Consider the following 115,343-nt stretch of genomic DNA (forward strand, 5'->3'; position numbering starts at 1 on the left):
CGCGGCGGACACCCTTGCCTTTGGCTAACAGTTCCTACTGCCAAGCCTGTAGCGGACTTTCACCGCCGAGCTATCGCCCATGCCGGGCGCACTAAAAAAAGCACGCTAAATGCCTTTTGGCATTAAGCGTGCTTCGCTTTTCGAGATCCGCTAGGATCATATTCGGTTTATTTATACAAACAATAATAGTTGATTGATTTGAAGGTGTCAACAGGTCATGAATAATTAAACTGACTAATAATAAACTGAATACTTTTTTATTCATTTATTTACACATATATCTATTCTATTTACTAATTATGTTTATATTTAAATCTGTGTGACTATTTGTATTCTTGTTTATATTCAATAACGTATTGACTCTGCTCCAACATTATTTCAAAATAGAAGTTAAGTATATTTATACAAGCGGAGGTTTATATGGGAACAACGATATCGATAGGCGTGCAAAAAGGCGGAGTCGGTAAGAGTTCTACGACTTGTATTACCAGTTATCTACTCGCTGAAAGAGGATATAAGGTATTAACAGTTGATTTTGACTCACAAGGTAATACCACTCAGATTCTTTCTGGTAAAGATATATATCAATTTGAGGAACAAACTGTACTAGACGCCATAGTAGAGAGAGATCCTGAAAAATATATAGTTAATGTACGTGAAAATCTCGACCTGCTTCCTGCAGATGATATTCTATCAACTTTAGGTAACAGAATGAATGAAATGAAAAGACACGTTCATTCCTCTTTACAAGAAACACTGGAAATCGTTAAAGATCGATATGATTTTATTGTTATTGATCAGCCACCAAACTTAGGTGATTTATCAGTTTCGGCATTAGTGGCGAGTGATTATGTTGTTGTAATGTTACAATCGGAGCCTCTCTGTTTTAAAGCTGTTCCTCGTTACCTTCAACTTGTCGAATTGATAAAAACAAAGATAAGTCCTCAGCTGAACTTGGCAGGCATTTTACCAAGTATGAGTGATACACGTACAAAGATAGATACTTCTATTATTGATCAAGCAAGAGAGGATTACGGCAACTGGATGTTTGAGACCGTTATTAAAAGAAGAAATCGTATAAAAGAATTTTCTATACTAGGTATTCAAAACAGTACAAGAGAAGATCGTGATGCGTTAGAGCAATATCAATTATATTTAGAGGAGCTGTTGACACGTGTCGAAAAGGGAGCTATTTAAAGGTTTGTTGAATGATGACATTAAAGATACAGGCTCTTCGCAAAAAATGAGAATTCTCAACGATCATCTTCTCCCAGGCTCTGAAATTACAAAGGAAGAAGTTAAAATCGATAACAAAGTAGAAAATTTAACAACTACTCCAGTCGAAGAACCCGAAGGTGTTATGTCAGCATTGCCTCAAACAGATCAACTATCAGAAAATGATATAAGAGAGAGTGAGGCAGCTATCGTTGATGAAAAGAAAAATTCTTCTTTGTCAGTGGATTCGACATTCTCTAGCAGCACAGATATAGATAAACCTAACATTAATGAAGCAAGAATTACTAATCCTTCAAGTAACACTCAATTTACTGATGAAAAGCAGTCTGCTTCTGCATCTGGAATTAACAACATTCTCTCTACACTCGCCAATACAAATGATTTAACTGTAGAAGAAACGCATACACGTAGGACTTATTTGATAGATAATAAATTGCTAAAGGAACTCGATAAAATTTCAAAAGGTAAGAAAAAAGGCTTCGCTACTAAAGTTATAAATTCCGGCTTGCGCATTGTGCTTGAGTTGATGAAAGAAAATAAACATCACTTATAGAAACTGGTACTTCGCATAGATAAAAACGACGTCAGTAATTACCGGCGTCGTTTTTTTGTTTATACTATTTTTTTATCTTTGCCCAGGGGTTAGCTGGTGTAGCCTGTCCTCCACCTGAACCGAATTTTTTCTTCGGTTGTTCTTCAGTCACTGCAACCTCTTCTGATGCCGAAGCAGCATCTTCATTTGTTTTCCGACTGAAGACTGAGCCTCCCATTCCAGCAGCACCAGAACCACCAAAACGATTTCCGTTGCGTTTTTGATATGGGTTAAAGGACGATTGCTTCACGGATTCCATGGCTCCAGAGATATTTACTTCAATTTCCTTACTCTTTACTTGTTTTTGTTTTTCTAATATAGCATCGTATTCTTTTGTCATTTCTACAATTCGATTAGGCATAATCATTCCAGAAAACATTGTATAGACCACTGCATAATTGTCGTGCCAGATAGGATCACCGTATTTCCCTTGAGCGGTTCCAGAAAATTCATTAATTACTTGCTTAATTGTTTGTTCTGTTTTTACGTCTTTGAAAATTTCTGCACCAGAAGGCCGTAATACGAATCCGCCGTACATGGTTGCAGTATCATAATTGTGGTCACAAGCAAAGTATCCACGACTAATACTATTCTTCATTTTTGTTTTAAGATCTTGAACATCGTAAGGAGCTTCAATACTGGCTTTGTGGATACTAAGAAATCCACCTGACAACTGAATGAGCTTTACAAAGTCTGAAGGATCGTAAGTCACGTTATCTGATCCGAAATTCGCTGGAATAACGTTTGCTTCATGAATTGTGCTGATAATTGCGTCGTTTCCTTGATCTTTCCAAGAAATAAGTGCATCAGTGTTAATACGATGCTCTTTCTTACTCGAAAAATCAGTATACAATTTTTTGTTATCTGTGATGATAAAGCTTCCAATTGGCTTCTCTTCACCTGGTCCGAAAAGGTCATCTTGTAATTTCTTGAATTCATTGAGTTCAGACATAAGAAGAATTGCATTGGACATTTCTGTAGGATCATCGATTGGAACTGAAAGCAATAGAGTAATTGGTACTGGGAAGAACTGCTCCTTAATAAGTCCGAGAACTAAAGAGATGAATCCAGTACCAAAACCTCCTCCCGCACCTGCGCAAATGATAAGGTGATCTATGTTCTCGAATTTACGTTCCATAGCTTGTACAAGTTGATCGCGAAGCTTTACCGCTCCAGGATTAATTTCTGGATCGAATGTCTCAACAACCAGTGATGGTGTTCTCGCTGCTCCTTTAAATCCTTCAAAATGAACTCGATCTTCTTCAGGAATGTTCTTGAGGTGGATCATATCTGTTTTTGAAAAATTGATTGCTAAGCTTGGATAGATTTGTGTTCCATCCGCATAAGTATACCCAGCGAAAATATCTGCATCTTTATTTCCTTTTTGTCCTGCACCGATTACTCCGAAACGAAGTGATACATCGGTAATCAAACCACTTTCATTCATATAATTAAGAACTTTACTATTCGAGAGTCCCATTTTGACTTTCCTCCTGTAATTGATTATTGGCATATTCACTAAAGGCAACTCCATCCGCTGACAGATAATATTGATGTTGCTTCCTACTATATCTGTAGGATATCAACCCTGCAAAGAGCAAAGCATCAATAGCTGCTACAATCGGATTTTTGGAATACTCTGAACTCAGCTTTTCAATAATATCTTTCTTAGCTATGTAGCTATTTTCAGTTATAACCATTAATACGTGAATATGTTGTTGAGTTAGCCTTGAATAGAATGCCTGATAGTGTTCATCTGAGTAAAATCGAGATGACACCACACCACCCCCTTACAGAAATTTTAGGTCACCTCTCAGTCACCTTTGGGTGACCTTTGGGTTACCTTAAGCATATATGGTATCTATGCAGATAGCAAATTATAGAATATATATTACATCAATCCCCATTTATTCATAGATAATTCTATATGCAAGTTCCTCTTCGCTGTGTAGTTGCTGCATTCTTACGTTTTCATATCTTGAGATTATTATAATTATCTGTTCTATTATTCACCGAGAAAAAGATAGGGTGAACTCTGGGTGATATTAAGCTCACCTCTAGGTAACTCAAAAATATAATACTGGATATAAGCAAGATAATTGATCCAAATGCACAGTCTGGAATTTGATTTTATTATGTAATTCCATCAAATCTATTCCTAAAATTTATTTCTTCATAAATCGTCTCTATTTTGGCGACATTGTTGGTGACAACTATGATGATAAACCAGGTGATGCCATCACTAAGAAAATCACTTATGTTGTCACTAGATTTGTCACCAGTCTATAACTTCACAAAAGGTCGACAGAAGCATTGTAGATAAAGGTTTTATTTGCTAACCTCTAGTTACTTGATTTTGGTGACAAGAAATAACCGTACGGAAAGGTAAGTAAATACATGCCATAATCAAGAGAAAGTTCGAAAGGAGTTGTCACTAGATTTGGACATTCGAAAGATCCATAAATTAAGTCCTACAAAGAGTCATATTATTGAACGTTTATTCATTTACAGAAGCCTTACTGCATACCAACTATATTTTTTGCTTGATTCATCGGACATCCCATTAACATATCCCCATTTCACGTGGGACCAACTAAGAGTTCCTCGTTTAAGAAGTATATGGAATAGATTAGCGGAGCTGCAGAAAAGTGGTCTTGTGGTGGTTGCGGGTAAGCATCCAGAGAACGATCAAAGAATCTTTTCTCTTTCGGAAGACGGTCTATCAATTGCATACCACCTTCTTGATATTCCACAGATTGAGGGATATCATCGAACAGGCTGGGACAAAGAGCATGGTTATTTCCCTTACAACCTTTACCGGCCTCCGAAAGAAAGGCTATTAAAACATCATATGCTTGGTGTTGATTTCAACGTTCTCATGGAATTGCTTGCAATTAAGCATAACTTCTCCTTTGACTTTATTGATAATCGGTATTCTTCTGTTGGTTATACGACAATAGATGATGGCGAAAAAAAACAGGTTGAAAAAATTTTCCGTCCAGACGGAGAGTTCATTATCAGGTCTAAGGATGGGCAGAAAAAGTTTCACTCATGGGTAGAGTTCGATATGGGTACTGAGAAAGGTAGTTTTTTATTTGAGAAATTCTCGAGATATCAACAATTTTTAAATTACATCGCTCAGGGTATTGATAGAAAATCCCTAGCCTCCTCTATACCGGATTCTATATTTTTCATTACAACAGCCAGACAAAGTATCTGGTCGCGTTGGCAAAACATATTTCGGAATTATATGAATGCAATCGGCCCTTGGTCTACTTACTTAAATCTCTATGTAGGCAATATGGAAACTTTAGAACCATTAGTCTTATCTCACATTAACTCAAATGAATTGTATAGGAAGCAACTTAATTCAAACCTCAGACCTTTACTTGACGATTCTCGATTCACCGGTCAACCGAAACCATCTAAGGTACTAGTTAATTCTAATACGGTTTCCAGCTTTTGTTTTTTGTATGAGAATGAGATGAAGGAAATTGGCTGGGAGCCATTTTTTACAGTGACACAGTCAGATTCCCAATCGCATCAGATCTATCTCTATCTCAAATATGACGAGTATGAGACCGGTGGGATTTCTAAGGCATTAGATTTCGCAAAGAAATATCGCTCAATAGAATCTATGAAAAGAATAAATGCTAAAGAGGTCATACCGGTCCTCTTTTACTCAGAGAAAAAACCACGTTCTCTTGAATTTATGGGCTGCGAAGAGAAAGAGGCGTTTGAAGAGGTTTTTGAGCGTTTCTTATGGCACGATATTTCTTTAAACAAATGGTTTGATAAATCTGGCGTTGAACTTGATCTTCGTCGTGTTAATCCTCTTAACTACTTTACAATGGCCCGAATATAATATCTGTCTTTATTCGTGAAACTTCATCACGAAATGACCATCTACTTAAATAATTTTCAATGTAAAAATCCAGCGTATTGAAGGAAAATTAAATTTAGATAATTTGCAGTGAAAGTTGATTCTTCAGTTACAGAGGAGGGGTCCCGGTATTAATGCGGTGAGAGCAGCTGAAACGGCTATAGAAGCCTGGAGAAAATTTAACGACTCAACAAAAAAGGTAGTCCTTCGTCGCAGAGAAGTGATTGAGGATTATAAAAGAAATATGGATGTACTGATTGAGGTGAAAAAAAGTAGCTTAGGAAATATCGAGAAGAAGGGTCCTTAGTCTCCTTCTTTTCTCGCACCTATCTCGTGGTTTCGCACTTGCGATTCCAAAAGGCGAGTAACTTGAAAACAAAGTTTTCTGCCCTATCCTTTCCCCAGTTGGAAATTGGAAGGGCATTATTTATGATTTCCGACATTCTCCATGCCGCCTATGTTTTTGCCCACTTTTTGTATATTGCCGATCTGGGAAACATAGTCTGAAAGATAGGATATCTGCCGGTACTTTTAGGTATCTTTCATAAAGACTTGAGAGTTCTTCTCCGTGGACCGATGAATAGAATATCCGCTATTTTCAGTGGGAGGGTATTGGTAAGTATCCAGCAATCTCACCAGGTATCTTTTTAGTCCTCGAAACTTCTCTCCTACATCAATATGGTTGGGGTACTCCTTGCTTGTATGTTCCTCATAAAGCTATGTAACCTCCTGGTGCACCACTATACTGCACAAAGCAATTTTGTGTCGAATTACTTTCTGTATGAACTGTCATTCCACTCTGAGATCTAGATCCGCCTTTTTCTTCAAGATTTTTTTTAACTAAGCTATATCTTGAAAAAAGTCCTGCATTGGATAAATCGTAGTTCCTGCACTGTCCCTTCTCTACACCTCCTCATCCATTACCTGGGCACATAAATAGAGAATCAAATCTAATTTATATGGGGTTGCAGACATAGTTTTGTACCCAGAAGTATAAACATAAAAATATTACTGTATATATTACTGAATATATTACTGAATATATATGTATGCATTTAACAATCTCAAAACAATTCACTGCTTCTCTATATAGAAACCCTTTATGGACGAGCAACCAAAAATATTTACGATAGTAACATTAATATGTTACTGAATATACAACTGAATATTAATATATTTTTATGAATTTTTCGAATTAAACAAAGCTTTACTCTAACGAGATTCCTTTATGGGAGATGCAGGCAGTTATAGTCGCTTTACTCAGAAGCATAACTAGAAATTTAAATATGTTACTGAATATATTACTGAATATAAGTGTATGCATTTAACAATTTCAGAGCTATTCACTGCTTCCCTATATAGAAGCTATGGACGCAGCACGAAAGTAGTTTCCCTAGAAGCATTAATTATAAAATTAAACATGTTACTGAATATTCAACTGAATATAAATATATGTTTTATGAATATTTCGAAATTAAATAAAGCTTTACTCTAACGAGATTTCTTTATGGGAGATGCAGACAGATATAGTCGTTTTACTCAGAAGCATAACTGAAAATGATTATGTTACTGAATATATAGCGGAATATAAATATATGTACTAAGTATACTCAAGACATAATCAGAGCTTACTATGAGGAGATCCATAGGAATTCTCAGTTGTAGTTGTTGCACCAGAACCAATAGGACACAAGATAAGCATATTACTGAATATATTACTGAATATATGTTTATGCATTTAACAATTTCAGAGCTATTCACCGCTTCCCTATATAGAAGCCCTTTATGGACGCAGCGCCAAAGTAGTTTTCCTAGAAGCATTAAACATAAAATTAAACATGTTACTGAATATTCAACTGAATATAAATATATGTTTTATGAATATTTCGAAATTAAATAAAGCTTTACTTAACGAGATTTCTTTATGGGAGATGCAGACAGATATAGTCGTTTTACTCAGAAGCATAACTAGAAAATTGAATATGTTACTGAATATTCAACTGAATATAAATATATGTACTAAGTATACTCAAGACTAATCAGAGCTTACTATGAGGAGATCCATAGGAATTCTCAGTTGTAGTTGTTGCACCAGAACCAATAGGACACAAGATAAGCATATTACTGAATATATTACTGAATATATGTTTATGCATTTAACAATTTCAGAGCTATTCACTTCTTCCCTATTATAGAAGCCCTTTATGGACGCAGCGCCAAAGTAGTTTCCCTAGAAGCATTAATTATAAAATTAAACATGCTACTGAATATTCAACTGAATATAAATATATGTACTAAGTATACTCAGGATCTAATCAGAACTTACTCTGAGGAGATCCATAGGAGGTGACAGCTGTAGTTGTTACACTAGAAGAGATAATCATAAAAGTGACCACGTTACTGAATATAAAACTGAATAGAGGTATATGTTCTAAAAACATTGCGGAATTAAACAAAGCCTCATTCTAAGTAGATGTTTTATTGGTTGCAACCATAGTTGTTTGACTCAAAAGCATAAACATAAAAATAATCATAATACTGAATATATATATGAATATGAATATGAATATAACTAATAATATTACAGAATCAATCTGAGTGTATTTTTCTTTCTCTAAATGGTATTATATAAGCATAACTTTCTTGATTATTTTATTTTATTTTACTCCCAGCATGCGCATAGGGAGCTTTCTGAAAAGAATGCACCTAACAGGTGATCAAAGGCCAATTGCACACTATACGTGTGTTTAATCTTTGATCGTTGTTAGGTGCTTTTTTTGTGCCATACATCCCAATTATTAAGGAGGAATTCGTTCATGCCGTCAATTCTCATTATTTGAAGTTTCAGTTTATGTATTCTCTTTTTGAGTAAAAGACACTGCTGTAGTTGCTACTCATTATCTTATAACTATCTCACATATAGGAGTGATCAGTAATGATGAAAATCAGCTCGGTATTAACCAATTGGGCTACTCGTGCTCTCATAGAAACACCAGACTTTGATATTCAAGAATGTGTAACCATACAATTTGGCGATAATTTACTGTATGAGAAGTTCTTTCAAGAAATACGTGAAGCACGAGGTTGGTTAAATATTCAAAATGAATTTAGACTTAGAAGTGTTAGGGCAGAACAACACAAGCTCATTGATCTTCTTAACGAAAAGATCGAATCTATTTATCCGATGAGAAACGATACCTTCGCAAGAAACTAAAGCTTGAGAGTCATTAAACAAATTTTGAAGATCATCGAAGATACTCTGCACAACTACCAATAAGCCTATTCAACAGGAATGATGATAACATTTACACCCTGCTAGCAGCAAAATGTGTGCTAAGCAGGTCAGTGCTTCAGGCCAATCACATTCTTATAAAAGTCGAACATACGCCAACTCTATTTCAACTGTCGTGACGACAAAATACTATATAAAGGGGTTATTTGTATGACAGAATCATTAAACGAACGGTTTTGTGTTTATGCCGAAAGTCTAACTTCCTCAGATGTTCAGATGGATCCGAATATAGGATTGGATATTGCTGAAAAAGTCGGAGTAAATAAGCTCCAATTTTATAAAGAAATAAGTATCCCCTATTCCGTATCAAAATTTGCGGAGAATATCCTGAGGAGTAAGAACAGTAATCCTAACTATGATCTTGATGATACTATTGATATTTACTCCACTTCGTTCACCACTAATTATGGTGAATACGGTATTGATATTAAATTTTGTAATGGGACACCCTCGTATGTAGAGCCTATTCTTATTGATATTACTCCTACTCGTGCATCAACTCTAAAGCAATCATTAGATGTTCGCGCAACTCTTCTAGGTGAATACCAATTTGAGATCGAAGAAAATGAAATGATCCTGTGTTTTAAAGTTATAATCGTTACGGAAGACCCCGAGTTTAATGAGGTCACTCAATGAATCTCTACTAATTCGTCAGGATGAATTCGTTACCCGGAACTTTGCTCACAGTGTGTCTATTAGCAGGTGACCCTTTTCCGGGTCTTCCTGCCGATATAATAACCTTCCATAAAAGTAGAAAGACAAAACAGATTAGCTATACTGTTCCTGCGTTCATTGTTATGAAATAGAAAACAAACCGATAACCGCTTCATTTTTATTAGAGTTAGATTATTAGAGTATAGATTCTATGAAGATATTTGGATCCATGAGGACGTGAATGAGTTTCCTGCCATGTTTGCATATATTTTCTTATCAGTAAGCTGTTAGATTCATGTTCACCTTTGAGTGACCTTTGGTTCACCTATAGGTGACCTAAAGGTGATCTTTCGGTAAACTTCTTAACTTAGTGGTTATCCTGGATATCGAAAGACTCTGTTGCAGTAAACGCACGATAGAAAGGAGAAGTAATTTGACTTACATCATTATTGGATATGACCCTGGAGGGAATCATGCGAATGGTGTCTCATATTTAAAGGTAACCTCTGATCTTAGAATAGAGGATTTTGATTCTACAATCGTTAGCACTTGTGACGAAGCGTTATCCTGGCTCTTTGATGATCAAATGATTAACCCAGATGAAGTTATTGCAGCGGGAATTGATTCTTTTTTATCTTGGCCGACTATAGGTGTATTCCGGCCAATGGACGATTTCCTTAAAAGGGAGTATCCAGAAGTAAAGTCCAGTATCTTTTCAGTTAATTCTGCTTTTGGGGCTATGGCAATCCAAGGGGTTATCTTTGCACAGATCCTTGCAAGTGTTTCTCCTAACCTGCAACTTTTAAATGAAACTCATCCAAAGGTTGCCTACCATGCTCAGACGGCCCGTAGACATGACTACTTTGCCAAGAGGGATAATGCTGTCGATGATATAAAAAATGAGCAGGTAGATCACTTTAAGTCAGTTAGAAAGGTATATAACGAATTAAATGCTACCCGCATGTGGAAAGAACTTTTGGATTGGATTGGTCTTTCTGCCAGTTCAAAGTATTCAAAGAGTCTAAACATGTCACCACAAGCAATGGATCATGAGTGGGACGCAATATATTCCGCATGGTTCACGTATCAATTTGGTATAATGACACCTGGTCGGAATTTGATGCAACCTAACAGTGATGAATTTCTTTCAGCATACCTCAATGATGAACAAGCAGCTCAGATCAGTTCTCTGCGCAACAGTAAAATTTCTGGTAATGGCGCGATAAAAATTGCTGAGATCTTTAAGGAACGAATTATGATTCCTAAAGGTATCGAGGGAAAGGTCACCTATTATTGGCTTCCTGCTAGCCACCAATAGACAGTCTGTTTCAAAAAAAGTTCTAACACAATATTGCTTCAACGATGACTATTATCGCTCATTGTATGAGTAGACTGCTAACAATCTATATGTTATTGCTTACTCTAATAGGAGTTCTAGTAATGTTACTACTATTATGGGCGAAAATAAGTACATGTATACTATCCTAAAAAGATGAGTGATAAATTATTTCGTTAATTGAAAGACATTGAAATCTTCACCGGACACGAGATACTGCATAAAAATCGAATGCTGTGGATGAATTTGAAGTTTAGTTTAAGTGGTTAGAATATGAGGGGCACACGTTAAACTGCACCTACTGCGGAAACTTTAGTAACGATAACAATCGAATATTCTAGTCTCCTGGTCAACTAGAATATTCGATGTTATTTTTTTATATAGATGAACTCGTATAATATTCAGCATATTACCTCTTACAATGATTTTGATATGTTTAAACGTTTTTATTGATTCGCAAACATATCTTAAGGTTTCTTAAGCTAAAATTCCTCTTTCCCCCTCACCTGAAGGATGAAGCTGAAATCCTTGATAAATCAGGGTTTTTCTTCATAACTGAGTTTTAAGGAGTGATTTTGATAAAACAATTAGAACAGCTAATACAAGTTTAGAACCTATGAATGTAACATGTGTTATTGATGAAAAGAATTCGGATTAAATATGGTATGTATTCGGTTATTCATTCAATCTCAAACGTATCGACTAGTGATATATAACCTTTTTTAACTTCCTCTTTTAGAAGTGAAGGAAGCTAAAACCCTTGATATATCAGGCTTTTTCTGAATTTTGATCTTGAATGACGGTAAATAAGGCGAAGATTTGGGGAGGGGTGCAACACATGCTTAACATTATATGACCTTAATTAGCAGTCATATATTTACACTATTAATGTTCTACGTAATAAAAATTTAAGCGAGAGTGAAATTTCGAAACCTATTTCGGTTAATTCATAAGAAAGCGTGAAGATTTATCTTAATAAAGAGATGACTGATTTTTTGATTTGTTTATGCTGGATCAAGAAGGAGTTCAGCATATATGTTAGAATGCGGTTGTGAAGAACGGCTAGTTCGGACGATGAACTAGCCGTCAAATAATTTTTTGAAATATGATACTCGTAGTGAACAGTGAACATTGTTTCTCTTTAGGTTTAGATTAAAAGCTAGCAATACAAATGTTCTTTTTGAATTTAGTGAATTCTCGCCAGCTTGGTTAGCTATTCTTCTTGACAATTATTAAGCTAAATTCACTTGTTCGATCAATTCATTCAATATTTATTTTGAGTCATCGGAGTGTTCCTATCCTGCCGCGAAGATTTACCTCGTATTTCACCAATAACTCGAACCTCTAGCTCTTTGTATATTCTTTCCTCTCGTTGATTGAAGAGAGATTGATAGGACAAAGCATATTTCTCAGCATATTTTTTTACATACCATAAGAGTATATTCATATTACTGTTCAGTTTTATATTCAATCTTTTAATAAGTTAACTATAAGATCATATATAGTGCAATCGATAAAATTGCTGATCCAAATAAGGTGAATAGTATTTTGAGATTCTTGCCTAAATAATCCTTGGAATCACTTACATCATTATCAAGCAAGTATTCAAAGAAGTTGTTTTTAATCCATTCAGGGTCATAATTCATCGGCTTTTGCTCTAAGGAGCTATATAAAGGTATTAGATCATTTTTCTTAAGTGATACTTCCTTAACACGATAGCCTATATTAACAGTGTAAAGTACGAATAGACTGATGATCCTTTGAAAGCGCAAATAATCATCAAGAAGATATATCCTATAATAGTGAAGGTTTATACCATCCGTAACTACCTTTTCCCCTTGTGCTATCTGTTTGCCAGTTACGTCTACAAAGAGGAGCTGCATTGTCTTGTTTTTTAACAAGCAGTAGACCCTAACAATATCTTTCCCAAGAGTTATGGTGTAGTAATTGTTTGTGGATTCCTTACAGTCTTGATTTATCAAACCTAAAAGATTGGCATGATTGTCGTATATCCCGCAGCACTCAGTTATCTCTTCCTTTGAGATCCATTTATTAGAGAGTATATTCCTGGACTCTTCCAACGAACTAGACTGGGTTTCGTAAATTAACTTTAAATTCGGATAGAATAATTGAGTAGTGAAAGATTCTTTTGAGTAAGACGTGCGTCCAAAATAACTTAAATTCCCATTTGTAAGTATTTCAAAGACCTGCTCCAGATTTGATTTTGTTTGTCTAATTTCAATGATCAAGAGTGATTCCCCCTTCATAGAACTTATCAAAAATAATAATTTCAACTCGATATAGTGGTATCATCGTTTCGAAAATAAATGATTAAACTTACTTGTCTCTAGAAAATCTCTTTAGAGTTTTCCTTCAACAAATCTCCTCCCCTGAAAGCAGAAAGTTTACAAAAAAAAAGCACCACAAAGGAAATTGTTCCTTCGCGGTGCTTCCACGCTATAATATTCACTTACTACTATTGTAACAATATATTTATTGAGAATCTATAGAGGGGAAAATCAAACAAACGCTGTTTACCGAGTGGCTAAAGATGGCATACTCATACTTCGACACAAATTTATATTCATGTTCATATGCAATTAACTATTCAGTTTATTAAACACGATTTATGACAGGTGGATCCTCAGAAAGTTCGGTGAAAAATCTACCAATGTATCTAAATTCTATTGTCGGATTGTATGATTGAATGAATGAAGCCGTATGTTAACCATCATAATGTATATACTCAATGTGCGAACCATCATAATCATCGAGATAGCCAACAGCGAACATAGTCCGGGTAGAAGCTATTTATCAACCTCTTGAATGATCTCCATGTGACTACTTATCTAACTCTGCAATTACGATACCCTAGAGATGCTTGTGTGCTAATTACGATCCACTGGATTACGTTTGTTATATTCCGTCTAAGGACAAAATCTCTTTTCTAATTTATGAAAATGTTCATATAAGTGTTCAGTTTTTTATGCATATTCAAGAATACTTCAATATTTTTGTGAATATAATATGCAATGCTAAATTCCGGATCCACCATGGGTGATTAGATTTGTCGTTGTTCATCACTGCAATTTACTTAATCCTACAACTATCTATCTTTAAATACTGCGGAAAATATTTGTTGAGGCGAATATGAATATATATAACAAGAAATAAACATTTAAATATAAAACTGAATACATTAATAAATAGTAATATGAATATGAATATATGATGTTACATAAGAGTTTTCTGATAAAAGTTTTCATTTCTGTACTGTACAGCATCAAGAATCTGTAATATGATTTTCCATATACCTTGATCTTAACCATAATTAATTATTACTCTCCCGCAGACGCAGGAGAGCATTCTAAGCATCTTTGTGAAACATTGGGGACGTATGTTTTGTCCATCAATGGTTCATTAAAGATGCTTTTTTATTTTTGCAAAACTCAAAAAAGAAGGAGAAATAATCTTGATTACAAAAACTAAACAAAGCACATCAAAAGAAATTAGAGGTAGTCAATGGGAAGTAAAATACGTTACAGATCTCAGCATTCAATTTAATTCTAAAAATGTGGATTATGAGTACTGGTATCGTATATGCACGGATTCCTTTCAAAGTTCCATTCTGGATGGGGAACTGCAGGACATTGAAATGTTCGATAGGATACTTTTAGGACTAGAATCTTGCGAGCATACTTCTCTAAATATGCAGCAATTGCAACGATTACTGATATCACTAGGGACATCCAAACATCAGTATCGAAATGCAGAAAACTTTGAACTATACCGAGCAACGGAAACCTGTGAAAATGAATTGAAAGCCATCATTTACAAAACAATGCTCAATAATAATTGATGGTATTTCCAACGAAGTCCTTTCCTGATAAAATAGCATCATACCTTACTATTTAAACAAAACTTACTTTCCCGCACGCGCGAGAAAGCATTCTCACGAAACAATGCACCTGGCAAAGGTGAACTGAGGCTTAATTACACACTATAAGTGTGTCTTAAACTTTGGACCTTTGCCAGGTGCTATTTGTTTTGCGCCTATATACCAAAGAAATCTTGATGGGATCAAAATAAAAAAAGGGAGGTGCTCTCTTGTAATAACTTCACTCTATTCAGTAGCGGGTCATATCCTGCAATCTTTATTAAACGGAGGCCAAGTATATATGATAGAACATGTAAAATACACACATTGCGATAAATTGTTGCATACAGCTGAGGAAATTGAAAAAAATGAAAGTATCCTTTGCCACCAAACAGGAATCAAAAAGAAGGGAAGTTATGACTGTTTCTATGCACTTGCTTATAAGCTTCGTAATCAATCACAGATCCCTCACAAATACTTCGAAATAGAGTCCTTACTTCTTTACAACGTCTCACTGAGTTCGGATCCCAATAGATATCAGGAATATGCTGTCTATAAAAGAGCAGAAGATGACAGTTACACAAAAGTAGAATCTATAACTGTGAACGGTCCTTCGAGTGTTTCCAATTTGGCGAGGATCTTGATGAGTATCAATAAACAGCCAATATCTAATTTTGTAGATCAAATCAAAGCTTATGATGATATGCTAACAGGACATGAATTCGAGATCTTCAAACAACGTTTTGCAGATTTCGAAGCTGCATACTAAAGAAGAAATTTTGAATGACATTAGAGAAGGAGGCATATCACCACAAAGCAGGGGGTTAGTAAATTGAGCATGATAAATTTTAAATTTAACGAATGGTTTTGTAGAAATTAATATTTGGTGGTTCATTAAAAGGAGTTATGTACTCATTCGATTACCGACCACCAAAGTTCATTTTATTATTTAATAGGGGATGATTACGTTGTCAATGTATCAAAGAAGATTAGACGCAATTATGGAGAATCATGACTGCAATACGTCAGAAGCTATTGAAATAATGAAGTTTGAATTTGCTCACGATGAATTGCCACTTGAAGACGAGATTGATCTAATCATGCGTGGCCCTGAAGAAGATGACTAAACACAATTATTATTTTGTGCGGCAGATCATCGAAGTTAAATGTGTAGTAGCTAACTAACAAAACAGATGGGAATGCATTATATAAGACTAACTTAATAAATTTATCAAACGCAATATCTAATTTAATCAAATAAACACTTCATCATGAAAATTATTAACTTGTAGATTTAGATTCTTAATATACTAAACGATCGGGTAAAATACAAACATATGATAGCCATATGATTTGATACTCAAAATCTCAATAGAATTGGATAAGGATTTTTCATATATGTGAGTTAATGAGAAGAGGCCGAGTCAACGAAAGTGACTCGACCTCCTCTATCCGTTAATGCGCATTTTTCGTCCTACAACCCAATAGGAGAAAAGAAAAGGATAACCCTTAACTAAATTATATAAGGGACAATAATAACCCGCAAATTTTTGAGCAATATATTTTATGCCTGTTCAAACAGCTGTTTAGGGATATCAATAATTTTGGACTATCTTCAAAATAATCACTTGCACCTTGCGAAGATAAAAATAAAGACAAAGATATTCATCCACTACTTTAAGAATTGATTAGTGGTATGGCAAGTGTCTTAGTTCTCATAAAAATATGGAAATATATGATTCTCCTTATTCTCTCTCCAGCAAGTGCATAGGAGAGCGTTCTATTCATTAGAAACACCTGACAAGGTCCTAAAGAAAATCAACACTATCAGTGTGTCTTTCTTTGGAAACTTGTCAGGTGTTTTTGTTTACACCTGAAACACAGATTATAAAAAAGGAGGCGATTTGTGTGATGCCTAATTAAGATCCAATGGAAATTATAATGATATGATTTAAGTAATGTGAAGCAGCTGATAACTGCTGTTACCGTAACCTATAGGTGAGGAGTCAATAAGAGAAAAACTCTACTTTATGGACTGAGACAACAATGAACAAATCGTGTGTTAGATATACGAGCAAGATTAATTAACCGCATATTGGTTAAGAGGGGCACCAGACAATGAATGCTGGCAGTCTCTCTTTTTATTTTCTTTCAACGAGGAGTGGTAAAGTGTTAGGAGCAAAGATTAATTACAAAAAAGCGATATCATATTTAACGAAGGATCTTCATGTTGAGTGGGTTCATAATCCTTTCTTAGATCGAATGTCCTTGACTCACTACACATCGGCAGCAATAAAAAATGAAGGGAAGATTGAAATCTATGGCGAGATGTATACCATAGATGAAATGGAGAAACTTTCAACTGAGACCGAGGGGAGAATATCAGAATTTACTTTTGGACCAGGAGGTAGCGAAGGGTACATTCTATTGTTAAAAATGGAATCCTGCCAAATATTGAAGGCAAAGACATTTGACCGTAACACATTTGAATTGTTCATGAATTGGGTGAATGCGTTGGAATCTTCTAATTACGAGGAAAATTACAGAAAGCTTTACGAAGCGGTTCCGGTAGGAAGTATTTTATATGTTGTGGATCTCAAGGCATCTGAGAAAAGAATATTACCCTACCGTCTAGAAAGATACGATCCACCCACTTCAGATGAATATCCCTTCCGTCTGGTAGATGTGAGTCCCGGAAGTTCTGGCACATACCTCTTATCCAAAGGGTGGGAGTCGTGGTCTAATATCTTTTATCGTATTGAAGATGCAATAGCATTTTTGAATAATAACAATTAGACGTAAATGAAGGCAGCCGTTAGTACGATGTAAAGCTCATAAATCAATTGTAATCGACAGATGAGTAATTAAGACGATGAGTAATTAACATGGATGATTAAAATCCTTTAGATTTGCTTTCAATCACAATACTGAATCACATATCTCCAATTACTAGATGAATTTTCACCCTACATGGTAATATACAGTAATCACCGAAAGGAGATATGATACAAATGTTTAAATTTGAAAATATATCTAGAGTTCTTCAATTAACAGACAACAATCAAGCGACATTAAAGATTGAACATTTAAATGAATTAGTAAAAGAAATAGATCCTGACGGCTTTCCAAATTCTGCGTATGATAAAAGTTGGAGGACTTGGTGGAGCAACAATAAATCGTCCCCCAAAAGACAATGTCACGCCTGGTTAAGTGTTGGATGGCAGACAGACGTATCAAAGAGTAAGCAAGGAGAATATATTACGTTCATAAGAGAATAGACGCTTAACAATAATCTAATTAAACTATATGTTTATAGAAAACCGGAAGGGAAAGCAGTTAGATGATTTATTGGAGTATGCAAACAATAGAAGCCTGGGAAGCAGCTCAATCTATAGGCTATTTAGAAGGTGAACCAGAGCGAGCGATGTTTCCTGATCCTTATGTATGGATGATACAACAAATGCATAAGAGATTGCCCAACTATAAAGGTGAGTATCCCATATGGCTATGGCCGAAGAAGCCCGACATGAGGAGTACTGGTCACTTCATCGGTGGAACGAAATGTGTAAGATTAACTTTGGATATTGATGAGAAAGATGTTCTTATTTCTGACTTCGATGGATGGCATATGGTGTTAAATAATTTTTTTAACTCAGATAATGAAAAAGAAGCTGAAGATTTTGATAATGGAAAACTAAGTACTACATTAGAAGAAAGCTGGGAACGAATTTTTGAGTTTGATAGGAATGTTGATACTAAATGGGCTGGAAATGGTGAATGGAGACAAGGAACAACAGGACGTATTTACTTGGATAAAGTGAAAAAGGTAGAACACTTTGTAACTCGAAAATCTGCAGATGAAAGTCGCATGAAATGAATGTAAGCAGGAGTTGAAAACAGCTGAGGGCAAAAGAGCCGATATCTTGTTAATAGGGGATATATAATCAAGGTCATTCAATCTAAATCAATGTAAATCAGATGAGAGGCGGGCACGCAATTTGCCCGCTTATTTTCACTTTCATCTAAGTTTCTGTCAGATATTTGATTGCCTCAGAAATATTTCGTACACCAATTAGTTCTATGTCACCAATTGAGAAAGCCTTTCGTACTTCTTCTATTTGCGCCTCTTGAAATTTCGGATAAAAGAAAACATCAGCATTCTCATTTACTGCCGTAAGGACTTTTAAATCAAGGTTCCCGATAGGCTTTATATCTCCGCCTCGTGTAATCCCGCCAGTGCCTGCGATTATCCTACCCTTAGACAAGTCAACGCTAGGCTCGAGCTTCTGGATAAGACCGAGTGTAAGAATAAATCCTCCAGATTCTCCTATATAAGTTCGATCAAGTTGTATCACATCATCATCATTCAGACCATCAAATGTGAATTGATGTTTCAAATATACTCCTAATGTTGCACGGCCACTACTGTCCATTTCTTTTATCTCAATAGGGATTCTAATAATATTGCCTTTCCGCTGCACCTTAACGGTTACGGTATCACCGATATGAAATGATTTAAGAAAAAAGTATATATCATCTGTAGATTCGATAGGCTCACCGTTCAATTCTATAATTTCGTCTCCAACTTGTAGCGGAACTCCAGTTTGAAACTTTTCGGGATGATGAATTACGATAGGTCGCGATATTTTTTCTTCCCATTCTATTTTATGATAGACCATAGCAGCCTTAATAATATCGTGTTTCATAAAGGGAACTAACTTCTTTCCAAGAATATTGAGATCGTTTTTAGTAAAATCAGTCACTGTATCTGATGAAGAAAAATGACTATTAGTATTTCTCAATTCATACCCATTGAGATTCAGTGCAAAACGGTTCCATCGTGTTGTTACCTCCACCTCTCTTACGTAGGTCATATGCAAGTTAGTTTTCAAGGAGATATTTTTTACCTTGGAGATCGGCTCTGCATTTATGAAGTCATCAATTTTAACAATATGACCTGGAGCGATCCAAGTCTCTGGTGAGGGGAGTGGTCGTTGAAGATACCACATAAAACCCACGGCAATCAATAGACACACGTTTATTATAGTCATTATTCTCACCATTCGTTTTCTTCGATTATATCGTTCCATCGTTCACCCCGTATTTAAGCGCCTGCTCCGATTATATATATAAACAGTTATGTAACCGATCAAAGAATCTACTAGTGTTGTAATTTTTTATCCAGTTAAATGGTACAATAATTCCACATATTGTGCATTAACCTAATTACCTAGCTCCGACCCCAGGATACGGACAATTCCAAACCCTGCATTTACTCGAAACTATGAATAAAGAAAATGATAGCCCATTATGAAAGGAATAGAAATGGTAATATACCTATCGATGTTTTTCTTGATACTTTGGATATAATGATTGAGTCAGGGGTTGACCTAACAAAAAAGAATAATCATGGTGAGACTTTGATTTCAAAGATTGAATCAATGGTTGATTCAGAGGATATCCTCCACCAGATTGAGGAACACATAGCTAAATACCAATATTAGCGAAATGCTTCGTGTCGCTCTTTCATGAAGATAATTGATATCATGTCTAGTCTTCATTAAGCTAGAAGGAAAGGTTAGTAAACAGCAAGAAGTAGTCTGCCGGTAGGCAGCTGCTTCTTTTTAATTTGGGTCGGGAACTTTGTTTCAACACGATCGTAAGTCACAGTCAAAAGTTCTTGTCCTGAGCCAGGTTACATACAGTTGAGATCGTGTCTTTATGATCTGATAACGGTTCTTGTTTTTTAAATTACGGTTCGTTTAAGATATAATAAATTCCATATCATATCAAATGAGAAAAGAGGCTTTCTTATGACCTCGATTATTGGTGATTATAATAATCGTCAAGAGGAGCTTAAAAAAACGCTCGAATTGATGTTAGAACATTTTGAAATGCTACCAGATGCCCCATACCAAGTTTTCAGGATAGAGGCTGAAATTCGCGATTACGAGTTACGGAAAGAACGCTTAAACCGTAAGTTCTCTTATCTATCTTGTAATCTTTGTAAGCAACCGATTTATGACGAAGACACCCCTGTAACTCTCGGCAGCAATGGTCACTTTCAAATATGTCCGCGTTGCATTAAAACAATTAATCAGGTGAAGGGGACTACAGAACTTGAGGAACAGTTTGGAATTACAAGCCCGGGAACTCTTAAACAAGATTGTAATGGTCCACTCCAACCACTGCAGGAAGTAGGGCTTGTGAGGAAATCAGAGAAATGCTGGCTGGTACATGAGATTGTTGGTGTCATCTTTTACCGTGTTGGACGAAAAAAACATAACGTAATGAATTCGTGGATCGATGAATTAATTAATCAGCTAGAGGTGCTGAGGAAACAGAAAAAGCTGCTGGAAGATCTACGACCATTTCCTGAATCCCATTCTCAGTTGTTTAGTCTCGAAGCACAAATCCAAGATCTACAAACAAAGGTGGATCGAGTTCAAGGGGGGAGACTGCCGTATCGTTGTTCCCAATGTGGAGTGTGGTTAAAAGAACTAGGTAAGCCCACATTCTTTGGTACGTATACGATATGCTCTAAATGTAAGGAAATCGTTACTAATGTAATGACAACCTCTGAGGCTGAGAAGAAGCATGGCCTCCCACTAGGTACAATTCGACGAGATAATGCCAGGGGACTTTTTGACCGTTATAAAGAAAGTGGTTTATTTCGACTATCAGGTAATATTTGGCTACTACATGACGTGGTAGTGCTGGATAAGTACAAAGAACTGAAAAGTGCGGAGTCTAGCCATAGCCCCAAAAATGATATTTCAGCTGATCTATTACAGAGGTCTGCTTCAATATTTAATAGATTGAATAAATGAGATAATTAAGAGAATATCAGTCTTCACTCGTTAGTTATCGCCATTGTCTGGTCTATAATAAGAACGAACTTATTCATCTTATAGAGGGAGTGATGGGGATGAACTACCGCCCGTTATCAATGCAGTCTTGCTGGAGGAGATTGCTGCTCGCTTAGATGATTCTAATCCAAATATGGAGAATCCTATAAGTGACTTACGTTTAGCTTTTAAACCTGGTGAATCTACCGGTGATCAGTTTATTGCACTACTGCATAGAGCGGCCAAACTCGGATTAATTTCAGGGGTTAGCTTTGTGTACCGGTACGATGGGGTTCCAGACGATGCAGTATGGACAGGAGCGAGGCTCCTGCTTGCAGGTGAAAACCTTCTAAGGAGATCAAGTTGAAAACGGTGCCTCTACTCGATATGTAGAGGCACCGTTTTCATTTGATTAATTACAGATACACAGTAAACTGAATACTAAATTGAATATTTGATTAATCATTAATTTGATCATTAAAATGATCATTGAATTGATCATATTTCAACACAATTACTTTCCATGAACTGGCTTTGATGATAGAATAAAAACATACCTTTTCTTATTAATTTTTGTTCTCGCTTGGGCATGAGGACCATTCTAACCAAAATACACTTCAACAAGTGATCAAACATGTTTTTTGCATGCTTCCCCCAGTTGGGTTTGATCATTGGTTGAGGTGTATTTTTTATTGCCTCTATAACCAAAATTCATTGAAGGAGTGGAATTAACTATGGAAGCTATTACTTATGATTTTCAAGGTTTAACCATCATCAAAATCGGAAATTCTTTAGAACATCCTAGATCACAATGTAGTTTGGAAATACCTAAGGAATATTCATTTGCTAAGGAGAGAGGCATGTTCTCAGTTGCTGGTCAGGAAGGAGTTTTCTTTATCAACAATGGTTTTATTTATGATGGGTTTCATATTCAGTCTGACTTGAAACCGAACTCACAAGTTTATCAGATTTTATATAAAGAAGCGTATGATCGAAAATTGAATCAACTGAATTCTCTTCGCTATTCTAATGGTTTCGGGCCTGTACATAATTTGGTAGGCTTTAATGTTCGCAAGGTGTCAGACGAAAAACCTTATATCGGTCATCTTCTAACTCATGTAATCACTGAAGACCTTTTTGAGTTTCATGAATGGTTATGTGATCCTAAACTTGTTACCGGTATATATCAGATTACAAACACTTCAGAGATTTTCTTTATTGGATCCACAAGCATCAATTTCCTTGGAGATGAAAACCAACATCCGCTTCTCGATAGGTTAGAGAAGATGTTTCCGCAAAGAAGAACCTCATTTGATGATTTAGATGAAGGCCCATTTAGTGGAGCTTTCCGAAGTGATGAAGATTACATATCTTACCTCGATGCCAGTCTGTTGAGATGAAAAGAGAAAATAGAATTTACGAAATGAAAGAATTTAATGTAACTAATAGGGCAAGAACAAGGGAAATGCGGTGCCCTAATGATTGTAATATCGATCATTTGATTATTGTGGAGAAACACATCTTTGTATAGAGCAGGATGCACTGAATTTATATGTTCGAATGGATCTAGATGGGACTTATACAAACTTGCATGCAGATGGAGCACCTGGTGTAACTAATTCAGCACATGATCACGCTGATGGCGGATGTTGCAATGAACCATATTGCCCTGAATGCAGCGTTGAATGTAAGGAAATAAATGTAGAGGAGGGCCTCTAACTGGGCTGTCTATGCCACTATATGTGAATGGGGTCATGTTTTTCCGGCATCAGGAATGATCACTTACGTTGATGCCAAAAAAGTTTCTAGTGAAGTGCCGGGATATTGCTTCATTCGAGCTGGATTTAAGAAAAAAGGCATCATTAAGCGTAGAAAACTTCTGTTATTTCAACTACCCATTGCAAAGAATTATCTAGCTAAGAGAAAAGTTGAGACAATCAATTACTGCCAGCAGCAACTTCAAATAGCTTTGGATTCAGGAGAATTTTATGAAGCATTATGGTTCCAACAGCTCGCACAAAAACAATTTGAATGGCTCGAACATTTACAATCTATGATAAAAGTTGGCAGATTAACGGCATGGAAGGACTACTATCAGCATATGGAACTCTGGGAACTGGAAGAAATGATTAGCCACTATGAAGGACTTGGAGAGTTTGTAGAAGACTGGGATTGACTCTGATTAATTACGACCAGAGTCATTGCCCTGACTTTTTTATCAATACTTCTTTCTAGAGTGCTTTCATTTACAGAAAATAATCATCTGATATAATAAAGAAAATTGAATACATGAACGGGGAAGCACCTCGATATTGGCATATGCCAATGTTGGGTGCTTTTTTTGTTTCTACCGTACACATTATTAATTAGAAAGAGATCAGGGAATTTCACTGAATTAGGAATTATAGTAATGGTAAACAGTCGATGCTCCCGACCGTATATTCACTATGACATAGGAGTAAAAAAAGAGCATTATAAATCATAAGATAATTTTTTGGTACCCTACTGACTCAACAGGGTATATATATTTCTTAGAAGAAGGAGGGCGATTCTAATAGTCGTATCTATATCCGATGTGAAATCTCGATTCACATACCTTCGTAGTGGTAGTAATGAAATCGATTTTCTCAAAATCTATCTACAGTTACTTCAAAACGAGCTGAAATATTTGGTTGACTTCTATAATGAGATTAACAAAAACGATTATCTTAAACAGTATCATCATCTTGAGTCGTTAATAGATAAAGTGATTGAACCTGATGAAGTTAAGATGTTCCAACAACAAAGCGACATTCTTTTAAGACGTATATCAAACTGTTCTTCTGACGCGAAAGAAGATATTATAGTTGAAATTCGTTTAATTAAGAGGAGAATTAAAGAGCTCTCCAACAGAGTGACCGATAGTTGATTTTTAGGTCACCTTTGGGTCACCTCTTCTCTTCTGGCCGGAATTAGAAAAAGAATAATCCACTATAGATAGGTGAAATAATGATAAACTAAGAAGACTAGAAGATTTTATTAGGCATAGAAAAGCCGATTAGAATAGCGAATCAGTTTTTTTAATAATTCTTGGAGAGTCCTGCCTAATTAGAATCAAATATACATCGACCTGAAGAAGAAAGAAAATCTATCCTGCATAATTTGAAAAAAGTGATTCTAAGTAACTTTGGAAAATACAAGAAGCACCAAATCACTGCATGCGCAATGATATGGTGCTTCCAGTACATAATTAATGAAGTTATAGTAAGGATTAGTATCGAAGTGTATTAGTTATAGTAAAATGGGTAATTCGAATTCTGAGTATTTTCTTTCGAAGGTAGGGATGGTTAATCCCCAGTATTCTGGTGATTCACCATCATCAAGAATACAAACGATCGCATCCCAGAGAATACAAAACAACTCATTTATAGAAGAAGCCTTATTCACCAGCTTCGTATAGAGTGTGTATCCGCCATAATCCTCAATAATATTCATCATTTGATGTATGCTAAACAATGGATATGAATTGTTTTGGTTTTCAGCAAACTGAATACGGTTCCCGATTACGAATGTCATCACAGGACTCGGTTCGTTTAATGAATTGAGAAAGAAATAAGAATCGCCTTCCTCGGGATGCCAAATTGTTCTCAGAATGAATTTATATTCTTCAGGCAGCTGCATGATAGTTTGAATGGATACCTGCATTAGGCTTCACGCTCCTTTTATGTTGAGAAGTCTGTATGTGATCATTCTATTAGGTTATTCGAAGGTTTTCATCTTTCGAGAGGGTTAAAAGGATAGTCTCAATGAAGAGGCTGGAGCTATAAATGATTACTGTGCAGAGCTATATTATAAAATGCAACTAGACAGTTCCAATAAACTATTGGTAACATATCTTCCTCCGCGGATGCTATGAAAAATTCGAATCTCACTTCGGAGAAATTGTTGCTACATCCAGAACTATTGTTGGTAAGGTTCAGAAAGAGTACTGCATATTCAAAATCTTCATTTTTATTGAAAGTGCAATTATATCTATGAAGTGTGGATGTGTGATATTTCCTCCACCATGTATCTATTCAGAATAATTAAAATAATTAATTTTTATTCTCTCTTTCCTAGAAACTATCTTATACACACTTCAGTAGCTTCAGGGTATATTATCTATGAATAAAAGTCTGAGTGAAGGGGAATATATATATTTTGACATAATAGATTATAGTTTTTAATGTAGAGGGTATAATTATATTTTGACATTTGCTGTCTTTACTAATTTTTGGGGTGGAATGATGATATGTTCGAATACGATACAATCTTAGATCCAGAGATAATTGGTAAGAATATCAGAAGGATTCGAAAAAGCAAAAAAATCACCATTATTCAACTTTCTCAAGTCCTAGGTTATGCAACAGGAAAATTAAGTAACATCGAGAAGGGGAAAAGAGCGAAGTTCCCTTATGAGGAATTAGTGCAGATTGCAAATGCATTAAATGAACCCGTAGAAGTATTCTTAGCTGACGAATCAGATTCTTTTTCTGATGAGCTTGAAAGTTTGAAACAAGCAATAAGTTTTGCAAAACATAAACTAAGTGCAGGACTTCTTCATGGTTTAAATGAAACGCTGGATGAGTTGCAACAACGAGCTGAAAAAATACCTAATAATAAGATGCTTATTCACCTACATTTTGTATGGGCTGAATACTATCGCGACGTTTCTGACCTAGATTTAGCTCAGGATTACTATAGGGAAACGATCTCTGCAGCAGAAAGTTCGGACTGTGACATCGTCGAACTGAAAATGCGATCCTTTAATGGGTTAGCGTCTCTACTAGTAAAAGAACAGAAACTATTTGAGGCCATTGAAGTATTAAGGGAAGCCCTGAATTATGCAGACAAAAATACCGAAGTGTTAAGTCTTGATTATTCAAATGTGCATTTTAATCTAACGATTATCTATTTACACATAGGATACTTAGATCTTGCTCAGTACCACGTGCACTCATGCATGGAGATCACAAAAGGAAAAAACGAGCAGGCTTATTATCATGCATCGTATTTGCTGTCCATTACTTACTGGATTCGAGGTAGATATCAGAAAGCCAAAACACTTTTGCTTGATTCAATGAATTGGTTTCAACGACAAAAAGATCTAAGCAGTCTGTTTAATTCCTTGGAACTCATTTTTATTCTACACAAGGTTCGCCCAGGGATTTTATTCCAATATATGTTTTCAGACCTTAAAGAATTTTTTCAGTTGAATGTACCATCTAATATCATTCCGCAAAAACTAAAATGTTTATATCGTTTGATTGAAATAGAGATTAAGAACGATAATTATGAAGATGCTAGAGAAATGATTGAGACCTGCAAAAAATATATTGATATACATGGTATTCAGAATGGATTTAGAGCCTATGAATTGGACGCACTTCTTATATCAAAAACTACGCAGGACATATTTCAAGAGCAAGTGGCACTTGAGAAGGCGTTAGATTTCTTTAGCATAGAAGATAAATCACCGGAGAAAGCTGTTTTACTTTATAGGCTGGGAAGATTGAATTCTGTGAGAATGAATCCTCTTATTGATGAAGCATTAACCATCTTCGAGGAAACACATTCTGAAAAGAACTACCTTGAATGCTCGCTATTAACTATTTTACCTCAGCCGAGGTACTAAAATGCTTGCATAGTTATCTACTTTAAACCATCATATAAATTTTTGTTAAAATGGTTTAAGTAGATGAGGAAGGCGTGGGGAAAATGAAGTCTGTCATATCTAAATTTGTTAAAACAATTACTATACAAGAATATTTCTGCACTCTAAGTCCATTTCATAATAACGATAATTTTGAATCCATTGAGGGCTATTTCCAAAGTAGATCCATGAAGTCCCTTATCTTATCTAGATTAGACAAAAGGGCATCAGATAATAAACAGATCATTATTACTGATCATGCTTTACAAAGATGGAATGAGCGAGTAAGTAGTAGCCGGATGAATTTTTTTTGCTTGCAAGGAAAACTAAACTTACTTTTTAACCAATTCGGCCGAGTAGAACTTCAACCTAATGGTGTTGGCATTATTGATCGGGAGATCATTTTTACATATGAAAATGATGATGAGAACATTATAATCACAACATTTTACGGTCGGTTATCTCAAATCCATTCATTACATCATTTTGAGGCGTTGCGAAATTATAACGCATATTCATCTGAATTTCTTGATCTGGACCTAAGTCCTGAAAGCCTCAATACATTACCTGTTCCTCCAATTCCGTTTCAACGGATGATTTTTCGAGGTAATACATCGACATATCTTATAGAGAAATATACCGATGGATCAGTGGACTTTTTCGTACTAATTGTATTGGAAGGCGCGGATAGTGGATCGGTAAGAGAGTTTTACTCAAATCAACCCGGAGGGGTGAAACTTGAAAAGAGCGTACGTCGGGCTCTCCTTCTACTTGGGAATGAGGAGTTTGTATATCGATATGTGGAAATCCATCACCCACACGAGCTGCGCAAGCAATTGGATAGGCTAAATAACAGATTTTAAAAGAAAAAACACCTTGAGTTTTTTGGTCAAGACCCCATTTAGTGGACATTGAAAAAACACCTATCCAAACTGACGTCGATATTCTATCGGCGTCAGTTTGTTTAATTTACGCTGCGGCCGTCTTCGATTGTAAAAACGGATATATTTCTCGATTCGGCTTTGTGCCTCTAGCAGATTTCGTATATCATAAGGATAGAGTCCTTCCGTTTTGAGATGCGAGAAGAAACTCTCCATAGAGGCATTGTCTAGACAATTGCCCCGGCGAGACATGCTGATTTGGGCGCCAACCTTCGGCAGCATGTCGTGGTAGGCATGAGACGTGTACTGGAATCCTTGGTCGCTGTGAACGATCAATTCAGTCACGTTTTTTTGCTTGGAGAACGCTTTGGCAAATGTTTGAAGCACCAACTCATTGTCATTCCGCTGACTAAGTTCGTAAGCCACAATTTCGTTGTTGAATAGGTCTTTCACGGCTGAAAGATAGAGCCAGCGCTCGCCAACCCGATATTGAGTCACATCTGTCACCCACTTCTGGTTTGGTTTTTCGGCAGTGAACTTCCGCTGAAGCAGATTCTCAGCTACACGTTCGGCAGCCTTATAAGTCATGTTAAATCGACGTTTCTGGCGAATGCTCGCTCGAAGGCCAAGGTTTTGCATCAGGCGTAGCACCTTCTTGTGGTTCATCCAAACCCCTTCATCTTGCCACAAGAACAGTTGAACCTGTCGATATCCATACTTTCCTTCGTATCGTTGGTACACTTTGCGAATGAGTTGTTTAGCCTCGGCATCTCGATCTTCCCTTTTCCGCTTCAAATAGGCGTAGTAACCACTTTTAGAGACACCAAGAAGCTGACATTGTTCGACTACTTGGCCGATGTCCGCCGTTTGTTCGATGAGCTTGAATCGTTGTTCTTTTCCTCCCGCATCCAGATTTTCAAACACTTTTTTAGCATCGCATTTTCCCGTTTCAATTGTTGAACATATCGCTCCTGATCTATGTATTCCTTCCGCCTTCCACGTTGATCCAACAGACCAAATTCACCCTTTTCACGATATTTACGCATCCACCGCTTCATTCGACCCTCATCTTGAATTCCGAAATGGTCGTTGATTTGTCGATAGGTCCATTTCTCTTCTATGTGCAAACGAATGGCCTCCAACTTGAGTTCCTCAGAATATGTCCTAAACTTTTGACCTTTGATCGCCATACAAAAATGCACCCCCTAGAATTTCATCGGTTAAACCCAGGGGTTTTTCCAATGTCCATTCTAAGGGGTGCAGTTCATTTCCTCAATGGTGTTTTTTCTTTTAGTCGGCACGCCATACTTGTCTATTGCGCCCGCGACTTTGCTTCTTCTGTTTCTCTTCCTTTTTCTTGTAACCCAGGAAAGTGGCTAATTGATTCTTCTCCTGCAGCGTGATTTGAAGATCGTTAAAAAGAAGGCCTTCTAATTCCTCCCAAGCGCTTTGCAACGCTTTTACTTCTTTGTCTTTTTCCTCATTAAGTAATACTAGTTCCTCAATGGTGACTTTATTTTTATTTTTGGGGTTGAATTTAGAATAATCAATCGGATCTCGAGTCGAAACAATTTCTATGAGGTCGCGAAGAAGTTCTAACTTTCTTTTGTTATTTGAGTGCGCCTTTGTCTCAAGTTCATTCATTCTCAAGGAACACCCTCCCTTCTTAATGTCAAACAATGCGTTATTCTTGGAATGATTAATGCCTAGTTTTTATTCTGATTCATTAATCTTAATCTATGTAGCAGCTGACTCCTATACCTGCTTTACTTTATTGTACCTTGATTTTGTTACAACACTCAAATTTAAAACTATAGAACCCCTGCATCTTCACTCAACATTATAATGGGATGACAAATTCTAAATATAACTAGTAGAGACGGTAAACAAAGTGTTATAATTATTGTATACCTTTAACTTTCCTTTTAAATTACTTCCTGCATGCGCGAGGAAGCATTCTATTGTTAAATTCCCGATTAACCGATGAATAGGCTATTTCTATAGCATTACAAAAATTTGACCAAATGCATCTTTCTAGATGAAGAAGACACTTTTTTCGTGTCATATTCTCTGGGAAGGTGCTTTTTTTATTATAGATATTTAATGAGCGAAGGAGGTTTTAATTGATTTAACCAATGCAAAATAATTAATAGCTATGTACCGATATCATACTTAAGAGGTGGTTTATATGTTGAATAAAAGTAAACTTTATTCCCGAAGAAAGATGATTTTTAATGTTACTATTCCAGTACTTTTCTCTTTCGAGATGTTATTATCTTTTAGCGTAGTATTCTTCCTACTAAATACGAGCACAGCAAACCCTTTGTATAATAATTTTGTCTACTCTCTATTTAGTGCTGTTTTATGCCCGATAATATTACATGCTGCATATACTGTTCTATATATAATGTGTGGCAGATATTTTACCCGTAGTGTTAAAGACAATGAATGGAATTACATTAAAAGCAAAAATCTAATACATTATACTAATCATTTGTCTGGAGATGTTGTTAAGGAAAATAAGGTTACAGGAATTATTCAACTTCACGGCAATTCAAGTTTTCGCTCGAACTATTCGATGAAGCGAGGAGAAAGTGGAGATAAGTTTGTTTGGTTTCACCTCTGTGATGAAAGGAACGAAAACGAGCCTTATTTTCCTTCTTTTAAGAATGCACATTTGTTAGAGAATGGGCCTAGAACTTATAAAGTTATCATACCAGCATCCGAACTTCAAAGAGAAAATGTTTATATTCGTCCATGGGATAAAGCAATTGTTGTAAAAGGTAATTATGAAGGACGCGCATCGATTGAAACCTCTTTTAATTGGTTTGATGATCGCAAGTACTACAGGCATTGTATAGTACCGATTAATGCTTTCTTTTTAATGTTTTACGTAAGTTACAGACAGCTCACTGGCGCTGCTAAAGATAAGAAATTAAAATTAAATGCTGCAGTTGATTAAGTTCACAAACAGTAAGGGAATAGATTTTATTCTCTTACTGTTTTTTATTTGTTCCGAAGCAACGATGGTAAGAAGCAGACTACAAGTTATATTATTGGTGGTCTTGCGGGATTATCGTTAATTATCTTTTTAGGATCATTCTCAACCACTGAACATTCCCCAACCGCATCAACAGTACCTAATGTTGAGACTAATACAGTTGAACAAGTGAACAAAAATTCGGATCAAGCAACGACGGAAGTTGTTAGAACTTCTGAGGATGTAAGTGAAGAAGCTAAACCAAAAGAAACAACAGAAGTGAATACAAATGACAATTCTGAACCTATTGGCAGTGGAAGGCTTCCTGCTACTCTTATAGAAGTGATTGATGGAGATACACTTCATGTAGAGGTAGAAGGAAGAGAAGAGAAAGTACGATTGCTGCTTATCGACACACCAGAAACTGTACATCCACAAAAAGAAGTTCAGCCTTTCGGGAAAGACGCATCTAATTTCGTGAAGAAACAAACTAATAAAGGGGACATCGAACTAGAGCTCGATGTATCTGAACGTGATAAATACGGGAGACTACTGGCCTATGTATGGGTAAATGATAAGATGCTAAATGAACAGTTGTTAGAGTATGGTTTAGCACGTGTGGCATACATATATCCACCGAATACAAAGTATGTTGATCAGTTTGAGGAGATCCAAAAAACAGCGCAGAAAGCATCTAAAGGAATATGGAGTATAGAAAATTATGTCCAGGAGGAAGGGTTTGTTGAGCCAGAGCCTGAGATAAAAGCACCTGTCATCGTTAAGGAAGAACCTATAATCGAAGAAGAACCACAAGTAGAGGTTGTCGAAGAAGAGGTAGTTTCAAACGTTTACTATAAGAATTGTTCAGCAGTTAGGGCGGCTGGAGCTGATCCCATTTATGCAGGGGATCCAGGATATAGCACTCACTTAGATCGAGACGGGGACGGCGTCGGATGTGAGAAATAGAGACACATAATTTTGTTAATAGTAGTACAGCTCAGGTTTAGGAGAGCGGAACGACAGAGTAAAATGTAAAGCATAAGCCCAATGTTAATGTACTTATGATTCTGAGAATCTACAGAAACCTGTGCTTGTCTAGCCAACAAACTGTGAAGTATAATTAGTAAAAGTAAACTGAATACTCGAAACTGGAAGCACCAGTTACAGCGCAACAGCTGTATCTGGTGCTTCTTTTTTTGTTTTTAGGAGGGGGATAAATAAGATTTTCATTTATATTCAAGAAATATACAAAAAGGATGGTGACACATGGAAGAAACATCTTTCACCGACTCTAAAACCGCAGAGACCATGCCTCCGAGCTTGCGTTCGTTTACGAGAAAATGGTGGGTAGACAATCGTGAACGACTGGCTGAATGGTACCGTATTTATTTCCACACAATAGCGGTTACTATTCTCATCTTTGTTAACCTTTGGTTAGGATACTCGTCATTCTTAATATTTTTCGCTCAGTGGTTTAATGTTGATTCAGGTCCGATTGGATTCTTTAATCTATTTTTAGAAAATCCTAATGGACCTTATGTTTCCCTGCTAGAATTCTTTTATGTTCCGTTGCATCACAATCTCGCACTTTGGATTATCGTTGTGCTCAATCTTCCATTATTGACTTGGTTGTACTCGACGACTACGCAGCCAATTATGAAGGGCTATGACACATGGATTAGCTGGACATCGAGGCGTGGGCGCAAAGGAGCTGCTATTTTATCGGGGATACCTTTTATACTTACATTTTGTTCTATTTTTGCGTGGTACGTCAGACAATATTTGTTTGATTTCTTTACAACAGTTCAGTCCGATAAGGACTACCTAGTCGTGAGATCAATGGAAAGCTTCGGCTATGTTCTTATGTGTGTACCGGTTTTCATATCATTATTCTCGGTGTATCTAATTGCGAAAGAATTTTATCGTAATGAAGACGTGCAAGACATGTTTTATAAGTGGGAGTTCGGATTACTCGCAAGCCAATCGTTTACTCTTCGTGGTAAAACATGTGACGTCATTGTCGGTTGGGAAAAAGATACGAACAAACCCATTGTTCTAAGTGAAAACTCCCGGTATCTTCACGAATTGATTGTAGGTGCTACAGGCACAGGTAAAACATCCACGTCTATTCTCATTCGTATTACTCAGGATTTGATCAGGATAGCACGCGGAAGACGTATGGGTATTGTCGTATTAGAACCAAAGGGTGATTTGATCAGAGATGTTCAGAAACTCTGTAAGCAGCTTGGAATTCCTGCCCATAAAATCAAAATTGTTGACCCGACAGACCTTGTTCGCTCCATCAAATTTAATCCGTTCGTTGGTCCACTAGAGGCAGCTGCTGAAACATTCCGAGGTGTGCTTGATGCACTTGCCGGAGATCAGGATGAGTTTTTTAAAGGACAACAAAATGAGACAGCAAGCTTATACACTATGCTGGGTAAAATCCGTTATGGAAATTTGTTTTCCATTGTTCAGATGCAGCAGATGTATAGCGACCCTAGATATCTTGCGAATATGACGGAACAGGTTAGAGCAGCAATTGATAAAGAATTAATGACAGCAGATTTAGATCCTGATAAGAAATCTGATCTTGAACGTTATGATCGTATAGTTTCTTATTTTGAGAATGACATATTGGATTACAAGACTTATCGCGAGAAAGACGGTTCAGTTCATCCAGTCGTTTATCAATCTGGGCATAAGTATGAAGGATACCAAGTCGTTGAGAACAAGAAGGATAAGTTCGTAACCGGAGCTAAAAAATACCTAAACGACATTGTCATGAATACAATGCTTTCACAGTTAATGGTAGCCAACGAAGGAGAGCAAGCGCTTGATATCGATAAGTTTCTGGAAGAAGGCGGTGTTCTCCTTGTAAACACAGCTCTAGGCGAATTGGAAGAATTGAGTTTATCGTTCGGTCAATTTTTTATCCGACAATTTCAGTCCAGCGTCTTCCGTCGACCACCAGATGAGAGTGGTATTAAAAGATGTCCTATTTTCTTCAACATTGACGAATTCCCGCTCTATATAAACGAGGCATTTGTCCGCTTACTTACACTTGGACGTTCATTTAAGGTCGGGACACTAATTGCTATCCAGTCTCTGGGCCAGTTGAAGGTAGTTAAGCAAGGTTTTGACAACACAGTCATGAACTCTGCTCGTAATAAAACGGTGTTTGGTGGTGGAGAATTCGAAGATAACGAAAGATTTTCAAAACATTTCGGAGAAGAACCACAGGTAGAAGAGTCTATGAATGAATCGACCACACCGGTAAGTATGCCTAACCAATCCTGGGGCATGCGTTACAATACACAACGTAAACTTGCTGCTCGCTTCTCTCCGACAGATATCAAAGAGCAGGAGTTCAAACATTTCATTGTCGATTTAGTTGATGGAGATGGTAGTGTCCGCTCTCCGATTATGTCTTATGGTAAGTTTATTAATGAAACGAAATTCATAAAAAAGTTTGTTAATATAGGTCAAATCGAATTTGAAACGAAGAATCACAAACCGATTGCCGTAACGGCTCACATGCTTTCACACATGAATTTACTTAGACCTTTATTCAATGATACGAATGCTGGTGAGCAGGGACCAAGGCAAATGGTGCAAGAATCGGCAAGTGAGACAATAGAGAAAACGGATGTTGAAATGCTTCCAACCTCTCCTGCCGAGCAGCAGCAGATTGTAGCTGCGCCTTTAAATCCAGCTCCTGTACCTGTCAGCACTACAACTTCGGCAGGGCTTCAAAATGTCGAAAGGAATGAATCCTTGCCTTTGACTGGAACTGAACATCATAGTGTGTCAAACTATGTGTCTAAGTCTAATTATGAGGAATCTCCCATCGAAGTTGAGCTTCATCCTATTGAGGATGATGAAGAACATTCCAGCACAAAAGTATCACTTACTCCTGAAGAGGAGGCTGAATACAGCTTTTTTACAGATAATACGATGGAAAGAGAGAGAGAATCCTTTGAACAAGATGTCGTGGCAGATGTGAGTAAGGAGGACGGAAGCGAAAGTAATAATTCTGATGGCACCGGATTGCCTGCAGAAATGGAAAAATCCTTAAACACTCTCTTTGATCAACTTGATGTGAATCAGACTGTTACAGAAGAGCATAATTCTCTTCTCCCAGCTGATGAAACATCAACAGATGGATGGACTCTAGAAGATATTGAAATAGATAGCTCTAAACAGGTGGCGGTATTGCTGCCAACTTCCCCTGGTGAAGTAGCCGCTCCTTCTGATCAGATTGAGGAATCTTCTGATGAGCCACAAAAAGTTCCGCCAGTAGATCCTGAGATTTTCGACCTTGTTGCCCCTGATAAAAGAGGAAACCGGCAAACTCAACAGGAAATAGCACTCACAAAATTTGCTCAACTGGCGGATACTGAGGTCGATGATGATTAATAGTTGACAAGTTTCCCCATGAGAACTATCATTAAAGTAATCAAATAGACCGGAACGGGGAAGCACCTCGCACACTAGGCATTTTGCCTGTGTCGAGGTGCTTTTTCTATTTTCCGGCAACCTTTTATATTCTAAAATTTTATAAAGAAAGAGTTGATTAATTAATGCGTACAACAGAACAACGTTTCGAAAACGTAAACGAAGAGCAACTTGCGTGGGCGGATCTTCGAGAGTCCCATCGTGTAAATCAAGTGCTCTACGCTGAAGCAGTTGGATTAGAAACTTTGGTATTTGGTGAAAAGCGTGAAGAAATGCTTAAGCTTTGCTACAAAGGTGTATATGGCTATCTACCTAAGACACGAATTGATAACTACGAATTCAAGGGTCTACACCACTTTTTGGGTAAGGAATTCGAATTCGTTGTCGAGAGTATCGATCGCGAAGATGGTGAGAGCCACTGGTTTCTCGCGAACCGTATTGTCGCCCTGGATGTTTCTGCAAAGCGTTTCTGGCGTGTAGCTAAGGAAGGTTTTGTGGCTGTTGGTTTCATTCGTGGTATGGACGTTTCAAATTTGTACCTACTGGTTGAAGGTGTTCCTGTCGTACTGAACAAGAAAGAAATAAGCTGGTCGTTTATTGAGGACTGCCGGTTGGAATTTGAAATTGGAGACACTATCGATGTAAAAGTTCTAAAGGCTGAGGCTCCTACTGCTGAAAATCCAAACGGACTGCTGGAAGTAAGCGCAAAGGCTCTTCTTCCAGATCCTTGGCACAAGATTGCCCATTTCAAAGAAGGAAGTTCCTACTCCGGAACGATTACTAAAATACACTCTGAACATGGTGTATTTATAGAGCTGGTACCGGGATTGACTGTCCGGACGAACTTTCCACCGAACGCATCACCTGATGTCCTGCAAAAAGGAAAGAAAGTCTCAATCAAGGTGTTAGAAATCAACCATCAGCAAAAGCGAATGAAGGCCATTACAATCATTCCTAATAAAGCAATTAGTGCCGGCAGACGAGGCAGAAGACTCGTCTGATGAAGAATAGCGCATTGGGACTTAGTTTTGAAGGCTCTGAGCATCCTGAGCGTGTGGCGAGAGGGACATCTGCTCCCTCTCATTCACCACACGTACTTACATTAGTTCCTCCGGAGCACAATCCTTATGGCCAGGATTCACCGAATGACATTGGTGAAATGTTGTTACCGGACGGCTCGAAATTCGGTTTGTTCAGTGATCCATATGCCTCTCAGGTATTTGTTAAAGCGAACGAGGGGATTCGTAATGGACAGTACTGGTTAGCAGAGAAGTTGAATGATGGGCATTTTCGTGATAGAGAAATCAAGCTACTCGACCTACTTTCTACCATTCGAGTCGCAACACGGAGCCAAATCCACCGAGTATTAAGAGATGACCCAACAAAAGAAAATGATAATAGCACTTTTGAGTTCATCAAAAAGTGCCGTAAAAGCGGGATTATTTGTGCTTTCTCATGGGTATCTCCTCTGCAGGATGAGCGTAAAAAGCCAACTGTATATGCCTTGACTCGCACAGGTGCTCAAGCAGCAGAAACCTTGTTTCAAAGAAGGTTGCCGGATAAATTTTGGCTTCAGCCTATCGCTTTTCCACCAGGACGATCCCCCTCTATGGATGTGTTCTTTCTGGATTTGATTGCAAACGAGCTCTACAGTGAGCTTGTTAGCATTGATCGCTTGACGGAATGGACTCGTAGACCACCGATAAAAATTCCGGGCACAAACTCAAATCATTATCCTTACGCCTCATTTAAGGTCATTAAGAATAGAAACGATTTTAAAGAGTTCTGGATTGAAGTTTTCAGACCGACTCGAGATTGGGTAAATAAGACGATTGTTAGGTTCGAAAGGACAGAACTCGCTTATAAATCCTTGCCGGAGCATCATAGACCCAACCGTTTAATTTTAATTGCAGACGGAGACAGCCGCATTAAAACTCTTGCAGAGCTGGCTCAAATATATATGCCGAGTGTGGAAGTTCGCTTCAGCACCGACGAACGTATTCTTTCCGGAATTGGTCCCGACACTTTTATATCCTATAATTTCGAAAAAAATGTTCTTGTACGAAAGTCTATTCCGTACTTGCAGCCAAACTACTCAGGGATGACTGCTTCACAGTATTATGAGTCGCTGCAGCCGAATATAGAAGATGATGACATCTAGAATCAAGAAGATTTATTGGGAAGGGGGGAAACCCCTTTCTCAATACGTTCTTGGTCTAAATTATTGACAGTTTCTCACTTTATAACTTAAAGTGGATAGATAATATTAACTTTTGACAATTATGCACCGTTGTGCTGATTAAGTATATTCTTTAGAACGGGGACTGAGAAATTATGAGCACAAGCTCACGCCATGAAAACTTTCCAGTTGATTTAATTATCATTAGTGATCAGCTGGACAATCGGACCAAGTTAAAATATTTGAAGATGTTCTATATTGAAACTCAAGGTTATGTTGTTGCAAGTACTGATGAGTCCTCGTATAACTTATTTAAAGTTGTAGAGATTGAAGAAGGGAATTCGGAGCTTCACGACATCGACAATGACGATGAATGGGACAAAGTCAATGATTATCTGTTAACTCACTACAAAGACGTTCTTAATTAAATCGGCTCTATCCCCTGCTGGCCCATCCGGGCCACTTTTCATTCCAACGCTTATCATTCAAATAGATTTATGGTATTATTTAGTTATACCGTTCTTCATTTTTCTTTTACTGGTCCCGCCACGCGGAAGGACCCATTCTAACTTACATAACAAAACCAACAAGGAATTACTGTGTCAAAATCCATCTATTTATAGATGCCTAATTACAATTGCTCTTTTTTCGAGTTGTAATTTTGGTTTCTGTGAATGGGTGGTTTTTTTGTTTTTAACCTATTTCGATTCGACAGGAGGAAACCAAGAGTGATACTTAAAAAAGTAATGATGACCTGGGATCAAATTCTAGAACTACCTAAACCATTGTTGTTTGGTAAAGGAAGTGTAAGAGCTAATCGCTTCGATCCTACGAGGGTCTATTTGGAATTTTCCAGTGTTGAGGTAGTAAACATGCGAAATCTTTATCGTCAAATCAAAATCTGGCTCAAAAACGCACGTTGTGTATCGATCCAGTTTACTTATGAGGGAGATCTGCCAACGAAAGAACTTAAACGTCTGCGCTTTTCTCGCTCCGCTGACAAGATTTGGCGTTCACCACATGAGAATCTAAGCATAGCTGCAATTCCTGTTGTCAATGCCGGTACTTGGATTTTGTCTGTTGAAAACAGGAAGGATAAGTTGGGTGTCCCCGTTGATGCATCAGATCTCTCATCGTTATTCTCCTTTCAGCTCTCCATTGATGTAGAAGGGGAGGTCATTTCGTCATGACTATAAAAGCAGCTATCCTAGTAGACGAGATCAATGCAATACATCAACTGCATTCCATGAATATTCAAGGAATTCGGCCATGGGTTTCGTTCTATGAGGCAGTTCATTCGGTACTCAAGAGCGATTATGGAGATGTAAATTGCGAGTATCACTTCTATGGAGCCATTCCACCTAAGAAGCTTGATGAGAAGCGTTATTACGATCGAACTCGCTTTTTTGATGCTCTGAAAAAAGATGGTATCCATACCCACAAAGGGATCTGTCAGCCCGATCCAAATGGTAGGTTGCAAGAAAAAGGAGTTGATGTACTCGCTGCACTCGATATAGTTGAATTTGCCCGCGAACAGTACGATATTTTATTTATCTTTTCGGGAGATGCTGACCTTGTACCAGCTGTCGAGAGAGCTCGTAAATACTCAAAAGTGGTTGCAATCATTAAAGAAGATTGGCCAGCAAGGTATATGCGTGAAAGCGTTGATCGCGTAATTCCACTAGATATATTGATCGAAGTGATTGATAAGGCCCATTTGGTCCCCAGAATAATGAAAGGGAGTAAACAGGCTGTTTAGATGATTGAACAGAAAAAACGAATTAATGCGCATGCAGAATGAGCCAGTGTGATCCTCCTATGAGGTTTGCATTGGCTTTTTGATTTTAAACGATATATTTCGGAGGGAACAGATCATGACAACTACAACTAAGCGTATTAGAGCTTCCATTACCAAACCACTCAATCCTATGACCCTGCAGACAGCTATGATGAAGTTGCCGCAAAAAGTAGAACAGATCGAAAAAGCAGAATATGACCGAGCAGGAGTTCAAGTTTCTGTAATTCGAATCCACTTTACTAGTCTTAATGTGCCTGGTTATGTGGTGAGTGATGAGCACGGGGGCGCTTTCTATCATTACTGCGAAGATAGTGCGTCAGGGGCTAGATGCAACCATTTTGCATTTGCTCAAGCTATAGCAGAAAAACTTGGATGTCTAATGCAGAAAACCTATCACGCGAAAGATCCGAGTGACTACGAGCATTTGGTTAAGGACGCCACAACCTATGATGACGTCTCTTTAAACTTCAACGTGGTTCCACCTGTCCCGGTAGGGTCTTCTGCAGCGGCGAGTTCTGCTACTCCAATTTCTTCGTCGAATCCAATGATTTCGACATCAACAGCATCTCCGATCTCGACCAAGCGTAATTGGAGAGATGGCTTCAATGAAGTTCTATCTTACTTGAAGGACGAGAATTTTCCTGCGTCTATGATTATGGATATTAATGAACTGCGCGAGTCCGTATTCGATAAGGTACAGATGACGACGATGGCTACAGAGCCGGTAAAGCCAGAAATGCCTTACATGGGAACATTTATTGCTCGTGCTTTCCGGCACATTCTGAATGGCAAAGATCTAATTCTAATCGGTGAAAAAGGTTCCGGGAAGGATACGTTGATTGCAACCATCGCATGGGTGCTCGGCTTGCCGGTTTATTTACAATCAGGAAATGCAAATGAAAGTAAGGAGAGCATCGTTGGAGACCGTTCCTTTGCTAAGGGGGAAGTCTTTTTCGACCTATCTCCATTTGCTACTTCGGTACAATACGGAGGCATCTCCAACTACTCGGAATTGAATATGATTCCAGGACAGATTACTGCAGTATTCCATCCCGTCCTTGATGAAAATCGACAACTTCCAACCTTAAAGGGCTCGATTCAACGTCATCCGCATCATCTTTTTATTGGTTCGATGAACGTGGGTGAGCAATACGCAGGTGTAAGCTTGACGAATGGCGCTTTGATGGACCGTTTTGCGGTCTTAGAGATGCCATATTCGCTGGAGTTTAGGGAATTGTTGATCAAGAAAACAGGTTTGACGGATAATTATACATTAACCTTCTTGGAAAACGTGAAGAAACAAATAGATGAGCTGATTACAACGGAAGGGACGGGAGAACGTTCTAAGACCATTCGTGGCTACATCGGCGCGGCGCAACACTTCAAGAAGTATGGTACGAACTTAGAGATGAAGATTGAAGCGATTGAGGATTTCATCCTGAATCGCACTGAGGATAAAATCGAAAAGATCAAGATTCGCGACGGGCTTCGTCAAAGTGTTTTTCCTGACCTTCCAAAAACGAAGGAAGAGGAAGATTACGAGAACGGAGCAATCTGATTAATGACCAGAGGGGGATGATTCAGTTCCCCTCCATTTCTATTTAAAAACTCAGATATTGGGGGAATCCACTATGGCATTACCAGTTAACTTACTCCCGTCGAGGGAAGCGATCATTAAAGACAGAGAGCGGGAGCGATTACAACGCTACCTGTTCATCAAATTCGGACGAAAAAAATTCAACATGTATTGGACAGATTTGGAGACCTCCTATACCAATTATTCTGATATATATATTAAGTACAATCTTCAGACCCCATCTCATCAATCCTTTACCATGGATGAACTTCGAATGCTGCGAAAAGGCCACGCTATTCACGAGCGAGGTCATATTGAGTATGACGTAGCTGGCGTTACTTATAATTGGAGAGAGCAAAACGTATCCACTGATAGGAAAGAGTGGGAATCTAATGATAAGTACCCCATGGGATGGTTGAAATACTTCTCTGGGATGATGGTCGATGTACGTATGGAAAACTTCGTAATCACCGATTTGCCTGAGGCAAAGCAATACTTTGACTTTTGTAACTACAAATGGCGCTTCGGTATCCGAGGAGAGCATGCGGGTGAAGACCGCCTTCATGATTTCCGCGAATGTTTGGCAAGCAGAGGTTTCGGCCTGATAGATATACCTGATTGGCATCCCGAGGCCATTGCTTTGACTGATAGCGTTATGGATATGGTCGAAGACGTAAAATTTAGTAAATCTACACAGGAAGGTATGGATAATACGACACGTATTGTAAAGTCTGTGTGGCCAACTTTGTGGGATTGGATGGTCCAAGATGAGCAAGAAGAAGAGAATCCTCAAGTGGATGAATCTGGGCACGACAATTCGAGTTGGGGCGATCCGGATGAGGTTCAGCAAAACTCTGATCGCGTTGTGGTTAAAATGCAGCTGAAAATGCAGAAATGCGTTGACCAGAATGAGTCTGAATTAGAAGTAGGTGATGCAGATGAAGACGGAGCTCTCCAAGAAGAATCCGATCTTGATCAAGAACCAGATTTCAAATCGACACTGAAATCATTGAATGCAGAACTAGCAGCTGATGAAAACGCTGCTGACGAGGAAACCGGACCTTATAAAGCTCAGCAAATCAACGTCACTATTGACGAAAAGAGAAAAGGCAAATTACCTCATTCAGATCATGTGGTGTTAACCCCGTTTTATGAACATAACGTACCTGAGTACAATAGGATTAAAGCCGAAGTGCAGCGCCAAATCCAACCGGTGGCTGCCGCCCTCAAAAAACTGCTGGATCCAACACCTGATCAGCGTTATGCTAATCAACGATCTGGGCGCTTGAATGTATCCAAGGTATGGTCTGCATCAATCATGGATGACCCAAATGTATTCATAAAGAAGGTGAATGGCACTCCTGCTCAAGATGCACGAATTTTAGTTCTTGACGATTGTTCTGGCTCTACCCAAGGGGAGTTCCTTCCTGGGACTAGCAGGATTGAAGCAATGAAGCGAGCGATCGTGTTATTGTCTGAAGCAACGCAGTCTGCCAAAATTCCAACAGCTGCTTACGCCTTTACAGACAGTGACTATGTTCAACATGAGAATGGAGAGGTCCAGTATCCTGTCCCAGACGACCAATCGATTCCTGAAAGAGCGGTTATTAATCATGCATCTATTGTATTTCCTCTAAAGCCGTTTGGGAAGCTCACGGACGTGGAGAAAGGATTCATTGGTGGTTTAGAACCGCAAGTTGGAAACCGTGATACTATTGCACTTCAATGGGCAGTAAATGAATTAAGAAGGTATCGGGAATCCATTCGTCTACTAATTGTTCTTTCTGACGGACAGCCTTGGTTTCAGGAGGGGGAAGACGAGAATACAATGAAATCCATTGTACAACAAGCGCAACAAAATGGTATAGATGTAATCTGTCTTTTCATTGGATCAGGATATGCTTTTGAAACTGTGAAAAAAATGTATCCTGGCGGTGCCATCTTCGTTTCGAAGAATCTTGCAAGGGATCTTTCACAAAATGTCATGCAAATCATCAAACGTCGTAGAAGATAGTTGACGATTTATTAGATTTATTCTAATATTAATGTTAATTAAATAATGAACGCAGGAAGCACCTGCATGGAATCGTTTAACGAGATTTCCATGTAATGGTGCTTCTTTTTTTTTTCGATAATAGATTTATGTCTTCAGTGCGTTTACAATATGAAGGAGAAATGAGGAATGAAGGTGGATAGAGAAATGTCAAAATTCAATGACCTCATCTCCAATGAGATAGACGCCTTGGCCAAAAAGAAACTGGACATGCTGAGCTGCCGCATTGAAAGTGAAAAGATTGATCGAATGATTGAATCCGATCTCCAAAAGGTAGCTAAGGGACTAATGAATAGTAACCTTCACGAGCTAAAACCGGTACTCGAGAAGTTCAAAAATAAAGAGAATGAGCTTCTAAAGAGATTTATAACGATCCAAGGCGCTGGTCAAAAAATAAGTGATGCGGAACATCTTGAACAAATCCGCTACGATCTCATTATAAAAACTATCGAGCTTACGATCCAATTAAAACGTGAGTATCGAAAGCAATACAATTCGCACATTCTTGAAAAGAATCTTATTCAAGGCGGTGTCTTTTTATCAGGCACACCCCATGCTGTAACAATGAACAAATTAACTGGAGGCGACATTCTCGAGTTAGAAAGACGTGGGTTCCGACCTATGATATATAAGAATGACAACGGGGCGCTTCTGAACTCATATGACACGAGGGTATTAGTAGGTTTATTTAAACTTTGGCTGAACCAGGGGAAAAACAAACAGATCCAGTTCGAGTTCAAAGATTTAGCTGAAGCTATGGTTACTAAACCATCCGGAGGAGAGTATCGCCTGATTCACAAGAGCCTGAAAAATATTGCGGCTACCTGGGTTGAATATAAAGAATACTTTGATCCGAATTCTTCAAAGTTCTACTCTGCTACAATTCAGCATCGTCCGATCAAGAGTTTGGCTTGGATTGCACGAACCAAGGAAGAAGAAGGTGGAAAAGAACGGGCTGCGATTGTATCCTTCCACGATGTTCTTCATGAGTCACTCCTTGCAGGTAACTATGTTTTCATAAACATGGTAATCTTTAATGAATTGCCTACTTCCTATGCAAGGATGATCTATTTGAAAATCCTTGATGCTATTGAAGATGGGACTTCCACATTTGACCTAGATGTGTTGATTGATCACATCATCTTAAAGGATGAAGAGGATACGAAATTTAATCGTGCACGGACAATACAGACTATTGAAACTTCGTTTCGCCATCTCTTGGATGCCGATGTTATTACCGCGTTCAATTTGTGTAAAACAGGTAGAAAATATACTCACATCGAGTTTGTAGCGTCAGACTGGCTTCAAGGCCATAAAGCTACGTTAGGAACGGAACCCGAGAAAATGTCGGTCCTGGATAAGCCCCTGCAACTTACAATGCTCGATATAGCCGTTTCAGCTTCAAAATAAGATTTGAGGTCAACTGTAAAATATTCGACTGCAAGGTCTAAGCTCTAATGCAACAACCTTGCAGTTTAAATTATTTACTAACCATACATTCTACTCCCTATTTAACCATACATTCTACTCCGTAATTCTCAGTATCCATACATTTTACTCCGTCAAAATCCATACATTCTACTCCGCTTTTCGCCATAAACCATACATTTTACTCCGTTCAATTTTTATTGATAAAGAAAAAGTCGATTAATGTGGAAAAATATTATCAGAATTTTTAGGGAGTAGAATGTATGGTATAGGAGGGAGTAAAATGTATTTTACACGGAGTAGGATGTATGTTCATGGGAGTAGAATGTATTTTACGCGGAGTAGAATGTATTTTTAAGTGTACAATCGGTCTACTTCATTAAATTACCATACATTCTACTCCGATTGACCGATATTGGGGTAAATGTTAATGTCGAAATAGGTTAAAAGCTGACATTTGATATAAAACAAAAAACTTCCGTGCCACCGGAAGTTTGATGTGAGAGATGTGTACCACCACATGTCTCATAAATAAATGTACTAGACCAATGGCGTGCCAGCCTAAATTGATCTCTGCAGCCTTTAACTTCCAATCGGATGTTAAGGGTCTCCTTTAGTTTTGTCTTCTAAAGGAATGATACCAAAATATCCCGCTTTACGTCTACAATCTGAGCATTTTTTTACATATTCTTATGAGAGGAGGTCCAATTATGACGGATGTAGTTTTTGAGTTCACACAGCCCAAAGAATCAGGGAAGAAGGATATCGCACTAACTGATGGATTTATAGATGCTCTGTTCTCCATCTCGGAAAAGATCCATGCCAGTGAGAAGTTCAGAACACGAAGCAATGGTGTTAGTCGACTTGTTTGGCATGTGACTGAAGCTGATTTAATGCTTATGGTTACACTTCATGTGTGCTTCAATTCCGAAGGCAAGCTCCAAAATGTATCAAGACATCAGATTTACAAAAAACTCCATGAACTTTACGAAGATCCATGCTGTGATGATCAGTTCTACATCGCATTTGAAAAATTCGTTAAATTGGGCCTCATTCAAGAAAAGGTAACTGGGGTAATTAGTGAGTTTTCGCTTAATCACTTTATTAATCCTGAAACCAATAAAATTGGACGTATTGTTGTAGTAAATCCTTTTGTGTTTTCGAAACAGTTCACGGATTTGCCGATCTCTGGGCAAAAGTTTGTATTCGATCTACTTCGGAAGCAGGGCAATCAGAAGGGGAAAGATGTCTTCTATTGGTTAAACAAAGAGAAGGGCATCTTGAAGCAGCTGCACAAGCGCCATGTTTATGAGCTCCGGAAACTCTTAGAGCTTCTTTCTAACACACGTATTTCTGACGAGCCTCTTATTAAGTCATGGAACATTGAGGGTAAGAAGGGTACAACCTCAGCAAAATTAACCTGCTTAATTAATGACTCCTACATAAGCGAATACGTCCCAGGAACCCAATATCGGGATGTCCTTCATGGTAAAAGGACACACCGGAGGATTATTCGTCATCTTCAAAAACTCTTATCCGAGAATCTGATAGGAGAATTCGAGTTAATTAATAACGGAAGCGAATTTTTCCAACTTGTTCGTATGCTGAGAGGTAAGAGCTTTAAGTATATTCGCTATGTAGTCGAAAAAATCCGAGAATTATACGAAAAGAACAGAATTTTTCCAACGAATATTTTAGATTTCATCCAAGATGAATTGCGCCATAAGGGTATGGTAGCTTACCTCGAGATCGCTAAAGCTACCGGAGTATATAAATTTATTAGTCCAAGGAAACTCGAAAAGGGTCGACTTTTTGAATTTGCATCCGCTGTGAGTCATCACAGTCTACGCTCATTCGAAAGAATGTGCAGAAAAAGCATAGCAAAGCTCGAACAAAACTATACTCGTCCAGCAGCTTATGATCACACCGATTACGCTAATTTCTCAGATTTAGATCATTATATCGACACTGTTACACTCCGCAGTTATGCATTCTCATTGGAGAAATGTCCTAATAAGTATCAGGACATTGAAATCCAGGCATTAATAAAAGTGGAGAATGGAACTGATCCTTATGAAGTTCGAAAATGGATGCAGAATCAAATAGAAAAACTTCCTTCATGGACTTTGATTCCTGATGTGCCTCATGACTTTAAGGTTGAGGAATTCATCTTAAAGAATATCCAACTTGCCTAGCCTTCGTTTTGAAATTTAAAACTTGAGGGCTGTTTGTGTTGTATCTTCACAAGTCTTAATTTAGTATCATCGGTACTCGAAGTAATGTTGTGATGCATGCAATTAAATATACAATCTCAAACGGATCCCATGATCCTATTTTTTTTGCATAAAATCAGTTAAATACAGAATTATTGAAAACAACACAGGTATCTATTCAGCTAAATACAGAACCAATATTGTTGATAATAAGAGTAAGTTAATTAAAAAATACAATTTCAGATAAATACAGAATTATAGTTGTTGATTGATCCATTATTATATGAATAACAAAGTGATCCAGTAGCAGCAGGACTTTTCTCACCAAATAGGCTTCGGATCTGAAATATTATTCTGTTTTTATGTCATGAATTTTTTCTTCTTTCTGTAATTTTGTATATCTAAAAGATGATTCTCTGTATTTTTCTGTTGATAAGTAGATTGTGATTTGTAGAATAAGGGTTAGAAGCGTTATAAGTAGTTCATTCTTTTATTTATTAGATCTTTCATTTAATAGTTACTACAGCATGACGGTATATCAGTACTTCATGTCTTTAATAATGAAATGGAATATGCTACAATTACCTCATACCTTTTTTATTTATTTCCAGTCCTAGCATGCGCACAAGGGCCATTCTAACAACATTGCACTCCTCTTTCGAGTGACCAACCATGTCTCTTTTAGACAATAATCCCTTTTTATTAGGATTAGAGATTGGTCATTGGAAAGGGCAAGTGCATTTTTTTGTGCCCTACAACCCAAACATCATTCAATAAGGAGGAACAGAGATGACAAAATCAATTAGCCAGGCAACCATTGATGAAGTGAAAAGTGTCGGTGTCTATGAATTAGCGATTCAGATGGGGCATATTGTCAAAAGTGGTGGATCCAGATCATGGGTTACTTATTGTCCAAATCCTAATCATGGCTACGAGAAAACTCCGGACACTTATATTAATAAGTACAAAGGAAACTTTCAGTGTTTTGGTGGAGGTGGATGTGGCTGCAAAGGAGGAGATGCAATTACATATTACTCCTGGAGCCAATATGGTGAGTGGGATAGTAAAAGGAATTTCTTGGATTGTGTGATCGGGATTGCAGATATTATGGGGATCCCTGTCATTTACAATGATGGCTCTTCGTCTGCTCATGAAGCAAGAAGGGATGTCTCAGTCAGAAGCATAACACCACGTCCTGCTATCGAGGATGTAGAACCCCAACCTGACGACGTTTGTGATCGTGTCTATCGTCGTTTTTTATCTCTCTGTCCACTTTACGAGGAGCATGTGAATGAGTGGCGTTCCAAGAGACAGTATACTGACGAGGAGATTGTCTCCATTGGATTGCGTTCTATCCCAAGAGAATACCCAGAAATAAACAGCATTATTAAGATGCTCCTATCCGAGGGTTATAATTTGGAGAGAATACCGGGTTTTACACAGAAATTGCGTAGAAACGGAAATTTTGAGAACCCTCGAGACTGGTACTGGACCATTGCTGCAATGGGTAAATATTTTATTCCAGTTCGTAATGAACTTGGCCAAATTATGCGTTTGAGAATATCGACTGGTAACGGAAAAAGGAAATATTTATGGTTCTCTTCGGGACCGAATATCGAATTTGAGAGTGATCCGATGAAAATGCGTAAAGGAGGAGCTTCTTCTGGTGCTCCCCTAAACATCGTTCCTCCAAATACAATTTTGAAAATTTGGGATCCAGGTGAAGAAATTACTTCTTACATGGGCCAACCAGATCTTGTGGTAGCGACCGAAGGGGAGCACAAGTCGTACTTTTCTGCTAATCGGATTACAAAGTACAAATCAATCTTGATTGGGTTGCCAGGTGCCGGTCAATACAAAGACGTTATCCCTGCTCTAAAGAGGTGGGGTGCGAAGAAGTTAGCGATTGCGCTTGATATGGATGCTCTTGTTGCAAAAGATAAAGAAGGTGGAAAAAACAAGATTGTCTTTGATAATCTTGTGGAATTCGCGAAATTGGCTATAGAGGAAGAGGGCATTGAGGTTGTTATTTGGTGCTGGGATCCTAATGTAGCTAAGGGACTAGATGATTTACTCATGGCTAATGAGTCCCCTGTAGAGATTGACTTGCGGAACAAATCTAGACGCCCTGTACAAGTCGCATAGACTAAGATCTAAGAGCTAATCTAAATATAATTGTGCTAAGAGAAGGATATTAATACTCTAAAACATAGGCTTCTACGATTCTCTTTTTGAATAATCTGTTATCAGAGATTTAAGGTTTATCCAGGACATACTTGGATAAACCTTTTTTTATTTCACTCTATTCATAAAAAAGGGGCGAAAATATAATGCATATTGCTTTAGTTGATATTGATAATACGATCTGCCAAACAAATGAAAAGATATATACCAAAGTAAACAGAATAGACGTTGATCCGCTATCACTACCTCAAGAATTCTTCATGAACAATCCCGATGTATATCTGGATGCAGAACCAGCACTAGGAGCTGCGGAGAAATTGAAGGAGTTTATAGAACAAGGCAATCATCTTTTTTACGTGACTGAGCGTGAAGCGTGGACAAAAACAATTACAGAGTTTTGGTTTAAAGAACATAACTTCCCTAGACTACCAGTCATATACACTGATGATAAGCGCAGGGCAGCATTACGATTAAAGGCGACCCTGTGTATTGAAGATGACCCTTGCGAATTGCAGACGTTAATGGATTTAATCCCTGCACTTGTACCCGCAAAAAATTATAATAAATCATTCGAACGAAGATTTAAGGATTGGTCATCTCTCAATTTGACGAGAGTTGATTAAACACCTGAGCAGATTAGTTTGATAAGGTACTTCGACTCGTACAAAAGAATTTACACACTACAAGCTATTAAACAACTCGATAAGAGGTATCAAGTCTGTCTTCGGACGACCATCCCGCTGGGGAGTAACCTCCTATCGAGTTTTTGTTCTTATATTTTCCTAAACAAGGAGTGACAAGCATGAATAAGTTTAATATTAGAGCTATTGAATACGAAAGAACTGCAGTAAAAAAGTTGAAGAAGCAGGGTAAACTGTTCACTTGCACTAATAATGAAAATTACATCGATAAAGTGGACAACAAATTTATTTATTTTCGAACGAAAAAAAGCACGAATGCCAATAAGGTCCCAAGGGAGCTGATCCGGAGGGCGATTGCTTACCTATTATATAAACGAAGTGTAACACGCCAGCAGTTGGAGAAATTTAATCATTTTAATTCATTCATTATGGGTTTCATTCGGTTAGCACTTGTAGATATCAAGCAAATTGCACGTCTGCAAGTTCTTGCGACACGGGCACATCGAATTGTAATGAAGGGGATCCGTTTCTTCTTCGCCGGCCTCGATCGTGACCCAGCCATGATGTATATGATCAAAGAATATTCACAGGCACCAGGGAGCTGGTTCTGATGAGTTATTGGCATCTACGTCATGATACTCATGAAAATTGGAAGAAGAATGCCCGGAGATATAAATGTAAGGTGCTATTGGATTCAGGTGAATTTTCGTACTACAAGGCAAGAAGAACACTTAGAATGGAACAACGTATTTTATCAACAATGATTGAAGGGACCCAACAATGGAAACAACAACTCTATGTTGTGGAAGAACAAGCTCGTAAGACGATTCCTATATCCATAAAAGAGTATGCAACATTTGTGAATAAGCATCGAGACATTTTGTTTGGTTGCTTCAATCTTGATGTTGTGGGCGACCCTTGTAAGAGCAAAATCAATGCCAATTATCTTCGTTCTAAAGGCGTAAACCCGATTGAGATATGGCACCCTCAAAGTGGTTTTGATGCGCTAGGCAAACTCGTAGCGGAGGACCATGAACTGTTGGCTATCGGAGGAATGGTGTTTCTAAGCGAAGAGGAAAGAGTCCGTATCTTAGATAAGATTTTCTCCTTGTATCCGGATCAGCCATTTCACATCCTTGGCTGCAGCTCACGTGCATTGTATCGGTATCCAATTCATTCTAGTGATTCGACCGGTCCAATTATGGGGAGAAGATATCTTTCTCTTATAACGGAAAACGGACATGAGAAGGCGGACCAAGATCATGATTGGCATGACTGGACAGAGGATGAAGCGCTTGTCTTCAATATTCATCAACTTTCAAAATTGGAGGAGGCCTACGAAGGTGTGCAAATTGAACTTGTCAGCCCTCCCGCGATGCATACTGGGGTGCAAATGAGTATTTTTTAAGGGGGATGGAAAATGATAGAATTTATTAAGACGTATTATATTGAAATCGCAGCGGTTATCGTAGGATTATACTTATTTCTAAAGGTGAAACGAGTGTTGCGTAAAATTCTGGGTATTATCTTAAGTCTAGCTGTCATCGCAAGATTAATTACACTGTATACCATTTGAGTTTATAAGAAGCCCCGTCCGAGAGGACGAGGCTTCATTTTTCGTCTAACGTATTTATCCACGATTTCTGAAAGCAATAATTTTCCCATTAGAGGTTTGTTCCAGCACTTTGTTTTTTTGATCGATTTGAGATCTCCATTCAGCTTGCTGTGCTTCAAGGGATTGAACCATTTGATCTGTCCATTCCGGAATTTCTTTACTTGGGAAGGGGGGAGGAGCGAGTCCGGTGCTCTTAAACTCCATTTTAACAGGAACAGTTTTCCCGGATAATTCATAAGCAAGTCGTTGCCTCTTCTCGCAATCAGCCCTCCAAGCAAATAAGATTGATTCTCCATATGGGGAATCGGGGAAAAGCTCTCGCCAGGTCACTCTGGGCTCTTCCATTCCGAATTGATGCACGATCAGTTGATAGGTCTTTGATGGGTGAGCGAGCCTAATTGCATTAAGAATTTTGAATGTCCTGGAGAGAAACAGGACTTCGAGTGGTATAAATGCTTTTCCCCAACCACTAAATAATTCATTGACAGATGGATTCAAGTTTAGCATTCCTACTACACCAAAGATTATCATGATGGTATTTACGACCAGCTGAGAGAAAAGCGGCTGACCAAGGATTTTCCTTAGAGAAGGTTTTGCCTCCGGATCAACAGAAGAAAATTTCGCATTGATATATATACGTTCTCTAAAGTCTGCTATGACAGTCTTGTACATATCATCGAAGGCGTTGCTCTTCTTGTCATCTGTCGTTGCCCCAGGAGGGGAAAGTAAGTATAGCAAGTGCAGTGGTGCAATATAAGGCGTGTTCTTCCACCGTAAAAACTCCAATTCGTAATGCCGCTTTCGAATGTGTTCCACCGACTTGAATAATATATCTGATCTCATAAATAGAAAGGAGATAATGATGACAAGGATCCAATCCCAATATTCCATGAATACGGATGCTAGCATCTGGTTGTATGTGCTAAACGGGTTTATCGATCCAGAAAATAATTGAATAATAAAGGTAATGGGGTAGGCAGCAACTGCCAGTATTAAAGTAATTTTAAGCAAGAGCCATACTGGTTTCATTGCTTCACTCATTGTTCTCACCTCATTGTTATATGTGATCCTATTATACAACCTCACGGAGGGTCCAGCACTCTTTTAGGGGATAGACTTTTTCCAAGATCTTGTGATAATATCAAGTCATACCTTAACTTACTACAGTTTATTTCCACTCGGCGTCATGCGACTTAACCGAGCTTTCTAAAATTTTGTTTTTTCTGACTGTGAATCGCGTTTTAATTAAAACGACCAAAGACACTCTATTCTTAGTAGTGTCATTAATCCTGGTTCTTTTAATTTTTACGCGATTTTTTGCGTTATCTGAAACTAAAGGAGTTATAGCAGATGAAGAGTTGCTACGAGTTTGAGCTTCGGAAATTGATTATTACTTATGGCATCGAGTTTGTGTCTTATATGGTTGAAAAACTGTGGAACACCCCTCAAAATGAGCAACCGAGCTTGAAACAGCTTGTTGGCGCCGAGTAAGTGTTCAAGAGGATCTTTAAATGCTTCGTATTTGAATTTGAGTAAGGGACTTATTGCGAATCACAACGCAAAAAGTCCCTTTTTTTATTTCGAACTTTAAATTAAGGAGGAGTTATATGATTGTAAATATTGGCGTATTGTTTTCTCCCGTTGGTACAGTCTCTAGCACATTTACTAGTTTGGCTAGCTTGGTAAAACAGATTCCTTCGTCAGCAGGGAAGGTCACTAATGTGGAATTGGATAATTTTCGGTTCAAGGTTCAGTTAAGTGATGATATTGATGGAGATCAGCAATTCAGCGTCACCCAAATAGGTGAGTTATTCGAGTTATCATTGGCAGGACTTTCTTCTTCAACGCTAAGAGCTGCCTTAAATGATCTGGCTAATAAGCTAAGGTCTGAGCAAATAAGACAGGGAGCAATCCTGGATGTGAAGACATTGAAATTAAAGGATATGAAGCTCTCTGTTGAACTCGACAAATCACCTTTTCAGGTGAAAACATATAGCCAGTCCGTTAAGAAAGCCCAGGTCATGAATGAAAAATCGGTAATTTCAAAGGATATCATGAGATCGAATAACAGATTGCTGTTGGTTGATGCAAGCAACTTAATTAGTGCTTGTTACTTTGCCACCGCTTACGGGAAAGAGGAAAAGGATCTAATGAAATCCTCTACTGGTGTGTACACAAATGCGATTAAAGCTTTAGTAGACCGTTTTATCAGCATTGTACGCATCTATGCGCCAACTCATGTGGCCATTGCTGTTGATGAAAAGAGAGAGCTTCTGCTGAGGCGTGAGATTTATCCAGAATACAAAGCCAACAGAGATGGAAAGGAGAAACCTCAATCCTTGATTGATCAAATCAAATTGTCATATGAATTGTTTGATGCGATGAATCTACCTCAAGTTAAAGTTGATCGAATGGAAGCAGATGATGTTATTGGTCATTTTGCTAAGAGATTCATTGCGGAGGAACGTGGTGACGTTATTGTACTTAGCAATGACAAGGATTTGTTCCAGCTGTTAGATGGTAACGTGACTCAAGTTTTGAGTCAAAACGTAGAAATGACCAGAGATGCCTTTCTTGCCAAGTACGATGGACTCACCCCAGAACAATTTGCTGACTTTAAAGCACTTTGTGGTGAGGACAGCGATAATATTCCTGGGGTTCCGGGGGTTGGAGAAAAGACAGCAACTAAACTTCTAAAAGACTTCGGTACTGTGGAAGAAGTTTTATTAAACACAGATAGTCTGAAAGGAAAATTGAAAGAAAAGCTGGAACAATTTGCTGAGGCAGCTCATATGAGCAAGCAGCTGGCAATGCTCTATACGGATTCGTCAGCACTTCAGGACATCAACTTTGATGAACTTGTAATGAAGATTAACAAAGAAGGTATGCGGAGTGTTCTAGAGGAATTAGAAATAAATATTTCTAAAATATCAGCTGCTTAGTATTTCTTTTTGAGAAATGGGAGTGTTTTTCTCTACAGGGCAGTGCTAATGAAGTATAAATGTAATTGTAAAAGTCTTGATCTGGTGGCGAATGTTAGCTTCAAAAAATTTTATTTTGGAAATGTTTGTTGACATGTACAGGTGGTAATCAGTATATTGGAAATAATTTCATATCGCATCAGATTCAGAACGCTGCGCGGGCCGCAGTATTATGTTCTGTAAGTCTACTTCGAACAGACTTTGATGGCCGGTCTTTTTTATGGGCATAGTCTGTGTTTTTCAGACTGTGCCCTTTCCGTTTTCATTAAATATCATCGAAGGTGCGCCGTGAAAACATCCTAAGGAGGTTTTATGGTGTTAGCAAATTCTTTTGAACTTACTCTAGAACGTATTAAAGAATTGCTTTTTAAGCAAGCAAGTGCACCTGTTATAGCTATCGCTGGGCCATCGGGTAGCACGAAGTCGACAACGTTAGCTGAGATTTTGGTAGATGAATATAAGAAGCTCCTCTCTCAAAACATCGGAAGCAAGCAGACAAGTTTATTTGATACCCTCTTAATGTTGAACTCTGAGATTGGAGACGGTAAAGTCATCCTTCAAATTAAAACAAAATCTACGGATAAGATAACATTTAAACATCAAATCGAACAGGCCTTTGGTGCGTATCTATACGCTAACAGAGATGACTTGGATGATCTGGTATTCGATGAAACAATAATTAAACAAGTGCTAGACCCAACAAACAGAGCCTATCATTTTTATGAACATATAGTTCAGCAAGCAGGAGAAGTTTTATCTGGTGGAAATCCTTGTCCTACAGTGCAACAACTTCAAGAAGTTCTCTTCAAACTGTATAAGCAAATTTCTCCGGATTTCCTAGATCGTGTTCGCCAAAGAGAGAAAGAATCGAAAACTATCACACCAAGACCAAGAAAAGAACTTCTCTACCAGCTTGAAATCAGTAGCCAGCTTGAGCAACATCCTACGCTAATGGAAAATTATTACGATTGGTTTGATCAACTTCACGATTATGTTATGAGTCAAATCAAATCAATTTGTAAAGAGGTCGAATCTGGGACCTATATCTTTGTTGGAGAGGTCACTCAAAATGAAGTGCATGACTTAGTGAAGAAGGCTTATAACAAACAAAGTCCATATTCAATCGCAGTAGAGCAGTTCGCTTTTATGGTAAAGCCTAGCACAGAATTCAGTAAGCTTTATGAGGAAACCTATAGAGAACACCAGTATGAGAATAAAATTCTACGTCTCAATATTTTGGATACACCAGGTCTTACCCAAGTTTCGGAAGACAAATCAGATATTCAAGATGCATTGGAACGCGTACTGAATATGAACTTTAATGCTTTAATGTTTCTTTGCGGGAGTAGCAGATCTACAACGGAATTCATGATTTCTCAAGAGTTACTGATCAGTTCTAAGAAGAGACTTGATAAACGACCATTATCGTTCGTTCGTACTAAAGCGGATACTGTGATTGATTCCGCACTTCGAGAAAAGTCTCGGTCTATTACCGGTTCTGGACAGCTAACTCCAGATTTCATAGCACAAGAAGCTGAAGCTGCTTACCAGGTACTTATTGACGAGGTTGCCATAGACAATGAAATATTTGCAAAAGTAGGGATAACTCCAAGTATCGCTGGTAGGCACGTTGACTTTATATGTATGGAGCTTGACCGATTAGGGATAATTAATGATCATCTGAGTAAAAAAATCACAACCGATAAATTGTATCGCTTATTAATTGACTTATCCTTAACTGTTCATAATATGTATTCACCCGCACCTAAAGACGGCGTCAAATATTGTGTTCAAAGTGAACAAGCGGATCAACCGGCTATGCAGATCAATATGAATGGGTACATGAATAAAATAACAGATCAGTTCGCTCAAAAGATGGTCCAGCTAAATGAGAGGCATAAAAACTCTTACCTCAATTATATAGAGACAAAGTATGCCTTCCATGGCAGATCGGTTAGTACTTATGTATGGAAGCATCGTAACGGTATAGGCCATACAACTAACGCAAATGTTTACGAAAATTTTAGTCTCCATATCTGCAGTATGATCGAGAGGTGGATGAATGAGTTTTTCTCGGGTTGGAAGACAGACTTTGATATTGACTTCTCCAACCTCAATCCAATTCATGGTTCTGGCCAAGCTGTCATTAATGAAGCGCGGAGCGCTCTAACAAAGCAATTTAATCTGCATAGGCACCAAATTGTGCGGTCGATCGCGAAATCATTCAGTTATGATTTACTAAAAGAACCCTTTGAGATGTGCTTTTTGTATACTTCATCGGATAGTGGATTTAGAAAAAGCATGACCCTGTTCAATAAGAAATACAGTGATTTTGAATACTGGAAAAACGGAATTGAAATGTGTTTGAAAATTGAGCTCGAAGCATTACTAGCTAAGATGTATCTTTACGAATGATTAAACAAACAAAAGCGCTTTGCTCCTCATGGACAAACTAGAAAGGCCAGCGTGGGTTACAACCACTGCTGGCTTAATTTGTTCATTTAGTAGCTGGCCCTGTGAGATATAAAAAACTCATTTTAGGATGTTTTCAGACGGATATGTGGGGTATTAACCATTATTGCACTGCGGTTGTCTAAGCTTTAATTTACGGGAGTGATGATTCATGCGGCTCCATCTACTTTTTATAGTCTATACGAGGAAATTTAAAATGTGATATGATGCTTATATACCATACGTTTCTCACATTTTTTTCTCTCTAGCCAGCGCAGAAGAGAGCATTTTAACACTTTCAATGCACTTTTTTAAGTGACCAAGGTTAAATGACACACCACACGTGTGTACTTTTTCTGGTTTCTTGAAGAAGTGCTTTTTTGTGTTTGTTTACTTTTTCAAATGCTGGTAAAAATCGTGCAACGTATTTTATATAAATAAATATATCTTGAAGGAGTGATTACACAATGAATTCGTTAATCGTGTTTTTAATGGTGTATGTGGTTTTGATGGTCCTATTCTTCTTTTTGTATAAGATGGACTACCAAAAGGGGCGAATCTCGACTGGTATGATCATATTCCAAATTAGCATGTTTCACTTGTTCGTGTTAGTAAACATGATAGTTATGGTTAAGCATGAATTTGGCTAGGAGATCCCTTTCATAGTATTTAGATTAAGGAGAAACAGAAAATGACGACTAAGACTTTGGAGTGGCAAATCGATTTGCTATCTAGCTTGTGGATGTTAGCACTAACTATGCGGGGTGGTTCAGAATTGATCAACAGAACTGAAAGGAACTGCATTACTAATCAGAATCTTTGCATTGAATTAATGGCGAATAAGCTCCAGCAAGCAAAAGGGTAAGTAGGAGACTGCTTAGCCCTTTTTTTGTCGAGAAAATAACGACTAGTAATAGTAAAAAAGGAGAGTATTATTAAGCGGATACTCTCTACTTTCAGATATAATATTGATAACAATAAATTTAGGGAAATAAAACTAAAAGAGTTATTTGGTAACTATAAGGCAGGATTGAAAAAGTATTTCTAATGAGAGGGTCATAATCATATGAAAAGTGTAAAGTTCTCCAATAGTCAAATCGAGCTGAAGGCAGTAAATGCAGTAGTTAATGCGGCAGTTCAACCACATTCATATTTAATTCCAAACATTCCAGTTGGAGACAAGGGTGTTTCCTTTGATGGTGATATCCAAGTTTTTTCAGATAGTTCTGAAAGAAAGGAGTCCTTAATAGGTATTGTTCCTGTACAGGTGAAGGGAACTCAAGTAGTCCAATTTCATGGAGGCATTCGTTCATTTTCAATGAATTTGGCACATTATAAAAACTATTTAAATCATGATGGAGTATTGTTGCTAGTGGTTGAAATAAAAGCAAGTGGTGAGACAAAAATATTTTATAAGTCACTATTAAGCCTAGAGCTAAAACAACTAATAGAAGGGCGACCTCAAACTAAAACAAAGTCTATAAGATTACGTCCTTTGGATGAGACAACATTATACAAAGTGTGTCGTAAATTCCTAGTTGAAAAAAAATTTCAACCAAGAGTTCTATTAGAGAGAAAAGCTAACAACTTAGATTTTAAAAATTTCACTTTAACTAGTCTAACTTTTGATTTAAGTGATCCAAAAACGAGCAATATTTTTGATCATGACTTCACTATGTATGGAACTGACAGTACTGATTTACGCCATCCGCTTAGTATTAATAGAATTACTGCTCTAACTAAAAAAGATATAATTAAAATCGACGTTAATAATAATTCTTATGATCTATACTCAGAAATTACTTTTGAAGATGACAGGTTAACTATTCAATTAGAAAAGGATGTAAAGATCATAATTTCAGAAAATGCGAATATTTTTCGGTTAGAGTTTATTGGTTTTACTTCTCTTTCATCACAACTACGAGTAGTGCCGTTTCTAAAAGATTTACTTATCAGCAAAAAAATAGAATTCAATGATAATGTATTCCAATTTAACGACGATTTTAAAGTGGACTTCGATTATGAAGAGTATCAAGTATTTCTTAATCATACTAAGGATGTTTTTGAACTGTTGGGTATCCCAGAAGATACAATTTTTGAAGAGCAGGAAGATGAAGATATTGAGTCTCAACTCCGCTCTTTGATTGAAACAGTGCACAGTAACAAGCTTACCAGAATATCTATAGTTGATCCGCATCTGGTCAGATTTATCAATCTTCGTATAGGAAACCAAACTATCTCGTTATTTTATGAGCCTGATTCCGGTATGATTCTTAAGAACGCATTTTCTCAGACAATGCTAGACCAAGAAGTATTAATACAATATGATCAGCAAAAGGATAGAAATGAGCATAGTGTGTATGCTTTACTTAATGAAAAATTCTTAATGTCAATAAACTTCGATTCCAAAATCGTCAAGCAATCATTTGATATGATAGATCCTTTCACAAATAATGATGTGTTTAACACAACAAATCATTTTTGTTTATCCTGTATTAGAGCGTACGACATTTGCAAAAATGGGGAACTTTTAAGCATAGCGATCCATATTTATGATAAATATATAGCTGCATTGGGTTCTATAGAGGAGTATTCTGGTAATGACTCTGTAGTACTTGTGAATATGTTACAGGTAAAAAAGCGACAACAAAATTTGAACTTTGATGACAAACAAATTTTGTATCGACTCAGACGTCAAGCAGTTCGTTCAGATAACCATGAACTTCTCTTTTGTGTGAATATACTATTAGATTATGTGGATGAAGCACAGTTTGCATATAATCTAATGTCGATAGAGCAACAACAACAATACAAAGATATGCCTATATTTATGTTATTTCACCTGATGACCTAATTTACTGAGGTGATAATGGATAGATTGTCGTTTTTAATTTGAAACGCACGCCCCATATTACAGAAGGAAGTTACTCCGAAATTTGATAATTATGAAAGAAAAAGGCCTGCAGATTACAGATCTCCTGCAGGCCTATGTTTGTAGGATGTTAGTTCCTTTTTTAAATTCTTTGTTCGGTTTAACAAAGTTTAATTCCATGCTATAATTATAGCTATACCATTATATAATTCACTCCTCTCTTCAGCAGGCGCAGAAGAGCATTCTAAGTAAGAAACACCTGACAAGGTGATCAAGGTTGAATTCACACTACACGTGTGTCCATTCCTCTTTGATTCTTGGTCAGGTGTTTTTTATATATGCCTACAACCCAATTATGAGGAAAGGAAGAGATTAAAATTGAACAAAACACAAGGTGAAATCGCCTATGAGGCTGATACGAGGAGACGGTCGACCTATCACGATGGGACACCTCGTAAGAAATGGTCAGAACTTAGCGAAATAGCACGCTGCTCTTGGGAACAACACCTAGGGAAGCCAGATTTAACAGGGAAAATGGATCGTTTACAGAAGACATTATGAGAAGAGGAAAAATAGGCATGAATCAAAAATTGAACTTGTTAGTCACGTTGAGTCTAAACAAGCCCATTAAAGATACTACTGAGGTCGCTAAGAATGTAGCAGAAGGCATTTTGCATCAAGCAATGAATGTTGGAATTACTTTAAGGGACGACGAAGGATTTATCACCGATATCAAGGTTGCAAAATCTGATGGGACACCACAGATGCATGTAAAGGCCGGCCATCACCCAAAATTTTTGAGAATTGAAAATCAAGTATTTATGGATGGTCCAACTGAGAAGCAAAAGACTGCAATGGAATTAGTTGCAAATGGTCTTTTATCAATTGCTCACGATATGGAAAACGACGAAAGGTTTCGGAAATGGATCGAAACAACTTTGTTCTTTAATCATTTTAATCAAAGTATTGATGAAGTAGGTCGACTCATACAGCACATGATTTTGGAGACAGAAGAAAGGTATTAATTTACTGGAGTGGACTTCATTTTTTATGATCCGCTCCTTCTGTTGGATTGAGTCATTAGCTTTAGATGATACGGAGCCCACTCTATTTTAAATGACGCTTAACCAAGCAAATCAATTTCGAATTGTGCAACCATGCATACTTTTGGAGATTGGTGCTTTTGGTTGGGCGTTATTTTTTGCCTAAACAACCCAAATACCACTATCAAGGAGGAGAAGTAAATGGGAGGAGTACAGCTCTCTATTTTTGAACAACCTACGCAGGCATTAAGCCAGATATTGGATCCGTTGGCTGCAAATGAACCAAGTATCACTTCAGAATTCGGACTGGGGGATATAATCTCAAAGTTTGATGAAGTAACGATCGAGAACAATTCACTTATTACGGATGAGGATAAGGCATTTTGTGATGAAACGCAGAAAAACTTCGATTCAGCCGTATCTCTAATCCTAAAGGCAAAAAGGTTCTACCAAAACAACGAGATGTCAAACAATTTTTTAAGCACAGGGAACCTAATTAAGGACCTGGATCTAAAATTGGATGAGAAACTCGATTTGTTCATCAGCAAGATTGCCGGATATTTTAGAAAAAATTATTCTATCACGATTAACACGAGTGAATTTCGCAAGTACGACCATAGCGTGACTTACAAGGAAATTGTAGATGATATTATTCTTCAGATGGATGGCAAGAACTTCTCAGAAAAGGCAAGCGAGGAGATCAAAGAGGCACTTAGAGGTACGATCTACAACATCTCTAAAGTAAAAGTTCAATCAGTTAAAGTGTCAATTGCAGACTATCTGTATTTTGAAGGATGGTTTAATGGTCAATTCAGAAATAATCGATCTGAAAATTTATCTAAATTACTGCATGCTATTGAACATTTTGATTCTGGAGCCAAAGTTATGCGGAGCACACTCGTTCAATTAAGTAACAGCTATGCAAGAAATGATTGGTTCGAGGTATTTAGTTTTACATCTATGAATAAATTCGAATCACTCAGGTGCTTTAAAAACGGAAAAGTGGAATTAAAGTTCATAACCCACGATGATGCGATGGCCTTCGCAAAAGACTACTTGAAGTATATCTAAAGCTCATTATCCACTTATGGAGACACAGTGCAAGAAGTGAACCGCTTCTTTCATCTGTGTCTTTTTTTAATTCATTGACATTGGAGGACACTAATGAAATACCAACATTCCGGAATAATTATCCCATACGAAAAACGAAAAGAAATAAATGAAAAGATCATACACATTATTGAGACGAAGCAAGACTTCGGTATTTCCTCGTCGGATATTTACCAGGCCTATACTGGGGACGGGGGTTTGCATGGTCTATCTCGTTCCGATTACGGCAGCTACCATGCATATGCTGAGGCTAAAAAGGAGATAGAGCAGGGCCAATTCTTTTCCCCGCCGTCTTTATGCGAGTTCCTTGTCGGGGTCATCAAACCGAGCATGCATGATCTAATCGCTGATTTGACCTGCGGAATGGGGACGTTCTTTAACTTTGTGCCAATGGAGGCTAATGTATACGGCAATGAGCTGGACATGAAGGCATTCAAGGTGGCTAAACAACTGTACCCTGAAGCTCAGATTCAATGCTCAGACATTCGGATTTATGAGCCGGGAATCAAGTTTGATATTATCTTCGGTAATCCTCCGTTCAATCTTCGGTGGGAGTATAGAACAGAACGATATCTCAGCCAACTATTTTATTGTATCCGCGCACATGATTTACTCAACCCGGCAGGATTCCTTGCATTAATAGTCCCCAGTAGCTTTTTAAGTGACGATTTTTCGGACGCCAGCATGATCGAGGAGATGAATAAGAGATATTCATTTGTATGTCAGATTGAGTTGCCACGCGATGCGTTCAAGATGTACGGAGTAAATGAATTTGAAACGAAGATCATGATCTTCCAGAAACGAAGTGAACACTTGGAAGCAATTCAGTATTCTTTAGCAAAGACCCCAGCTCCGTCATTCGACGCCAAAGGCGCAGATTATGTCCATAATCAATATATACTACCTCTGAAGAAGAGTAAGGAGAAAGTTCGGCATAAGATCCTTTTTGAGGGTAAGAACGCAAATAGTGAAGATCTTGATTTCACGTTTAAAGTGAAGAAGATGCTTTTTGACATCAAGCGGCATCCGGCATTGGTACAGTACTATGCGAAGTGCGTTGATTACGTGAATCGCTATCACTCTGAAGAAAAGCCAAAGGAAATGACTGTGCAAGAATGGGAAAAGAAGCGGATAACAAAGGGTAAGGTGCTTGCCTATTTGAGAAGAGTACTAAAAAATCAAAACGTTGTTCACCGTGACGAGATTCGGCTGGTTAAGAGAAATTACGGTTTGAAGCTCAAAGCGTATAGCCCGAAGATGCAGGCTAAACTTAACAAAATGAGGGAGGAGAGAGCAGCCTCGTTCAATTCCATGGTCCATGACGATATTTATCCGTTCGAAGACAAAATGTTTTCTAAACTCTGGAAACGAAAAAAAGAGGCTTACGAGGTGCAGAGTCAAGCTCTTGTAGGAATGAGACGCAGCCAGGAAGTCGATCGTTTCTTAGATGCGTTTAGCTTATATGATTCCTCACGTGATGAAGTTATTAAGCTGAACCCTATGCAAAAACATGACCTCGGTCTTGTTATGCAAAAGCGTTATAGCATCCTTAATTGGTCCATGGGGAGCGGTAAAACGATTGGAGCCATTGCTTGGTACAAGAGGCTTCTTGAGCAAAAGGCAGTTCGGAACGTGTTTGTCGTTAGTGCGGCACTTGCGATCCATTTGACTTGGGAAGTGAAGCTCGCAAATTTTGGTGAGAGATTTGTTGTGATCCGTTCGCTTAAGGATATTGAATCCATAAGGTCAGGACAGATCGTGCTGATCTCGCTGAACCGGCTGCAAAAGTATAAGCGGCAGATTCAAAAATTTGTTCGTATTCGGAGTCAAAAGGTGGCTCTTGTAATGGATGAAGCGGATGAACTTACGAACCCAAAGTCCCTGCGAACAAAGGCGGTGCTTTCCTGCTTCCGGAGAGTACGGCACAAGCTGCTTACGACAGGCACGGTAACTAGAAACAATATTAATGAGATCTATCCGCTTTTGGAGCTACTGTATAACAACTCCATCAACATGATGTGCGATTGTAATTTCAAGTATGAGGTCAATAAGGAAGGAGTAATCGAGGAGCTTGCAAACACCGATTACAACCGGCCATATCCAGCCTATGGTGGATTATCACTCTTCAAACAATGCTTTAGCCCTGCTAAGGTTACTGTTTTTGGAGTCAAGAAGCACAATCAGGACATTTTAAACAGTGAAAGTCTTTCGAGACTTATCAAGAAAACGATCATCACAAGAAAATTCGATGAGATTGTGGGTGAGAAAATTTACAGTCACATTCCACACCGCATCGAGCAAAATGCTGCTGAGGTAAGTATCTATGGGAAAATTATTAATGAGTTTCAAAAGATGATGCATTACTTCGTAAAGACAGGTAACTCAAAAAAGGAGAGCATGCTGAAGATCATTCGTCAGATTCAACTTCTGATTAAATCAACCTCGTGCCCTCATTTGATGGATGAGTACGATTCGCTCTTACTGCCGAGTAAATTTTATTACATCATGTCCTTGGTTGAAAAGTTCGATGAAAAGGTGGCCATTGGCACGGTATTCTTGGAGACGGCTGCCGAGTACTATAGGTTGATCCAAGAACGATTTCCGAACCGTCCTGTATTCCTTATTAAAGGCGATGTATCTTTTGAAAGAAGGACGCAGTTAATAGAGGAGTATGAAACTTCCCAAAATGGCATTCTGATCAGTACCCAGCAGAGTCTGAAGTCGAGCGTCAATATCCCTTCATGTAATAAAGTGATAGTGGAGTCGTTACAGTGGAATATACCTAAATTGGAGCAGTTCGGGCGGCAGATGATGTCTGCGTAGCAATGTAGAGAGCCTATCTCACGATAGGAATCTACCGCGATTATGTAGAATCGCGACCTAATCCCTCCCCACAAAACAGGAGCAGAAACCTGTTTCGTCGGGTCAAGCTTGGAGGGTGAAAGTTGGGACGTGAGCCGAAAGGATTGTAGGCAAGAGCGTCACTTCAAGGTGCGAATATCTATGGTTAATAGGTCATTTATGAAGCTGAGATGGGTGGGGAATACTCCGGGCCCTAGAGCGAAAGAATCCTTGTAAAGCTCTATCTATCCAATGTGAGGAACAGGATTGGCCTCACAGAACCGGTAATTCACTGGTAGGACGGAGCACTACATATGTCACCGTCTGGATAGACATGAACGCCGATGGCGTAAAACCATTTGAAAGCAACCTAAGGATATTCAATGCGTGCTACGCAGATAACCTGCAAAGGAATCTGTATGGAGGGTGCTGGCTACCCAATGAGAGACAGGTATCCGAAGGAAGCGTTAGAGTAATCTGGGTCAGGGAAAGCCTGAGTACACTTACGTCGAGGGACGTAGGACACCCACGCGGCGGTGACGCAGTGTCGGGTGCTGGTGAATGACGCTAGGCTAATTTAAGCAATTCCGACCATTGAATAGGAGGTTGATCCTCTATGAACGTCATGGAACGAATTGCTTACCTGTCCAAAGTGGCTAAGGCGGACAAGAAGCGCAGATTCAACAAACTGTACAAAATCGTCCAGAACGAGGAAATGTTATCGTACGCATGGGACTGCATCAGAGGCAATAAAGGTATCAAGACTGCAGGGGTGGATCGGATGAACCGAAGCGGGTTTGAAGAACGAAGGGACGAACATATCGCTTCCCTGTCAACCCAGCTGCGTACCGGAGAATATGTGCCGGCACCGGTCAGAAGAGTTGAAATCCCAAAGGGTAACGGTAAGGGAAAGCGGCCACTAGGGATTCCCGCCATCAAGGACAGACTTGTTCAACAGGCGGTTAAACTTATCTTGGAAGCTCTCTACGATCCATTATTCTCGGATGCATCTCACGGCTTCCGGCCGCGTCGTAGTTGCCAAACGGCGATCAGCGAAATCGTTCCTAGAAAGTTCGACTGGGTTATCGAAGGAGATATCAAGGGATGCTTTGATAACATCAAGCATTCCAAGCTTCTGAACGTCTTGCGTGCCAGGATCGCGGATGAGAGGTTCATTCAACTCATCAACAAATTCCTGAAAAGCGGATATCAGATGGGGTTTGGTACAGATGGGGCCAATCCAGTTTTTGCTACCAAGGATGGAACTCCACAGGGCGGCATTGTTAGCCCCATTCTGGCTAATATCTATCTCCATGAGTTCGACAAGTTTATAGCTCCAAGTCAGCAGAACATGAATCGGGAGAAGCGCAGAGACTCTAAGGAGTATGCGTATTTCCAGAACAAGTTGCGGAAGCTATCAAAAGCGTTGTCGGAGAATAGAACAACCTACAAGGTTGAGCTGAAAGAGAACCCATCATCCAGTGAAAAGGGTACAATCGTGACCCTAAATTCACGAGATGAAATGATCGCGATGGTACGGCAGCTTAGGAAAGAGCGCAGCAGATACACCAGGCAGGACTCCGAACTATATTTCGCAAGCAAGAGTTTGGGATATGTTCGGTATGCGGACGATTTCGTCATCCTCATGGGTAACTACCACAAACGTGAAGCGGAGAGAATGAAAGAGACCATCTCAGAATGGTTCTCTGATAATTTAGGCCTCACGTTGAGTCAGGAGAAGACCAAGATAACGCACGCTACTGAAGGGTTCACGTTTCTGGGTTATGATATTATTCAGAAACCTTCGTCGAAAGGGCATGGGTACCGAAACAACTATGCGCTTGTCTACACTCCACGAGTGCGAATTAAGCGCATTAGGAAGAGGCTGCAGGCGTTAACAGAGCTACACTCAAACAATCCTGCTTTCGACATGATCGTTGCGATTAACAGGGTTGTAAGCGGATGGAGCAACTATCATCTGATAGCGAACAACTGGAGCTCGGTGGCCAACACCTTGGACAAGGAACTCTACTGGATGCTTATGCACTGGCTTGGTCGCAAGCACAAGTGCTCGATCGCTAAAGTGATCGATTCTTACGTGGTCAACAAGATACACGTCTACGGTAAGACGAGACAGCGGATTCGTGCCAAGAGCGGAGATAAACCGGTGTATATGCGCTATTTCAGCGACTATGCCTACCGAACTCCACTGGAAGTCGCGAATAAAATCCGGAATGCGAACGAACAGCACGGATGGCACTCCAAAGACGATGACAAGGCGGAGAAGGGAACCATAGGCCGTCTTGTTCAGGGTAATTCGCTGGGAGATAAACTCGAGGCGCTTGCCTCGAATGAAACTTGTACAGAATGCGGTGGGGATGCAGGAATGCAAATCCACCACAAAAGAATGGTCAAGAGAAATAGGAGGAAGGATGCACTCGCGGTGATCGCTGCGAGCAGGGATCTTCTGAAACAAACTCTGTGCCAAGAATGCCACGCTAAGAAACACCCGAACACTCGGGCAATCAACGGATAGGCTTAAATTAGTCGCGAGCCGTGTGCTGTGAAAGCAGCTCGCACGGTTCTAACGGGGGCTTGAGGGAAACATGCTTAATAGTCGGATCTGGGGACACATGAAAAGAAAGTATGGAACCAGTAAATAAAGTCTGGAACCATGCAAATAAAGTATGGAACCAGTAAATAAAGTCTGGAACCATGCAAATAAAGTGTGGGACCGGTAAATAAAGTCTGGAACCACATGTAAATAAAGTGTGGAACCAGCCGGATTATGTAGTAATGCGCCCTCTCTCTACCCACCTGCTTCCGCTTTATTCGATATAACAGTACAGAAGCTAAGGAGATCCATATGGTGACATACGACCATACGATCGAGCAGAACCTATTAGCATTGTTGATGAGCAAAGAGCGAATCAACGAATACATTAAGACATTAGATTTTAAAGAGCAGGCTGAAATTTTTGATGAGTTTGGCATAGACCTCGACATCCTGAACAGCTTGATTGAAAAAGAAACAGACGAGAAAGGAAATGTTCGTCTAACATGGGGGAACCAAAGAGTTTCCTAAATCAAAATTTGTTGACGCAAAGACCCCGCTCCGGTAAAAGGAGACGGGGTCTTTTACATGCTAAGAACCATAATAGTTCTTGTAGTAATCAATAATAAATCTCGTTCTTACTTCATCAGGAGTGAAGTGGGTAGTTGTGTTGAATAGATTTTCCTTATAACCTTTAAAATGCTGTTCTTTACCGATCTCTATCCCTTGCTGTTGGAGTATTAACAACTCGAAGGGAGAAAGTCCGTCAAATTGATCATAAACTTCGAATTCGGTATACTCTTCTTCGATTCCATCGAAGAACTCGGATACGATCTGCAGCTCATGAGGAACTTCATCATGGAGCTTTCTTACAATTCGATCGGCCACCTCTTTTTTTATTTTTGGATAGGGCCCGTAGATGTATTTTGTGCTGAATTCAAGTTGGAAGAATCTGCGAAGTTGGTCCGGATCTCTGAAGTCAAACAGGGGGATGACTTCAGAAATAAACTCAGCCACGTAGTCTTCATGTGAATGAAACATTCCACTACTTCGAAAAACTTTAGTATTGGCTTTAAAAAATGCATACCCTTCTTCGGAAGTATATAACCAGCGTAGCTCCGATGTTTTTATAACTCCGCGTATGAACTTATAGATAATAACACTTTCTATTGAACTTTGATTTGTTACCGGCCGATCTTCGTTTAATGCGCATCCAGCATCGAACTCTAGAGTTAAAGGAAGCTGGAAAAACCGTTTGATTTTCGAATAATATTTCGTTGGGACGTTTTTTGCTATGGAAAATTTGTCTCCTGTCCTAAGAAAGGATTCCTCGTTCCAAGCGAGATTACGATTGAATTTCTTTAAAAGGTCATAATACAAGTCAATGATGGTCAGGCGCCCTTTAGTATAATCGTTAACCATTTCAAATTGAAGAAGTCCGTACCTCGAATATTTTAAATTGGCTACCCTAACTGGATTAGCCATATATTCACTCAATATCTCGTAATATCCTGGAGCATAATCTAACATTTCAGACATGTTACCATTCTCATATCTCTCGACAATCCAATAATGTTTTTCCAGCTCGTTCAGTAGATAATCGTTATATAAATTTTTTGACTCGTAGAATGCCGGGTTTTCTTCACCGTTAACGGTAGGACTTGAATGTTCACTTATCTCTCTGAGCAGTTCTAGCTCTAATTTTACAAAGAAATCCTCTGTCGCTTTCTCAGCTTCGAAGAACCAGTCTTTTACATAACGTAAAAAACCAGTTACAGACGTAAGTTTGAGATGTTGGAACCAATCGGTTAGGCCGGACTTTTCAATACCAATAAATAGGGCTCTGAGCATATTCAGTTCTGGATTTCGGATATCCCTATTTTCGATAAATGCTTGCCATGGATGATACTCAATGATGTCATGAGGATATTTTTTCACTCCGTGGCGAATTATTTTCTGTTGATCCTCGGGATAGTAAATACGAAGATTTTTAATCATTTCCATCCATTGCCCTTTATTCACTTTCGATATTGCAATTTTTAAGTGGACTAACTGTTGTTTCGACAGAGCAGTTTTCTCTTCTTGAATACTAAGATGAGATTTTTCGCCCAGGTTGTATGTATCATTAGGTGTTGTTAATACTACGGATTCAGCTTTCTCAATCTGCAGAAGAGCTATCCTCCGAGCTTCATTGATCTTGTCGATGAAAAGGTTTATTTTCTGCCGTGTGTTCATATCTTTAATTTTGGCATCTCGAACCCTTTCAATCATGGATTGCATACCCGCCAATTCATGAAGCTGCCAATGAAATTGAAGATTATCAGAAGATAGAATCTTCTGTTCGACATACTGGATGAAATCAATTAAATTCTTGATAAAATCTTCTGCATGATGAATAGGGATTTCAACTTCTTCGGTATCGAGCTCCCATCCGATAGTATTACTGAATGCTACTGGTTCTCCTCTTAATAAACTGTACAAGTTGAACTCGCGGCCTTGAGTGAAATATCTGTAATAAATCTCCTTCCAAACTTCTCTCTTTCTAAGTTTATCCACTGGTGCTGATGTCTTCACCAGAAATTTAAGGGATTGAAGTGGGAGACCCGAGTATTTTGTTGCATTTATTTTTAAAGATTCAGTTTTCATCATGGTTAAAACCTCCTCCAACATTTATCTCCTTAATTCTACCATCGTAAGAAAGGGAGGCTAAATTTTGAGTGGTATAAATTTTGGATATACAGCATGATTTGATTTTAGAGCTTAAATAAATATTATATTCTATCCCGCAGTGCCTTTTAGCAACTATGGAATTGTGATATTATTGACATATACCTTATACACGTCCACTAACTCCCAGCATGCGCACAGGGAGCATTCTAAGCAAACTAACACGCCTTAAATGGTGATTCAAGTTAATTCACACTTTACGTGTGTCTTACTTTTATCATTCTTTGAGGGGTGTTTTTTTACTTTTAAGAAGTTATTAAAAATTAATGGGAGGGGTCATTATGATTCTTCAAAACTCAAAAAAAATTTTAGTCTGGTTAAGTTTTGTATTTGGTCTTACACTTTTGACTTTAGACGTGTATTATTTTGTTCCAATGATTGGGGAATTCTTATCCAGCGATATTTATATGGGGGTCCTATGGGCTGTAGGTATCGCTTATGTAATTTTGGTAGGATCTTTCTTCTTTATTACAGCACCCTTTAATAAGAATTCTAAAGTTCTACATATAATCTTGCTTATACTGATAATGCCAGCTGGTCTAATAGTTGCTGTAGTAAATAAATTTTCTGGTATATGGGCTAAGTTGGTCACCACATTTTTTACTATTATGTTTTCTATTGGTGTCTCATACTTTCTGTATATTGGAATAGCAATGCTATTACCAAAAGCGATGGATTACTACGCGCCTTTTTATTACATATTGGCGATAGTTGGGAGTGTTGCTTTTGTTTCCATTGGACGATGGATTCATGACTTGACACTCTTATTATTCAGCAATTCTACTAAATTGCGAGAAGAGAAGAGAATGACCTTCACTCAAGCCTCATTTTGGGTAGCGGTAGTCTCACTCTCAGCTTATTTCGTTGCCTCTACTGTAGGAGTGACCTATGCCTTTAGCGAAAGTGATAAGCAATTACTGGATGCAGTTAAGGATGCTTCTGGAGTGTTTGCATCTGTAACGGGTTTGATCGCTTTAGGGAGAACGGCTTATGGTAAAAGAGAGCCATCTCTTGAGGAGATAAAGAACACAATTAAGCAGGAACTGCTTGAAGAGCTCCGGACTATTGTGGCTGAGGATAACCTAAAATTCTCTGCTGAACAAGTTGCTGTCGCATGTCAAAATGACAATAACGAACCTCGTAATGTAGGGCCCCAAGGTCAAATGAAAAGGGGGAACCGAAAGCACGGTAAGGGTAAGCGGAAGTCAAGCTAACTCTCATAGTAATCAAGGGTTCATAGTAGCCCTTTATCGAATTAACCAAAAGTACATCTCACAAGATGATTAATGATCTCGCTCTCGAGTATTGAAATTGATTGTCTGGTGAGGTGAATTTTTTATGCCTATATACAACCTAATTTAAATCAAGGAGTGTTCTGAAATGGTAGATAATAAAAAGAATAACATACGTGGTCTAAGCAACGAGGAGTTTCTCCTTTTAAAGGAAATCCTTGAAAATAAACTTTCTTTCAAGGTGGGTTTTAAGCACTATAAAGAGGAGTATCTTGCCGGTGTGGTAACTATAAGACCAACACAGTATTACTGGAACAAGTCTCAGTTCGAAGAGATCCGAACGCTGCTAGATGATTTAGGTGCGATATATAACAATATAGGAGTTCCTGAAAAAATGGTGCATTCAGTGTTTTGTAATGGGTTTACGTATCTGAAATTTACAGCAGACACAAATAACCGCTTATCGTTTCCTGAACTCGTCACCGAACATCTGCATGAAACATCAGCCCTTCGACACATGTATCGCTGCTGAGATATTTAATTCGACTACGAAGAAAAGGAAAGAGTTTTGGTGTAGACATCGAATATATTAACTATATCTTTACACCTTACAAAATGTTTAAGATAATCTGATTTTTATAAATTCTATATAATGGTCTATAGCGAAGAAGAGCGATATCGTTTAATACCGCAACAATAGGAGGAGGTAACTTCTCCTATTTTTTGTCTTTATGATGTGATAAACTAGCCTCATACCTTTATTTTTTAATCTATCTTATCCTCTCCAGCAGGCGCAAAGGAGAGCATTCTATTAAAGAAGCATCTGAAAGATGATTAACCTGTAATTCACACTACACGTGTGTCTATTTGGTTGGTCGCCTCTCAGGTGCTTTTTTGCGTTGCACCTACAACCCAATTTCTCAAGAGAGGACGAATGAAAATGCGCGAACCTAATCCAGAAAACTTACAGAAGGCTATTCAAATGGAGGAGACTACTCTTTCAAATCTCACAACCGCTTCAGCCCAAGAACTTCTTCGAATGAAGCTCATGCAAGAGGTTATCCGCTCGGTGTACCCTTTTTCAATCAATGAAAATACCGCAACGTACAAAGAAGTACTTCGAGGATTGAGTGTATTCGGTGACCGCCGAGTCGATATAATTTTGAAGTATTGTACCTCAGAACAAATCGTAAAACTCGCTGCCATTACCGCCATTGAAATCACGAAGATGATTTTGGATCTTCCGCGAGAGAAGATCTATCAGGCGAAATGGGGGGAGAATCAAAACAAGGTTCTTGAAGCTGTTCAGCAATACTTTCCATGGTTTGAGGAAGTTGAGGAGAAGCTTCAGTTAGAGGTTCTTGCGACGGAACTGTCAGGTAAGGTAAAGAACTCATTGGAGCGTGTCCTTCGCATTGGCGCAGCTTCGATTATGAATGAAAAAGTGGCATTCAATCTTAGAAGTCAGGTAGATAAACGGTTTGAGGACCTCCGAGCAGAGATCGAGGCATCTATTTGCGAAGAGGAAGTCAAAGCGCATCTCATTGGGAAAGAGCTCCCGGAAACAAAGGCTCTTGCTCTTGAACACATCTCCAAGAAGTTTGCTGAGGAACCGATTCGGCTCTTGTATTACAGAAGTGGAACACGTGCAGCCGTAAAACTGGCGTGGAATAAAGACGTATACTCTATCCATAAAGGTAGGGGAAAAGAGGTTCGGTTAAATAGGGGCGAGGACAGAAACCCATACGGATTGATCGTTTCCCTCAACTACATTGAAGAGTTCCTTTACTTTAACGAAGTGAGAGATGATGACGTATGGGTCGAAGAAGATAGTCTCGAATCTATTTATCAGTTTAACAGCAATATATCGGTTAATCTTACGCCTGCTTTCGTTAAAGAATGGTATAACTACGATGCACCGGTACTTCAAAGAATAAGTCCAAACCGTGGTAAACGTGGGGAGACTGCGTTCGGGATGAAACTTTTTCATTTCACAACCAATCTGGTGGAGTCCTCGTTGTCAACAGACTATATCTCGGAGGACATAACTCATGCTGAAGCGTTCTCTCTTATGAAAGGCTATGAGCATACCCGAATTTCTAAGGAAATCCGAAATACGCTTAAAGCTCGTGAGATAGAAGAGGCAGGAAAAACTGAAGAGATCAAACATTGGGTCGAAGCATATGATGCAAGAGTCCAGTCTGTGATCGATGAAAACTCCAAGTCTATCTTGAATGCACTCTCTGCAGCGTTCCATGAACGAGTAGAGTGGACGCCTGGTACTGATGGTGAGATGACTCTGCTACTGGATGATAATTTTGGTTTGGATTGTGGCTATCTCAATATTCAAGTTAATGATTCGGAGTATACCGAAAAGAGGAGCATTCTACGCAATACATCTTCTAATGTCGGACCGTGGATGGATGTGAGAATGCCAGTAGTCAGTCAGAGTACAACGATCATGATGAAACAGTTCGAAATTGCAAAAGAGATTGTAAAATCTAAGCTTGGGATTGAACTATTTGGTCACACAGTACTTGATTAAATTATTCAACTTGGCTGTCGTTGGGGGAATTCTAAGGATTCCCCTTTTTTCTACACTGTGATTAAAATAACAACCAACGAAGGTGGAGGGTAGAGTTGAATGGTAGAATTGATCAGAAATAACAATAAAAATGAAGTGCTCGAAAGACGGAAGGATGATACCGAGTCGAAGTGCTGCGTCAGACACTGCACGATAAACATGCGCGAGATTTTGGGTAGATTTGACGATGGTACTTTCTCAGTGATCATGTGTCCCAATCATCAAATCATGTATGTCATTGGAATACTTAAGAATTCAGAAATGAACTTACTTCCGAGTAACTTAACCGACAAGAAAGTCTGCTCTTTATGTGAGGAGCAGGCGATCATATTCGCGGAAAACGATGCTACCTATGAGCTTTGCAGCTCGCATTTGAAAAAGCTGATCCGTAAGAACTTGCTACCTAATGAGTTCATGGTGTTATACGGTAGATACGGTAGTACCTTTCAACTGCACGAGGATTTTTACGATAATTACGGAGGGACGGTTCAGCCGGTGAAGTTTAAAGAGGAGAGGAACTGATAATATCGGTTCTTCTCTTTTTCTTTATCCTATGGTAAGATTATTTCATACCATTTTACTTCTTTACTCCATCCTCTAGCCAGGGCAGAAGAGGACATTCTGATTTTAATTCTAATTTCTTACCTACCCTTGGTATGCCTATAATTCTAAATAACGCTCGTTTACAGCGTCTAAATCATTAATTCTCTCTTGAGAAATAATCTTTGGGCATTGTAAAGGAGCGTTTTTTCTTGTTCCTACAACCCAAAATTCAATTACCAGGAGGCGGTCTTTTATGACAAGAGAAGCACATATCTTAACATCCAAATTGGCCCGTATGAAAGCACTTAAAAACCTTTACGTACACGGAGCCTTGACATTGAAAGATCCTAAAATTTCTGTAAACAATGCAAAGTGATTTTATATTTCTTCGATTATACGAAGGAAGTACAGACTTGCAACTCACAGTACTAAGATCATTATCTTGGTCAATACTCCATTGTGGTGTTTTTTAAAATCAGGGACTCCGGTTCCGATTCGGGCCTTGCTCAACTTGAGTAAGGTCTTTTTCTTTTAACTAATTTTATTTAATTAAGAAATATTCTTTTTGAGTATGAATTTTATTTGAAAAGATGGTATATAGGTTAGCGTTCTGGAAACAAGTTCAAACAAGTTCAATGCACTCCTCTTACGAGTGACTGATTGCATTTTTTGCAGGATCCCCAGTTATTGGATCTTAGTCATTGGTAAGGGCAGTGCATTTTTTTGTTGCCCTACAACCCTAATTTAATCCGAAAGGAGTGAAAACCGATTGAATCTCGACAAGTTTCACGAGGTGATTGAGAAGTCCGCCATCTCACCAGAAGTGGCGGATAGAAAAGAAGGTGTGATGGTCCCGTTGATGCATGTTTTCCACTGGGGAACATATAGGCATCAGAGGTTTGGAGATGTTGATTTTTCATCCTTCACCTATGACCAAGCTGTAATGGCTATGGAACAAGCTTTGTTTCTACGAACCGGGGATGAATCGGAGGAAAACGAAGCAGAGGAAAATCGCGAGAACCTAGTCGTTCAGGTCGCACGAATTGCGGATTTCAAGGACCGAGTCAAGGGGATACAATCCTCAATAAATCGCAAACGCAAGTTTGTTTAGGAGTGGTGTCATGGGCAGAAGTTGTGTGTACTATTCCGAGAACATCGATACTTATCATGTTGCTATGGATAACCTGGTCGTTGCGAAGCGCTTGTTTGATCTTGGCAAGAAACTGCCGGAGAACTATGTCTTTACAATGGATCGGGTGAGCGACCGTCATGATTCTTTTTTTCTTCAGGGTTTGGAAATCTTGACCGGCAGTGAAGCAGATATTTTGGAGGATTACGGCGATGACTACACCTTTCACATGGATCTTCCAGAAGTGACAAGGTGGATAGAAATCGAACGTATTCATCCTGAGGCAGCGGCCGATCGTGAGTGGATCTGGGAGCCTATTTCCGAAGAGAATTTGGATTGTGAATACACTGATGTTCACGTGGAGATGGAGATGTCCGAAACTGGACTCGCCTTTCATGTGATGGGTGTAGGCAGCTATTATCTGATCTTCGAGAGAATCTGCGATTGCTATTTTCGATTAAAGGAGAAAATCACCGAATGGGGAGCAAGGGAGGAGAACCATGTCCGAGTTAATTCAAAACGGAACAATCATTCAGATGCCCGAGAACGAAAAGGACAACACCAAGTTAGTACATGTCCTGCGGCGGGCTAATGGTTTAACCGTTTCTAATCGTCGTGTATTGATGGATGATTTGCTGAAGGGACTGTATGCAATGATGGAACCGAATGAATTGACGGCGCTTATTCTTGCGGAAGAGAAATTTTCCCTTCATCAAATTTTCGGCCCGATTCTAGAAGGGCAAAACCCAAAGGTCTTTTTTAAGTGTCTGGAGCTGGTCGTAAGTCGATGCAATTCTGAGGAGGACATGAGATACCTCTCGCTCGTGCTCAGAGCTTTGGCGGAGCGGTTTGACCTATCACAAGTGGAAGAGGGCAGCCTAAATAACCTGTTAATGCTACTCATAGGGAAAGTGGAACGCCTTTACGATGAAGATGTACTTCTCCAGCTTTTCAGTACGCTGCTGAAACAGTTGAACATAGCTGAAGGTCGTAAAGAGATCGTTGGCATTTTACTTCGGATGATCGCTGAACGGGCAAGGACCGAAAAGGATATTGATATAAAGCGGTGGTTTCAAGAACAAATCACCTCGTACATGCCGGTAACCAAGACGGTAACGACACCACTTTTGCCACCGGGAACGATCCTGTATCAAGAAGAAATAAGCGGCCGCAAAATTGTCGTACTCGAAGTGGAGAAGAGCAAACGGGACATTTTGTATTACAAGACTCCTTATGAGTCCGTAGGCCATCCTAAGCTCCTTTTTGAATTTGTGATTAGAGGAAAAGAAATCGAACAGTGCCGGATATTCGCTTTGAAGGATGGTCCTGTAAAAGCAAGCTCAAGACTATACCGATATCCATTCGGCAATGTCTTCCCTGATTTTCACGCTTGCTGGCCCCAGTTAAAAGAAATAGAGATAACGCAGCTTAGCCAATTAAGAAGGCTACCGGAATTATTCTTTAAAAGCTCGACTAATGATCATGCGTACAGAGGGAAGAACCTTCGTGAGTTGTATATTAGCTTGCAAGGTCAAGATTTTAACGAGGAAACCTTACTGGACACTCGGTTGACCGTCGCAGATCAGTTCGAGCTTCTTTCTATTGAGGATGAGATTGAGGAGTCTCAATCCACTGAAGAGCAGGAACTTAATAACCAATAACGCATATAAACGGAGGTTAACGAATCATGGGAAATACAAACTTAGGACAAGAAGCGAACGATGAGGTTGTAAATGCGGAAATCGAAGGTATGAGAGCCACTGTAAATGCTGCCATAGAGTTGAAACAAATTCATGGTGTCGAGCAGACATCTGCAGGCGAGAGTGATCAATCCTCTCCAGAATCAGACGATTCTGGTTACCGGATTGTTGACGAAGGGGGACAACTTTCCTTGTTCAGCTTCGACGCAATTACGTCGTCGAGTGATGGGCAGGACAAAAAGGATGCAGCAGGTTCCTGCGGCGCTGATACTGTTAAACAAGCGGATTCGAGGAAGAAGCATGGCCGTGGAGGAGCTAAATCAAAAACGCCTGTACAACAAGCTCCGAAAGAGCCGGAGTTGGAATCCGTAAAGCTCGGTGAATCTTGGAAGATTCACTACGCGGCGACCGTATTTGAAGTCGATGTGCTCTTCCAAGACGAGCTCAATAACGGAGTTGAATCGGTCACGCTCGAGGAGATCCGTTTGAAAATGGTTACAGAAGAGGATGCAGCAGAGCTGACACCATCGGGAACTAAATGGAGATATGACATCGACAATAAGCAACTCTTCCCCGATGCATGGGGGCAAGACAAAGGAGCTTGCTGATTATGCCTGGATTCTTCTGGAGGCTTCGGGAATTCTTCAATGCAGAGAAACGACAACCCAACAATTATATTGCTGGGGATGACGGTCGTATTTACTGCGTCCGTGACAGCAAACTTGGAAGATTGGTATTAAAGGCAAATCGAGTTCCAATGGTCGACACGGTAAAGGAAGGGTTTGAATTTGCCCTCCCCAAAATCCCCAGTGAAATGTTGAAGGTGGCGATCTCCTTCTTCCGAGCATATTGGAACGATGCTCATCAGTACGAAGCAATGGTCCGGATCGTTTACGATACAGTCGAAGAGAAGTATCTATTTGACTGTCCGGAGCAGTATGTGACGTGGGATCATGTGCATGCGCCAACCGTTGGGAAAGACTTTCCTGAGCCGCGCTATCTTGACGTGATGCACATTCATTCACATCATGTTTTGCCGGCCGGATTTTCATTAGTCGATGATGCAAACGAGCGGAAGTATCGCTTGTATGTAGTTGTCGGTAATATGAGGGCTAAGGAGCCGGATGTTAATCTCAGAGTGGGGCATGGAGGGGCGTATTTACAGCTTCCATTAAGTTATATCTTCGAAACCCCTGACCTAACAGCGACGTTGCCGTACCCGACAGAATGGGATCAGCGAGTAAAGCTGGTCAAATAGCACAGCAAGGAGGCTCGGATTCGAGTCTCCTTGTTCATTTGAGGTGATAAATCGATGAATGCAATTAACGTTAAAGAAAAAAATCACGTTCTGTTCCAAATCTGCGTAGTCGGAGCTGGCGGAAACGGGTCACATTTTGTTCGGACGTTGTTACAAACGATTTCAGGTTATCTGGCGGCCAATGAACGACCGCCGATCTCCTTCGATATTACCCTTATCGACGCAGATCGGGTGGAACAGAAGAATTTTCAACGGCAACTATTTGACCAAGATGACCTTGATGAATACAAGGTTGTTTCTCTGGTTGAGCGGTATGCCGATTATTATGGTCTTGAAGTGAAGGCCGTTACGGAATTCGTAACGAGTCTCGAAATGCTCGCGAACTTATTTGGTTCTGGTGATCTTAATATCGGGCCTAATGTACAAGTAGTTCCGATATTAGTCGGCCTTGTCGACAACAACAAGACGCGGCAGCTATTTGACGAGTTTTTTCACTCTGACCTGATTGAAGATTTGATTTGGATTGATGCAGGCATTGAAGGGATTATGCTTTTTGACGATCCGTCGCCGGCAGAACTCCAGATGATCGAATTTAGCGGATTTGGCGGCCAGGTCGTATGCGGTTATAAGTTCCGTGGCGAAACCATTTTGGAACCAGTGACGAGGGTCTATCCCAACATCTTAGGGGATGAGAAGACTGAATTCCCTGGTCAGTCTTGCGGCGATACAATCTTAAACAATCCGCAACGACTTCAGACGAATCAGATGGCTGCCCAGCTCACAATGACCTTATTGAATAACCTGATGGACAAGCAGAATATCTACTTTCATAAGATTAACTTTAATGCTCAGTTTGCCCAATCCAAATCTACCTTTATTCAAAAGGATATCGTAGAGAAGTTCGAGGCGCTGCGCAAATGATTTTTAATATATCCGTTCATGGAAAGGAACTGGTGTCTTTGAGCGAAAATACTTACTTATCATATTTGGAAGCAATGAGAAAAACCATGGATGACAAGCTAATTCCTATGAGAAGGAATTACGTGTATCACCTAGAGCAAATGAACGGATCCAGCTGGTTTTTAGTTGCCATCCTTCGTTCATTGTTTGATTTCAGGGGGTATAAAGAGGTACGTCCGGATGAGATTGGTCTATTTAAGCTTATTAAATCTTCTGCAGTTATAACGTATTTAGGCTTTGCTGCTTACGGTGGAATAGGATATCTCTTTACTTTTGATTATACCAATATCGCAACATGGATTATTCCATTGTTGTGGTTGGCATTAAGGGTTTATTTGAATATAAAAGATATGGCTACTATTGGCCACCCACGATTTGATATTCGAACATACAAGTTTAAAAATAAAGAGGAGTTTGAAATCTTCTCCTCATTCCTGCAGAATAAGGATTTTACATACGATGGTCTTTATTCTTGGATACGCGATGAACTCATTATCAATGCGACGAGACGAGGGAACGAAATTTCTGAAATCCGGCAAGCATTCGAATCAAGTTCAGCTGAACTTATGGTTAAAATTGAAGAATTGTCTACTTATCAAGAAGAAAACGAACTGTTAAACGTAGTTCTTGATAGGCTCGCGAAGTTTAGTCAGCAGACCTTAACGGTATATAAGTTTGCTATAAGCGAGCTTTACAGGTTGTTAAAGGAAGAAGGGTTGTTTAACCCCTTCGACCTCAGAATCTGTTCTGACTTTTCTTTATTTGAATTACGAGGAGATACGTTGTACCGGCTCTATGAGCAAGGAAACTCAACAACCCCAATGCGAATTCCCATTAATGAACCGAAATACAGTACATGGGCAGCAGTAAGAGTTGTAAGAAATCAAACTTTCAGGGAGTACTCCGATCTGGACATCAAAGGCGAAGGAAGATTTGTGGACTCTTATCGTTTTGTGATAAAGGGTAGAGTATTTGTATATAGTTTCCACTTCAATAATGAGTCACGTGATCTTCGAAATATGATCGAATCACGTGAGATGTATCGTTTGGTACAAGGTATCCTGCTGCACTTGGAGGAGCGTGGAATGTTGCTCAACGAGGAGGAGAAGCAGAATGTTATCTGAAGGTGGATTAAGGAAACATGAAGATATAATTCGCGATATCCTTGGCGAATGCACTTGCAGAAATTGCTGCAATGGAGACCACGAAAAAGAAAGTCACAAATTAAGTGATGCTAAGAAAATCCTCACAAACCAAGGGCTCCTTATTAACCGGTTGAAGTCAATTGAGGCGGAAATTAAGGCTCCTCAATCGTAAACATTAAATAGCATTTTCCAAAAGAGCGGAATCAAAACAAACCTTTATACCGCTCTTTTCCTTTTTCTATTCTGTAGTGTATAATGACCTTATTAGATTTGTCTGAAGGGTTGTGATTGCAGTGGGGAAAGGAAAAAACCTAGTCTTTTTAGACACGAAGCGGTTTACTGTATCGGAGCTACCTTCATTGGAGAGTAAATTAATTGATTTGCTTGCTGAGAGAAAACAATTTCAAGATCATTTAAGAACTAAAAGAGAAAGATTAAAAAACCGTTAACCCAGCGACTAAACCTGGAGCTAGCGGTTTTATTCATGTATCCCTTATTTCGGACAAATTTTACTCACTCAGTTGAATTGGTTGAGATTATGCTACTATCCAAGATACCAAAACGGTGGTAATATTTAGCTATACCTTCAATTGTGCTGTTTTCTCTTGTCCCGGCATGCGCTAGGATAATTCTAATTCACTCAATGCGCTTTATCTTAAAGCGACCAATCTGTCTTTTGATGGAATTCTTTTTGGTCTATTAAGATAATGCGCTTTTTGCTTTTGTCTAGTTAAAAATCCAGTAACTAACTTATTGGATCTGGCCATTGAAGGAGGCTGTATAGCTAGCCTGTGTCAGACAAGTGAGGATTTTTCAGCTGCAAATTTGGCCTCGCTTAGGAAGAGAGATATCAAGTTTCTCTAATGATTTGTTGAGATAGACAAAATTTAATTAAAAGGAGAGAAAATAGAAGATGGAAAAACAAACGATTTTTGTTAGTGAAATGCCGGGCTCTAATCTGGTTTTGTTTCATGTAGTAGGGAGTCGGAGTTCAGACGTAATTACTAAAACTGAGGCATTCAACCGTGGGGTTACAGAAATTAGAAAAGGGAATCTGCTATCCGGACCAGCTGCAATCTTAAATGAAATTCGATTAAAAGGACAAACAGAACTTGAATTTGACCTCGGACAAGCTGCATCATCAATCTGATAAAATAAATAAAATTAAGGAATCAAGAAAGACGTTAGCCTAACTCCAGGTTCTTTGTTTTTTATCCGGAGGGGAGATACAGGTTTACAAGCAAGTATTCCCTTCACCAATAGCAGATCACTAAAATGATAGAATATGAGATGATGCCTAATTTACTTTTTCTAAATTTCAAGTCTAGCCATGCGGCAGGACTTGTTCTAAAGCAAAATGCGCTTATTTATTAAGTGACCAAGATGTGTCTTATGACATCAATTCTGGGGTCTTTCTAAATAAGCGCTTTTTTTGTCTTTATAAATTCTTAGAGAAGTGAACATGTTTTACTGCTAAGCAGATTAATGATGTGAGAGTGCCTGGCTCGAACCAAGCGGTGGTCAGTTTTGCGTTTGAGTTGGTTATGCTAGGCCATTGATCATTCCAGTTAAGTTCTGGATTACTCGAATACATCTTCTGATGAATAAGGCGACTACCTATCGGGGTCGTTTGTTTTTAATACAAAAGAATGGGGATTTGAGCCATGGAAGCATGTAGACAGAATGACCTGAAAGTGAAGTTGATTCGCAATATTCGGACCAGTGAAAAAGCAGGGAACACATGGATCTTCCTAGAACCAACCGTGCTGGAGGCAGGGAACTTTAATGTGGGTGACGGGGTCCATATGACGATTGAACGGGACGCTTTAATCTTTACGAAGACGGATGACAAGACTCACATAATCTCGAAGCGAAAACGAGCGGGATGGAAGAGGGAACGTCCGTTAATGGATAAATGCAATCGAGAAATTAGTGCTGTTATCAAAGCAAGGGAACAAATCGATATCTTGGTTTCTGAAGGCATGCTGGTCATTAGGCATTCTCGCAGTTTTGACCTAGCTTATATCCGTACTCCAATGCTGATGGGGTCTGAACAAAAGAAAATTCGAACACTTTCGGTGCCGGGAGGAGCAGGTGTGGGCCTTGCCTGTCTTGTGGATCTAGGAGCATATGGCCCAGTTGGATCGCTTGATGTTTGGGCTGAAGCCATAGACGTATATCGTCACAATTTCAGAAACAGCTTATCTTTGTTCACTGATCTCAGGAACATTCATAGTAGCCTAATCCCGGAGTCCGATCTTGTATTTCTTTCCCCTGAGTGCGTTGAGTTTAGTATGCTTGGTACTCGTAAGGAGGACATCTCGACTGCCTTAAGTCCTCATTACGCTAGGATCGTTTATGCATCTGGAGCAGATTATGTATTGATCGAACAAGTCGTGCCGTATTATAAGTCCCGAGCGTTTGAGCAACTTAATTCTTTGCTGAGCATTAAGTTTCCATATACCACAGGTCCTGTCATGATTGACGCCTACGATATGGGAAGCGTTGCTGGCCGACGTAGAGGGTACTGCGTATACAGCACTCGATCGCTGGATAGTTTTAAGATGCCGACACCACCGAAAATCCCTGAACATCGTCGTCCTACGCTAAAACAGGTACTAAAAGGGTTTAACGTTGAGCAAGGAAATTGGAAACCAATTAAAGGAACTGTGATGGAGGGATTACTAAATAAGAAAGGTAACAATAATTTTCGTGCTGAGTCGAATCATACCCTTGTCACTCTCGATAGTACTAGGTTAGCGGCCTTTGTTACTTCGTACCGTAAGGTACAAGTAACAAGCTCATATTTAACGCACCCTGATAATCCATTGTGGTGGAGAATTTTCGAACCGCATGAAATTTCTAGGATCATGGGTATTCCTGATTGGTTTGAATTTGATGATGAAATTTCCAGTGATGCGACCAAAACAAAACTGCTTGGTCAAAGTTGTGACGGTAATGTCCTCCGCTCGATTGGTACTGAACTGGCTACTTATATAATGGGCAACTGGCTAAGAGATAGGTTAAATAGTGATAGACTAGATAATACATTATTTCACAAACCAAAGTTTGTAGAAGAAAAAGGACAGTTAAGCTTGTTCTAAATATTGATAAATAATGATTTGTAAAGGGAATGACAGATTTTTTGTCACTCCCTTTATTATTTATAAGGAGAGTGGGTTAATTGGAAAATGGACAACTTACGCTATCATTTGAAACAGAGAATGTTGAAATTAAGGTAGAGCGGGAAATCGATATAATACGTGATCGTGACTGCACAATTAACACACCAGTTAATCATGGTAACAAACCACTTCCTATCTACGGAAATAGGATTTCGATAATCCCTACATTACCAGGTCGTACCGATACACCGCACATGCGAAAGCATTACTTAGAAAAAACGGATCCATTGGAAACGTATGATCTATTTTTTGTATTATTTTCGGGAGGGAAAGATTCTGTAGCAGCGGCATTAAATTTACTTGAACTAGGTGTGCCTCCTAAGAAAATTATTCTTCTCCATCACGATATTGATGGAAATTCAAAGAGGAAAATGGACTGGCCGGTAACAAAAAATTACTGCAGAGCATTTGCAGAGGCATTCGGTCTAGAGATTAGATTTTCATTCCGTGAGGGAGGATTCTGGGGGGAGGTTTATCGTTATGGATCTAAACAACCTGTTCAGTTTCAAGACGCTGATGGTTCAATGAGACGGATTGAACCTTCAGCGTGGACCAGGAGTTTGGAACTAAAAAGACTAATGGATCAAGCTGAAGCAGAAGATAATCTGGAGTTATACAAGTTATACGAAGAAGAACTTCGTAGTTATGGATATCGATTCAAATTTCCAGCAAAAGGAGCAAACCTTCAGACAAGGTATTGCAGCGGCATCCTGAAAATTGAAGTAGGTTGTGTAGCCATCACTCACCAAGTTGACACTAAGCGAGATTGCAAGATTATGGTTGTAAGTGGTGAGAGGAGAGGTGAAAGTACTAACCGATCCAAATATAATATGATGGAGCTCCATAGAACCCACGCACCTATTCGTAATAAGCGTGTTGTTCACCACTTCAGAAGTATAATTGATTTTTCCGAGAAAGATGTGTGGGAAGTACTTCGAAGAAATAGAGTAGTCCCACATCCATGCTACACGGTAGGGTGGGGTAGAGCTTCGTGTGCTTGCTGTATATTTAGTTCGCCTTCGCATTTTGCTGGTATCAAGGATATTCTCCCTGATTACTACCAGAATCTACGTCTAGCAGAGCAAGAGCTTCAGTTTACATTAGACAACAACAAGTCGATCGATGAATTCGTTGGTGACGCGGAAAGCTGCGTTGTTCACTCTGAGAAGAAAGCGATCCATCAGCTGCTTACGGGAGAAATTAAAGCCCAAGATATCATTCTCCCTCTTGATGCAGAATGGAATTACCCTGCAGGTGCTTTCCGGCATGGGATCGGTGGTCCTTGCTAATCTAATTTTCAAAGAGGCTCTCTTTAACAAGAGGGCTTCTTCTGTATACTTAACTTTTGAAGGGAAGGATGGTATGATAAGAAACATACCTTGCTATTCTCTATGTTCTACTATGTCCAGTCATGCGACCTATGGACTTATTCTATCTGCGAATGACGCTTAATTACAGCGTATCAATCTTCAATGGGGCAGTCTGCTCAATTAGATTGGTGATCTGTGATTAGGCGTTATTTTTTTGCCTAAACAACCCAATATAATCCAATTAAGGAGAGTGAATTATCTGATGAGACAGTCGGTAAGAACCAATGAGCGATAAATAATCTACTAAGATAATTAATTGAAGAGAATGGTTCTAATTTTGATTAAAGGGAGGAAGACCATGGAGGATAATTACTCCATGGTTGTCTATAATGAAAATTAAGGAAAACATTAAACTTATCCTTCAGAAGGTTTATCAAGTGAGTAAAAAGAAAGAGACGCCCCGCATATGGCTACAGCATCTAGTATGTGAAGCCAGCGGCTTCGTTCCTGGGGAAGAACTTCACATTCGGATGGATGAAGAAGCTAAGGAAATCTTGATTCAAAACCGGGAGTTTGAGGATGCCGATGAACACGATGTACATCAAGTGCACGTTTCTTCACGTGTAAATAAGACCAGTGGGGCACTTCGACCTCTTGTTGATTCAGCGAGAGAATCATATGCATCGATTATCTCCGTGCAAGACAAAGTAGAGATCTGTGTTTATAGTCTTGGAGATTACTCGCGAGTCGTGGTTCGCCCATTGCGTTTTAGACTGTTCAATACTGAGACTTTAGATGTACCAAGTGATGAGCGCATTCGGTTGCTATCTATAGCAGCTGGCTGTGGAATTGGGACAGTTTACTTCCGGGACTCAAATTATTTTTCCCCAGTCATGGAGATAGAGTTAGAGGAAGATTCTGCAGAAAACCTGAAGCTGAACTATCCTAATTCATTCCTTTTTAACGGGGACATTCGTGATTGCAACGTAGTTGCAAAGGCGGATGTGGCATTGGTGAGTTTACCATGCAATCAGCACAGCTCATTAGGAGAAGGAGAACAGGGGGTATTTCAGAATCTAGCTTTGGCTACTAGTAAAATTATTAAGGCTGCAGAACCGAAAATCGTATTTTTTGAGAACGTTCCTGAATATTATAAGACTCGATCTTATACTGATCTGCAGGAACTTATTCTTTCCGATTTTCCATTTTGGGTTGGGCCAGTAAAACTAGAAAGTCATGACTTTGGATCAATCGCCAAACGTGAGAGAAGTTATTCTATTGCATTTCGTCATCAAGACGATATGTTAGAATTCCGTGTTCCGACTCCTCCCAAAAAGGTGAGGAAGAAGAAACTTAAGGAGTTCCTCGACCCGAAAGGGACGGAGCATGAGTGGAAATCGCTCGACAAATGGTTCGCCTCTTTCAATTCGAAAAAAGAGAAGAATAATGCATGGGCAGATAGGTCGACTGAACTTACATTCGTTGATGAAAATAGTACAGTATTGCAATGTATTCCAAAACGTTATCGATCCCATAGCGCGAGCAATTCTTACGTGTTACATCCAGATAAGAATCAATGGAGGTTCTTATCTATCAACGAATTGCGCCGAATTTTCGGTATACCAGAAGATTTTCAATTCTCTGTCCATACTCCTGTTTGGAGGATATACGAACAAATTGGACAGTCCGCTTGCGGAAGAGTCTTTCGGGCCTTCGCTAATGAAATTGCAACTGTGTTCTTTAAATCTATGTTCAAGAAGCCGGCGGATAAGAAGGAGGCAGTTGATACTAGTATGCCCTTATCCATGGATTCTGACGGCCAATTACACTTGCTTATGATGTAAAAAGTCAAATCGCTAGATATATTATAGGGGGACCTGCAGATCGCACGGCCCCCCTTTTTGTTTTCAATATTGTTAGCAAGTGTTATAATATCAACATATCTTTGTTTTCTTATTTGCTGCATACATACCCCTATCTTGGGAATAAGGGGAATTTTAATTATCGGAATGCGCTTATTCAGCGATCAATACTTATCAGGGGAGATCTATGCCCTTTAATAAGATCGATTGCTCGATGGCGCTTTTTTTGTTCTTAAAGTGCGTTTATCAGAAGCAACTAAAGGATGGTTACTCATTACCTTAGTTATTTGTGATAGACGCATTTTTGCGTCTTACAACCCAAATTGTTACGAGAGGAGATATGAACATTGATATGAGAAAACCTTATATTATTGACCAGATTTAATGGTGAGTTCTGATATCGTAATGTAATTATGAAGGCGGCAGACGCTTGTAAAAGAGAATAACTCATGGAGGTATACAAGATGATACAAATCGCTATTTCAGAGAATGGAAAATATTTTGTTGATGAATTGATTCATTTGGAAAATGATGAATCCCTTCCGGAAACTGTAAACAACTCGGTAGCAGGCATAGAAATTGATCCTGCATATCAACTTACATTTGATTTCTAATAACGCGGTGCGGTAAAGGTCTGGAGAAAAACAACCCTCCAGGCCTTTTTTATTAACGACTACTAGAGAGGAGAAATTTGATATGAACAAAGTAGCTATTTTGTTTCATGATCCAAATTTAGGTATTTCGGTTGAAGAGGCTTTGGAGGCAGTCAACATTAGTTATTCGATAGAGAAGACACCGGTTGAATTATTTGAAATTGACCCGTTTTATTGTAAAACACACATCTTGGCCGAAATTTCGATTGAGCACTTGGACCAATTAAGAGTAGCCAATCGACTAATCATTGCGGGAACTTATATTGTCTCTTCGAACGGCAGATACGAAGTTGTTTTGAAAGAGGTGATATAAATGGCACAGCTAACTCTTTTTTCAGAATGGGAAGCTAAAGACAACATTCCTGATCTTCCAAAGGATTCGATTGTCCGGCCTTCGTTTAAAGAAGTCGGGGATGAGGTACGAGTTGTAATCGAGCGAATTAAAGTTGCATATTTGGATATCACAAACACTCGGCCATGGGTAATTGCATCCTCAATGGGAAAAGATTCAACCTTCCTGTGCTTGTGCATCTGGATCGCTCTCTCAGAGATCCCTTCGGAACAAAGGTTGAGGCAAGTTCATATCATTAGCAGCGATACAGGACTCGAAAACCCTGGTCTTAAATCTTTTGTACATGAATCTATTGAGAAAATGAAGACAAGCGCTGCTGCTCAGGGGTTGGATTGTCTGCAAGCTCACATCGTAATGCCGGATCAGAAAAATCGGTTTGCAGCAAAGGTCATTGGTAACGGCTTACCGCTTTCCACGCCTGCTAGCCCATTTCGCTGGTGTACTGATGCGTTTAAGATCAGTCCAACCGAGGTTTTTTATCAAAGGTCTGCTTGCGGAACATGGTGAAGTTGTGATCTTTACCGGAGTGCGGATAGATGAATCTGCCAAAAGGGCATCATCTATCAGGAAAAACGGTGCAGATGAGTTCATCTTCCAAAAATACCGCACTAAGAAAGATAAGGAGAAAAATGAAGAGAGAAAGCCGATGAAGGGGCGGTTTGAATGTCACCCAATTAAGGACATCTCGGACGAGGTATTATGGGATACTCTTATGAGTTGTAGCCCTCGTTTTCCCTGGGGTACCCGTTTTCTTCAGCTCTATTCACTGTACAAAGACAGTGGGGAATGCCCAATGCAGATCGGTGAAATTAAGCAGAGCTGCGGTACTTCAAGAAATGGTTGCATAATTTGTCTCTTTGTCAAAGATGATAAAATGTTGAAATATTTCCTCGACCGTGGAGAAAAGTGGGCAGAACCAATCCTTAAACTCCGTACAATCATGAGACATATGCTTTATGATGCGAATTTCCGTGAGCCGATCCGCAAGTCAAGGTTAAAAATTCTCGATACTGTTAATCCATTTTTGGATAATGATGAAGAGAATGGTCAACTTATGATCTTTGATCTTGAGTCTAAAGATTTGAACGACGAGGAAGCAGCTCCATATGAACCTCTCTGTACTGGAGGAATACCGGCTAATCCTGACCTTGCTTTAGCTAGTTTCTCACTCCAAGGGAGGATATTTCTCTTAAAAAATGTCCTTCACTATCAGAAGGAAGCAGATCTTGAGATAGTAAGTAAAGAGGATATTGAATACATTAAAAGTGTGTGGAAACTAGAAATGGGATGGGAAGAGAACGAACTTGACCTCACACCAGAACCTATTCCTTATTATGGTGCATTGGTTTTGAATAAGGAATACCAGTTAAATGAAAATGAAACGACCATTCCGAATTTAGTTGTTGATCCTCGCTATTACGCTATTGAGGAGGCAATTTTGAACCAGTCAAGGGAATGTTCAAAACTGGAACTCGATGCCACCAAGCTTGTCAATCTACGTGTGCTTAATCAGCAAGGGGAATTAGTGAAGGAGAAACTCAATTTTATTTACTACATCACAACCGACTTTGGTGGTGGTGAAAGAGAGATTTATGAGGTGCTAAATCGTGCCAAGAAGGTTACAGGCGAGAATATACCGTATTTTTGGAATCCCATCAAGTCTAATGAGTTTGGTAGGAATGTCTTCTGGAATAATGTAACCTTTGTAGTATCACGAGGAGAGATTAGATCCTTAGAAGCGGCAAGAGCTTTTGTAAACGATTATATCGACGCCGGTACTATTAAGACACCTGTAGAAGCTTACAGTTTGGAAAGACATTATTGGCAGATCATTAGTGGGAAAACGCCATTTGAAGCCAAGAGAGTGTTGCTTAAAGCTGGGTTTCATTCCAATCAAGTGCCGCAAAGTATAAAGGAATATACCGGTGTCTTGGAATCTGAATTGGAAGTAGCTAATGCCATTAAAGCCTCAATAGGTGATGGATTCTCTTATATGACACCAGAGAGAGCTCGAGAAGTATGCCTTTCTACTCCATGCTGGGATGAAGTGTTCTGGACCTTACTTTATGATCTTCGCACCCCTGCAGCAGTGAAAAACTTCTTGATAGAGAAGGGATATGTACCCGAGGTCATTCCGGAGTCAATAAAATTCTATTCAGATATTTCTGATCATGAGCTATACTTCGGCAATAAAGTGCGGATCCACGGATTGAATGAAGTGGTAGCATCATTACTTTTTATTCCAGATCAACATCACAAGTTGCCTGAATTCATAAAAAAAGCGATGGATAAACTACTACTTAGCGATCTCTGTGAGCAGCCGCAGTATTAGGCAAATGAATAAAAAAGGTGCAGCCCCTTAGGGATGCACCTTTTTACTGTTTTAGGGCAAAAAGTATACTCTCGTTCCTTGGCAGTGTGCAAAAGAGGCGAACTCGAGAAGTTTTCCGGTATTCTCTTGAATAAACTTTTCAGTTTTAAATGGATTGTAATACCCTATGTCGTAATAGTCTTTTTTATCATCTTCCGCAGATATAAACTCTCCTTCAACGTAGGCATGAACAGTTCTAATACCTGTTTTAATGACTCTGGCATGGCCGGGTGCAGATACGACGAACCGAGCGTTTGTTAATGTGACACTCATGCAATACCCAACTACGAGTCTGGTCTTCTTGTCACGTATAGAAAAACAGTCTCTATTAAGGTTTCGGTAAACCTGAACAACTTGTCCTTTAAAGAGCTCTCTATCATTAACAGGTGTCATCAAGCAATCACCTTTCTTGTAGTAGTTTTACTTCATAATATGTGCTAATTAAATATAGGAGAAATTTGGAGAGGCATTACTTGCTTATATCCTTCTTTTTATTTACAATGAATGCATACCCTATTCTTACCTAATTCATTACCTCTGAGCATGCGCTGAAAGAGGAATTCTATCAGGCTTCACTAATGGTAATGTTAAACAGGGATAATATGTCTAAATTCGCCCCGTGGGTGACAAAGTGCTATTTAATAGCTAATTTGTCGCTTACGGGTTTTTTGCGTTCCATAAAACGGAGGTGAAAAATATTCGGAGCGCTTTTTATAACAACAATCCAATTATCCGTGAGGAGGAAAGTAACTATGTTTAAGATCAAAAGTGAAGTACTAAAAGGTTTAGTTGGCCAGCTCGTTAAATCAGCTCGAAAAGCAGGTATTGGAGAAAAAACGATTTACATTCGGACGCTTGAAGACGGATTAGTGTCGTTTTATTATCATGGACAAGACATTTCTGTCGAGAAGAAGATTCCATGCAAAATTGAAGGGAATCTAGAAGTGGCTACAGGGATAGGTGAACTCGAAGTCAAAGTCGCGGCATTGCCGGACGAGGTCGAGGTATTGGTTCAGAAGAACAATGGTGATAAAAACAATGGTGATGGACTCCAGTTCCTCTGGGGTAATGGAGGCAAGAGAAAATCGGGGCTTCGTGTTGATATTTTGCCAGAAACTTCTCCAATGGTTGAAGTTCCTCCATTTGAGGCTTCATTGAAATGGAGACCGGGAGTATTGCACAATATTGTACGTTACGTTCCATCGTTCTGCTTGCATAATAATAGCAGCAAAGCTGCTCAGATGACGAGCGCACTTGGACCCAATTTTTCTAAAGATGATGCGGGTCGCGTTCTGGTTCGAGCTACAGATGGCATAAAAGGTGTAACTATATATCCGAAGCATATGGAGTGGTTTGAGGATCCCATGAGCCTTCATGTTTCTACTCTTCAAGGAGTGGCTGATGTGATTCCGAGCGATGCTGAGATTGAGTTAGGCCTCAGCGGAGGGACGATCGTTATTTTTAAGGCCGGTTATACCACCGCTGTGTGCCGTACACTCGTTGGAAAGTTTCCGCCCATTGATAATTATTTCAATGATAAAACAAAAGGGAAGCTGAACATCGACCGTCTCGAACTCATTGAGGTGTGCAAGCGCGTTAAACTTCTTGCACCAACGGCTGCTTTGCTTCAACTTCAACTAACGGATGATAAGGTTTACGCCGTTATCCCTGATGTTTTAGAACAGGCACTACCAGCATCCGTTGAGGGCGATATGCCGAGTTTTGCTGTCGGTGCTATTCATTTGGAGATGGCTGCAATGCTATTTGCAATGTCAAAAACATCTGATGAACTGACAATGTATGTAGACGGCTACGACCAACCAGTTTCGGTGGGTCTCGAAGGGAATGAGAGTATCCGTTTATGGGTTATGCCGCATGTGTCCTCTTTTGTTCGGGAGGCAAATAGTTCGAAGAAAAAATCGATGCCAACAACGGTATAAATTCAATATGATAGGAGGGATTCCCCACATGATATCTATTATGTGGGGTATTTTTATGGCAAAAATAGAATACACAAGACAGGGTCTTGAATTTAAATCTAGCTCTCTGCAGGAAGCAATGAATTTGAGCGAATGCTTAATTGGTGAGTCTGTAAATAAGGAGATCTTTACATGGCATTCCCTTGTGACACGGAGTGACGGCCCGATCAATGAGATGCATCCCGTAACAACCATGGATTCCTGGGACATTCAGCTTGATGATAAGACTATCAAGGATGTTCAGAATGTACTTGACAGTAAACGGAGAGCTTATCGGCGTTCAAGCCGGTCGCTTGACGAGTGGAGAGATACACCTGAGTTTAAAACTGCACGAGAAAGAGTTGTCGAACTGTTTGGAAAGCCGTTCAAAGATGGAAGTGTATTATTTCCGTATCAAATTGATATCGCAGCATATATCGTGAGTGTCAAAACTCTGATGAATGCATGCGATATGGGAATGGGGAAGACTCGGACTACCATTGTCGGACTAGCTTCTGACTCAACAAATCAATTAAACTTGATTATTACCATGAAGCGCAACATAAACGACTGGCAAAGAGAGCTTGAACTCCTTAATTTCGTCGAAGGAACAGACTACATCGTTCTCAATTCGCCAAGGGATCTTAAGAAAACGAAAGGTGTTCGGTTTCACCTTGTCTCGTATGAAAAGTGGAGTAATGAACGAGTTGTATTCCGAAAAAAAGTTCATCACGAGTGCCCCCATTGCGAAGCAGGACCAGGTAATTTCAATGCTAATTTTCAGTACTGTATGAAATGTAATAGGAAGGCTGCGTCAATAATAGATCCGGAAACCAACTCTATTGCTCGATGGTCTCAAAAAGATCTCCCTAAACTCTGCCCAGACTGTGGCAGCGAGTGGAAAAAGGGTAACACCACTTGTAATCAAGAGCGGCTATTTAAGCATAACGGGGTAGAGGAAATCGTTAAATGCAACTACACCGTTATTGAAAAGAAGATTCCATCTCTTTCTCATTACTTTCATAAAGGTTACGACTCGGTCACCGTAGACGAAGCACACTACATTAGTAATATCGACACTAAACGTGCTCGTTCTGTTCTCCGAACCAAAGCAAAAACACGTGTACTTCTTACAGGGACACCTGCTGAGAATGAAGTTACAGATTTATACTGGTTGCTTGGCTGGCTTACTGGCTTCTCATCACGTTTTGAAGATCCTCTAGAGGCAGCGTCAGGTAGACCGAAACCTTTCGCAGGTTATGGTAAAGTTGGTGCTGAACACTTCCGGGCGTATTATGGTGGAGGTGCAAAGCGGAGAGTTCTGGATGTGGACTCCGTTGAAGCTCGTGTGGGTCACCACGAACAACTATGGAAAATACTAGATACTGTAATGGTCCGGAAGAAGAAGACCGACGAGGACGTTAAGGATTATATTGCTGTACCGGAACCAAAGCATATTCGCTACCACCTTGATCTAATGCCTGCTGAAAGAGAGCTTTATGATAGCATGGTTGAAGAATTCCGCTTGTGGTATGAAGAAGAGTTAGAGAAGAAATCCAAAGCGGAAATACGCGGTGAGACATACCGTATCAGTACGATAAAAATATGCACCTGGATGGATAAGCTGCGGAAGGCTTCGAGCTGTCCTTGGGTATTTCCTAACTATAATGTCCTTAATGGTAGAACGACAGCAAAACTTCAGTACATTGAGAATAAAGTCAAGGACTATGTCCGTCGAGGGAAGAAAGTCCTTCTTTTTTCAGGTCATAAGGAAACGATCGAGCACTTAAAGCTGACTCTAGATGAAATCATTCCTGGTCGCTACGCGGAATACATACATGGAGAAGTGGCTATGGAACACCGCTGGGATGTCATGAAAAAATTCCAAGATTCTTCTGATCCGTTATCAATCCTCGTAATGTCGCATCGGACCGGCGCGGAGAGCTACACCTTAACGGAAGCGAAGGCCGTCTTTATCGTAGACTTGGATTTTAACGGAAAAAAAATCGAACAATGCTATTCCCGAGCTGTACGTCTCGGTCAGAAAGATGAAGTGGAAGTACATTGGCTTCTTGGTACAAACACGATAGATGTTAACATTCACGGGGTCGTTCTCTCTAAAATTAGTGGTGTTAACCTAGCTGTTGACCGCCAAGGTTTGGATATGTCAGACCTTGCTCATGAATTCGAAGGGGACTCAAAAACTGCCTCCCAGGCAGTCGACATGGAGAAGTTTGCAAAAGATATGCTGAAAGGCGGAACGAAGCGGAAAGAGATAACTTCTGCCGCTGTATAAGAGAGGGGTATACCGATCAATGTATCCTATATATGATATTTCTACAGGGCTTTTTGTGATTGAGTGGTATGAGAGGAAGGGAAAGAAGGTCACCCCTGTGCGCCATTATTTCGAGCAGAAACCCCTTAAATTGCAAATCCATCCTGCTGATCCGGAACTATTTATCAGAATCCACTTATCCGGTAAAATGCCAGGTTGGATAAAGGATTATTGCAACGTAAAAGATCATGTTTTCCAGTATGAGGAGATAACTTTTGGTTCAGAACAGGGTTGGTTACTTACAAACTGGAGAGGCCATAAACTTGGATTTACGCCTTTAGCGGCTCCTAATCTTAATGAGGCACTTCGAAAGTTAGCTGATAAAATACCCTCAGTGTGTCCTGAACTTAAGCAACAATTGATTGATCATTCGGATATTGCTGTTAAAAACTTGATCAATTACCATGAGATTTTTAATAATATTGGTGTGTATTATAGACCGGAAGAAATTACTGGATTGGAGGGGTGTCTTGCCATAGATAATACGTTTTTTCCCGTTAAGAGTAGTGGGGTTTCGGATGAAGATTTTCGTGCTCACTTGGATAATGATGGCAGGCTGCATACAATGGTAAGAGAGTTAATAAACCCTTTGCCAGATCCAGAAGTCAACTCTACGGATGGGCTTGCGTTTACAAGCACAAGCGTCGAGGAGGAAGAAGAGTTGCTGGGTAATCCAGAAGAGGAAGAGGAGCTGCTGGGTGATCTAGAAGAGGAAGAAGAGCTGCTGGGTGATCTAGAAGAGGAAGAAGAGCTGCTAGGTGATCTAGAAGAGGAAGAAGAGCTGCTAGGTGATCTAGAAGAGGAAGAAGAGCTAGTAGGTGATCTTGAAAATGAAGATGACTCACTTGGTGAGATTCGACTCAAAAATGACGACTCGGAAGAAAATGATGCCGTCCATTCATTTGGAAAAGGACAACAACCTGAACTTTCTCCGGATGCTGAAGTTCAACTAACTTCAGAAAAAACTCAGTCTCATCAATTTGTCGTGCTTGAATATAACGACAAACGGACCGGTATAGTAGGAGGGCAAATGTCGATCTTCTAATGATTACAAATTTTCTGAAAGCCTAGACCGTCGAGTAATATATACATTCGACGGTCTTTCTATTTTTTGTTGTCGTTTAATTAGGAATTTGGTATGATATGAACATATCATCCTTGATCCTTTATTCCTAGCCTGCGTCATGCGACATACAGGTCATTCTAAGTTTTAACTATTATTTTAGGTATTTCTATGTCAAAAATTCGCCTCTATGGGTGCCGAAGTGTCTTTTGTTGATGCTTTGAGTACCAATAGGGGTTTTTATATATATATTGTAACCCTATTTATAACGCCTTTAGGTGGATTATCTGTTTCTTACGATAACTCACCGAAAGGCGTTTTTGATTATACAGTTATTGGTGATTGCTTGACTTATAAGAACGCATGTTCCTATAATCTAGTATACACCTAGATGATTAGTTAAATAATTCGGAGGTGTCGGAAGATGAAAAAAGCTATACACAGTAAACAACCAATCGGAACTTTAGGCGAGTATAAGAGTATTTGGATGGGCGTCGATGATCCTCTTGAGAGTGAATTGATTGCCAGAGAACTTAGAAAGAATCATCGCCGTCCTATGAAACAAATTCGCCGTATTGTTGCTGTAAAGTATTGGTTTCAGATCGTTCGGTGGACATTAGAAGATATGAGAGTTTATGCACCCCTTTTCGGTGCAGTTGTATTAGGAATTCTGTTGCTGCTCATCGCAGTGTCATGAGGTGATAGACGTGAGTCTCGAGACAGTTTTATGGGTACTTTTTATTTCTCCATTTGCTATTGGGATGCTGTCGGCATTCTTTGGCGGAGGAAATGCGATTACACCGGTTATTGTGGACTACCGGTCTTCTCAATCTGTGCAACCAGTTATTGAAAAAGAAGCTACGCACGAGAGTGAGTTTTTAATTGAACCTAAATTAGTACTGCCAGTTAATGAGCATTCTGCAATTCAAGCTCAGAAACTAGAGGAGTCGCCTCATGCAATGGATATTCTGCAAGATATTCCAGCAAATAACGAGGAAATGGTTACTAAGCCCATTCAATATGAAGTCTCAAATATCCCACAAGAATTGAATAATTCCATCGATGAGTTATTCAATGCTCTACATGGAAATCCGAATGAAGATGTTCTTGCTCACATACCTGCAGAGGAAAACCATCAAATATTTAATCAGGACTTTCCTAGTGAATTTGAACTTCCTGTAACTGACTACGAGGACTTCGAAATTTACACACAGTCCATTGATGAGAGGCTCGATCAAATGGATTCGAATAGTCAGAATACATCTGGCGTTGTCTATAATTTTCCCTATGGTGAATCATTGCCCATACCATCACGTGAATATTTCGCACTGCAACAAAAGTATGGCTCAGAAATTGTTAGCAGGGTAACAACTACACCAGCTATTGGGGGAACTGGTGACCACGACTGCATGATTGGAAGGGTTATGCAGAAGCATAACCAAACAGTTTTGCAGTATGGGGATCACTATATTCCTTTGAAAGGAATATATGAGGCAGAGGGAGTATTTCTTGTCGAAGGAATGTTTGTAAAACCGGACCTATTCTTTGTGAGTGAACACACTGAGTTGGAGGGACAAACGAATTCGATCGGCAAGGCAGCGGAGAACTAGCACTCTCCGCTTTCTCAAAGGATTTAAGGGTATTTAGAACTAGTTCTTTATACTCTATAAATCCTTTGGGAAAGCGGTGAATTAGTCCGCTTTTGATACTCAATACACTAAAATTTGCTAAATTCAGCATCGACAATTTTCTAGTAGAGGTGTAAAATGGTGTCATAATATGAAATTTCATCGACTTAGTGATGTGAAAATATGAAATTTTACCTGTAATACATAAATATTTACCAGATTCATCAGTTTTTTTTCATACTTTAGGACGATCGTCTTAGATTTCTCACTTTTATATCGATAGGGGCGTTGATTTATGTCATCGAACAAGCATTTTACTAAAGGGAACAGTGATACAAAAGGGAACATTGGGATTAGCGAGATAGTAAGTAAGCCAGTAAACAATAATGAGCTTGCTGAACAGCTTAAAGCCGCAATTTTAGGAGAATGTTTCCCAGCAGATATGTCCAAGAACATGGGAGGTTGCCTTAAGTTTTCCGTTCGGGGAGGACAATTGGCGATTAATCATATACTTCTTGAACGTGAGCTAAGTCCGAAGGTACTTGAGCTCAAAGCTACAGATTCGGAAACAAAGACCGTAGTGGGGATGAAACGAAGCGGACTGAAAACACTGTTGATGATCCTCGATGCAGTTATAAAAGAGGAGGATCCTATTGATCATGCAACGGTTTTTGTTTACTACTCCGTAGCTGACAACGGGGAATTCGCCAGCGGAAAGCTTGTTGTTGAGAGAGGTATTCACCATCCCCGCTATTAAAACAAGTCTTGACATTTAGGTACCCAAACAGGATAATCTAGATATGATTCATTAATTGAATAATTCACGAGCGGAAGCACCGCCTACCATGGGAATATCCCACGGTTTGGCGGTGCTTTTTTTTGTTCTAAAAAAGGGGGAATGCCGTTGCAGATAGATAAGCATTGCAACAAGCTTTGATTCATTCAGATTGGTATTACTTATCTCATATTGTGGAAGGGGAATTAACTTGTTTAAGAAGTTGTTTCTTATGATGGCTCTCGCATTTTGCATGACAATAGTTATAGCTCCGGTGGGCGCCTCCGCTCAAGATGTCATTGATTCCGAACTTCAGGACAAGAATCAAACCTATAACCCGAACGACGCAAACGTAAAAAAAGTTAATGCACCACTAAAGACAATAGTACAGATCTTTGGTGGCGTCGGGGGAACTTGTTTTGTCCTTGCAGTTATGTACTATGCCATTATGATTATCTTTGGTTCTTTGAACCCGCAAAAGGCAGCCACCTACTGGAAAGCACTTATCGGTTGTGCTGCCGGTGCATTCATCTTCTTTGGTGCAGCAACTTTTGCCAATGTTATTGCATCACTTGCATCATAATTATCGATCAGGGTATTGCCATGGCCACCCTGCCTATCTGATTTTGGACGCGATCTGTCTGAGATCGCACTGGCAGGGTGGCCGATTTTATTCTTAAGAAAGTTAGGAGGATTGTTCAGTGAATAACGAGATTGTTGTACCGATCGACATTACTCAAGAAGAAAAATCGATTCTAGCAGTTCTATCAATGAGACAATTCTTCTTCTTGTTTCCGACGCTAGTTTTCTGTGGCGTAATTCTTATCTACGGAAACCTACCGTTCCTTGATGGCGGGGCTGAATGGATTGGAAAACTGATCATCATCGTAATCTTAGGTGGAATTTCATCTTTCTTGGCCTTTTTTAAATTCGAAAAATACGAGCAGTATGCAAGCGAGTTTATTGCCTGGAAAATTAAATTCCATCGTTCACAGAAAACTTATTCCCATATCTAAGATGGAAAGGGGCTCACACGGTTGCAAGTTTTTATAGTCTGCATGATGGTTTTTCTAGTCCTCATACTTACATTTTTGTTTATTGCGAAGAGAAGGATGGATCGAAATGAACCTATTATTGGATGGCAGCGCAAGCAGCATCTTGGAGAAGTAAATGGCACAGCAGCCAACACCCAAAATATTAATAAGGCCGATGAAAAGGAACAGAAAAATGACAAACAGGACATAAAGGATCTCATTGGGATAGAGGATATTCATCACGGGATATTCGTTAAAAAGAACAATGAATTTTGTGTAACTGTAGCCACCGAATCCATTAACTACGACCTTCTAAGTTCACAGGCACGACAAGCGACTATTTTGGGGTATAGCAGTTTATTTCGGGTCATACGCTTTCCGGTTCAAATTCTTGGACAAGCTGTCCGGCAGGATTTGAGAAAAGAAGAGAATCGTTGGAATTCGAATCTCGCAAAGTGCAACGATCAAACGAGAGATTACAATGCCAATGTAATTAAACATATCAAGGACAAATCGGAAAAAGAGTTTCGAATATCACGTAAGGTCTATTACGTCATAAGCTATGTTCCCTTACCGAGCAAGATGGGGGCTTTGAAACCAGATCAGCGTGAAGAAATGATTCGGAACGAGCTCTACCAAAGAGCAGCTACGGTTGTGGGCATGCTTCGTCAATGCGAGATCCACGCTACACTGCTTGATAGCTTGTCTGCAATGGAAGTTATGAAAAGAGCTTTGAACCGTGACCGCATGGTAATTAATCCAATTGATGATTTGATTACTCACGGAAAAGAAAAACTCTCGGCTTACATTACTGCAGATGTCATGTCGATGCCTGGTTTTGATGATCTTGTGTATGACGTTGAGGAGGTGCGGAAAATTGTTCAAACGTATGAAGAAGAAGAGGGAAGAGAACATAAACGAGCTGCAGGTGAGTGATGCACGTAAAGGAGAAAGGGATCATGAAGTACTAGGATTCCCGAGCATTGTTGATAACATGCTTAATGATGGAGCACATTTCGAAGATGACTACTTCATGTTAAAAACGGGTCTTGGTTCGACTAAGTACGGCCGATCGTTTTTCGTTAAACCCAGTGGCTATCCCCGAACTGTACGAATTGGTTGGTTGGAGGCCCTTTTTACTGGTGATGACCTGGACTGCTCAGTTCATATTGAACCTATTGATCGGAATGCAGCGATTAAGAAATTGCAAGATAAAATCGACGAGTTCGATACTGTTATTTACTCTGCAGCAAATCGCGGGGATCAAGCTAAAATTGATGATTCGGTACAAAAACGCGAGGATACTAAATTTCTTCAGCGTCAGATTAAGAGCAATCAAAATGGATTGTATTACGTTTCAGTTCAGGCCACCGTGTATGCTAACTCACTTGATGAACTAAATGCGAAGTGCGTTGAGGTGGAAAATGAGGTCGCTGGCGAATCCATTGAGATCTTGAGTGCATTCAACAGACAAAAAGAAGCTTTCCTTTCGTGTTTACCCCTAGGGAAGAATTATTTACCTAAATCGGATCGTAATCTTGATCAGTTGAGTCTTACTGCAATATTCCCTCATGCCAGCTCGAAGTTAAACCATCAAGGTGGATTTCCGATTGGTCGTTTTGGAAGGGATTACGTCTACTATAACAATTTCGACCCAAGTCTGAACAATTATTCGCTTGGTATCTTTGGAGTATCTGGTTCGGGTAAATCTGTGCTCGTAAAACAAATCATTGGACGAGGCTACATGGATGGCATCATGAAAAACGTAATCATCGATGTGGAACCTGAGTATCGTGAATTGACCTATGCACTTGGAGGGGTTGTTGTTCCAATTTATCCATCGAAGGATGATGATGTCAGTCGGATTAATCCGCTGGATATCTTTCCTGAGAAGGAAGTTAAGAATAAGGGCACAGATGATGAATTTATTGATGAGAAGATTAACTTAAACGAGAAAATTAAGGAAGCCCTTGAATTCTTTAAAGTTATGAAGGAGTCCCTTACTCCTGATAACCGAGGACTAAGTGCAGTAGAAATCGGGGTTCTTAATGATATTCTAGAAAATCTGTATATCAGTCGAGGGATAACCGAAGATCCGGATTCAATCTATGAACAAATTGAACATTTCGATGATTTTGGTTCTTTCACTTATCGTAAACAGCTCATTCAAATGCCAACGATAACTGATGTGTACGAGGCGCTGTGCGAAGAAGCCCAGAATGATTATGGCGATGAACTTCGTGAGCTGTGTAATGTCGTTAAGTTGTTCACGAGAAATAAAGCTTTCGGTATGTTTGATGGTCAGACAAAAATTATTTCCGAAAACAATGTCTCTTTGGATGAAGCACCTGTCGTAACGTTTGACATCAGTAAGCTATCAAGTAATGGTATCGAACGTCCTCTTGCTCAACATGTGCTTATGACTTGGGTTTGGAACAGGTTTATTGTCTCAAATCCTAAAGTAAAGAAACGGGTTATCTGTGATGAAGCATGGATGATGATTAAATACTCTTCCATGATGGAATGGCTTAAAATTCTTAGCGCACGCGGACGGAAGTGGAACGTTTCTCTGACGCTTGTTTCACAACGTTACGAAATGTTTGATCGGACTGAATCTGCAAGAGATGTGGTTGCGCAGTTTGACACGGTTTGTTTCCTTAGACAGAGTGATCAAGACATCAACCCAATCCTGAGTACTTTTAGATTAAGCGAAGATGTAGGTAACTTGATCCGCACAGCTTCGACTGGTCAGGTTCTTATGAAAGCCGGAAAACAAATTGTTACATTCCAATCTGAACCGACGCCTGAAGAGTGGGTTTACCTTAATACCAACCAGAATGTCGAACTTGCTCCAAAGAAGAAATCGAGAGAAGAAATGATAGATTGGCTAAACGATAAGTCTCACCTTCAGGAAGGTGATGTCGCTTGATAAGAAGCAGTAGGCTTTTCTTATCCGTACTCCTTTTGCTAATTCTTGCCGGTTATGGTGAGGTATCTGCCTCGGGTTCTATTGGTTCAACGCTTACATCCACTATTGGCGGGGATAGCCTCTTTAATGAGGATCAATTATCTAATGGTGGAGATACAAGTGGTGCTCTTGTTGGTGACGAGACGGTAGATATGTTGAAAGAAGCGGAAGATGAAGCCAATCTGATGAATGGATTCATTATAGGTCAAGTAAATAACTTGATGACGATTCCGGGTATAAACAGCTTGCAAAATCTAGTCTTCGGAAATCCCTATGAAACTTGGGGGTTTGGTAATGATCCGAGCGATAAGTTGGTCGACGGTATCTTCTTTCAGTCCGAATTAGAGAATGTGATTCATCCACTTATAGCCACATTCTCGGGTGTGTATGCCACCGTTTTAATGCTCGCAATTATGATGTCATCCATGAAGCTTGGGATGAAAGCCCATAGTCCACAATCAAAAGAAGACTTTTGGAAGGATGTCCATATGTATGTCGCGTCTGCATTCTTCATGGGTCTTTTTTGGATGTTGTTCCACATCCTTATGGCTACAAACTGGGGCATTGTACAGGGTGTAGCATCAACGTTACAGAGTCTTAATAAACCTTTAGATGGTATATCTATCATCGCAACAGCAACGAATGATGATTCTTATTCATTTAAAATGGGAGACTTATTTGTATTTTTGGCAGAATGGGGATTGGCAGCCTATCTCAACTTCATATATATCGCACGCAAAATCATCATTATACTTCTTTGCGTGATGTCACCATTTGCAGCGTACAGTCTATTGTTTGCAAAGACCCGTTCTTTTTTTGGAACTTACATGAAGGAACTACTAGGGAACATTTTCCTGCCTTCAATTCATGCAATTATCCTTTTCATCTTTGTACAAATGGCTGGGAATCTTGGTCAGGGAATGGGGCCAATGATCTTTAAGTTAGGCATGATTATCATGTTTGTACCCGTAACGGGAATGGTTTCTAAGTGGTTGAATCTAGGTGATGCTAGCACGAGTATGGGACGGACTGCAACAGCACTCGGGCTTGGATCCATTGGCGGAGCAATGATGTTATCGAGGAATGTTATGAGCATGACTGGTAAAGGTAAAGCTGGCTTCGGTAACTCGAGTTCTTCCGGAAGTGGAGGAGCTGGAGCGGAGACACCAGGGGGGACGGATGTCCCCATGGGCAATGACGCAGGTAGATCTGCGATTACTCGTGCAGCTGAAGGTGGATCTACTTGGAATAAGATTAAAAAAGTTGGAAGTGTTGGCGGTGCGGTAGCAGGAGGAACGTTTGGTTTACCATTCGGTGCTGGTGGGGTAGCTGCTGGAGCAGCAATCGGTTCTAAAGCAGTCGCTGGTGTTCTACAAACGACAAGGAATGCAACAACCGGCGCACGCGATTTAGGTAGAACCGCACTAAACTCCTTTAGGGGGACAGATGCAAACGGGAACCCTTCAGGGAAAATAAGTTTAGGTAATTTCAAAGAAAAATGGAGCGACCTAGCTGAAAGACGTCAGATGGTCGGTAATCTTGGAGAAGCTGCCGGTAAAATGACTGGTGCTGCCGGAGCCACTATTGGTGGAGTAGTAGCTGGACCGGTTGGAGCTGCAATCGGAGGGGCATTCGGGAACAAGATAGGTACAGCAGGACGTGCAATGGGCCAGATGCTTTCTGGAGTAAGCCGCCAACGTGCCTTTGAGCACGGAGCCGGTATTCGTATGGATGGATCCTTAAGTCCTCGTGGGATGACCATGGATCAAATTGCTTCTGATCCGAGATTTAGCGGAAGTGAAGCTCGATGGAACCAAACGAATGATCGTTCTTGGTACGAGGCAAAGGATGCAGTTACCGGTAATTGGGAGAGGGTCGGTGGATATGGTGCCGGCGATTCTTCTCTTAAGACAGGACAGCTTCGGATGATTGACTATGACATTCGTAAGGGATCCGGGCCGAATGGTGGCGAGACTTGGACTCGTGGAGAAAACGGATCGTATACCCGAACGATAAATCAGCCACTTCAATCTGATGACAAAGGTAACATCCTCCAGAAGCCACGCACTGAGCGAGAGCTGGTAGGAATGAGCGGCTCTTCAGCAAGCTTTGGTCGGAAAAGTGAAGCCTACATCGCAGACACATCTAGGAAGAAGCTCTATTCTGACAATAGCTTCGACCATCGTCGCCTGAACACCGAGGATTACTTCAATCATACTAACAATGGCCGAAAATCGGATGTAAACGGAAAGGTTGTATCCGATATGCGATCTGGGAGTGACAAAGTTGCTGATTTCGTAGGTTTGACTGCTCCTAAAATGACACGATCAGCTACTAAAAACTTCATGGAAGGCGCGAAACGGGTCGGCTGGGCACAAGCAGGTGCTTACAATAATACCGATCGCAAGCGAGACATTATTTAAAGGTGATCTAGATTCTAAGAGGCGATCAGAGGATTTCCTCTTAGAATTGGAGGTGATAGTTTTTGAGCGCACATGACGTAGGTCGAGAAGCAACAGAACAAGGTGGTGGAGCATTAAAAAAAGTAGGTTCGAGAGCTGCTGGAAGAGCAGTTGGCAAGGCTGGTAAATATATAAAGAAACTACTCGTGAGATTCTTGAAGCAACTCATTCTCTCAATCGGTAAGATTATTGCATCTTTGGTTGGTCCTTGGGCAGTTATAATAATTATTGGACTTTTATTGATTTTAGGAGTGCTGTCAGCAATCCCGTTCTCTGACTGGTTTTTGGGTGGGAACGCACGGAGTGATGCTCAAAAGAATGCCGACTTAAAATATGAGCAGCAATTCAAGTCTGCAGCAGAAGCAACTGTTGCAGAATTATGGGATATCGAAGCGGATAGTTCTTGGAAAACCCAAGTTGTTAAAACTGTGAAACCAAGTTGGGGGATTCCTGCAGGTTTGGTACGATATGAGATTCTAGTGAATCAGAATGAAAAAATAGAGCTGGACGACTATGATCCTGACGATTTGATTAAAAGTTTTACTCCTTCGTTTTCTTACACTAAAATAAGCGACGATACTAACCGTTATAAACATGTAGTAGCTTGTACTTATAATGAAACAGATAAAGAAACCGGGGAAACAAAGAGTTGGACGGATACAGAGACAACTTATACCGAAAGTAAACGCGCATCTCACGATGTACTAACTAACATCAGTCTTGACTATGGCAATATGGAAATAAAACCTCTAAAGCGATATTACCCTGGGGGAACTCTACAACCTACAGATAACTGGGAACAAGAGAGCACGTCGTCTAGCGAAAATTGTACGACGACAACGTACAAGCAGTACGATCATACAACAGTAGATGATCGTTATGCCCCCAGTCTCTCAGTCGATGGACAAGCCTTTCAAAAAATTCTTATAGACCTTGGGGTAAGCGAAGACGACATGAAACTATTTTATGAGTTCGTAACCACTGCAGATCCAGACTGGAATCCTGCTTTGTACGGTGGGGACGCCTCGAACTTCCCAGGAGAATGGCTCCCTGGCTCTGCCTCGGTTCCAGACGTCGTATTGCGTTATGAGCCTATTGTTAGAAAATACCTTGAGCTAAAAGGCATGGCAGAACATACCCAACTCATTCTTGCTGTAATCATGCAAGAAACCGGTGGCCGATATCTCGACATCATGCAATCTTCCGAATCACTGGGACTTCCACCAAATACGATTACAGATCCAGAAGTATCTATACAAGCAGGCATTAATCATTTTGCGTCTGTCTATCAATCGGCTGGTGGTGATATTGAATTAACCCTTCAGGCTTATAACTTTGGGGGAGGATACATATCGTACGCAAAAGAACACGGAGGTCACTCAAAAGAGGTCGCATTAGCTTTCAGTCAAATGATGGCTGAGAAAAATGGATGGAAGAGATATGGTGATCCATTATATGTTGACCACGTTATGAGATACTATAATGCGACCAACGTTGCTATTAACATCCCCCCAGGAGAGCAGATATTTGATGTTCAAAACGTTTTGAATATTATGAGCGAGTATCTTGGACAGCCGTATGTTTGGGGCGGTAAGGGACCTAGTGAAGGATTTGACTGCTCCGGATTGATCTCTTACGCTTTCGGCCTAATTGGAATTGATTTGTCCGGTAATGCGCATACCCAGTATAACAAGACAGTTCCTATTGACGAGAGTGAAGCAAAGCCCGGAGATTTAGTATTCTGGGAAACTTATAAGAAAGCTCCTTCTCACGTAGGGATGTATCTGGGTGATGGGAAATTTATCAACTCTGGTAGTTCACTAGGAGTAAGCATTGATAAATTGTCTCGCTGGAAAAATTATAAATTCCTCGGATTTCGTCGGGTTATTAAATAAATTGTATTGTGAGGTGAGTGAAGGTGAGTAACAGAAAGTTCTATGCGTTGTTGGGAGTTGTTTTAATTCTTGGAATCGTTGGAAGCCTAGTCTTTTCCTCCAATTCGGGCCTTAAAAAAGAGATAGAAATGGAACAGGCCGGTATCGAACTCAACACTCAATTTGTAGATAAGTTTTTTAATTATGCTTCTACGAAGCAGCGATACGATAACGTGAAGTCTTTGATGACTGAGCGAGGCTATAGATCAACTTATCCATCCGGAATGGAACTGCCGGCCGACAGCTCTGTAAAATCTCAGGTATCAAACTTGAAGATTTATGTACAAAAAGCTCCATCTGTTAAAGAGAACCAAATGGAGATATTAAATCAATTCGTAGCCACTACCGAATTTAATGAAATTCAAAGCTCTAAGGAAGTAATCATGAAGACATTCCTCGTTTATGAGGAATCGGTTGGTTGGATGATCAACGACATCGAGATGATTATACAGAATGCAGAAGAATAAAACCAAAGGGGGTGCTCCCAGATGTACGAAAACGTAACAGAAGCCGTTTATCAACTTGTTAGACTTGTTCAAATAGTTGGTATACCAATATTCGGCTGCCTATTCGGAATAGGATTTATTCTTCTTCTAACTGCAGGGAAGAATCCCATTCGAAAGAGAAGAGGTTTGCTGTTCGTGATCTTTTTTGGAATAGGTACATTTTTAGTTGCCTATGTTCCTGCTATCGTGCACACTTTCGCTGGAGATGCACCAGGCCAAGCCTCAAGTGCTAAGACTGTTGAAGAGATTGTTGATTCCACAACACCGCTTGGCAGCATCATCTTTAATGCTCTGAAATATATCGCGATTCCTGTTACAGCAACTATGTTTTACATTGGTATATTTGTACGTTTGCTGGCAGGGAAAGATCCGGCCAGAAAACGGCTCGGCATTGGTTTAGCCATGTTTTCGCCTCTTACAATGGCTATCGTCTTGGCAATTCCTTTACTTTTACCTAAACTTTGATCTGAACAATTTGGAACTGGAGTGATAGATGGGTGATTAATCCTAAGCTTGATTCAAGGTTTGAAGAAATGCGTTCAATTTTAGAGCAGACTGCCTTAAAGTATGGATTAAATCACCCAGAGGTTCTGCATCTTAGCCAAGAATTGGACAAAATTCATAACGAATTACTACAAGAAAGATAGGAGCAGGGGTAAGCACCCTGCTCCTTTTCTATATATAGTCGTAAATCATGAACAATGTCTACATTTTTTTGTATAAATTATACAATTCAACATTGTGTTTTTTTGATACATGTAATAATATTGGAAAATGGGATGATAATAATACGTTTGTGTATCTATAATAATATTCTTGAGAAAACATTTAAAAGAAATAAGTGATCTCGTTATTATCTACATCTACCAGTAAGGAATGATTAAAATGTTTGATAATCTGTCAAAAGAAGAATATGAGAAGTTATATGATGAGATCATATTTAAGTTAACTGCTCCATTTCCTGAAGGCACAGTAGAGTTTAAAAACAATAACAAGGCCAGTGCTTATATACCGTCACATCCAATTCAATATAGGATTCGTACTGCAGCTGGGCCCTACTGGTCTTGGCGAGTAACCACTGAAAAACCTATTTATCACGAAGAGACGGATGAAATAGAGGTGCGGGGTGTCCTAACTATCTTGAATGCGAGTGCGGAAGGACAAGGATTTGCAACTTTGGATCGGAAGAAAGATACGAGAAAGATCATGTTCTACAAAGAGTCTATACGAGCGGCAGCAAGTGATGCATTACGTGACGCGGCAGATGCCTTTGGGGTAGGCCATTATAATCTTGCTCCATATAGAGAATGGGCTAAGAATCCAGGGGCAGGCTTGATTGATATTGCTCAAGTGCCCGTAAGAAAAAGTGAGTTACCAACAGAAACGACCAATAAGATCGAAGTATTTTATTGCAAGAACTGTAATGTTGTCCTAAGCCAAGAGGACCTAGATTACCTGAAACTTGTAAAATGGACAATAAAAGTGTGTAAGGAACATGTGCCTGAATATCAGAAGAGGAAGTTTGACCCGAATTATAAACCAAAAGAGGGATAGCAATGGCAAAAAGCTTTATACTTACTTGTTCGTTGTGTGAGAACTTCGACTCTATGAAGAAAAAATGTAAAGTAAACGGAGTCGATCGTTACGCACACGACGCTACATATGCATCTGAATGTAATTCTAATGGGAATTTCGTTCGCTATATGAATGTAATTCCGGACGTATATAATTACTACTCTGAAAACGAGGATACACCGGTGGACTGGGCCCCGGACTTAAAAAGGATTCCAACAGATAAGAATGATCTTCCGCTGATTGTGAAGACGAAACGAGGGTTAGAAAGAGCAATTCCTGCAGATCATTCAGTTGAGCTGAAAGTGGATACATTAATTGAAGGTAAAGTTCCGGCGATCTTAACTTATCAAGGACAAAGAGAGTTGATATATGAGCTTGGCATCTCCATCAGTCAAAGTCTCGCGGATAAAGCAGGAGTTCCATTAAAGGTCCTCCCTGAAGAGGTGGGATGGGAAGGAATTCCGGAGTTAGTAGGTGTATACCTGGGAGCAACAAAATCATACGATCGGGGTGGAAAGGCATGGTTAACAAACAAACCTGTCAAATGGAAATCTTAGATGACTCTGTAAACGATATTCGCTCTAATATTGTTCACTGGCTATCGGAACTTTATAAAAAAATTAGTAGTTTAGGTAAAGCTGAACAAGAGCATAAATTTGAGAATTATAAGCTTGTTTTCCGAGGTGGAGTCATGAGCATAGAAGGATCCAGTGATGTAATTGAAGTTAGCGGAGATCGCTACTCTGATGTTCGTTTGGGAAAAAAGATACGTTCCTATTCACATATTCCGGTTGAGTGGATCACTAACTTCTGCTTATGACGCCTCGTATACCGCTAACTGTTGAGATCTACCACCATCTATTAGATGTTGTAAAGGAAAAATTACTTCAGTCGCTTGAACACGAATATGAGAGTGTTACTGAGATAGTAAACCTAGCATCTATTAAATTCATTAAAGATACAAATGCACCATTGCCTTATAACCCAGCCAGGATAAGTCAGTCAAAGATGAAGCAAATCTTGTGTGATGATCTCTTTCCTCGTAGAAAGACTTTAGTTTCCGTCGATAAAGCTCTGTTTGATTCATTTAAACGCATGATACTCGAGCGATCATTTCAACTTTATGAGGTTGATAAAAATGAGGTTGTCATCTCAAATAGGTATGCAGTTGAGACTGCATTGTGGTTAACAGTTCGAGCGAACGAATTGATTAGGAATGATCCCTACTTTGATGATGAACTATTGCTGCAGCAGTTAGACATTCAGCAAATAATCATTGGGTCATTAAATAATGTCGCTTCTATTGTGGGTCATTCTCCAACTGCAAGGCAGTATGAGAAACATCGAAAGGCAGCAGGAGGTCCATCCCTTAGTTTCATAAAAAATGAATTCGGTACATTCAATGAAGCAAAGAGGTTTGCAGGGCTTGAGGAACGACCTAGGGGGAAGAATCAAAAGTATATTTAAACAAGGCTTTATCGTATTCACCTCTGATATTTTTTCTGATATAATTGCAATAAATTAAACCGAATACAAACACAGCCGGAAGCACCGCTGATTAGGGGAAACCTTGATACGCGGTGCTTCTATTTTTTTAATAATGATGATGTGGAGGGTTTATGATGTTAATGAATACACGTATTCCAAGCCGTTTCGTTGGTATGACACCAGGTGAGTTCGTAGTAGTTGGACTTTCCTTTAGACCGATGAGAGAGGAGGGATTTCGTTCTGATTTTGGTGGAATTCTAGATTTCCATTTTAAAATTGGTGATGTGGAAAAGCCGTTGGATATCGTATCGGCACTAATAATAACAGAGCAAAAAGTTATTAATTAAGCTATATCATAATTGAGAGTGACTTTTAGGGAGGCTGACATGAATCATCTTACATATTTAGGGTTGGACATATCTACGAATTTTACGGACGGTCAAGATTATCTAGAATTAAGAGGGCAAGTGCGTATCATGGATGATCAAACCGGTCAAGAAAAGACTGTAGGGAAGATTACTGCTACTGTACTTTCTGAACAATGGAGTGAAGTGAAGTTGGTCTCTATTGCTGCAGGAATAGATGAAAGGCTTCATAGCTGTCTAAAGTGTCTTGAAGAGTATGACCTTTTCGTTGGTAAGGTTGCGGTCATACTGAAGAGTGAATTTATTGGAGAATTCAAGAGATATGAAGAGCAGGCGTTTCGTGACCTTACATATTTTTTAGATAGGGCGTTACAAGTGGACCATACGATAACATCCTTTCCATTCGAAAGACAACTAAAAAAAGAATTAGGCTACCAAAGGACATGGGGACCGGATAAACGATCATATTCCATCAGAACAACCCGCGAATTCGAGCCGTGCATTCCCGATGTTTCTATTGTTCCATTTGATTATCAGACAAAGCAGGTTGGTCCAATATATAATCGTTTGAGAACAAATTTCGAACCGAGCTCAGTTCTTAGTTTATCTGATGAAGCAAGAAAAGTAATATCAATATTAGAAACTAACAGAGGAAGGGCACTAAACAAAGCGGATATACTCAAAGAGTGTCCTTTCTCGGAAGATGAATTAAGTTTAGCTATGCTGGAACTTATAGAGATTGACTTAATAATAGAGGAGAGTGCGGAACAACAACTCTCCTGCGACCCGAAATCAAGTGAAGAATGTACAGCTGCTATCACAGAGCTAAGTATACTAGGAGATGTCAAAACAGGGAATGTCGCAAGGGTAGCTGAATTGATTGAATCTGGTGCTGATATTAATGAACTTACAGCAGAAGGTTGGAATGCACTTTTTATTGCAATAGACAATAAAGATAATGAAATGGCGAAATTATTACTACTAAAAGGAATTAATGCAAATTATGAATCTATAGACGGTACAACGGCACTTAAATTCTCTTGGCGCACTCAAAACCGGATAATCGAGCATATTCTAACCCAGTACGGAGTAACAATGAGGTTTGAATAAAGAAAAGCAGACGGACGAAATTATTAAAACTCATCGTCCTTCTGCTTTTCTTTGTATATTTTATATATTTTCAAGGGGAGTACGAATGCAACTAAAGTTAATGATGCTGCAAGTAGGAGTTGATTTAATGAGTTCGGCTCAATCGCTGATGAAATAGTGAACAGCATCCAGAGTAAGGCTATAAGATAAAAAGCCATTACTCCAGCGAACATGTTATACCTTACCATAAAATGCATGAATCCATGAGTATCGATCGACCGTTTCTTGGCCATTATCAAGCCAAATGCCTGAAGGCAAGCTAAGATGACTATAATCCAAAGGATAACGTTCAAGTGGTTTACTCCTCTCTCAAGGGACTTCTGAACACACTTACCTTAATGTAACTGCTATATCGTCGGGATTTGCAAGTTACTATTTCTCCGTTTCATTCTGTATTGTAAATTCAAGCGCACTGACTTAACTTCTTCTTAAACAATTTGTCACTGAAGGAAACTTATAAACGCGTGGCTTCAAGTTCATGTTGCTTGATTGACTGTTGGTTTCAACGAGAATCCGACATAGTTAAAGCTGTTATCTGTCTCTTAAATGGTTAGCCCACTGAATTTTGTATATTTATACTTATTGTACAGCAACGGTTGCATAGGTGCATTCTCATTTCTTGTTGTTTCTATAATTAGGTGAACAACCTGGTACTTTTCCTACTATATATACTGATAATTTAGAATCTGTTATAATCGAATCATAATCTTTATTTTTCCTATCACTCTAAGTGGAGGCATGCGCCAAGCCACTCATTCTAATCTTGTTTTTAATTTTGATTTTATTTGCAAAAATGCGCCCATATGGGTTTTATGACGTACTCGAAATAACGCTTGACCATAGCGGCTAATGTTAATGCATTGGACGTTTTGGTCAGGCGTTTTTTATTGCCTGAATACCAAAAATAAACTATGAGGAGATTATTATTATGGACGAAATGTAAGAGGGCAGATAAGAAAACTGAAGCAGGAGGATGAATCGTGAAGAGAAGAATTGCTTTAATCATTGAGTCACAAACGCGAAAGGCTGATCCCATGCCTGCGCATCTTTTTTACAAGAGTCCAAAGAGTCGGTGGATTAACGCTGTAATTGATTTTATGGAAGTTAGAGATTTTCCCCGGGAAGATATCTTTTTCCTAAGTCTGGTAAATCGTTGCATGTATAGGTATGACGAAACAGTCAGACCTTATCCAAAGCGTGAATATCATCCCCGTAGGAAGGAATGCGCTAGCTTTGCAAAGGAAGTTCTGGATTTTCTTCAAAGTTTTCAGGAACCGCTGTTTGTGGAATTACATATGAGTCTGACATTAGCCAACGAACTTAGATGGCTTTTCCATGAACATGGAATTGAGCATAAGTTTTATGGCGAAGGGCAGTCATTGGCTGGTAAGCCGGTTTACTATCAGCGACTCATCGAAGAAGAGAAAACTCTTCGAAAGGTTCAAGATATAAAGCGGGAAAAGTGGGAGTTAGCAGCTGGAATTATGACTCGCTCCCCTGCGGAGGCTCAGTGGATTTTAGATGAATTTGGACATAAGAGTTATATGTTTCCACCTCAGGTTGAGACTATCTTGGAAGATCTGAAGCATGTCATGAAGAAGCATCATGTGCGCCGAAAGGACGAACAAAAAGCATTTGATGACTTCATTGAAGCTATAGACCAAGAAGATCGTGCTATTGAATTCCAAGAGTTCTGTCAAGATATAAACCTTCTTCATAAATTGTGTGCTAAAAGAGAAGAGTATGAGGCACTTAAGAGGGAGTTTGGCAGAACTATGTCTAGGTTTGAGCGGTACTTGATAAAACGAGAGTATGCGTTAGAGTTCGAAAATAAGATTAGCGCGACCTTACTGAAACTCCAAATCAATTTGTTATAGATAAATGGTGATGCGAATGAATTTTGCTTATAGTATACCGATTGTTACTCTCTGATCCAAGGCGCGATGAAGGAACATAGGAGCAGCTGGTAAAGGAGAACCAGACTGTACACACTCCTTGTTTAGAGTCCATTGTGGCCACCTTCGGCTCATATCCCTAACGGGAAAAGTAGCGGCTGCGCAGCTCCTAGCTGTATGCGCGGTAGGAAAAGTGCTAGATTCCTGCCTTCTCCGACTTAAAAAAAGCTCGGAAAAGGAGAGTAACAATCATGAACAAGTTATCTAATGTTAAATCTACTATGCGCTATTATGGCGGGAAAAGTTGGCTTGCGAAGCACCTAATTTCCCTTTTTCCAGAGGACTATACTTACACAACCTTTGTGGACGTCTTTGGAGGAGGAGCGCACGTAGTTACTCAAAAGGCTAAAACCACACGTATTGAAGTGTTTAACGACAAGGACGCGGACCTAGCAAATTTCATGCTAATAATGGCAGGCGATCAGAGGGAAGAGTTAAAATGTCGTCTCCGTGCATTGCCAACAAGTCGGTACTTATTCGAAAAATGGCAGGATGAATGGTTTTCTGGCGAACGCCCCTCATCGGACATTGAGCGAGCGGTCAGGTACTATTATATCCAGAGAATGAAGATTGTACCTCACCCAAATGAAAAAAGTGGTTTTCGTTCGAGCAAGGTCAAGTGTCCTGCTCGAGACTATCAGAATTCTATCAACAACATTGATAGATTTGCTGATCGATTCAAAGAGATAATAATTGAAAAGAAGGATTTCCGAGACATCATTGATATGTATGATAGTCCATCGACTTTCTTTTTCGCTGATCCACCTTATCTAAATAATGAACATCTCTACAGTGGAGCGTTTCAACGACAAGACCACATTGATCTCTCGAAACGTCTAACTGACATTCAAGGGAAGGCGATGGTTACTTATTATGCTCATCCTTTGATACTCGATCTTTACAAGGATTGGCGTTTAGAAACCATTGATGCAGCTGTGGGTGGTGTTACGAAAAGGGCTTTGGGTCAGGTTCGTAATCGAAAGACGGAACACATCTTTATGAATTACCAGGAGGAGCGTCAATTAACCCTTTGGGATGCATAATAATATTATGGACAGAAGTGGGTAACCCTAACCCACTTCTTTCTTCTTATTTGAAAGTGAGGATTTTAGATGAAAGTTTCATTTATTATAGAATCGTCCAATCGAATTCAGAATGGACCGGCACACGAGTTTTACCGTGGAAAGGGCAGCCGATGGATAACTGCAGTCATAGATTATCTCAAAGAGTGTAAATTCCCGAAGGAGCATATTTACTTCTTGAGTTTTTACAATCAACGAATCATCGGGTTTGATGAAGTAGTTGAGGATTATCCGCTTAATCCTGCACCAAAAAGAACAGAGCAGAAAGCATTCTCAAATAAAATCTACCAGTTTATATCAGAAAAATATGCAGAAGCCGAGATAGATCTTCACGTCAGTAAGAGCATTTCAGCTCACCTGGTACCAATGTTAGAAGCTTCTGGACGAAAATACACCTTGTTTGCTGAAGGCGTGCAACTTGGTATGAAACCAAATTTTTATAAGGATCTAATTCTCCAAGAACGGGCAATGCGAAAGATGAAGGAGCTTCAAAATGAAAGGAATAAGATGATTGCAGTGCCTCAGAATTTTACTCCTCATGAAGCAGAGCAATTGATCGAGCAATATGGACATCTGGGGAAGCAATTTGGCATCGATCAATTGTTTTCAGAGATAAAAAAACTCTTAAAAACGTATCGGCAGCAAAGCCGACAATCATTGTGGACAAGTAACGAGTTTTATGACTCGATTCCAGCTAATGAAGTTGAGCGGCTTCAGTCATTCTTTGGGCAGATTCACAGCATCTCAGATCTGATCGGAAGAGGGCATACGTTGGAGGAAATAAAGCAAAGACACGGAAGACTTGTTG

At 39.4% G+C, this 115,343-nt stretch carries 100 protein-coding genes (1 of these 100 running past the window's edge); 88 read left to right on the top strand and 12 right to left on the bottom strand.

The genetic code is table 11. The annotated features are described in order from the left end of the window. Nucleotides 1-420 precede the first annotated feature (420 nt). On the top strand, nucleotides 421-1,197 hold the full coding sequence (locus BLW49_RS24705; RefSeq protein WP_090727510.1) for a ParA family protein: 777 nt from the start codon (nucleotides 421-423) through the stop codon (nucleotides 1,195-1,197). Further along, the gene (locus BLW49_RS24710) at nucleotides 1,175-1,789 is read left to right on the top strand and encodes a hypothetical protein (protein ID WP_090727512.1); all 615 of its coding nucleotides are present in this window, start codon (nucleotides 1,175-1,177) and stop codon (nucleotides 1,787-1,789) included. Before BLW49_RS24705 ends, BLW49_RS24710 begins: the two co-directional genes overlap by 23 nt. Nucleotides 1,790-1,853: 64 nt before the next feature. On the opposite strand, the gene BLW49_RS24715 is transcribed toward BLW49_RS24710, so the two are convergent. Further along, complete coding sequence (locus BLW49_RS24715; RefSeq protein WP_090727513.1) at nucleotides 1,854-3,308, bottom strand: hypothetical protein; 1,455 nt, start codon at nucleotides 3,306-3,308, stop codon at nucleotides 1,854-1,856. Further along, the gene (locus tag BLW49_RS24720) at nucleotides 3,292-3,606 is read right to left on the bottom strand and encodes a hypothetical protein (protein WP_090727515.1); all 315 of its coding nucleotides are present in this window, start codon (nucleotides 3,604-3,606) and stop codon (nucleotides 3,292-3,294) included. The genes BLW49_RS24715 and BLW49_RS24720 overlap by 17 nt, the downstream gene beginning before the upstream one ends. A gap of 662 nt (nucleotides 3,607-4,268) precedes the next feature. Between BLW49_RS24720 and BLW49_RS24725 the strand changes: the two genes are divergently transcribed. The 4 genes from BLW49_RS24725 to BLW49_RS24740 all read left to right on the top strand — a co-directional run bounded on the left by BLW49_RS24725 (nucleotide 4,269) and on the right by BLW49_RS24740 (nucleotide 10,975). Beyond that, complete coding sequence (locus BLW49_RS24725) at nucleotides 4,269-5,693, top strand: replication-relaxation family protein (protein ID WP_090727516.1); 1,425 nt, start codon at nucleotides 4,269-4,271, stop codon at nucleotides 5,691-5,693. 2,953 nt (nucleotides 5,694-8,646) lie between these two features. Then, on the top strand, nucleotides 8,647-8,925 hold the full coding sequence (locus BLW49_RS24730; RefSeq protein ID WP_090727518.1) for a hypothetical protein: 279 nt from the start codon (nucleotides 8,647-8,649) through the stop codon (nucleotides 8,923-8,925). Between the two features lie 228 nt (nucleotides 8,926-9,153). Next, entirely contained in the window at nucleotides 9,154-9,639 is a 486-nt protein-coding gene (locus BLW49_RS24735; RefSeq protein ID WP_090727519.1) for a hypothetical protein, read from the top strand. 451 nt (nucleotides 9,640-10,090) lie between these two features. Further along, complete coding sequence (locus BLW49_RS24740; RefSeq protein WP_090727521.1) at nucleotides 10,091-10,975, top strand: DUF429 domain-containing protein; 885 nt, start codon at nucleotides 10,091-10,093, stop codon at nucleotides 10,973-10,975. A 1,505-nt stretch (nucleotides 10,976-12,480) separates the two neighbouring features. Here BLW49_RS24740 and BLW49_RS24745 read toward each other — a convergent pair. Next, the gene (locus tag BLW49_RS24745; RefSeq protein ID WP_090727523.1) at nucleotides 12,481-13,242 is read right to left on the bottom strand and encodes a hypothetical protein; all 762 of its coding nucleotides are present in this window, start codon (nucleotides 13,240-13,242) and stop codon (nucleotides 12,481-12,483) included. A 1,223-nt stretch (nucleotides 13,243-14,465) separates the two neighbouring features. On the opposite strand from BLW49_RS24745, the gene BLW49_RS24750 reads away from it, so the two are divergent. The 6 genes from BLW49_RS24750 to BLW49_RS24770 all read left to right on the top strand — a co-directional run bounded on the left by BLW49_RS24750 (nucleotide 14,466) and on the right by BLW49_RS24770 (nucleotide 18,747). Continuing rightward, the gene (locus BLW49_RS24750; RefSeq protein ID WP_090727524.1) at nucleotides 14,466-14,852 is read left to right on the top strand and encodes a hypothetical protein; all 387 of its coding nucleotides are present in this window, start codon (nucleotides 14,466-14,468) and stop codon (nucleotides 14,850-14,852) included. A 319-nt stretch (nucleotides 14,853-15,171) separates the two neighbouring features. Then, nucleotides 15,172-15,639, top strand: coding sequence for a hypothetical protein (locus BLW49_RS24755; RefSeq protein ID WP_090727526.1), 468 nt, complete (start codon nucleotides 15,172-15,174; stop codon nucleotides 15,637-15,639). Nucleotides 15,640-15,838: 199 nt separating this feature from the next. After that, entirely contained in the window at nucleotides 15,839-15,997 is a 159-nt protein-coding gene (locus BLW49_RS28945) for a hypothetical protein (protein WP_170862567.1), read from the top strand. 991 nt (nucleotides 15,998-16,988) lie between these two features. Then, nucleotides 16,989-17,666, top strand: coding sequence for a hypothetical protein (locus tag BLW49_RS24760; protein WP_090727527.1), 678 nt, complete (start codon nucleotides 16,989-16,991; stop codon nucleotides 17,664-17,666). 215 nt (nucleotides 17,667-17,881) lie between these two features. Continuing rightward, a complete protein-coding gene (locus BLW49_RS24765; protein WP_090727528.1) occupies nucleotides 17,882-18,148 on the top strand; it encodes a DUF7662 domain-containing protein in 267 nt (88 codons plus the stop codon). A gap of 62 nt (nucleotides 18,149-18,210) precedes the next feature. Next, nucleotides 18,211-18,747 carry a DUF3841 domain-containing protein gene (locus BLW49_RS24770; RefSeq protein WP_090727529.1) on the top strand — a complete coding sequence of 179 codons (537 nt, stop codon included), beginning with the start codon at nucleotides 18,211-18,213 and terminating at the stop codon, nucleotides 18,745-18,747. 145 nt (nucleotides 18,748-18,892) lie between these two features. Here BLW49_RS24770 and BLW49_RS24775 read toward each other — a convergent pair whose 3' ends face one another. Continuing rightward, complete coding sequence (locus BLW49_RS24775) at nucleotides 18,893-19,960, bottom strand: PDZ domain-containing protein (protein WP_090727530.1); 1,068 nt, start codon at nucleotides 19,958-19,960, stop codon at nucleotides 18,893-18,895. 723 nt (nucleotides 19,961-20,683) lie between these two features. Here BLW49_RS24775 and BLW49_RS24785 point away from each other — a divergent pair. The 3 genes from BLW49_RS24785 to BLW49_RS24800 all read left to right on the top strand — a co-directional run bounded on the left by BLW49_RS24785 (nucleotide 20,684) and on the right by BLW49_RS24800 (nucleotide 23,894). Then, on the top strand, nucleotides 20,684-21,700 hold the full coding sequence (locus BLW49_RS24785) for a helix-turn-helix domain-containing protein (protein ID WP_090727534.1): 1,017 nt from the start codon (nucleotides 20,684-20,686) through the stop codon (nucleotides 21,698-21,700). A 752-nt stretch (nucleotides 21,701-22,452) separates the two neighbouring features. Then, nucleotides 22,453-23,118, top strand: a complete 666-nt coding sequence (locus tag BLW49_RS24795) for a hypothetical protein (protein ID WP_090727537.1) — start codon at nucleotides 22,453-22,455, stop codon at nucleotides 23,116-23,118. Between the two features lie 374 nt (nucleotides 23,119-23,492). After that, nucleotides 23,493-23,894 carry a hypothetical protein gene (locus BLW49_RS24800; protein ID WP_090727539.1) on the top strand — a complete coding sequence of 134 codons (402 nt, stop codon included), beginning with the start codon at nucleotides 23,493-23,495 and terminating at the stop codon, nucleotides 23,892-23,894. Nucleotides 23,895-24,988: 1,094 nt separating this feature from the next. Here BLW49_RS24800 and BLW49_RS24810 read toward each other — a convergent pair. Then, nucleotides 24,989-25,402: a hypothetical protein gene (locus BLW49_RS24810; RefSeq protein ID WP_090727542.1), complete on the bottom strand. Its 414-nt coding sequence runs from the start codon at nucleotides 25,400-25,402 to the stop codon at nucleotides 24,989-24,991. Nucleotides 25,403-25,988: 586 nt separating this feature from the next. On the opposite strand from BLW49_RS24810, the gene BLW49_RS24815 reads away from it, so the two are divergent. Further along, nucleotides 25,989-27,371, top strand: coding sequence for a helix-turn-helix domain-containing protein (locus BLW49_RS24815; protein WP_090727543.1), 1,383 nt, complete (start codon nucleotides 25,989-25,991; stop codon nucleotides 27,369-27,371). Between the two features lie 74 nt (nucleotides 27,372-27,445). Continuing rightward, a complete protein-coding gene (locus BLW49_RS24820; protein ID WP_143042159.1) occupies nucleotides 27,446-28,252 on the top strand; it encodes a hypothetical protein in 807 nt (268 codons plus the stop codon). A 60-nt stretch (nucleotides 28,253-28,312) separates the two neighbouring features. Here the strand turns inward: BLW49_RS24820 and BLW49_RS24825 are convergent, their stop codons facing one another. From BLW49_RS24825 to BLW49_RS24835, 3 genes are all read right to left on the bottom strand, one after another. Further along, complete coding sequence (locus tag BLW49_RS24825) at nucleotides 28,313-29,194, bottom strand: IS3 family transposase (protein WP_090727547.1); 882 nt, start codon at nucleotides 29,192-29,194, stop codon at nucleotides 28,313-28,315. Further along, nucleotides 29,116-29,460, bottom strand: coding sequence for a helix-turn-helix domain-containing protein (locus tag BLW49_RS24830; protein WP_090727549.1), 345 nt, complete (start codon nucleotides 29,458-29,460; stop codon nucleotides 29,116-29,118). The genes BLW49_RS24825 and BLW49_RS24830 overlap by 79 nt, the downstream gene beginning before the upstream one ends. Nucleotides 29,461-29,560: 100 nt before the next feature. Continuing rightward, complete coding sequence (locus BLW49_RS24835) at nucleotides 29,561-29,920, bottom strand: hypothetical protein (protein ID WP_143042160.1); 360 nt, start codon at nucleotides 29,918-29,920, stop codon at nucleotides 29,561-29,563. Nucleotides 29,921-30,458: 538 nt separating this feature from the next. Here BLW49_RS24835 and BLW49_RS24840 point away from each other — a divergent pair. From BLW49_RS24840 to BLW49_RS28950, 17 genes are all read left to right on the top strand, one after another. Beyond that, entirely contained in the window at nucleotides 30,459-31,232 is a 774-nt protein-coding gene (locus BLW49_RS24840) for a hypothetical protein (RefSeq protein WP_090727552.1), read from the top strand. A 48-nt stretch (nucleotides 31,233-31,280) separates the two neighbouring features. Then, complete coding sequence (locus BLW49_RS24845; protein ID WP_244533609.1) at nucleotides 31,281-32,216, top strand: thermonuclease family protein; 936 nt, start codon at nucleotides 31,281-31,283, stop codon at nucleotides 32,214-32,216. A 300-nt stretch (nucleotides 32,217-32,516) separates the two neighbouring features. Beyond that, nucleotides 32,517-35,669, top strand: coding sequence for a TraM recognition domain-containing protein (locus BLW49_RS24850; RefSeq protein ID WP_090727554.1), 3,153 nt, complete (start codon nucleotides 32,517-32,519; stop codon nucleotides 35,667-35,669). 164 nt (nucleotides 35,670-35,833) lie between these two features. After that, on the top strand, nucleotides 35,834-36,709 hold the full coding sequence (locus BLW49_RS24855; RefSeq protein WP_090727556.1) for a hypothetical protein: 876 nt from the start codon (nucleotides 35,834-35,836) through the stop codon (nucleotides 36,707-36,709). Continuing rightward, nucleotides 36,709-37,869, top strand: coding sequence for a replication-relaxation family protein (locus BLW49_RS24860; protein WP_090727558.1), 1,161 nt, complete (start codon nucleotides 36,709-36,711; stop codon nucleotides 37,867-37,869). The genes BLW49_RS24855 and BLW49_RS24860 overlap by 1 nt, the downstream gene beginning before the upstream one ends. Before the next feature lie 173 nt (nucleotides 37,870-38,042). Further along, on the top strand, nucleotides 38,043-38,315 hold the full coding sequence (locus BLW49_RS24865) for a DUF1292 domain-containing protein (protein ID WP_090727560.1): 273 nt from the start codon (nucleotides 38,043-38,045) through the stop codon (nucleotides 38,313-38,315). Between the two features lie 300 nt (nucleotides 38,316-38,615). Then, on the top strand, nucleotides 38,616-39,077 hold the full coding sequence (locus BLW49_RS24870) for a hypothetical protein (protein ID WP_090727562.1): 462 nt from the start codon (nucleotides 38,616-38,618) through the stop codon (nucleotides 39,075-39,077). Further along, entirely contained in the window at nucleotides 39,074-39,646 is a 573-nt protein-coding gene (locus tag BLW49_RS24875) for an NYN domain-containing protein (RefSeq protein ID WP_090727563.1), read from the top strand. The genes BLW49_RS24870 and BLW49_RS24875 overlap by 4 nt, the downstream gene beginning before the upstream one ends. Nucleotides 39,647-39,761: 115 nt before the next feature. Next, nucleotides 39,762-41,243 carry an AAA family ATPase gene (locus BLW49_RS24880; protein WP_090727565.1) on the top strand — a complete coding sequence of 494 codons (1,482 nt, stop codon included), beginning with the start codon at nucleotides 39,762-39,764 and terminating at the stop codon, nucleotides 41,241-41,243. Between the two features lie 73 nt (nucleotides 41,244-41,316). After that, entirely contained in the window at nucleotides 41,317-43,275 is a 1,959-nt protein-coding gene (locus BLW49_RS24885) for a vWA domain-containing protein (RefSeq protein WP_090727566.1), read from the top strand. Nucleotides 43,276-43,443: 168 nt separating this feature from the next. Next, nucleotides 43,444-44,724 carry a hypothetical protein gene (locus tag BLW49_RS24890; protein WP_090727568.1) on the top strand — a complete coding sequence of 427 codons (1,281 nt, stop codon included), beginning with the start codon at nucleotides 43,444-43,446 and terminating at the stop codon, nucleotides 44,722-44,724. A gap of 728 nt (nucleotides 44,725-45,452) precedes the next feature. Continuing rightward, nucleotides 45,453-46,937 (top strand): hypothetical protein, encoded by a 1,485-nt coding sequence (locus tag BLW49_RS24895; protein ID WP_090727569.1) that lies wholly within the window; start codon nucleotides 45,453-45,455, stop codon nucleotides 46,935-46,937. A gap of 807 nt (nucleotides 46,938-47,744) precedes the next feature. Continuing rightward, nucleotides 47,745-49,100 (top strand): hypothetical protein, encoded by a 1,356-nt coding sequence (locus BLW49_RS24900; protein WP_090727570.1) that lies wholly within the window; start codon nucleotides 47,745-47,747, stop codon nucleotides 49,098-49,100. Between the two features lie 185 nt (nucleotides 49,101-49,285). Next, nucleotides 49,286-49,762: an LNS2 domain-containing protein gene (locus tag BLW49_RS24905; RefSeq protein ID WP_090727571.1), complete on the top strand. Its 477-nt coding sequence runs from the start codon at nucleotides 49,286-49,288 to the stop codon at nucleotides 49,760-49,762. A gap of 179 nt (nucleotides 49,763-49,941) precedes the next feature. Further along, the gene (locus BLW49_RS24910) at nucleotides 49,942-50,391 is read left to right on the top strand and encodes a hypothetical protein (RefSeq protein ID WP_090727573.1); all 450 of its coding nucleotides are present in this window, start codon (nucleotides 49,942-49,944) and stop codon (nucleotides 50,389-50,391) included. Between the two features lie 125 nt (nucleotides 50,392-50,516). Further along, the gene (locus BLW49_RS24915) at nucleotides 50,517-51,188 is read left to right on the top strand and encodes a hypothetical protein (RefSeq protein ID WP_139237032.1); all 672 of its coding nucleotides are present in this window, start codon (nucleotides 50,517-50,519) and stop codon (nucleotides 51,186-51,188) included. Between the two features lie 12 nt (nucleotides 51,189-51,200). Continuing rightward, nucleotides 51,201-51,356 (top strand): hypothetical protein, encoded by a 156-nt coding sequence (locus tag BLW49_RS28950; protein WP_170862568.1) that lies wholly within the window; start codon nucleotides 51,201-51,203, stop codon nucleotides 51,354-51,356. Between the two features lie 54 nt (nucleotides 51,357-51,410). Here BLW49_RS28950 and BLW49_RS24920 read toward each other — a convergent pair whose 3' ends face one another. Continuing rightward, entirely contained in the window at nucleotides 51,411-52,436 is a 1,026-nt protein-coding gene (locus BLW49_RS24920) for a hypothetical protein (RefSeq protein ID WP_090727575.1), read from the bottom strand. Between the two features lie 309 nt (nucleotides 52,437-52,745). Here BLW49_RS24920 and BLW49_RS28955 point away from each other — a divergent pair, with 309 nt between their 5' ends. The 9 genes from BLW49_RS28955 (at nucleotide 52,746) to BLW49_RS24965 (ending at nucleotide 67,778) form a co-directional block, all read left to right on the top strand. Continuing rightward, nucleotides 52,746-52,886, top strand: coding sequence for a hypothetical protein (locus tag BLW49_RS28955; protein WP_170862569.1), 141 nt, complete (start codon nucleotides 52,746-52,748; stop codon nucleotides 52,884-52,886). Between the two features lie 116 nt (nucleotides 52,887-53,002). Then, nucleotides 53,003-54,337, top strand: coding sequence for a 5'-3' exonuclease (locus BLW49_RS24925; protein ID WP_090727577.1), 1,335 nt, complete (start codon nucleotides 53,003-53,005; stop codon nucleotides 54,335-54,337). 351 nt (nucleotides 54,338-54,688) lie between these two features. Next, nucleotides 54,689-56,791, top strand: coding sequence for a GTPase domain-containing protein (locus tag BLW49_RS24930; protein ID WP_090727578.1), 2,103 nt, complete (start codon nucleotides 54,689-54,691; stop codon nucleotides 56,789-56,791). 1,102 nt (nucleotides 56,792-57,893) lie between these two features. After that, the gene (locus BLW49_RS24940) at nucleotides 57,894-59,681 is read left to right on the top strand and encodes a DUF4365 domain-containing protein (protein WP_090727581.1); all 1,788 of its coding nucleotides are present in this window, start codon (nucleotides 57,894-57,896) and stop codon (nucleotides 59,679-59,681) included. Between the two features lie 596 nt (nucleotides 59,682-60,277). Further along, complete coding sequence (locus tag BLW49_RS24945) at nucleotides 60,278-60,724, top strand: hypothetical protein (RefSeq protein WP_090727583.1); 447 nt, start codon at nucleotides 60,278-60,280, stop codon at nucleotides 60,722-60,724. Between the two features lie 219 nt (nucleotides 60,725-60,943). Next, a complete protein-coding gene (locus BLW49_RS24950) occupies nucleotides 60,944-61,813 on the top strand; it encodes a hypothetical protein (RefSeq protein ID WP_090727585.1) in 870 nt (289 codons plus the stop codon). Nucleotides 61,814-61,906: 93 nt separating this feature from the next. After that, nucleotides 61,907-64,675 (top strand): SNF2-related protein, encoded by a 2,769-nt coding sequence (locus tag BLW49_RS24955; RefSeq protein ID WP_090727587.1) that lies wholly within the window; start codon nucleotides 61,907-61,909, stop codon nucleotides 64,673-64,675. A gap of 634 nt (nucleotides 64,676-65,309) precedes the next feature. Then, entirely contained in the window at nucleotides 65,310-67,229 is a 1,920-nt protein-coding gene (ltrA, locus tag BLW49_RS24960; RefSeq protein WP_090727589.1) for a group II intron reverse transcriptase/maturase, read from the top strand. 330 nt (nucleotides 67,230-67,559) lie between these two features. Then, nucleotides 67,560-67,778: a hypothetical protein gene (locus BLW49_RS24965; RefSeq protein ID WP_090727590.1), complete on the top strand. Its 219-nt coding sequence runs from the start codon at nucleotides 67,560-67,562 to the stop codon at nucleotides 67,776-67,778. Between the two features lie 60 nt (nucleotides 67,779-67,838). Here the strand turns inward: BLW49_RS24965 and BLW49_RS24970 are convergent, their stop codons facing one another. Then, a complete protein-coding gene (locus BLW49_RS24970) occupies nucleotides 67,839-69,896 on the bottom strand; it encodes a hypothetical protein (protein WP_090727592.1) in 2,058 nt (685 codons plus the stop codon). Between the two features lie 359 nt (nucleotides 69,897-70,255). Here BLW49_RS24970 and BLW49_RS24975 point away from each other — a divergent pair, with 359 nt between their 5' ends. The 21 genes from BLW49_RS24975 (at nucleotide 70,256) to BLW49_RS25065 (ending at nucleotide 90,219) form a co-directional block, all read left to right on the top strand. Continuing rightward, nucleotides 70,256-71,188 (top strand): hypothetical protein, encoded by a 933-nt coding sequence (locus BLW49_RS24975; RefSeq protein WP_090727593.1) that lies wholly within the window; start codon nucleotides 70,256-70,258, stop codon nucleotides 71,186-71,188. 166 nt (nucleotides 71,189-71,354) lie between these two features. Further along, nucleotides 71,355-71,738 (top strand): hypothetical protein, encoded by a 384-nt coding sequence (locus BLW49_RS24980; protein WP_090727595.1) that lies wholly within the window; start codon nucleotides 71,355-71,357, stop codon nucleotides 71,736-71,738. A gap of 408 nt (nucleotides 71,739-72,146) precedes the next feature. Then, nucleotides 72,147-73,751, top strand: coding sequence for a hypothetical protein (locus BLW49_RS24985; RefSeq protein ID WP_143042161.1), 1,605 nt, complete (start codon nucleotides 72,147-72,149; stop codon nucleotides 73,749-73,751). 99 nt (nucleotides 73,752-73,850) lie between these two features. Next, a complete protein-coding gene (locus tag BLW49_RS24990) occupies nucleotides 73,851-74,312 on the top strand; it encodes a hypothetical protein (RefSeq protein WP_090727598.1) in 462 nt (153 codons plus the stop codon). Nucleotides 74,313-74,586: 274 nt separating this feature from the next. Beyond that, a complete protein-coding gene (locus BLW49_RS29345) occupies nucleotides 74,587-74,709 on the top strand; it encodes a hypothetical protein (RefSeq protein ID WP_256209940.1) in 123 nt (40 codons plus the stop codon). Between the two features lie 393 nt (nucleotides 74,710-75,102). Next, nucleotides 75,103-75,444, top strand: a complete 342-nt coding sequence (locus tag BLW49_RS24995) for a hypothetical protein (RefSeq protein ID WP_090727600.1) — start codon at nucleotides 75,103-75,105, stop codon at nucleotides 75,442-75,444. A 10-nt stretch (nucleotides 75,445-75,454) separates the two neighbouring features. Further along, complete coding sequence (locus BLW49_RS25000; protein ID WP_090727602.1) at nucleotides 75,455-76,054, top strand: hypothetical protein; 600 nt, start codon at nucleotides 75,455-75,457, stop codon at nucleotides 76,052-76,054. After that, a complete protein-coding gene (locus tag BLW49_RS25005) occupies nucleotides 75,963-77,123 on the top strand; it encodes a hypothetical protein (protein ID WP_139237034.1) in 1,161 nt (386 codons plus the stop codon). The genes BLW49_RS25000 and BLW49_RS25005 overlap by 92 nt, the downstream gene beginning before the upstream one ends. A 26-nt stretch (nucleotides 77,124-77,149) precedes the next feature. Next, on the top strand, nucleotides 77,150-77,770 hold the full coding sequence (locus tag BLW49_RS25010; RefSeq protein WP_090727605.1) for a hypothetical protein: 621 nt from the start codon (nucleotides 77,150-77,152) through the stop codon (nucleotides 77,768-77,770). Nucleotides 77,771-77,772: 2 nt separating this feature from the next. Further along, complete coding sequence (locus BLW49_RS25015) at nucleotides 77,773-78,420, top strand: hypothetical protein (protein WP_090727607.1); 648 nt, start codon at nucleotides 77,773-77,775, stop codon at nucleotides 78,418-78,420. Between the two features lie 54 nt (nucleotides 78,421-78,474). Then, nucleotides 78,475-79,341 carry a ThiF family adenylyltransferase gene (locus BLW49_RS25020; protein WP_090727608.1) on the top strand — a complete coding sequence of 289 codons (867 nt, stop codon included), beginning with the start codon at nucleotides 78,475-78,477 and terminating at the stop codon, nucleotides 79,339-79,341. Between the two features lie 38 nt (nucleotides 79,342-79,379). Further along, nucleotides 79,380-80,504, top strand: a complete 1,125-nt coding sequence (locus BLW49_RS25025; protein ID WP_139237035.1) for a hypothetical protein — start codon at nucleotides 79,380-79,382, stop codon at nucleotides 80,502-80,504. Then, entirely contained in the window at nucleotides 80,494-80,697 is a 204-nt protein-coding gene (locus BLW49_RS25030) for a hypothetical protein (RefSeq protein ID WP_090727611.1), read from the top strand. Before BLW49_RS25025 ends, BLW49_RS25030 begins: the two co-directional genes overlap by 11 nt. A gap of 741 nt (nucleotides 80,698-81,438) precedes the next feature. Beyond that, entirely contained in the window at nucleotides 81,439-81,675 is a 237-nt protein-coding gene (locus BLW49_RS25035; RefSeq protein WP_090727613.1) for a hypothetical protein, read from the top strand. Nucleotides 81,676-82,189: 514 nt separating this feature from the next. Continuing rightward, a complete protein-coding gene (locus BLW49_RS25040; RefSeq protein ID WP_090727614.1) occupies nucleotides 82,190-83,629 on the top strand; it encodes a DNA cytosine methyltransferase in 1,440 nt (479 codons plus the stop codon). 80 nt (nucleotides 83,630-83,709) lie between these two features. Beyond that, complete coding sequence (locus BLW49_RS25045) at nucleotides 83,710-84,999, top strand: phosphoadenosine phosphosulfate reductase domain-containing protein (RefSeq protein WP_211753680.1); 1,290 nt, start codon at nucleotides 83,710-83,712, stop codon at nucleotides 84,997-84,999. Between the two features lie 458 nt (nucleotides 85,000-85,457). Beyond that, nucleotides 85,458-86,864 carry a DNA cytosine methyltransferase gene (locus BLW49_RS25050; RefSeq protein ID WP_251584336.1) on the top strand — a complete coding sequence of 469 codons (1,407 nt, stop codon included), beginning with the start codon at nucleotides 85,458-85,460 and terminating at the stop codon, nucleotides 86,862-86,864. A gap of 482 nt (nucleotides 86,865-87,346) precedes the next feature. Then, the gene (locus BLW49_RS28960; protein WP_170862570.1) at nucleotides 87,347-87,496 is read left to right on the top strand and encodes a hypothetical protein; all 150 of its coding nucleotides are present in this window, start codon (nucleotides 87,347-87,349) and stop codon (nucleotides 87,494-87,496) included. An 82-nt stretch (nucleotides 87,497-87,578) separates the two neighbouring features. Beyond that, nucleotides 87,579-87,848 carry a hypothetical protein gene (locus BLW49_RS25055; RefSeq protein ID WP_090727617.1) on the top strand — a complete coding sequence of 90 codons (270 nt, stop codon included), beginning with the start codon at nucleotides 87,579-87,581 and terminating at the stop codon, nucleotides 87,846-87,848. After that, on the top strand, nucleotides 87,849-88,394 hold the full coding sequence (locus tag BLW49_RS25060) for an adenine nucleotide alpha hydrolase family protein (RefSeq protein WP_090727619.1): 546 nt from the start codon (nucleotides 87,849-87,851) through the stop codon (nucleotides 88,392-88,394). It abuts the gene before it with no gap. Next, complete coding sequence (locus BLW49_RS25065; protein ID WP_139237036.1) at nucleotides 88,333-90,219, top strand: adenine nucleotide alpha hydrolase family protein; 1,887 nt, start codon at nucleotides 88,333-88,335, stop codon at nucleotides 90,217-90,219. The genes BLW49_RS25060 and BLW49_RS25065 overlap by 62 nt, the downstream gene beginning before the upstream one ends. A gap of 51 nt (nucleotides 90,220-90,270) precedes the next feature. Here the strand turns inward: BLW49_RS25065 and BLW49_RS25070 are convergent, their stop codons facing one another. Continuing rightward, entirely contained in the window at nucleotides 90,271-90,651 is a 381-nt protein-coding gene (locus tag BLW49_RS25070; RefSeq protein WP_090727621.1) for a hypothetical protein, read from the bottom strand. A 359-nt stretch (nucleotides 90,652-91,010) separates the two neighbouring features. Between BLW49_RS25070 and BLW49_RS25075 the strand changes: the two genes are divergently transcribed. The 21 genes from BLW49_RS25075 to BLW49_RS25175 all read left to right on the top strand — a co-directional run bounded on the left by BLW49_RS25075 (nucleotide 91,011) and on the right by BLW49_RS25175 (nucleotide 111,459). Further along, on the top strand, nucleotides 91,011-92,198 hold the full coding sequence (locus BLW49_RS25075; protein ID WP_090727624.1) for a hypothetical protein: 1,188 nt from the start codon (nucleotides 91,011-91,013) through the stop codon (nucleotides 92,196-92,198). A 28-nt stretch (nucleotides 92,199-92,226) separates the two neighbouring features. Beyond that, on the top strand, nucleotides 92,227-94,512 hold the full coding sequence (locus BLW49_RS25080; RefSeq protein ID WP_244533611.1) for an SNF2-related protein: 2,286 nt from the start codon (nucleotides 92,227-92,229) through the stop codon (nucleotides 94,510-94,512). Nucleotides 94,513-94,531: 19 nt separating this feature from the next. Further along, nucleotides 94,532-95,596, top strand: a complete 1,065-nt coding sequence (locus tag BLW49_RS28965) for a hypothetical protein (protein ID WP_170862571.1) — start codon at nucleotides 94,532-94,534, stop codon at nucleotides 95,594-95,596. Nucleotides 95,597-96,038: 442 nt separating this feature from the next. Continuing rightward, nucleotides 96,039-96,311, top strand: a complete 273-nt coding sequence (locus BLW49_RS25090) for a hypothetical protein (RefSeq protein WP_090727626.1) — start codon at nucleotides 96,039-96,041, stop codon at nucleotides 96,309-96,311. Nucleotides 96,312-96,321: 10 nt separating this feature from the next. Next, complete coding sequence (locus BLW49_RS25095) at nucleotides 96,322-97,224, top strand: hypothetical protein (RefSeq protein ID WP_090727628.1); 903 nt, start codon at nucleotides 96,322-96,324, stop codon at nucleotides 97,222-97,224. Nucleotides 97,225-97,537: 313 nt separating this feature from the next. Continuing rightward, on the top strand, nucleotides 97,538-97,999 hold the full coding sequence (locus BLW49_RS25100; protein ID WP_090727630.1) for a hypothetical protein: 462 nt from the start codon (nucleotides 97,538-97,540) through the stop codon (nucleotides 97,997-97,999). Between the two features lie 229 nt (nucleotides 98,000-98,228). Then, nucleotides 98,229-98,600: a TrbC/VirB2 family protein gene (locus BLW49_RS25105; RefSeq protein WP_244533612.1), complete on the top strand. Its 372-nt coding sequence runs from the start codon at nucleotides 98,229-98,231 to the stop codon at nucleotides 98,598-98,600. A 118-nt stretch (nucleotides 98,601-98,718) separates the two neighbouring features. After that, nucleotides 98,719-99,033, top strand: coding sequence for a PrgI family mobile element protein (locus BLW49_RS25110; RefSeq protein ID WP_090727632.1), 315 nt, complete (start codon nucleotides 98,719-98,721; stop codon nucleotides 99,031-99,033). Between the two features lie 96 nt (nucleotides 99,034-99,129). Beyond that, nucleotides 99,130-99,987, top strand: coding sequence for a hypothetical protein (locus tag BLW49_RS25115; RefSeq protein ID WP_244533613.1), 858 nt, complete (start codon nucleotides 99,130-99,132; stop codon nucleotides 99,985-99,987). Beyond that, nucleotides 99,929-101,980 (top strand): VirB4 family type IV secretion system protein, encoded by a 2,052-nt coding sequence (locus tag BLW49_RS25120; RefSeq protein ID WP_244533614.1) that lies wholly within the window; start codon nucleotides 99,929-99,931, stop codon nucleotides 101,978-101,980. Before BLW49_RS25115 ends, BLW49_RS25120 begins: the two co-directional genes overlap by 59 nt. Further along, complete coding sequence (locus BLW49_RS25125) at nucleotides 101,977-104,442, top strand: hypothetical protein (protein WP_090727636.1); 2,466 nt, start codon at nucleotides 101,977-101,979, stop codon at nucleotides 104,440-104,442. The genes BLW49_RS25120 and BLW49_RS25125 overlap by 4 nt, the downstream gene beginning before the upstream one ends. Before the next feature lie 62 nt (nucleotides 104,443-104,504). Next, nucleotides 104,505-106,376, top strand: coding sequence for a bifunctional lytic transglycosylase/C40 family peptidase (locus BLW49_RS25130; RefSeq protein WP_090727638.1), 1,872 nt, complete (start codon nucleotides 104,505-104,507; stop codon nucleotides 106,374-106,376). A gap of 23 nt (nucleotides 106,377-106,399) precedes the next feature. After that, nucleotides 106,400-106,882, top strand: coding sequence for a hypothetical protein (locus tag BLW49_RS25135; protein WP_090727639.1), 483 nt, complete (start codon nucleotides 106,400-106,402; stop codon nucleotides 106,880-106,882). 21 nt (nucleotides 106,883-106,903) lie between these two features. After that, entirely contained in the window at nucleotides 106,904-107,386 is a 483-nt protein-coding gene (locus BLW49_RS25140; RefSeq protein WP_090727641.1) for a hypothetical protein, read from the top strand. A 32-nt stretch (nucleotides 107,387-107,418) separates the two neighbouring features. After that, complete coding sequence (locus tag BLW49_RS25145) at nucleotides 107,419-107,568, top strand: aspartyl-phosphate phosphatase Spo0E family protein (RefSeq protein ID WP_090727642.1); 150 nt, start codon at nucleotides 107,419-107,421, stop codon at nucleotides 107,566-107,568. A gap of 238 nt (nucleotides 107,569-107,806) precedes the next feature. Continuing rightward, complete coding sequence (locus BLW49_RS25150) at nucleotides 107,807-108,475, top strand: hypothetical protein (protein WP_090727644.1); 669 nt, start codon at nucleotides 107,807-107,809, stop codon at nucleotides 108,473-108,475. 2 nt (nucleotides 108,476-108,477) lie between these two features. Then, nucleotides 108,478-109,053, top strand: coding sequence for a hypothetical protein (locus tag BLW49_RS25155; RefSeq protein ID WP_090727645.1), 576 nt, complete (start codon nucleotides 108,478-108,480; stop codon nucleotides 109,051-109,053). Next, complete coding sequence (locus BLW49_RS25160) at nucleotides 109,017-109,316, top strand: hypothetical protein (protein ID WP_139237037.1); 300 nt, start codon at nucleotides 109,017-109,019, stop codon at nucleotides 109,314-109,316. Before BLW49_RS25155 ends, BLW49_RS25160 begins: the two co-directional genes overlap by 37 nt. Before the next feature lie 188 nt (nucleotides 109,317-109,504). Then, on the top strand, nucleotides 109,505-109,963 hold the full coding sequence (locus BLW49_RS25165; protein WP_143042162.1) for a homing endonuclease associated repeat-containing protein: 459 nt from the start codon (nucleotides 109,505-109,507) through the stop codon (nucleotides 109,961-109,963). A gap of 161 nt (nucleotides 109,964-110,124) precedes the next feature. Next, a complete protein-coding gene (locus BLW49_RS25170; RefSeq protein ID WP_139237038.1) occupies nucleotides 110,125-110,331 on the top strand; it encodes a hypothetical protein in 207 nt (68 codons plus the stop codon). A 39-nt stretch (nucleotides 110,332-110,370) separates the two neighbouring features. Beyond that, nucleotides 110,371-111,459, top strand: coding sequence for an ankyrin repeat domain-containing protein (locus tag BLW49_RS25175; RefSeq protein ID WP_090727653.1), 1,089 nt, complete (start codon nucleotides 110,371-110,373; stop codon nucleotides 111,457-111,459). Nucleotides 111,460-111,482: 23 nt separating this feature from the next. Here BLW49_RS25175 and BLW49_RS25180 read toward each other — a convergent pair whose 3' ends face one another. Beyond that, nucleotides 111,483-111,791: a hypothetical protein gene (locus BLW49_RS25180; RefSeq protein WP_090727655.1), complete on the bottom strand. Its 309-nt coding sequence runs from the start codon at nucleotides 111,789-111,791 to the stop codon at nucleotides 111,483-111,485. Between the two features lie 687 nt (nucleotides 111,792-112,478). Between BLW49_RS25180 and BLW49_RS25185 the strand changes: the two genes are divergently transcribed. The 3 genes from BLW49_RS25185 to BLW49_RS25195 all read left to right on the top strand — a co-directional run. Next, on the top strand, nucleotides 112,479-113,375 hold the full coding sequence (locus tag BLW49_RS25185) for a hypothetical protein (protein ID WP_090727656.1): 897 nt from the start codon (nucleotides 112,479-112,481) through the stop codon (nucleotides 113,373-113,375). A gap of 269 nt (nucleotides 113,376-113,644) precedes the next feature. Beyond that, entirely contained in the window at nucleotides 113,645-114,496 is an 852-nt protein-coding gene (locus BLW49_RS25190; protein ID WP_090727658.1) for a DNA adenine methylase, read from the top strand. Nucleotides 114,497-114,565: 69 nt separating this feature from the next. After that, nucleotides 114,566-115,343 carry the 5' portion of a hypothetical protein gene (locus tag BLW49_RS25195; protein ID WP_090727660.1) on the top strand. Its footprint extends 104 nt past the window's final position, so the window shows 778 of its 882 coding nt (coding positions 1-778); its start codon is at nucleotides 114,566-114,568; its stop codon lies beyond the right edge, outside the window.

It is taken from the genome of Paenibacillus sp. PDC88, from assembly GCF_900106725.1.
GTDB lineage: Bacteria > Bacillota > Bacilli > Paenibacillales > Paenibacillaceae > Paenibacillus > Paenibacillus shunpengii.

Excerpts from the sequence above, each read along its gene's own strand:
- BLW49_RS24705 (WP_090727510.1), top strand. The coding sequence starts at position 421 with ATGGGAACAACGATATCGATAGGCGTGCAAAAAGGCGGAGTCGGTAAG.
- BLW49_RS24715 (WP_090727513.1), bottom strand. The coding sequence starts at position 3,308 with ATGGGACTCTCGAATAGTAAAGTTCTTAATTATATGAATGAAAGTGGT.
- BLW49_RS24730 (WP_090727518.1), top strand. The coding sequence starts at position 8,647 with ATGATGAAAATCAGCTCGGTATTAACCAATTGGGCTACTCGTGCTCTC.
- BLW49_RS24735 (WP_090727519.1), top strand. The coding sequence starts at position 9,154 with ATGACAGAATCATTAAACGAACGGTTTTGTGTTTATGCCGAAAGTCTA.
- BLW49_RS24755 (WP_090727526.1), top strand. The coding sequence starts at position 15,172 with ATGATAGAACATGTAAAATACACACATTGCGATAAATTGTTGCATACA.
- BLW49_RS24760 (WP_090727527.1), top strand. The coding sequence starts at position 16,989 with ATGAATGCTGGCAGTCTCTCTTTTTATTTTCTTTCAACGAGGAGTGGT.
- BLW49_RS24765 (WP_090727528.1), top strand. The coding sequence starts at position 17,882 with ATGTTTAAATTTGAAAATATATCTAGAGTTCTTCAATTAACAGACAAC.
- BLW49_RS24770 (WP_090727529.1), top strand. The coding sequence starts at position 18,211 with ATGATTTATTGGAGTATGCAAACAATAGAAGCCTGGGAAGCAGCTCAA.
- BLW49_RS24775 (WP_090727530.1), bottom strand. The coding sequence starts at position 19,960 with ATGGAACGATATAATCGAAGAAAACGAATGGTGAGAATAATGACTATA.
- BLW49_RS24785 (WP_090727534.1), top strand. The coding sequence starts at position 20,684 with ATGACCTCGATTATTGGTGATTATAATAATCGTCAAGAGGAGCTTAAA.
- BLW49_RS24795 (WP_090727537.1), top strand. The coding sequence starts at position 22,453 with ATGGAAGCTATTACTTATGATTTTCAAGGTTTAACCATCATCAAAATC.
- BLW49_RS24800 (WP_090727539.1), top strand. The coding sequence starts at position 23,493 with ATGATCACTTACGTTGATGCCAAAAAAGTTTCTAGTGAAGTGCCGGGA.
- BLW49_RS24810 (WP_090727542.1), bottom strand. The coding sequence starts at position 25,402 with ATGCAGGTATCCATTCAAACTATCATGCAGCTGCCTGAAGAATATAAA.
- BLW49_RS24815 (WP_090727543.1), top strand. The coding sequence starts at position 25,989 with ATGTTCGAATACGATACAATCTTAGATCCAGAGATAATTGGTAAGAAT.
- BLW49_RS24830 (WP_090727549.1), bottom strand. The coding sequence starts at position 29,460 with ATGGCGATCAAAGGTCAAAAGTTTAGGACATATTCTGAGGAACTCAAG.
- BLW49_RS24840 (WP_090727552.1), top strand. The coding sequence starts at position 30,459 with ATGTTGAATAAAAGTAAACTTTATTCCCGAAGAAAGATGATTTTTAAT.
- BLW49_RS24850 (WP_090727554.1), top strand. The coding sequence starts at position 32,517 with ATGGAAGAAACATCTTTCACCGACTCTAAAACCGCAGAGACCATGCCT.
- BLW49_RS24855 (WP_090727556.1), top strand. The coding sequence starts at position 35,834 with ATGCGTACAACAGAACAACGTTTCGAAAACGTAAACGAAGAGCAACTT.
- BLW49_RS24860 (WP_090727558.1), top strand. The coding sequence starts at position 36,709 with ATGAAGAATAGCGCATTGGGACTTAGTTTTGAAGGCTCTGAGCATCCT.
- BLW49_RS24865 (WP_090727560.1), top strand. The coding sequence starts at position 38,043 with ATGAGCACAAGCTCACGCCATGAAAACTTTCCAGTTGATTTAATTATC.
- BLW49_RS24875 (WP_090727563.1), top strand. The coding sequence starts at position 39,074 with ATGACTATAAAAGCAGCTATCCTAGTAGACGAGATCAATGCAATACAT.
- BLW49_RS24880 (WP_090727565.1), top strand. The coding sequence starts at position 39,762 with ATGACAACTACAACTAAGCGTATTAGAGCTTCCATTACCAAACCACTC.
- BLW49_RS24885 (WP_090727566.1), top strand. The coding sequence starts at position 41,317 with ATGGCATTACCAGTTAACTTACTCCCGTCGAGGGAAGCGATCATTAAA.
- BLW49_RS24890 (WP_090727568.1), top strand. The coding sequence starts at position 43,444 with ATGAAGGTGGATAGAGAAATGTCAAAATTCAATGACCTCATCTCCAAT.
- BLW49_RS24895 (WP_090727569.1), top strand. The coding sequence starts at position 45,453 with ATGACGGATGTAGTTTTTGAGTTCACACAGCCCAAAGAATCAGGGAAG.
- BLW49_RS24900 (WP_090727570.1), top strand. The coding sequence starts at position 47,745 with ATGACAAAATCAATTAGCCAGGCAACCATTGATGAAGTGAAAAGTGTC.
- BLW49_RS24905 (WP_090727571.1), top strand. The coding sequence starts at position 49,286 with ATGCATATTGCTTTAGTTGATATTGATAATACGATCTGCCAAACAAAT.
- BLW49_RS24910 (WP_090727573.1), top strand. The coding sequence starts at position 49,942 with ATGAATAAGTTTAATATTAGAGCTATTGAATACGAAAGAACTGCAGTA.
- BLW49_RS24915 (WP_139237032.1), top strand. The coding sequence starts at position 50,517 with ATGGAACAACGTATTTTATCAACAATGATTGAAGGGACCCAACAATGG.
- BLW49_RS28950 (WP_170862568.1), top strand. The coding sequence starts at position 51,201 with ATGATAGAATTTATTAAGACGTATTATATTGAAATCGCAGCGGTTATC.
- BLW49_RS24920 (WP_090727575.1), bottom strand. The coding sequence starts at position 52,436 with ATGAGTGAAGCAATGAAACCAGTATGGCTCTTGCTTAAAATTACTTTA.
- BLW49_RS28955 (WP_170862569.1), top strand. The coding sequence starts at position 52,746 with ATGAAGAGTTGCTACGAGTTTGAGCTTCGGAAATTGATTATTACTTAT.
- BLW49_RS24925 (WP_090727577.1), top strand. The coding sequence starts at position 53,003 with ATGATTGTAAATATTGGCGTATTGTTTTCTCCCGTTGGTACAGTCTCT.
- BLW49_RS24930 (WP_090727578.1), top strand. The coding sequence starts at position 54,689 with ATGGTGTTAGCAAATTCTTTTGAACTTACTCTAGAACGTATTAAAGAA.
- BLW49_RS24940 (WP_090727581.1), top strand. The coding sequence starts at position 57,894 with ATGAAAAGTGTAAAGTTCTCCAATAGTCAAATCGAGCTGAAGGCAGTA.
- BLW49_RS24945 (WP_090727583.1), top strand. The coding sequence starts at position 60,278 with ATGAATCAAAAATTGAACTTGTTAGTCACGTTGAGTCTAAACAAGCCC.
- BLW49_RS24950 (WP_090727585.1), top strand. The coding sequence starts at position 60,944 with ATGGGAGGAGTACAGCTCTCTATTTTTGAACAACCTACGCAGGCATTA.
- BLW49_RS24955 (WP_090727587.1), top strand. The coding sequence starts at position 61,907 with ATGAAATACCAACATTCCGGAATAATTATCCCATACGAAAAACGAAAA.
- ltrA (WP_090727589.1), top strand. The coding sequence starts at position 65,310 with ATGAACGTCATGGAACGAATTGCTTACCTGTCCAAAGTGGCTAAGGCG.
- BLW49_RS24965 (WP_090727590.1), top strand. The coding sequence starts at position 67,560 with ATGGTGACATACGACCATACGATCGAGCAGAACCTATTAGCATTGTTG.
- BLW49_RS24970 (WP_090727592.1), bottom strand. The coding sequence starts at position 69,896 with ATGATGAAAACTGAATCTTTAAAAATAAATGCAACAAAATACTCGGGT.
- BLW49_RS24975 (WP_090727593.1), top strand. The coding sequence starts at position 70,256 with ATGATTCTTCAAAACTCAAAAAAAATTTTAGTCTGGTTAAGTTTTGTA.
- BLW49_RS24980 (WP_090727595.1), top strand. The coding sequence starts at position 71,355 with ATGGTAGATAATAAAAAGAATAACATACGTGGTCTAAGCAACGAGGAG.
- BLW49_RS24985 (WP_143042161.1), top strand. The coding sequence starts at position 72,147 with ATGCGCGAACCTAATCCAGAAAACTTACAGAAGGCTATTCAAATGGAG.
- BLW49_RS24990 (WP_090727598.1), top strand. The coding sequence starts at position 73,851 with ATGGTAGAATTGATCAGAAATAACAATAAAAATGAAGTGCTCGAAAGA.
- BLW49_RS29345 (WP_256209940.1), top strand. The coding sequence starts at position 74,587 with ATGACAAGAGAAGCACATATCTTAACATCCAAATTGGCCCGTATGAAA.
- BLW49_RS25000 (WP_090727602.1), top strand. The coding sequence starts at position 75,455 with ATGGGCAGAAGTTGTGTGTACTATTCCGAGAACATCGATACTTATCAT.
- BLW49_RS25005 (WP_139237034.1), top strand. The coding sequence starts at position 75,963 with ATGTCCGAGTTAATTCAAAACGGAACAATCATTCAGATGCCCGAGAAC.
- BLW49_RS25010 (WP_090727605.1), top strand. The coding sequence starts at position 77,150 with ATGGGAAATACAAACTTAGGACAAGAAGCGAACGATGAGGTTGTAAAT.
- BLW49_RS25015 (WP_090727607.1), top strand. The coding sequence starts at position 77,773 with ATGCCTGGATTCTTCTGGAGGCTTCGGGAATTCTTCAATGCAGAGAAA.
- BLW49_RS25020 (WP_090727608.1), top strand. The coding sequence starts at position 78,475 with ATGAATGCAATTAACGTTAAAGAAAAAAATCACGTTCTGTTCCAAATC.
- BLW49_RS25030 (WP_090727611.1), top strand. The coding sequence starts at position 80,494 with ATGTTATCTGAAGGTGGATTAAGGAAACATGAAGATATAATTCGCGAT.
- BLW49_RS25035 (WP_090727613.1), top strand. The coding sequence starts at position 81,439 with ATGGAAAAACAAACGATTTTTGTTAGTGAAATGCCGGGCTCTAATCTG.
- BLW49_RS25040 (WP_090727614.1), top strand. The coding sequence starts at position 82,190 with ATGGAAGCATGTAGACAGAATGACCTGAAAGTGAAGTTGATTCGCAAT.
- BLW49_RS28960 (WP_170862570.1), top strand. The coding sequence starts at position 87,347 with ATGATACAAATCGCTATTTCAGAGAATGGAAAATATTTTGTTGATGAA.
- BLW49_RS25055 (WP_090727617.1), top strand. The coding sequence starts at position 87,579 with ATGAACAAAGTAGCTATTTTGTTTCATGATCCAAATTTAGGTATTTCG.
- BLW49_RS25060 (WP_090727619.1), top strand. The coding sequence starts at position 87,849 with ATGGCACAGCTAACTCTTTTTTCAGAATGGGAAGCTAAAGACAACATT.
- BLW49_RS25065 (WP_139237036.1), top strand. The coding sequence starts at position 88,333 with ATGCGTTTAAGATCAGTCCAACCGAGGTTTTTTATCAAAGGTCTGCTT.
- BLW49_RS25070 (WP_090727621.1), bottom strand. The coding sequence starts at position 90,651 with ATGACACCTGTTAATGATAGAGAGCTCTTTAAAGGACAAGTTGTTCAG.
- BLW49_RS25075 (WP_090727624.1), top strand. The coding sequence starts at position 91,011 with ATGTTTAAGATCAAAAGTGAAGTACTAAAAGGTTTAGTTGGCCAGCTC.
- BLW49_RS25080 (WP_244533611.1), top strand. The coding sequence starts at position 92,227 with ATGATATCTATTATGTGGGGTATTTTTATGGCAAAAATAGAATACACA.
- BLW49_RS28965 (WP_170862571.1), top strand. The coding sequence starts at position 94,532 with ATGTATCCTATATATGATATTTCTACAGGGCTTTTTGTGATTGAGTGG.
- BLW49_RS25090 (WP_090727626.1), top strand. The coding sequence starts at position 96,039 with ATGAAAAAAGCTATACACAGTAAACAACCAATCGGAACTTTAGGCGAG.
- BLW49_RS25100 (WP_090727630.1), top strand. The coding sequence starts at position 97,538 with ATGTCATCGAACAAGCATTTTACTAAAGGGAACAGTGATACAAAAGGG.
- BLW49_RS25115 (WP_244533613.1), top strand. The coding sequence starts at position 99,130 with ATGGATCGAAATGAACCTATTATTGGATGGCAGCGCAAGCAGCATCTT.
- BLW49_RS25140 (WP_090727641.1), top strand. The coding sequence starts at position 106,904 with ATGTACGAAAACGTAACAGAAGCCGTTTATCAACTTGTTAGACTTGTT.
- BLW49_RS25150 (WP_090727644.1), top strand. The coding sequence starts at position 107,807 with ATGTTTGATAATCTGTCAAAAGAAGAATATGAGAAGTTATATGATGAG.
- BLW49_RS25155 (WP_090727645.1), top strand. The coding sequence starts at position 108,478 with ATGGCAAAAAGCTTTATACTTACTTGTTCGTTGTGTGAGAACTTCGAC.
- BLW49_RS25160 (WP_139237037.1), top strand. The coding sequence starts at position 109,017 with ATGGTTAACAAACAAACCTGTCAAATGGAAATCTTAGATGACTCTGTA.
- BLW49_RS25165 (WP_143042162.1), top strand. The coding sequence starts at position 109,505 with ATGAAGCAAATCTTGTGTGATGATCTCTTTCCTCGTAGAAAGACTTTA.
- BLW49_RS25170 (WP_139237038.1), top strand. The coding sequence starts at position 110,125 with ATGAATACACGTATTCCAAGCCGTTTCGTTGGTATGACACCAGGTGAG.
- BLW49_RS25175 (WP_090727653.1), top strand. The coding sequence starts at position 110,371 with ATGAATCATCTTACATATTTAGGGTTGGACATATCTACGAATTTTACG.
- BLW49_RS25190 (WP_090727658.1), top strand. The coding sequence starts at position 113,645 with ATGAACAAGTTATCTAATGTTAAATCTACTATGCGCTATTATGGCGGG.